This window comes from Synechococcus sp. A10-1-5-9, assembly GCF_047716785.1.
Lineage (GTDB): Bacteria > Cyanobacteriota > Cyanobacteriia > PCC-6307 > Cyanobiaceae > Synechococcus_C.
In genome coordinates, this window is sequence record NZ_CP180406.1 from 870,388 (window position 1) to 981,665 (window position 111,278).

Sequence of the window (111,278 nt, forward strand, 5' to 3'; positions counted from 1 at the left end):
CCACCCCGCCCTTCCAACGCAAATCCTCCGGCGCATTGCAACGGTTCACCACTGCTCACGTAGGCGTCGATCTCCGCATCACTCAGATCAGCAAACAACACCCGCGTGGTCACGCATTGGCATTGGCTGGAAATCTCGCTCGCTTGCGAGGTCGCGATCAAACAGTGCCCGGTGTGCAAGTCGCCCCAATGGCCCCGCATCCTTTGCCACCGAGCTTTGGCTTCCTCGGCATCGGCGGGTTTGCCGAACACCTCGCCTTCAAACGCCAGCACGGAGTCACACCCCAACACGGCATGGATCGTTGGATCCGTCAGCTGGGCATGCACCGCTGCGGCCTTGGCCTCAGCCAACAGGCATACGAGGTGTGCTGGCTGGGGATGCTGGATGCCGTCTTCATCCACCCCACTCACCTGCACACGATGGGGGATGCAGGCCTGCTCCAGCAGACGACGGCGGGCCGGGGACGCGGAAGCCAGCAGAAGCATGGGGCCTCAGAGAACGCTGCAGACCCCGAGAATGACAGCGTCAGCAGCATGCGCGTGATCGCCCAGGACCCCAGCGAACTCACCCAGCACGCCCTGCGGCGAGCCCGGCAGGCCGTGCGCTGCCTGCCATTTCGGCGCAGCTTCTACCGGCTCCTGGAAGAGAGCGCCCAAAGCAGCAAGGAGCTGGCCAATCGCCCCGACTGGCGTGTGAACACCTCGCAGCGGCTGGGAGCAGGAGAAACCGAAACGTTGCTCATCTGGCTGATCCAGCTGGGCGTGCTGCGGCGTGAAGTGGATGGTCAGGGGCTCACCGAGCGGGTGAGAATCACGCCGCTGGGCAGGGATGTTCTGGCTGACTGGCCTGAGGTGATTCCTGCTGCCGACCCGCTGAGTCGGGTGATGCACTGGTGCCGGCGTCGCCGCCCGCGCTGGTGAGAGTCGCTCGATCCCCAGACGCGCTGCGATGCTTCGCTGCAGCACCCTCCTCGAGGCAGCCGTGAGCCAAGCGCGAACCCACACCCCGCTGATGGTGCTCGGCACCAGCAGTGGAGCAGGGAAATCGCTGATGACTGCAGCCCTATGCCGGGTGCTGAAACGGCGCGGAGAAACCCCACTTCCCTTCAAAGGGCAGAACATGAGCAACAACGCCTGGGTGGACCCAGGTGGCGGAGAAATGGCCTACTCCCAGGCACTGCAGGCCTGGGCCGCAGGAAGAGAACCCGAATGCGCCATGAATCCGGTGTTGCTCAAACCCCAGGGCGACAGCACAAGCGAGGTGATCCACCTGGGCCGTTCGGTGGGCACCTGCCGCGCCGAGCACTACTACCGCGACTGGTTCCGTCCGGGCTGGGCTGCCATCCGACAGGGATTACACACCCTGCAAGAGCAGCACCCCGAGGGGCGGCTGGTGCTCGAGGGAGCCGGCAGTCCCGTGGAAGTGAACCTTCAGGCGCGCGACCTCACGAACCTGCGCCTGGCTCAATACCTGCGGGCCCGTTGCCTCCTGGTGGCCGACATCGAACGCGGCGGGGTGTTCGCCCAGATCGTGGGGACCCTGGCTTTGCTCAGGCCCGTGGAGCGTCCCCTGATTGGCGGCTTACTGATCAACCGCTTCCGCGGTCGCCGTGAACTGTTCGATGAAGGTCGGCGCTGGCTCGAGCAACACTCCGGCATCCCCGTGCTGGGGGTGATGCCTTGGCTGGATGAACTGTTTCCACCGGAAGATTCCCTCGACCTGCTCGAGCGCCGCGGCCGTAAACGCGGTGCCGAGCTGGAGATCGCTGTGCTGAAGCTGCCATCGCTCAGCAATTTCTCCGACCTCGATCCCCTGGAAGCAGAGCCAACGGTGCAGCTGCGCTGGGTGGAACCTGGCGAGCCCCTGGGAACACCCGATGCGGTGGTGATTCCCGGCAGCAAGCAGACCCTTCGTGATCTGGATCGCCTACACAGCAGCGGACTGGGCAGCGCCGTGCAGCGCTTTGCCCGTTCAGGCGGTGCCGTCTTCGGAGTCTGCGGCGGCATGCAGATGCTCGGCAGGGAACTGGAGGATCCCGATGGACTGGAAGGCCAGGGTCCGGCCAGCAGCAGCGCTGTGGCTGGCCTCGGACTCCTGCCCTTGCGAACACGCTTCGGTGGCGAGAAAGCCCTACGCCATCGGCAGAGCAACGTGCACTGGCCCGTTCACCAACCCAATCTCAGCGTGGAGGGATTCGAGCTCCATCGCGGCCACACGCAAGCACTCGAACCCTGCAGCCCCCTTTGCGAGGACCCAGCACTCGGTTGGGTGGCCGACTGCGGAGACCAGGGAGGCATCGCCGCTGGCACCTATCTCCATGGCATTTTCGACAACGGCCCCTGGCGGCGCCGCTGGCTGAATCAGCTGCGCATCCGACGGGGCCTCGAGCTGCTCAGTGAACAGCAGCCGCACCACAGCCGCCAACGGGATGCCCTTCTCGATCGCCTCGCCGATGCCTTTGAAACCCATGTGAACCTGGAGCCGCTGCTGTGAAATCCGGTATGCCCTCGGAATCGTTGATGGTGTCCATTCAGTGGCCGGACGGACGGCGTAGCCATTGCCCAAAGGGCGAGGACTGGCTTGCCGCCGCCAGGAGCGCAGGCGTTCACATCCCCACCGGCTGCCTTGGCGGAAGTTGCGGCGCCTGCGAAATCGAAGTGAACGGCACCGTGGTGAGGGCCTGCATCAGCACCGTGCCGGCCCCGGCCACTGGTCAACTCACGGTGGAACTGGCCACTGACCCCCACTGGTGACAGACCCTCCACACTCACCCCGCCACACCCTTCTGCGGGGCAGCTTGAGGGCCCTGCTGGCAGGAGCGGCCGGCGGAGCCCTGGCGGCTGTTGTGGTGAAAGTTGTCCTGATCCTGCAGGAATGGGTCTGGGGTTCAGCAGTGCTTGAGGGTCTGCCCTCGGAGCGTTCCCTGCGCTGGTGCCTGCTCTGGTGCAGTGGAATCGGCCTGGCCATCAGCCTGCTGCAACGGCACCGGCCCTCCAGCGCCCTGCCTGAACTGGCGCAGACCCTGACGGAGCTGCGCCGGCCCGATGGCCTTCAGACCAGCGAGGGGTCACGCCAGCTGCTCGGAGGAGGTCTGGCGTTAATCGGCGGCGGCACCCTCGGTCCGGAAGCGCTGATGACCCGCTTGATTGCTGTGGCCAGCCATCGCGTCTGGAGGGGCACCGACCGTGACCTGGTGGCTGCGGCGATGGCAGGAACGTTGGGCTTGTTCCACTCCCCCCTCGTGGGAGGGGCAGCGCTGGCTGGCAAGCGCTGGCAGCTGCTCTGGCGCTGGTTGCCAGGCACCCTCGGCGGAGTGGCTGGCTTCGTGGTGTTCAGAGGATTGAGCGACCTGGGCGGCGGCCTGCGCGGCGTGCCCTACGACTGGCCAGTGGATCAAGAGCAGTGGTTCGGGGCACTGGTCGCTGCAGTTCTGGCAGGTCTCGTGGGCTGCTGCATCGGTGTGCTGCTGGGCCATTGGCGCCATTGGCTGCGGTCGCTGTCCCTGCAGGAACGCTTCTGGTTCACCCCGGTGCTAACCGGTCTGATCCTTGGCTTCAGCCTCTGGGCCCTGCCGCTGTCTGTGTTCTCTGGAGAGAACCAGCTCAAGCCCCTGGTGCTCGGCGCCTGGTCGCTGAGCACTGGCGTGCTGCTGCTGTCAGCGCTCTTCAAGCTGCTGTTGGTGGGCCTCTGCCTGGAAACTGGCTGGAAAGGGGGGCAATTCTTCCCTGTGATCCTGGCCAGCAGTGCCCTGGGCATGGGGCTGCATGAATGCCTGCCTTGTCTCGGAGGCCTGCAGAGCTGGAGTTCCGGCGTTGTGGGCGGCAGCTTGTCCGTTCTGCTCAACTCACCAGTCCTGGGATTGATGCTTGGCCTCACACTCCTTCAAGGCCATGGAGCCGGAGCACTTGTGATCGGCCTTCTCGTAGGCCAGCTGATCCAACGCAAACGCTGAATGGGTGTTCTTGCTGGACTCTTCGCAGCATTGGCCTGGACCCTGGCCAGCAGCCTCTGGCGCGGACTGGTGACCTCCCTGAGCGCACTGCAGCTCAATGGCCTCAAAAACGCCATCGCCTGCATGGCGCTGCTGCCCGTGCTGATCAGCCTCCCCTGGACACACGAAGTCCCCGGATTGTTGCTGCTGCTGCTCAGTGGCGGCATCGGGATCTCGCTGGGGGACAGCTTTTACCTGGCTGCATTGCGGCGTTTGGGAACACGCCGCACCCTCACTCTCGAATCACTCTCTCCTCTGGCAGCGGCCAGCGGTGGTCTGCTGGTGATGGGGGAACGGCTCTCAAGCCAGGCTTGGCTCGGCACAGTCATGGTCACTGTGTCCGTGGTGTTGGTGGCCCGGCAACAACCGCCGGATGACACCAGCCGAAACGACCGGAGCACTCGCGAACAGATCATCGGGCTGACGTTGGCCCTGGCGGCGGTGATCTGCGGTGTGACAGGAGCGGCGGTCTCCCGCAACGTTCTGATGACCACGGATCTGAGCCCGATCCAAAGCGCCTCCGCCAGGCTGCTCGGCGGCTTGCTGCTGCTGCTTCCCTGGTTGCGTTTCCATACGGCGTTTCCGCAGCCCCGACCAAAGATCGCCCGTTGGCCTCGGGTGCTGCTGGCCACCGGGCTGGGCACCGTTCTGGGGATCCTTCTGCAGCAGGTGGTACTGCAACAGCTGCCTCTTGGTGTTGGCATCACAGTGCTCAGCACCGCACCGGTGATGGCGCTGTTGGTGGCCCGTGCAGAAGGCGATCATCCGCTCGCCGCTGGATGGCTGGCCTCGGCGCTGGCGGTGGTAGGGGTGGCTCTCGCCGTTAGGGGTTAAGCCCCTACGGTTTTTGCACCAGACGATTGAGTAGTGAAGCCGATTTAAGGATTGCTAATTCTGGTGATAGTTTCCGCCAGCACCTTGATCCTGGTCGATGGAAACTCACGTCCTTACTTTCACAATCACCAAGTCATTCAGCGATTGGGCCAAGGTCTACGACGAGTCACTGCCATTCCAGAAAACGCTTGGAATTACCTCCCTGTTCCGCGGTGTCAGCAAGGATGATCCCTCCAAGGTGTGTGCGGTGATGCAGGCAATGCCGGGTGTGCTGGAGCAGTTCATCGCCGACAACACAGACATGATTGCCTCCTCAGGGCATGTCCTAGAGAGCACGTTGACTCAAGTTTTCATCGATTCCTGATGGCCTGACGTCCAGCACGGGCCTGGACCACCCAGAACACGGGGGGCGCGGTCAGCAACGATGGGTCGAGTTGACAGCTGTGTTGGATCCTTCACATCGAGAGCAGCGGCTGGCAGTCCATCCCTGAGACCGCGGCGGAACGGAACCTGCATCTCAATGTTCAGCATCTGATGGCGGATGATCAGCTGATCGAGATTCCTCTGTCCGTCCTGATCCGGTCTCGCTGCGCGCATTACTTGCTGCAACAGCTCTGTTTGTTCGATGAATCTTGAATCAATGCAACCAATGAACTCTGACGGGTCTCTAAAACCCTTTGGCCGTGGGGCGCTGACTCGAGAGAGAAATGTTGCCGAGGGGTTGCTGCTTTGAGGGTTGCTGCATCGCGGCTGGCGCAACACCAGGTATTGCCACGGCATTGAAGGCAAGAGACCAGCGTTCCCCGTCTCCACGGAAGGGCATCACCGAATGGGGTTGCCAGGCCGGGAACACATAGAACTCTCCGGGGATGGGAAGCACGTAATGCGCCATTCCGGTACGGAACGATTGCAGATGCCAGTCTTCCGGGCCGTGGAAGCAGAGTTGGCCATCAAAACTGTTGGCATTGATCTGGGGTGGCACCTTCAGAAAGATCACCCCGGAAAAGCTGCCGCCGTGGGTATGGGTGGGGTTGTAGTCACCTGCGGTCTGGCAATTGAGCCAGAGATCAATCATCTGCAAGCGGTAGCGACCGGGAACCCAGGGGCCCCGACCTTGGGGAGGCTGACGGTCCATCACGTGGCGGATCCAACGCTCGCAAGCAGGCAGAAGGTGGTTGTTGCTGAGGTCCTGCACTCCGGGTTGCTCAGGCCGCAGTTCGCGTTGCTGACGCAGTTGACCCGCCAGCTTCGCGGATGCATCGGGGCTCGAATCTGGATTGGCCAGAATGCTCTCACTCAGTGCAATCAGTTGCTGGAGCAGAGGATCCGGCAGGGTGCCCCGCAGGATGGAGCGGGGAAACAGATCGAGAACGTCCACCAATGGCTGGTCTTCTCCTGGCATTTTGGCAGCCCAAAAGAGGGTGGGCTGCTCATCCCGATCGTGATGCTGCGTCACGCACTCCTTGTGCAGTTACTGCTTGTGATCACCGTTGCCGCAGCGGGAACAGTCGTAGCTCTCGTCGTCAGAGGTTGAACCCCTACGGTTTTTGCATTGAAAAAAGATGCACCCATGACCGCAACTGCCACTTACCTCGGCGCCAATGGTTGGTTTCTCGAGGTTGCGGATCTGCGCGTGCTGTTGGACCCCTGGCTGTTTGGCCCCCTGGTGTTTCCCCCTGGCCCCTGGCTGCTGAAAGGAGAGATGCCCTCGCTGCAGCCTGTGCCTGAGTCAATTGATCTGCTGCTGCTCACCCAGGGCCTTCAGGATCACGCCCACCCTGAAACCCTCATGATGTTGAGCAAAGATCTGCCCGTGGTGGGATCTGCCGCAGCGGCCAAGGTGGCGAAGCGGCTGGGCTTCACCTCCGTTCAGACGCTTAACCCTGGTGAAAGCACAGAGCGTGGCCCTTTGCAGATTCGCGCCACCGCTGGTGCTGCCGTTCCGGCCGTGGAGAACGGGTACCTGCTCGACTGGCCTGGTGGATCTCTCTACTTAGAACCCCATGGGGTGCTGGATCCCTCCCTAGAGGAGCGCCCCGTGCAGACGGTGATCACACCTGTGGTGGATTTAGGCCTGCCCCTGGTGGGCAACTTCATCACCGGCGCCAGCGTGATGCCGGATCTGATCAGCCGCTTTCAGCCCCAACAGGTGCTGGCAAGCACCACAGGCGGAGACGTGCGCTTCAGCGGCCTGATCAGCAAAGTGCTGGAAGCTGGCGGTCAGTCGGAAGCCAGCCCTGAGGCCACCGAGAGATGCATGCTGATCACCCCCACCGTGGGTGAAGCCATTCCCCTCGCAGCGAGCCCTAGCTAAAGCGATAAGAATCGGAACAGAACGTCAATGGCGCTGGATCAAGCGCTCAGCCGACTGGAGATACAGACCAAGGGTTCAGGCTTCAATCGCATCGATGGTTCCCTGAACAATTGGATCCGCAGCACCCAGATGCAGTGCGGCGTTGTACATCTCACCTGCCTGCACACCAGTTGCAGCCTCACCATCAATGAAAACGCCGACCCGCGGGTGCTGCTGGATCTCGCGGCCTGGATGGACGCGATCGTTCCGCAGGATGGCGCCGGTCCACTGGCAGCCAACGGACAGCGGCGGCGTTACCTGCATGACGACGAAGGCAACGACGACATGCCGGCCCACATCCGCACCGCGCTCACCCATCAAACCCTGAGCCTGAGTGTCGAGAACGGCCAACTGCTTCTCGGGACCTGGCAAGCCGTGTATCTCTGGGAACACCGCTCGGCGCCTCACCGGCGCACGATCGCTTGTCACCTGATCGGTGAAACACGAACAAACAAGAAAGCCGTTGCCGACACCAGCACCAACCTGCAACGCCGCAATGGCGAAAAACTGAATGAACTGGTGCAGGCAAAACACATCCCGGAAGCCTGGGCCGAGGATGGCGGCGTGGACACCGAGGTGGATCTACTCATCGACCGCCTGCATGACATCGCAGACGACCCACGATGACCCCGACGAAACCGACAGCCAGCACCATCAGGGTTCTGCTGGCCGGCCTGATCGGCAACGTGATGGAGTGGTACGACTTCGCGGTGTATGGCTACTTCGCCACGGTGATCGGCCGTGAGTTCTTCCCATCGAGCGACCCTGCCAGCTCCCTGATCGGAGCCTTCGGAGCCTTTGCCGCAGGCTTTCTGGTGCGGCCCTTGGGCGGTGTGGTGTTCGGCCGCATCGGCGACCTATTCGGTCGTCGCCGTGCCCTCAGCCTCTCGGTGATGGCGATGGCAATCCCAACCGTGCTGATGGGAGTGCTGCCAACCCATCAACAAATCGGTGTAGCGGCTCCGATCGCCGTGGTGGTGCTGCGGTTGATCCAGGGGCTGTCCGTAGGCGGCGAGTACACCAGCTCGATCATTTTTCTGAGCGAACATGCCCCCCAGCGCCAGCGAGGGTTCTACGCGATCTGGGGGCTATGGGGCTCCGTGCTGGGCATGCTGTTGGGATCCGGCTTCGGGGATTTACTCGCCCACACCCTGACGCCCGATCAGTTGGGGAGCTGGGGTTGGCGTTTGCCCTTCGTCTTGGGAGCTCTTGTTGCCTTCACTGGCATTGTCATTCGCCAGGGGATCGGCGCGGAGGTAATCGAACCGAAGGTGCGAGCACCGGTACGGGAGACGTTCGGACGTTACCGGCTGCAGGTGCTGCAGGTGATGGCCCTGAACATCGCCAGCAGCGTCGGCTACTACGCCACCTTTGTGTATGCCGTGAGCTATTTGGAAGACATCGACAACTTCCGCGACACCACAGCGCTGAGCCTGAACACCGGCATCCTCGCGGTGCTCTTGCTGTTGTATCCGATTGCGGCCTGGCTATCGGATCGCATCGGACGCAAACCGATGCTGATCAGCGGGTCTGCCTTGATGTGTTTCGGTGCGCTGTCGTTTTTTGATCTGATGCACAGCACTGACCCGCAGCTGGTGCTGCGCGGAGAACTCGGACTCACCATTGCGGTCGCCCTGCTCGCTGGCGGTAAGAATCCAGCCAATGTGGAGCTGATGCCCGCAGCTGTGCGATGCACCGGTCTGGCCGTGGCCTTCAACATCGCCGAGGGTTATTTCGGAGGGACCACCCCCTTGATTGCCACCTGGTTGATCAGCCGCACAGGCAATCCAATGCTTCCAGGAGCCTGGGTGGCTCTGGCAGGGCTGATCACTTTGATCACGGCGGTTTTCTTTACCCGCGAAACAGCATTCCGGCCCTTGGAGGAGTCACCCTGAAAGAGGGTTGCTACAAGGAAACTATCCGCATTTTTGGCCATGAACGCCGAGGGTGAGATCTGGCCAATGGTGCTGGTGGCCGCCAGCGTGGTGATGCTCTTGATCACCAGCAGCGGTACGTTTGAGGTGGTGGGAGCTGGCTGATGTGTCTTTTTGCTGCGCTCGGGCTGATCGCACCGCGAATCATCCTGATCCTGTTGTGGATTTTCAGTCCAGCCTTCGTTCTGGAACCATTCATGGGTCTGCCGATCCCCAACCCAATTCTTCCTCTGCTGGGAGTGGTGCTTCTCCCCACCACCACCTTGGGTCTGTGCTTCGCCCAATCCTCTTTCGGGGGGTTGAGCAGTTTCAGCGGTCTGCTGGTGGTAGCCATCGGCCTGGTGATTGATGCCGGTTTGATCGGTAACGGCCGAGGACTGGCGAAGCGCTAACTGAGCTCAGTTGGAGCTCTGTCCATCATCCATCGACCTTCGCACCAGAAACTGGGTCAGTGACAGCAGGGCAATCAAGGCACCAGCAGCAATCAGAAGGGTCATGGCTCAGGAACGCTCACGCATCAGCTGATCCAAGCGTGAACGCATGCGCATGAACTGGGAGCGCTCCCGCTCATTCAAGTCCACTCGACGGGAGGACACCCACAGCACCAAGACAGTTGACGCCAGCCCTACAGCAAACAGTGCCAGAGAGATGGCATCAGGATGATCGAGCACCAATCGTTCAGACATCAAGGCATCAGCCTTGCATGAACTGTTGGGAATGGCTGTGAATACTCATTGACGAAAAGCCTGCAGATTTCAACGGTGTAGACAGTGAAGATGATCAGCCATGACAACACCCACTGCAGGGCAGCGAACGACCACCTTGAAACCGGGTAGCAAGCCGGATCGAAGAGCTCAACAGGAGTACATCGAAGCCTGGATGCGCGACGACGACATCAACCGACGGGAACGCCTCAATCACATCGAGTACGACTGCTGAAAAACGGCTACAGGACGTCGCCGATCAGACCAGTCATCATCATCTCTGCAAGCAAAGAATCAACTGAGATGAGAACGACTCAATCAACAAAAGAAATCTCATGAACAACCTGCTCAGAATCGCTCCGCTATCAATTGCGCTTTTCTTAATCGGAACAAGCGGTCTCAGCTCCAAAGCGGGTTCAGCCTCGTTTCAGTCGGTCGATCAGGACGTGGCCACAAATCGCGCCTTGGGCAAAGTTCCTGCAGGGAAAAGGGTCACCGACACGTCCTGCGAAGAAAAACAAGCCGGAGGGATCGGGGGTGAAACTCTCTACCGCTGCACCGTGACTTGGGATTAAGTGAGATCAAATTGCAACTGTTGTGGAGACGTCATTTAGCGATGGCGTGAAGCAGATCCAGTGCAACCGATGTTGCTCATTGCTCCCCCTCCGAGCCAGAACAAGCATCGGGACAACAACATCACCGCGTTCAATCCGCTCTCTATATGCGATCACGAGTTGGCGATATCGACAGGCAGTCCAACCATGGTGTTCGACCAAACAGCTTTGCCAGTAATCACGAAGAGATCGTTGACAGTCATCCATGCCGAAGTGTTGCCAGCAAACTTGCTGAGCAACCAGCGGCTCCACTCCATCGGCGATCAGCATGCGGTAATGCACAAGTTCAGGAGATTCCTCACGCCCCTCAGGCGGAAGGTAACAACGGAGCTGACTGAGCTGAATACGGTCAAGGCGCATCCAGCAACGATCTCTCAATAAAACAGGTAGCGACCAAGACCAAACACCGGCATGATGAACATCAATGAGAATTTGGCGGAGACCTTCACGCTGCTTGATCGTGAGACCTGTCAACAGCGCATTTGAATTATCCCTCCATCCCATGCGCAATCATCATCTGACAATCAGTCTAATACCAAGCACGAAGAGGCCTAGGAGTCGAATTACCACCAAAGGGCAGGCGACAAAGCCTAACAGCACAAACAGATTGAACGACCGTTAAGGCCACCCTGAAGAGGCAAATCATTCCGCAATAATCAAAACAACCAGGCCATCATTCATTCAACAAGATCATTAATTAGTCAGATTCAACACATCCAAACGGACACAGGAACGGCAAATTATTTGGCAGCTGCGTTAGACGCCATACCCCCCTATCGCCGCCAGCATGCCCACAAAAGCGACCAATGAGTCGATGCAAACAAGCTCACAGAACTCCACTACAGTCCCAATCTGTACATCAAAGCAACAGCCGCAATGGATGGCCACGAAATAGGGCCAGAAACATCACTTCGCGATCGAAAAGCATCCGACCGTTGACTCAATAGAGCAAATCAAATAAACCAATAATCAAACAATAGCAAGAGAATACCCACCATTAAACCCAAACAAGCGCGCCACAAGAACCGAAGGAAGACCCTCAACCCCCTAATAAAAAGAGACAAACGAATCCATCAGTTACAGAAGGAAACAAGTCACTCATCTTCTAGAAACGATTGGAACATGATCAGCAGTAGGATGGCGTGAGATCAATTCACCATGATGAGATTCACGCTTGCTGCTCTTGCTCTTATTTATGGCGCAACCGCGTACAGCATCAACGCTGACGAACTCAACGTGACTTATCAGTGCTTTGATCGCAAAACCAAGAGACCCATCGCAGCCAGTAGTGTCGACTTGAGCACAGAAGAAATAGGTTGTGAGTTGATAACGCCCGAAAGGAATTCACAAATACCCGAAGAAACAGACAAAAACACATCAACGCCTGAAAACCCTTCTGCAAACGAAGAAGCTTCAACCTTCAAGACTACGATCAATTTTGAAAAACAAGCGTGGGAATCATTAGCGACTCAAACACAAGATCAAGTCAACATCTATCCGCGAAGCTTCCCACTCGCAGCTCGACGCGCCATTAATTTAGCAAGAGGATCAGTCGTAACATTCAACGGAGGCCTAAGGATTTACCGGCCAGGATCATGCATGTTTACGAGTGCCGTGAATAATCCATGCCTCATTCACGCGAGTCGGGACGGCTTCCAGTTTCTAGTCCCAGGCGGCAAGCCAGGGTGGGAACAGTCGAATGCTCAACCAGAAACAACAACCAGAGTATGGATCTCGGGTGATGGAAGAACACTCTTGAACGCTAGCAGTGCAGACTGAAAGCGCTTAAGCCTCTAATCCCCCTCTTAATACTGAGGGCCTCAGCACAAAACAAGGAAAGCGCTAAATAGATCACCTAAAAGATAAATTCATTCTCCTCACATGAGAGAAAGTGGTCTTCGTAATCATCACGTTCTTGCTTGAGCAAAGGCCAAACCCAGTCTCGCGCAATCTCGCGTTCTAACCAATCAATCATCTCCTTTTCAGAATGAGATTGTGGTGACCATAAAGGAGAATCTTGGCATTTCATCTGACTACTAGTAAGCAGGTCGTCATCGTTAAAGTAACGAGAGACAATCGCCTGATGCGACTCAAACCCATCAATTCGCTTTACGCATAAATCCATTCCATCCGCAGACAACGCCGAGTAATGCCGTTTACATTGATCTCACCTGAGAATTGCCAACCTGAACATCGCCACAAAACAATCCGAAACCTTGAGACAAGTTGAGGCAAGAACCAACGCCCCCTGAAGAGGCACAAACCCCAAACTCACTGCAGCATGGAGAAGTACTCCTAACCAGGGAGGCAGGCTTTCCTTAACCACCTCAAGAAAATCAAACTCCAAAATGCAATCAATCAAAAACTAGTATCAACCACCGAGACGCGAGAAAGATAAACGATGCAAATACATCCAACACAAACTAAATACTAAATTTGAATCTCTTAAGAGAGCGACAATCACTCACTTTTGGTCCTTACATTCAATGGAGCCAAGGAGACTCGAACTCCTGACCCCCTGCATGCCATGAAAATACTAGCAAGGCTGAGACTGGTTGCGACAACAGGCTCTAAGCCCAGTGCTACTGGTGCTTTTGACGGATAGCCACACAGCTTGCGACAGCTTGCCATGGCAAGAACAGACAGAAATCAGACTTGAAAATCAGACTCAATTCCGCCAAGCTTTGACCATCTCCACGAGATGACGAAAGGGGTTCATGGCTCAGGCACAGCTATGGCTAAAGACGCTGCGCCAGGCCGTGAAGGGTGACTACGGGCCGGGCTGGATCCTCAAAGAGCAATACGACCGCTTCAAGATCGGCAGAGCTGAAGCTGGCAATGCCAGACACGGCAAAACCCAATTCGTCTCAACCGACCTGCCGTTCGCTCGTGGCAGTCACCGGAAGGTCCTGAACCTCATCGGCGAGATGGTCGCCAAAATGCAGGACCCAGAATTAAACGTCGGCCTGGCCGAAGCTTACGAACTAGTTCGGGGCAGCACTGAAGTCACTGGCACCGCCATCAACTGGGAGGAAGTTCGTTCCCGCTACAAGGCCAGCAGAGTTGATTCAGGAACTGTCAAAGCCAGTAACTACGCAGAACACGAGGAATATCGGATCAACCGAGCCTTTGCCCTGATCACAGCTCGCACTGGCGCGGCGCACGATGGTGGTGGACTCATGCGGCTTTATGCCCGCAAACACCTGTTGGAGCTAGAGCCAGGGTCGTCAGGTCGCAAACGCAATCTGTTGGACGTCGCACGGTTTCTCAAATTTGCCGTCCATAAGTGCGGTGCAGACAAGAAGTGGCTGCCCTTAGAGGCAGACGATCTCCAAGAGCTGATTGGTCATCGTCAAACCGCACCCAAGCCAACGGTGCCAATCAAGCCGGAAGAATTGATCGCCCTGTTGAACGGGCTTGAGTCCGACCCATCACTGATGCTTGCCGTTGGGCTTGTCGCATTGTTCGGGTTGAGGCCAGCAGAGCTGATGGTGCTGTCTGTTGACGATGGCAACCTGAAAGTTGGCAACGTGAAGCGCAACGCTCACAGCTCAGCAACACCTAAGCCACCGAGGACTGTTCAAGAGTTGCCGCTGAAGGGGCTTCAAGGCGAAGGGGCGCGCTTGGTGCAGCTCTTCCAGAGCGGCTTGGTGAAGCTGCCTCAGAGCATCCGAAACCTTGATGCAGGTGCGTTTAAGGCTTGCGGCCACACCTTCCGGCAATATCTCGACCGCAATGCGACCTGGCGGTCATTGAAGGCGTCTAACCCTGAGCTAACGCCCTATTCACTGCGGCATGGATACGCATGGCGAGCCGCCAAGTATTACCCGCAACCGTTACCCCTTCGAGACACCGCAAAGCTCATGGGCCACGACCTGAAAACGCACATTCGCCACTACGGGCAATGGACTGACGACGCTTCCACGAAATCGGCGGTCGAAGCCTCCATTCAGTCCCTGGTAGGAGCGGGCTAAGTAAGCGTCAGCAGCAGATGAAGCAACAGCCGTAGTGATTTTTTCATTTATCGGAATCTTCTTCTGGAAACTTGATGACCCTTCCGTTGAATCTGGCCTCTCCTGGGATGCCATGAACATTCCTGAGGTGTGCCTGCAAGCCAACACCTCCCCAGGCATGTCCAAACTGCTCACCACAGTGGGGCAATAACTCGCGTGTAGGTTTCGATCAATCATGTGCCCAGCGTGGCTAGATGCTTTCAAAAAGGCATCTAAACCGTCAGAGGAAGTGGCCCTAATCGTGTTCGGCAAGCTCGATGACATTCCGCAGCGTTACCCACTGCAGCTCTGTCCATGGTGGTGGCCCCCACTGCGGCAGATCCAAATACCCGTTGGCGACGTCAGTCCAATGCCGCTTCGGCTGCGCCCAGCTCTCGGGAGCTACACCCCATAGCGGGGAGTTACCTCTGCATTCCGTATGAGCTTGAACGTGCTTCCGAAGCGTTGGCAGCCCTTTCGGAGCCATCTCCAAATATGTGGCCCTTAAATCTGGTCCCGAACGCAGATACGCACCTAGTGCGCCCAATTTCAGCAGCCTTCTGAGCGTTGTAGTCGTCTTAAATCCCAGCTTTGCACTGGCCTGACGCAGATTGACTATCTCCATCGAAAAAGGTGTGCCATCAAAAAATTCTGCTGCCTAGCTGAAGACCGCGCTACGAAAAACCCCACATGTGCGTAGCTAGCCAGGACCCAGTTGCAGTCGCCATCCGCTTCATAGGATCCCCTTGCGCTTAGCTGAACAATGACTGGGAGAACCACGTCCTCAACAGAGATCAAAACCGGCGCGGGGCGTTTTCCTCTTGTTCACAAGCTGATCCACTTCGCCGATATCCGCCGTCACTACAAGGACATGCGGGAGGCCCTGATCGCCTCAAACCGCCAGGCAGGCTCGTACAAGGGGTGGGTCACGCGCTGGAAGAAGAAGTACGAAGCCTCCGAGCTCGCAAAAAAGAAGCTGGAGCTCGACATTGCGCAGCACCTGGCCGACAAGCAGGAGTTGGGCGACCAGATCCGTGAAATCAGCGAGAAATTCCAGGGCATGGGGACCACCCTCGCGAAGCTTGAGGCGTTTGAGGCTGCAGTCGACCACCTCTCTGAGATGAAGTCAGTGGCTGACGAGCAGCAGCGTGCGACTGGCTACTGGAGCGCAAATGCGATGACCGATCTCAGCCGTGCGGTCGACACCTTTTTGGAAACTGTCGACGAAATCCTGCAGGAGGACTTGAATGAGGTTGATTCAGATGGCCGTGAGGTGTGAGCAGGCGTCGTCTTTCTGATCAGTTTCGAGATCAGCTGGGCTCTCTTGGTGAGTCCTTGGCAAAACACACGCGTTCCTTGGAAGGTCACCTGGAACGACAGGAGGTCTCCCTGCTCGATCGTCAAGACGAGCTTGAGCAAGAGCAACGCCATCTGTTGTCCGGTGTTCCCGATGCGGATAGGGAGCTTGAGAAGCTCTTGATCCCCTTCCTGAAGGGCGACTTCAAGCTGATGACAGTCTCAGAACTCAAGAAGTTCTGCACCTCCAAGGGCTTACGCAAAGTGTCGAAGCTCAAGAGACCAGAACTTCTCAAGCTTCTTGGAGACAACGACCTACAACCACCACCCTTGCCTCCCGACAAGGTGATCAAAAAGCTCAAGCGAGCTGAGCTTGAGGCAATCGTTTCTTACTTTGTGGCCAATGCCCTATGAGGCAGCACGGTCTCGAAGTGCTTCCCACAGGCCAAATTTTTCGATCAATAGCTCCATCATCTGGGCTCTGACATAGGGATTGTCCAGAGCCTGTTTGCTCATGCTCTGGTGGGCATCAAGCGCTTCGATATAGGCATCCATAGAGCTGGTCAGCAGATCAGGAGATGTTTTGAACTGCTCCTTGCTGTTGTTGGCAGCTTGCTGTTGGAGGGTTTTTGATCCGAGTAGTTTGTTCTGGATGACTTGGGCGTACATCACCTTGTCATCATCTGTGAGCTCACCAGTGAATAGCTCGTTGAGTTTTTCGATAATTTCCGATAGCAAGACTTTGTCTTTGTCTTGAACTGCTCCACCCCCCGGCTTCATGCCTGGGATAGGGATAACTTCCCCTTCAGTGAGGTCAAGTTTCTTAAGACCTTGATTTTTAAGATGGTGATGCGTCAGAACGACTTTTGATAGGTCAATCTCTGGGATGTCTCTCTCGAATTCAAGAAGAGGTAGGAGTCTCTTGAAGAACATTCCTCGCTTCTCATAATCCGTATTCTCGTAATTAAAGACCTGGGACAAGAACGTATAAAAACGGACATATGTACCCATGTCTGAGCGGAATAGCGTTAAGGAATCCATTTCTTCCTTGGCTTCCTGCTTCACATCTTCGTCATTGAAATCATCCGCTGTTTTGAACTTGGTACGTGCTTCCTTGAATGCCGTCATCAAGCGCTGCGCTACTGGTTCTAGAGCGCTGTGCAGCTGGCTCTGTTTGCTCTTGGGATCCATCAGAACCTCCACCACACGATCGATTTCGAAATCGTCGTAATGGTTTTGTGCATCTAGCTTGGCTTTGAGCTCCAAGATCAAATTGGGGTCTGTGGCTTCAGCCAGTTCAGCTGTTGCGTAATAGGTCTTGAACGCGGCCAGTATGTCGTTGGCCTCATTAGCAAAGTCGACGACGAAGGTCGTGTCCTTGTTTGGATGGCACCGGTTCAGTCTTGAAAGGGTTTGTACGGCCTGAATGCCCGCAAGGCGCCGATCCACGTACATCCCGCACAGCTTTGGTTGATCAAAGCCTGTTTGGAATTTGTTAGCGACCAAGAGGATCTGCCTGTCATCGCCTTGAAATGCTTCTCGGATATCGCGTCCGTTCAGCCCTTGGTTGAGATTGCTGCTTTTTTCGGTGAAGGGATCAGGTCCTGACTCTCTGTCGTTCACCTCACCGCTAAAAGCAGCAAGCGTCCCAATTGTGTAGCCCTTGTCCGCGATGTATTTATCGATTGCGAGCTTCCATCGCACAGCTTCCTTTCGGGAGCCAACCACCACCATGGCCTTAGCTTTGTTATCAAGCTCTGGCCAAACAAACTCTCGGAAATGCTCGACAATAATTTCGACTTTTTGAGCGATGTTGTAGGCATGTAATTTCACCCAGCCCATCAGTTTCTTTTGGGCTGCATTGCGCTCGACTTCGCTCTCGCTGAGCTCTTGTCCCTGCTGCGCCAGCTTGAAGGCGAGTTTGTAGGTGGTGTAGTTCTGCAGGACATCAAGGATGAAGCCCTCTTCAATGGCCTGACGCATTGAGTAAACGTCAAAGGGCTCAGGCAGGTTTTCTCCGAATGCTGGTTCGTTGGGGTTCGGCCTTCTGCCGAACAGTTCCAAGGTTTTTGCTTTGGGTGTGGCGGTGAAAGCCACGTAGGTGATCCCGCTTTCCTTGGCTCGGTTAGCCATCTCGGCGGCAAGGATGTCGTCTGTTGAGATCTCGCCTCCGTCCTCCATCTCAGCGATTTCTTCTGCTGAGAGCACCTGCTTGAGCTTGCTGGCTGCCTCGCCTGTTTGAGAGCTGTGGGCTTCATCGGCAATCACCGCGAAGCGTTTGCCCTCGGTTGCTGCCAGTTTGTGGACGGCCTCCAACGCGAAGGGGAAGGTCTGAATTGTGCAGACCACCACCTTCTTGTCGCCACTGAGAGCATCAGCCAACTGCTCGCTTTTGCTCCCGCCACTGCGGCTGATGGAGGCGACAACTCCTTTCCTGCGCTCGAAGGCTTCCAGGGCTTCTTGGAGCTGGGTGTCGATGACGTTGCGATCGCTCACTACAATCACCGAATCGAAGATCTTCTTGTTCTCTTCGTCGTGGAGCTCTGAGAAGAAGTGAGCTGTCCAGGCAATGGAGTTCGTTTTGCCTGAGCCAGCTGAGTGCTGGATCAAGTACTTCTGACCTGGGCCTTCTGCCTTGACCGCTGCAACAAGCTTTCTGGTGACACGCAGTTGGTGGAAGCGTGGGAAGAGCACCCGGTGGATTTCGTTCTTCTTGTTCCGCTCGGCTGTCAGGTAGCGGCCAAGTATTTCCAGCCAGCTTTCGCGTTCCCAGACCTCTTCCCAGAGGTAGGCCGTCTGATGGCCATCACTCAGTGGATTGCCTTTGCCGCAGTTCTTTCCGCCTGGATCGCTGCCCTTGTTGAACGGGAGGAAGAAAGTCTTGAAGCCCTCGAGCTTCGTGGCCATCTGCACTTCCCGGTTGCTGACAGCGAAATGAACCAGTGCTCCGCTCGGGAAGCTCAGCAGCGGTTCTGGCTTTTGTCCTGCTGGCTTGGGCTGCCTGTCCTTTTTGTATTGGTAGACCGCGTCATCAATGGACTGGGTGTTGTCGGTCTTGAGCTCAACGGTGGCAACAGGAATGCCGTTGAGGAAGAGGACGAGATCAATGCAGTTCTCGTTGTGGAGCGAGTACTTGATCTGCCGCGCAACCCGAAGCCGGTTTGCCTTGTATCGCTTGAGGATTTCTTCGTTGAGTCCCAGAGCTGGCTTGAACTCCGCCAGCTTCAGATCACTCCTTAATCCGAAGACGGCTACGCCACCACGGATGACTTCAAGTGTTCCCTTCTGATCGAGCTCTCTGCGTACGGCACTGAGGAGTTGGTCCTGAGCTCTGGATCCGAACTTGCTCTGCAGGCTTTCCCAGGCATCAGGCCAGGCTTCTTGAACCCAGGCGATGAGGTCTGGGGTGTAGATCGCTTTCTCGCGTTCGTAGTCCTGAGCAACAGGGTGCTTATAGATCCAGCCGTGGCCGCCTAGGTGCTCACAGATCTCCTTTTCGAACTCAATTTCGTTGTGCAGTGCCATCGCTGATTAGCTCCCCGGTTCTCGCTTGACCTGGTGCAGAGTGCGTCCTTGGCGGTCTTTCCATTCTGTCCAGCCATTGGCTCTGCGTCCTAATAGAGCCATCGCAGCACCACTTGGTGTTCGAAACAGATGATCTTTCTGAAAAGTCAGTTGACCTTCAGCATTTTTTGCCATTGCTCCTGAATCGATCAGCCGTTGTCTCCATCGGCGGTTGGCGTCTCCAATGGACTGGGAGTGCTCTGAATTCGCAATCGAGCCAGCTATGACAACAAAGCCTTCTGAGGTGTAAACCCCTTCTCCCGTCACGCCTTGCTTGGTTGCCTGTATGTAGAACAAGCCATCAGGTTCTTTCTCCTCTGGCTTGCTACTGACAACTGAATCAAAGAGCGGGAAGCCCAGGCTGGAGACAAGGATGCTCCCCGTCTCGAAGATCTCCAGGCATTCCGCCTCTAATGGTGCTGGTGTGTGTGGCCTCGATCCGCTGTTGCCGTTTTCATCGTTGAACCGGCCTGCTTTGCGGATTTGCTGGAGGGAATGCCACTCCAGGAAAAGTGCGTGAGTTTGGGTAAGGCTGTTTGTCTTGGAGATGAGGACCAAAGCGCGTTCCCAGAAGTCCTTCTTCTGGTTGTGAGTGGCAAGCCGTGATCTCAGGTCACCTGTTTGGCCGACATAGACCTGCTGCTCTCCCTCTTCTGAATCTTCTCCAATCAGTAGGTAGAGACCAACCTGAGAGCTTTGCTCCATTTTTAGGAAGTCCGACAGCAGGCTCCGTGGCACTTCAATGACCTGGACGATCCGCGTCGTGATCTCAGCAATCCGAATCCCATGGGCATCACCACTGGGAAGGAAGATCTGGATTGTCTTCGGGGAGGTGGTCATGCTGAGGCCTCTCCAGGGAAAAGGCCACGCACATCAATTTGGCCTGTGACCGCTGCTGAAATCAGGGCTGAGCGGCGTTCTTGGAGTAACGCAATCTGAGTTTCAGCAGCTGCTTGAACACTCTTGAGTTGACTATTTGAGGCGCGTATGTGGTCGTCTATTGCTTGTTGTTCTTCAACTGGGGGGACAGCGCAGACCACGGCCGATAATTTGCTGGCTTTGATTCCAAGCGCTGTAGAACCAGTGCTTAGAGAGTTCAGCTGCTGCTGGCATCCAGAACTAATTAGCCACCACATTAAAAAACTGTTGGTCATGCGACCCACGGTCCCTCTAAACTTCACGACTCTCTGAGCCAGCGCGATGTCTTCTCGATCGATTAATGCGACCTGGCCAAGTGGGGCCTCCATCGTGAATAGAACATCCCCTAGAGAAGGTCTCCCTCGTTGTAGAAGCTGCTCGGCTTCTACGGGATCCACATATTCTTCAGATAGACCGTAGTCAATCTCTCCATTACGAATGTTTTTGGCTGTGACAAGCAGTGTCCCTGAGTCGCATTTGGTTGGCGTACGCCCTCTGTAGTCCACTATTGGTCCAATTGTTTTTGTTAGCCCCATGACGCCCCAATGTTCTGGCACCTCTCCAAGCCACTCCACTCCCGAATCCTTCATCGGTGCATCCGGGTTAAGTCCCTTGGTCACGGCATGTGAGATCACCGCCTGCCGCTTTTCTTGAAGCAGTTCGATCAGTCGCTCTTGCTCGGCAATGAGGGCATCGATCTTCGTGGTTTCATGATTGAGGAAGTTTGCGATATCAGTTTGTTCGTCCAGGCTGGGTATTGCTATGGGGAGATTTTGAATTATTGGCACGCTTATGTTTAGCTGAGCTGTTCCCCATCCCTCAACCGAGAAGTATTCTTGAGAAGCCTTTGAATTGATGACGTACTCTAAAAATTTACCGCTAGCAAGTTGGCTTGGGGTTGTAATCAGCATCGTAAAGCAGTGGCACCTTCCAATTTCGTTTCCGATGAGAACAGTCTTGCCTGCGTTACCTGTTCTTACGCTAACCAAATCTCCTTCTCGAATTATTTTGCTTTCGCGTTCTTTTGCGAATGCAAACTTGGGGTCAATTTTAAGTATTTTGCCAATAATTTTTCCTTCTCTAATGTTTGTTGCTCGTAAGATAGGGATTCCGTCGTCGGAATAAGCATGTGTAGCGGCTTCGGCAATGCCAACAACATTCCTCTCTGAGACATTTTTGAGCCTTAGTTCTTTCCAGTGCTGTGGTATCTCTTTCAACCATTTCGAATTAGTGTCTTTGTAGCTCGAGTGTCTAGGAAAGGACATGTCTAAAGTCCTCTTATCATTTCAAGGATTTGGCTGGACACATTCTTTAGTTCAGTGTCTATCTCCTCAAGTTGCCTTGGTGGCGTAAAGACGTAAAAGTGTCGGTTGAATGGAATCTCGTAGCCAGTCTTGGCCTTTGTATGGTCAATCCAGGCGTCTGGGACGTGAGGAAGAACTTCTCTGGCGAAGTAGTCCTCAACCTCTTCTGAGAGTGGAACATTCTCTGTATCGCGCAAGTTGCTGTCTGCTTGTGGTTTGCCTTTGGCTTTTCCACGCTGGCCTACGACCACATTCCCCTCTTCATCCCGTACGGGCCGTTCCACCGTGATGGTTTGGTAGCCAAAGTCGGCATTACGGAAGATCTTGCTGATCGGCTTTCCATCGTGTTCTGCTTCTTCAAAAGAACCAAAGAGTTTGGTGATCTGATCAATGTGCTCTGCAGAAAGTTCCTTGCGCTTGCTTCCCAGGCTTTTGCGCATCTTCTGCCAGAAGTCACTGGCATCAATTAGTTGCACCTTACCCTTGCGTTCTTCCGGTTTCTTGTTGCTCAGTATCCAGATGTAGGTGTTGATTCCTGTGTTGTAAAACATGTCTGTTGGCAGGGCGATGATCCCTTCCAGCAGGTCGTTCTCGAGTACATAACGGCGGATTTCACTTTCTCCGGATCCAGCTCCGCCTGTGAAAAGTGGAGATCCATTGAGGACGATGCCAAATCTGCAGCCGCCATCTTGCGCCGGCCGCATCTTGCTGATCAGGTGCAACAGGAACAGCAACGATCCATCACTGACCCTTGGCAGCCCTGGTCCAAAACGCCCAGCGAAGCCCATCGCCTTGTGTTCGGCTTCGATTTCCTTTTTGATCTTTTTCCACTCCACGCCAAAGGGCGGGTTGGAGAGCATGTAGTCGTACTTCTCTTCCGCCAGCTGATCGTCAGAGAGGGTGTTGCCGAAGCAGATGCTGTTGATGTCTTGCCCCTTGATCAGCATGTCCGCCTTGCAGATGGCGTAGGACTCGGGGTTCAGCTCCTGGCCACTCAGCACCAGGCGAGCTGAGCTGTTGTGGCTCACCAAGTGTTCTTCCGCCACGCTCAGCATTCCTCCTGTTCCAGACGCTGGGTCGTAGAGGCTGCGGACGATGCCGGGTTGGGTGAGTGCTTCGTCATCTTCAATGAAGATCAGGTTCACCATCAGGCGGATCACCTCACGCGGGGTGAAGTGTTCTCCTGCTGTTTCGTTGGAGAGTTCAGCAAACTTGCGGATCAGCTCCTCAAAGACCAGTCCCATCTCGGCGTTGCTCACCGTTTCTGGGTGCAGGTCGATCTGAGAGAACTTCTCGGTGATCAGGTACAACAGGTTGGCTTTTTCGAGACGGTCCACCTGGAGGTGGAACTCGAAGCTTTCAAAGATGTCCCGTACCGCTGGGCTGAAGGCTTGGACGTAGGAGCGCAAGTTCTCGCCGATGTTGTCCGCGTCACCCATTAGCCGCTGCATGTCCAGCGCTGAGCTGTTGCAGAAAAGCTGGCCTGCTTTGCGCAGCATGAAGGGCTCTGGGTCGAGCCCTTGTCCCTCTCTGAGCGCCTTCTCCTCTAGGACGGCTGCCTTGGTGGTCTCTAGGACGCAGTCGAGCCTTCTCAGGACGGTGAACGGAAGGATGACCTTTCCGTAATCGCTCTGCTTGTAGTCACCTCGCAGCAGGTCAGCGACGGACCAGATGAATGCAGAGAGGTTGGTGTCGGCCACGCGTCAGAAGGTCTTCAACTCGATTTTCAGCCAGTCCTGGCAGACAAGGCATCCCTCGAGCGAGGGATGCGACGAATATTTGAAGGACAGCGAGAAGAGATTCTGGCAGGGGATCTCTTGCGGGCTTTATCCAGCTTTTCGCAGTCCATCAGCCAGCCCCCTGCTTAGGCAAGTGGGGATCATCACCGCTGTCGACATCAGCTCCACTCCCGACCTGAGATGAACTGAAGACATCGAGTGATCCTTGAACATCACCGTGGGAGACGGATGTGATGGACGTGATGGACTACGGTTCACACCCTTTCTTACGGGGCTGGAAAACAGGTCGCTGATGACGCGATGCCTTCAGGAGATATTTCTCATCTCCTATCGCGGGTTGAGGAGTTTCATCTCCTTCATCACGGCCATCACTCACTGAGGTTTCGACGTCACAGGCTTGTTCCGTTAATTGCCCAGCTCGTCTCAGAGATGCCCACTCGATGATGCCCTTGGCATCGCCATCTTCTTTGTGCCGCAACCTGACGTGCGGCAGCAGCGAGCCCCTAACGCGATCGGAATACGTAGGGTCACCATCTGGCGGCAACGGGAGATCCAGCGCATCCCGCAGCAGTGCAACCAGCTTCGACTTGAAGTTGTTTTGGCCGTACGCCCTGAAGTTCTCGCGGTCTTCAACCCACTTTCGATAATGAGGAAGCAGCCAACCTTGAGCAGGATCAGCGTCGATTTTGCCGATGCGAGAATAAGGGATGCGCGGATCCCAGATCAGGTTCTCGTCAGCCCACTGAGCCAGGTGATCGGATTTCAGCAATGAAGCCAGATCAGCCTTTGCGCGATTAAGGCTTCGAACATCACGCCTTAAAGCCTGGCGAACAAATGACGGGCTGAGGGACAAGACCTTCGCCGCTAAGCCAGGCAGCTGATCAGCAAGCTCACCTACCCATCTCCCTTGCTCCTGCTCCAGCATCCGGCGTTGCTTGGATGGTGGAATGACCTTGGTGATGTGAACGCCACGGCGACGATTGTGGACCGCACCAGAGACATCAGAGACGCGGATTGGGTTGTTGCCCGCAACGACAACAAGACCTTCGAACACAAAATTGATGGCCCCATTGACACCCTTCAGCTCAGCCGGAACGCTGTCGCGACCAGTCATCGCCTTCAACACTTCCAGCGAGCCGGAATAGCTGCCGGATTCTGGAAACACCGCCAATCGAGCCTCCCTATATCGGATGGTTTCGAAGCGCATCAAGGGGTTTTCGAGCTTCGCGAGGCTCCCCGTAACGCGGTTCTCTAAGCCGACAAGAGCTTCGAGACAGGCGACAACAACCGACTTCCCGACATCGCTGCCCCCAATGATTTCGATGAAGACCTTGGCCTGCATCCCTGTGAGAGCGACAAAGCAGGCTGCATAGATCAGAGCAACGGTGTCGTCATCACCCAGGCGGTCTTTTAGGAAGGCATCGAACTTGTCGCATGGTGCATCCACCCCTTGCCACGGATATGGAAGGCAATAGTCATTGCCGTACCTCGGGCTATGCGGAAGCAACGCCTTATCCGAGAGGCGCAGCATGCCGTTGCTGAATGGGATGAACCCACCACGACATGGCGGAACGACATTTCCAATCGCCCTTCGGAAGCCAGCAAGGTCGCTCGAAACAGTGGGTTTTTCACGGATGACCCAACCCTTGAGGTCGTAAACGCCTTCTATGGCGCGCAGTGCATAGTCGTTCCCGTGAAGTCGCTCCCAGTGGGTGCCGGTGTAACGGCGAAAGGAGGTCTCACTCGCATAATCAGCCCGCCATTCATGTCCGATGACCTCCTTAATCTCAAGGACACGAGAGTGGGTGTCTTCGGGCTCATCAGGCTCTGCATCATCACTTTTCAGTGAGTTGGCGTAGCGCTGCTGCAACGCTTGCACCTGCTCCTTGGTCGCCTTGACCTTTTTCCGCGCTTGTTCCAGCAACAGCTCGCTGTCGATTGGGTCATAGCCCAACTCAGCCATGCAACGGATGAGAACGCGCAGATTGCCGCGTATGAAATCAGCCCTGAGATCTGCAGACCATCCTTTGTAGATCTCACGCAAGACCGCACGGGGCTTGGCGAAGGAAACCTCCCACCAGTTGCCACCGTTGTTGAAGAACTCGCAAGCACCACCCTTGGCACCAGCAACCTCACGGGGGAAGAAGCCAATGCGGGCTGCCTTATTGGCTATGCCAGCACGAATCAACAAGCCCCATACATACGGATTGTGGGCAGCATCAGCGTCGTAAACGACCTCTTGAACTGACGGAGGGATGATCCCGTAGGCACTGACACTGGGCAGCGCCACTGTCGTTTTCCCTGTCTCTAGATGGATGCGGAATGCATCCTTCCAGCCTTCAGTCGCGATGATGGGCTCACCATCGCCGAAGACCTTCAGGCTGAACTTGCAGCCCAGAGGTGTGAGGTACTTGCAAGGATCGCCTTGCTTGTTGCGAGGCTTTTCGTCGCATCGGAGATGAGCGAACCCATCACTGAATGGGAACAGGATGCCGCCGGATGACTGCCTGACACCATCCGGACCAATGATGCGGAAGCGAGCGTCTAGAGCTTGCTCACAAGTGATTGAGCGTGCTCCGTTGGCGTAAGCAAGCCTTACGGGACGCTTGCTGCCAAGCTCCGCTTCAAGGTGTCTGCGGTGGCTTTCACGCAGAGCCGTGGTCGATAGGTTGGGGAGAGAAAGATCAACCCCTCGACCCTTCGCGCTGGCAGGCGCGGGGGTCTTTTTCTTGCCCACCTTCAACCTTCCTGGCGAGCTTGAAGGCCGCGTTGATTGAACGCAGCACGAACAGCAGCCACGTTCCAAACAATGGTGCTGCTCCGGGTCGGTCCCAGCGTGTAGTGCAGGTTGTTTTCCAGGAATCCACCCTTGGATTCCATCTTTCGTTTCAAAGTGTCTTTGCTGATGCCGAGCTCGCTAGCTGCGACTGGCGTTGGCTTCCATTCCATCGGAGTTCAGGGTCGATCCCTGAACCTCAAGAGGCAAATCCGAGCCAGTGCGCTCTAGAGCAGGCCAGCGAATATTGAGGCCAATGCAGTCCTGCTTCATAAGTTGAATGTCCTCTGACTGGACATCCAAGCCTTTGAAAAATCGCGACCGATTTCGGCGACCCATGAGGTTCAGGTGTTTTCTTTTCGACCTGTCCCTTGGGACACCAACGAAGTTCCTCACCCTCTCGGTCTAAAGGGGGGCCAACCGCTAACAGACCAACACTAGATGCAGTGTTGAGAGGCTGCAACCAGCCCACTTGCCACTACTAGCAGTTAATCAGCAATACCCCTGACCAGAAAAAGCTTGAGAGCAGAAATCAGACTCAAAGGTCAGACTCACCGTCGTGAGACGTTGGCTGAGAGTTAAATGGAGCCAAGGAGACTCGAACTCCTGACCCCCTGCATGCCATGCAGGTGCTCTACCAGCTGAGCTATGGCCCCAATGCGTCAAGAAGGCCTTGGCCGTCTCTCCGTCGTGCCGAAGCTTACAACGTCACGGCGCCCATGGCATTGCCACTCACACCTGCCGCCACACAGCAGCCAACTTTCCTTGCACCTGCACCTGATCGGCAGGCACCTCGATCGGGTCATACGCAGGGTTAGCGGCTTCGAGTCGTATGACAGCGCCATCCCGATGGAAATACTTGAGAGTGGTTCCGCTCCCCGGCACCAACGCACTCACAATCGTTCCCTCACGCAAACGCGATGGCTCGATCACTGGCTCCATCAGCACCACATCCCCGTCGGCAATGTGAGCATCCACCATCGAATCACCATTCACCGTAAGAGCAAACAAACCACGAGTTTCCAGCACAGGAGCCAGGTCCAACCGCTCTTGCACGTCATCAAAGGTCTCGACCAATCCACCGGCAGCGACAGCCCCCAGCACGGGAATCCCTGATGACACTCCGCCGAGCAGCTGAAGCGTACGCGCCTGTCCCTCCTGCCAGGTAATCCATCCCTTCAGCTGGAGGTGGCGCAGCCGACTCTGAACCGGCGCAGGCGATCGCAGGCCCATGGCCTGCATCATCTGGCGAATCGAGGGGCTGTGATGATGACTGCCTATGTAATCAGCAAGCCATTCGTACAATTCCTGCTGAGCAGAAGTCAGTGGCTCGGGGGATCCAGCGGGCACCAGCAATGCACATGTTCGTCAATACATGTGTACCGGTGACAAGCAAATCGCGCAAGGGCTCAACCAGCCCCCCCTAGTCCGCAGATCCACTTGGCCTTCGCTGGTGTGTCGTCACGACCGATGTAATCGAGCCACTCTCCCTTGGCAGACTGGCGTTGCAACCGCATCTGGTTGCAGAGGGCCCGCATTCGCAGCAAGCGCACCTGCCAATCCACTGCCTCCTTTTTCTGCAGGAGAAGCGCACCATCGAATTCGACTCCAGCAGGAGTGCGAATTCGATCACTGAGATATTCAGCGGCGCGCAGTGCTGGGGTGTGAAGTCCCTCCATAAACAGCCAAGGCCGAACAGGCAGATCGCCGGAAAGCGTGAGCGTCTCGCGAATTTTCACCCATGTCGACGGTTCCATTTGCGGCTGCCAGGTATCAGCCGTCGCTGGACCACCGAAAACGGCAGCAGCAACGAGGCACGCTCCGCCTGCGGACATCATGCGCATCATCACGACACCTCCTGGTCCGGAGCGGACTCGGTCCGTTGACGGATCAACTCTGCCAACATTTTGAGTTTGGCGTTTTCCGATTCCGAAGCCCGCGACGCCATCCAGGAACTGGCAGCCTTGAGCTGGGCGAGCTGCTGCAGCAGTGACAGCGAGGTTTCGCGCAGGGTCTCGAGGTCATCACACTCTCGAATGAAGCGGCCCCATTTCTCAGTTTCAAACGACTGCTCCAGACCGCGCTCGAGGGGATCGATGCTCATGACTCCGACTCCATCTCAAGCATTGGATCGGGCTCTCCATCGGAGATGGCTTTCGCCCGGCGGTAGAAGGCACTATCCGTGTCACCGGATGCCTCCATCGATTCCATGATGCGCATCCAGTTGTCCCGCTCCTGCTGATCCATCAAAACGCAGAGATTAGGCAAACCTTAAGCCGGTTCAGCATGGCCACCGATGCGTAGGCCATGGCTATCAAGACCTTAAAAGCACAGTCCTTATGCTGATCACCTCAACTCCCAGCATTGAAGGGCGGAAGATCCTTCACTATCGGGGTCTGGTTACTGGAGAAACGATCATTGGTGCCAATATTTTCCGCGACATCCTGGCTAGCATCACTGATGTGATCGGCGGAAGATCGAAGGCTTACGAAGACGCCTTAATGACGGCTCGTGAAAATGCGATCGAAGAAATGAAAAGTCGAGCATCACTGATGCAAGCCAATGCAATCGTTGGCGTTGACTTGGATTACGAGGTGTTTGGTGAAGGAGGCATGATGATGGTCTCTGTGAGCGGAACCGCAGTTCTTCTCGAAGGCGGCACAGGTGTACCCATAACTTGAGTTGGCTCTTTGAAACTGCCGATGCATCGCCTCTAGTCCTCCCTGGGGGATGAATCCATCACTACCCCTAAGTGCAATGCCCAACAAAGCATCCGGCTATTGTGCATGAAAAGCATTGTCTTCATGGACCTCCGAACCGCAGGAGTTGTGATTCAGATCCTGAAATTGATGGCCCTGTCAGATGGGAATGTGGCAGCGGAAGAAGAAGAGCTGTTGGAGTCGTTAGGCAAACTTTATTTAAAAGAAGCCTCCATCCCATCATGGACAGCGGCCTTCAATCACCCCAATGATTTAGAGGTGCTAGCGGAGGAAATCCCTGAAATGCACAGAGCTCTAACCGCCAAACTGGCCTACATGGTGATAGCAGCCTCGCGAGACGCCTATCAATTCACTGTCAATTCAGATGAACAGAAGGCTTTTGATCGGCTTTGCGATCAGCTTGCCCTCGATCAAAACACACGAGATGAGTTAGCAGCACAAGCCAAAAACGACCTGTCTGAGCGCCCAGGACTCTGGGAAATTTTATATTCAAATTTTTCATCTCAGTTCAGCATGGGAAACACTCCCGGTATTTTTTAAGAGCGTCACCTGGCAATGCAGATACAAACGATCAACCCTCTTAAATACAAGACTTTTAATCAAAAAAATCACGGAAGAATCTTTACGCAGACACTACATAGATATATTTCTGAGCTATATTTTTCAAACCTCCAAAAACCCGTCACCCCCACAACCGCAGAGATTGAACTAGAGGAAATGCTAACAATGCAAGAACGATAATGCTTAAGCAATTCAACCAGAATCCTGCTCGAATCATGTCGCTGATCTTGATTTGACCAGTGCCGTAAACAATCGCATTGGGTGCTGTGGCTGTGGGCAACATGAATGCAAAACTACCCGCCAATGCAGCCGGAAGCACCAAAACCGGAGCATCGAGACCAATGGCGCCCGCAACAAGCACGAGGATGGGCACAGCTGTGGTGACCGTTGCCGTATTGCTTGTAATTTCCGTGAGGAAGACAATCACACTGATCACCAAGGCAACTGCCAGCCAAATTGGAACCAACTGAAGACCTGAAAACATCGAGCCCAGATAGCGGCTTAATCCGCTGCTTTCAATCGACGATGCAAGACTAAGACCACCTCCAAAAAGGAGAAAGATTCCCCAGGGTGCTTGAGATGCGCAATCCCAATCCATAGCAAAACGTTCACAGCGTCGATCCATCGGAATCACAAACAGAATGAGCGCTGCTGTGATGGCAATCCCCGCATCTGTCAGCCCAGAGAATGGCTGCCATCCTTCGATCATCACACTCTTAAGAGGTAAACGAATCATCCACATCAAAGCAGTGCCAGCACAAACCAGCAGAACGGCCCACTCACCAAAACGCATTGGATCAGCCTGTTCCAATTCACCTTGAACATCGAGAGCACGTAGGGAATCAGAAGAATCCTGAAGAGGGAACAAAACCCAAGCGAGCAAGGCCCATGTCAGTGGCACCATCACCAGAACAATCGGAACCCCAAGACGCATCCATTCTAAAAATGACACCTCCAGGCCAAGACTGGCCTGGAGGTAAGCAGCTGCTACTGCATTCGGCGGTGATCCAACGATGGTTCCAATCCCACCAATTGACGCTGCATAAGCCACTCCCAGCAAAAATACTGTTGATCCATGACGCCGGTTGACGCCATCCTCGTTCAGCCGATTGGCAATACTTTCTGCAATCGGCACCATCATCAAGGTTGTGGAGGTGTTCGACATCCACAAACTCAAAAAGGCTGCAACTGCCATCAAGGCTCCAAGGATTCGGCGGGGGGTCCCTCCAATGTGGCGCAACGCGAAAGTGGCGATTCGCTTGTGCAAACCCCATCGCTGCAGGGCCAACGCCAGGATGAATCCTCCAAGAAACAACACCAAAAGAGTGCTCGTGTAGTGGCTGACGATCTCTGCTAAAGGAGCCACCCCAACGATCGGCAGCACGACCAATGGCAGAAGAGCTGTTGCATAAATCGGAATGGGCTCAAGCATCCACCAGAGGGCCATCCAAATCACAAGAGCAGCAACAACACGAGCAGAAAATAAAAGCGGCTGAGTCGCGCCGTCTGCATCCACGAATGAGACAGGAATAGCAATCGCAATGGCAGCCCCAATCAATGGGGCCAGCAAGAGAGCTAGACGGCGCATCTCAAAAATCCGAGGAATCATTCGCTCAGTCCTTTTAAGTGACCACGATCAGTGACGCTGCATCTATGTACTCCTATGACCAGTCGCAATCGGCGCGCAGCCTCTGATCACCACGCTGATCAAGGTGCCACAGAACGACTCGCTTGCTGCTCATCAAAATCAAGTGAATCTGGCTGAAGCGGCAAACGTCGGGTGGGAGCAAATGAATCCCTGATCACAAGCCAAGTCCTCAGAAACCAATCACCCACACAAGCGCCTGATGAACTCTGCTGTTACATCCGCCACGGTGCGCCATTCAGCATCCGTGGTGATCAGGTGGCCGCTGTTCTCTAACCATTGCAGTTCCACAGAAGGAGAGCTGACCCGCTGGCGCAGAAGGTTCACCCCGCGCGCAGTGATCACTCGATCAAGGCGACTGGCCATCACCAGCAGTGGCTGCGTCACCTCCGCCAGATGGTGGCGAGTGTCAGCGATCAGCTCCAACACCTTCACGCTGCAGCGAGATGGCCAGCGGTTGTAGGTCCAGATGCGCTCAGCGGTCGTGGGATCAACGAAGTCATCGGCTGGCCGTGGGACCGATGTCAACAACCTGGACAGAAGCGGGGCGATCAGAGCGCGTGGATCACCGCTGATGATCGGTGGTGAATAGGTAATCACCCCTTGGATGCAGGGCCGCCGCCGCGCCACCTGCAACGCCAGGATCGCCCCCAACGACAAACCACCCACCACCACGCTCTGGCCTTGATGTTGCAAGCGATCAACAACTGCATCGAGCTGATTGAGCCATTGATCGGGCTCCACCGGCATCAGATCCTCTAGGCAGGTGCCATGCCCATCGAGCAAAGGGCACTCCACCCCATAGCCCTCGCGCTGCAAAGAGTCGGCAAGAAGACCCAGCTCAGCAGGCGACCCGGTGTAACCGTGAATCAACACCACGGTGGTAGACCCACCGGGCAGAACAACCGGATCGGGTGAGACGCTCACAACAACATCAGAGTCCGCCCAGCAGGGCTGCCAGCAGCGCCTGCTGGGCATGCAAACGGTTCTCGGCCTGATCAAAGATCCGACTTGAGGGTCCCTCCATCACACCGGCACTGATCTCCTCGCCGCGGTGCGCCGGCAGGCAATGCAACACGATGGCGCGGGAATCAGCCTTCGCCAACAGATCCTCGTTCAGGCAGAAGCCCTGAAAGGCTCGCTCTCGCTCGGCCTGTTCCTGCTCCTGGCCCATGGAAGCCCACACATCGGTATAAAGAGCTTGGGCTCCACGCACAGCCTCAACAGGATCAGTGATCACGCTGATCTGCGCACCCCCTACTGACAAAGCGCGCGCTTGATCAACAACACCTGGGAGTGGCTCAAATCCCTCCGGGCAACCGATGCGCACATTCACGCCAAGCAGCGCACCACAGAGCATCAGCGAGTGCGCCACATTGTTGCCATCACCCACATAGGCCAGCGTCTGACCCTGAAGATCGCCGAAGGCCTCCTGCATCGTGAGGAAATCAGCGAGGGCTTGGCAGGGGTGCTCCAGATCGGTGAGGGCATTGATAACTGGAATGGAAGCCCAGTGGGCGTAATCCGCCAACTCCTGCTGGGCGAAGGTACGAATTGCCAGAACATCGCAGAAGCGGCTCAGCACGCGGGCGGTGTCTTCGAGGGGCTCGCCCCGACCGAGTTGGGTGAGCTGAGGATTGAGGTCAACGGTCTGCCCCCCGAGACGGGCCATCGCTACTTGAAAGCTGACCCGGGTTCGCGTGGACGCTTTAGAGAAGATCAGACCGAGGACTCTGTTACCCAGATCAATCCGACGTTCTCCACGTTTGAGCTGAGTAGCCAGCTGCAGCAATGCCGCAGTCTGTTGAGCAGTGGTATCGGCCGACGAGAGGAAGTCGCTGCCGCTCAACCCAGTGAGAACGGCGGCGACACTGGTGGTAGCGGACGCCATGGCAGGACTTCAAACAGCTGTTATCGGGGACAAGTGGTGGATCCGTCAAGCCTCAGGCCGCAACGGCCTCAGGCAACACGCTGGCAGCCAGCATCTCCTTGAGGTCGTCGCCTTCGATCACTTCTTTCTCAAGGATCTTCTGAGCGATGGTTTCAAGAAGAGCCATGTTCTGGCGAAGGATCGCCAGGGCCTGCTCATGAGCGTTATCCACCAGGGCACGCACTTCCCGATCGATCGCCTGGGCGGTGGCATCGCTCACCGTGCGGCGTGGATTGTTGCCACCGCCGAGGAAACGCCCACCACCCTGCTTGTCGTAAGCCAACGGTCCGAGGGTGTCACTCATTCCGTAGGTGCCCACCATCTGCTCGGCGATATCCGTGGCCCGCTGAAGGTCGTTGGCCGCTCCAGTGGTGATTTTGCCGAACACAATTTCCTCGGCTGATCGGCCACCGAGCAAGGTGGCGATCTGTCCTTCCAGGTCTTCGCGGGAATTAAGGAATCGCTCTTCGGTGGGGAGTTGAAGGGTGTAGCCCAAGGCACTCATGCCGCGGGGAACGATGGAGATTTTCGCCACCTTGCTGCCCCCTGGCATGAGGTGACCGACGATGGCGTGACCAACTTCGTGGTAAGCCACAACTTTCTTCTCATCGTCCTGCATCACCCGGCTCTTCTTCTCAAGACCGGCGACAACGCGCTCGATCGCCTCATTAAGGTCTCCTTGCTGCACGGACGTCTGCTTGTTGCGAGCTGCCAACAGGGCCGCCTCATTCACCAGGTTGGCCAGATCAGCACCTGCGAAGCCACTCGTGGCCTGGGCAATACGATCGAGATCCACACCCTCCGCCAACTTCACTTTTTTGGCGTAGATCTCGAGGATGGTTTTACGACCGGAGAGATCCGGGCGATCCACAAGCACTTGGCGGTCAAAACGTCCGGGACGCAGCAGCGCAGCATCAAGGACCTCCGGCTGGTTGGTGGCAGCCAGAACAATCACAGGCTTGTCTTTCGAAGCAAAGCCATCCATTTCAGTGAGCAGCTGGTTGAGGGTCTGCTCCCGCTCGTCGTTGCCGCCGACAACGCCCATCGAGCCTGAGCGACTCTTACCGATCGCATCCAGCTCATCGATGAAAATGATGCAGGGGGCATTCTTTTTGGCCTGTTCAAACAAGTCACGCACCCTGGCTGCGCCGGCGCCCACAAACAGCTCAACGAATTCCGAGCCACTGATGATGAAGAACGGCACACCGGCTTCGCCGGCAACAGCTTTGGAGAGCAAAGTCTTGCCTGTTCCAGGAGGGCCAACCAACAGAACACCCTTCGGGATCCGAGCCCCGATCTCCGTATAACGCTCGGGGGTCTTGAGGAAGTCGACGATTTCGGTGAGTTCATCCTTGGCCTCATCCACACCAGCGACGTCAGCGAAGGTCACCCGAGACTGCTCATCAGGCACATAGACCTTGGCCTTGCTCTTGGTGAAATTGAGTGCTCCCTGGGCACCACCCGCTCCCATGGAACGGCGGGCGAAGAACTGAAGCACCAGGATGAAAATCAGCGGGGGGACTACCCAGCTGAGGATTGTGGTGAAGATATTGGGTTTCTTGGGCGGTGCTGCTGCAAATTCCACGCCCTTAGACTCAAGGCGCTGAGGGAGATCCATGTCGAAGATCGGCGTGGTCGCCAACACAGAAGGTGCACCTTCTTCGGCTTCCGAAAGCTCATAGCGGATCTGATCTTGCGTGATGTATGCGCGCTTCACAGCGCCATCGTTCACCTGATCAATGAAAAGGGAATAAGGAACCCGAGGCACCTGCTGCATGCCTTGGTTAGGCAGGAAACTGCTGACCAGCAGAAGTACCCCGAAGCCGATCAACACGAGGTTGATGATTCCAAAGCGACGGTTGGGGCGATTGTCGTCCTCGCGGATCGGCATGTTTCGGGTCCCGATGATGCTCCCAAACTAAAGCTCGCAACTGATGGGCGTTCGTCCGGCGGGGGGGGAGAACCGTACGGGGATGGGCGAAAGAGGCTCGCCCTTGCGCGCGATTCGAGCCATCCTCGGCCTGAGCAATCCCAGAAATGATGCGATCGGAGTGGCGGCGCAAGCGATGGAGGGAACTGATTTATGAACTGCTGCTGGGCCTCTGTCTGATGGTGCTGGCCAGCTTCGCCTTTCCAAGGCTCACCTGGCTGGGAAGCCTCGGCTATGCACTGATCGCCCTGCTGCTCACCCAGTTGGTGATGATCCGCAAGCCAGTGCTCACCCTGCAGGATCGTTTGTACCAAGCACTGGGACTCGTGGCGCTGTCGGCTTTGCTGCTGTGGCTACTCACCCCGGTGCGCTGGGAGACCAGCGGCGTGCCGCTGGTGTTGAGCTGGGGTGTACTGGTGGGGTGGAGCGTGATCCGCCTGATGGAACGCTTGGCCACCGAACGGCATGTGACCTCCGCCATGCTGATGGGTGCTGCCGCGGGCTATCTGTTGCTGGGACTCACAGCCGGGCTGGTCATGAGCGCAGTGGAAACCATTCAGCCAGGCAGCTTCGAACCCCTCGACATCCCGATCACGGATGCAGCAGGCCAGAACTACACGGTGATCGGGTCAGCGGCGGTGTTCGCTCAGATCAATTACTTCGCCTTCATCTGCCTCACCACCGTTGGCTTTGGAGACATCAACCCCGAGCTTCCCCTCGCCAGGATCCTGGCCGTCAGCACAGGCATTGCCGGACCTCTCTACCTAGCCGTGGTGATGGGGGTGCTGATCGGGCGTTACGCCGGTGACCGTGAGATCGAAGACCGCCTGGAGCAACACGATCCCAATCGACGTTGAAGACAAACAGCCTCTCTTTGGTGAGACTTCCAGTAGACCGACGCCGAACTAGCCGAGCTTTCCGTCACTATCTACTGCAACAACGCAATGGTCCCGGCAAGCGGCATTACAGAGTATTGCTGGCTCGGCGCTCCCTGCTACTCGCTGATCGCTCTCTGGTGCACTCGGGTTCTGGGGCTGTTCGCGGTGGTGTCGCAGTGGATGTGGCTGATCACACCGGTGAAGCGGGTGGGCTGGAGTGTGATCCGGCTGGTGCGGGCCCTGGCCAGCGAAAGCAAAGTGAACGAACGCGTCCTGATGGGGGCCGTGGTGATGGGCGTGCTGATCGGCCGCTTCAGCACGGATCTGAAAGGGGACTGAGAGTCACCTGCAGCAACAGATCGTCGGTGAGGCGCTGCTGACACAGCCCCTGCAGAACCACCACCTCCTCCATGGCCTGGAAGCCCAGATGCCCAAGAGGTGTGCGCGCCGGCTCACCGCCAAGCAGCTTGGGGGCTATCACCGCAGCCAGCTCCTGCACGCACGCCTGCTGCAGGGCGGCGGCGGCCAGCTCCGGGCCACACTCCCAGAGGACCCGGTTGCAGCCCCGCTGGGCCAGGACCACCATCAAAGACTCAGGCTCACAGGCCGGCAGCACCTCCCGTTGCAACCCCAGCGCCTCCAACCGGTCCCGCGCTTCCGCCGGCGCGTCCTGGCCATGCACCACGAGGGTGGGCGCAACGGATTGGTCCCAGATCTGAGCCTGATCAGGCAGATCCAGCCTGCGGCTCAGCACCACCCGCAGCGGTTCAGGGCTGCGCAAGCCCCTGCTGGTAAGCAGCGGATCATCAGCGCGCACGGTGCCGCCTCCCACGATCACGGCATCACACTGGGCCCGCAGACGATGCACCCAGGTGCGTGCGGTGGATCCGCTGATCCACTGACTGGCGCCATTGGGCAAGGCCGTTCGGCCATCCAGGCTCATCGCCCACTTGAGAAGGCCCCAGGGCCGTCCGGTGCGCACGCGGTGCACGAATGCGCAATTCTGTTGGGCAGCTTCTGCCTCCAGCACACCGGAGATCACCTCCACGCCGGCATCGCGCAGCCGTTTCAAACCACCACCGGCAACACGGGGATCGGGATCGGTGAGTGCCACCACCACCCGAGCGATCCCTGCCTTGATCAAGGCGTCCGTGCAGGGCGGGGTGCGGCCGTGATGGCAGCAAGGCTCCAGGGTGACGATGATCGTGCCGCCGCGGGCGGCATCACCAGCCTGGGCTAAGGCCCCCACTTCGGCATGGGGTTCACCGGCCCTGGCATGAAATCCCTCCCCCACCAGCGTGCCGGAGGGATCGAGCACCACCGCGCCCACTAGGGGATTAGGACTCGTGTAGCCATCGGCCAAGGCCGCCAGTTCCAAGGCACGACGCATCCAGGGAATCCAGCGCTGATCAGCGTCAGCGAACGCCCTCATGAACTGAGAGGCTCCGTTTGCACCTCACGCCACTCCCCCACCACATAAGGGGGAACAGGCATTTCGTTGAACACACCGGGAAGGAACAAACGCAGAGGGCGGTTGTTGCTGAGATCGTTGAGCAGTGGATCGAGGGCGAACTCAGCGGCCGCCTCCCGGCCATCACTGACCAGAACGGGATTCTCAAGAGTGATGTCGTCGAGTTGCCACTGCTTCACGCCGGCCTGCACGAGCAGGGGGGAGGGGTGTTCGAGGCGCAACTTGCCGGGGTAACCCACGATGCGCAGCACCACGGGGTTACCAGGCTGACCGGTGCGATAGGCCACTGCCTGCCAACTCTGGTAATCCAGATCGCGCAGGCTTTCAAGGCTGCGCAGCATCGGTGCCCCATTTTCATCCTGGTGTTCATGCACCTGCGCGCTCACGGCCATGGGGGTGAGCAGCAAGAGCGTTACGGCAACCAGCAGTGTGCAAAGCAGACGACGCAACGCGAGCATGAATCAAGCGCGAACAGTGCTCCCATGATCGAGCATCAGCCACTGCAAGCGGGGTCCCTACTGGACCCACGTCTTGAAGCCTGCGGCACCGCATTGCGCGAGGTGGACGACATGACCTTGCCCGGGGAGCATGACGCGGAGCTGAGCTTCGGACCAGGGACACTGCGGTATTACGTGATGCGCATCCCCCGCAGACCCCTGCGGATCGCGGCGATGACCCGCCACCTGAACGCCACCCAATGCCTTAGTTCCGCCGAAGCACGTTCCTTCTGGCTGCTGCTGGCACCGCCAGACACAAAGGGGCCAGTGCTGGATGCTTCCGCAGCCTGGTTGCTGCGCATCGAAGCCGGCGAAGGCATCAAATTGCATCTGGGCACTTGGCATGCTGGACCATTGTTTGAGGCCGACTCCGCCTCCTTTTTCAATCTGGAGCTGAGCGACACCAACCAGAACGATCACGAAACCCTGAAACTCAATCGCAGCATCGCCGTGGAGCTGAATTGATCGTCAGAACTGCCAGGTAATACTGCCACTGGCGTGTGCGCACACACCCAGTCAAATCCGCTGTAACAACAAAAAACCGTGAGGCTATGCCAACAACCCAAACAGCAGGCCTAAAAAAAGACAGCAATCATTCACTTCAATCATCGAATAGAGACTGCAACTTTCATCGCTACACAAGGGCTTCTAGTCCCACGCCATAAAGGATCCCACTGCAGAGCAGGCCTAAGAACCAAGCCACGGATCGAGCGATTGGAACGTTCAAGAGATAAGCGCTGATATAGGCAACACGAAGCACTGGATGCGCCAATGCAACCGGGACAGCGATGCCTGGAAGGGCGTGTCCATTCAACACCGCAACAACAGCATGTAATGCCGCAGGGGCATGCATAGCGAAGGCTTCAAAACTGTTTTGCTGTGCCCAACTTGCACGCCTACCCCAGGCCGGAAAGCGATCAAACATCGAACGCAATGCAGCCAAGTCCTTGACTTCAAGCCTTGCACTAAATCGAGCGGCATAGAGCAGGATAATGCTGATCAGCAACGCAGCGAATAACAGGATCAGCGACCACACATAAGGCGTGGCACTCGAAGCCATCGATGGCGACAAATCCGACACTGAAAATCACAAAAAGGCACCTTTACAGGCTAACGACGTCAGAGGCGTATTCACAAAAAGTAAAGTGATTCACTTTTTAATCGAATTGATTCATGCAATTAAGGAAGCCAAGTTCATGCGATTTGAACAAGCAATAACCGCAACAACACAAGATCGCCATGGAGCTGAACTGAGCGTCAGAACCGCCAGGTCATGGCCAGTTTCGTCTGTAGGAAATTGGTGGTGCGGCTGAAATAGCGCAGGTTCAGCTGATGCGCTCCGCCCCAGGAATCCGTTGCCAATCGGTGTGCGTCGCCCACAGCCCCCAGATCGCCATCGCCCGCAGGTAATGACAAGCCCTGAAGGTGTTCACCGCCGTGATCGCCTCCGGTGTGCGGAACTGCAGACCGCCGCTGTACACCTGATGCACCACCGCTGAACAGATTGCTTCCGCAGTCTGCCCTTGACCCATCAACTGGTAGTAGCTGGCGATGCCGAAGTTGATGCCCGTCCACACCTCCAGCGGATGAGTGCCATGGGGATCCAAGGGTGTGCCATCACGGCGCAGTCCATTGGCCACTCCAAGGCTGCCGCCCTGGAACTTCTCAAAGCAACTCTCCTTCACGGCCTTGAGCGTGCTGCGGCTGTTGGCGTCACTCACCACCGGCTCCAGGCCCAGCAGGCGCGCATAAAAATCACCGCAGAGCTGATCGGCCATCACCACTGGCGTGCCGCTTTCAGCATCAATGTCGTAGTACTCGCCGTTCCAGAGCAGAGCATCGAAATTGGCCCGGGATTGCTCCAGCCAGTTGCTGAAGGTGTGCTGTTCACTGCCGGTATCCAGCCCCAGCTCCTGCTGCAGCCTTTGGGCCATAGCCAAAGCAGCTTCAAGCGCAGCGATCCACAACGCGCCGCAATAGGCACTCACCCCCTTCAGCGGCCAGTCGTCGAAGGTCTGATCAGGAGCACCCCCGTTATCCGGTAAACCGTCGTTGTTGACGTCAAAACGCTTCAGATAGTGCAAGGCCTGCACCGCCGCTGGCCAGCAATCCGCCAGAAACGTGAGGTCTTCGCCGGTGGGTGCGAGCTTGAAGGTGCGCCACACTTGCAGCACAAAATCGCTGGCGAGGTCTTTCCAGAGATTGCAATCCTGATACGCCGTGTAATTGGTGGCATCAAAAGGGACCTCATTGGGAGCCCCCAGGTCGTGCGGCGTGGCCCCCTCCACCTTGCGATCCGCTTCCACCCGGCCGCGTCCTTGGGTGAAATACCAACCGATCGGCCGCTGGGTGGCATCCGCCGCCGGGATCGCTCTGGCGAAGCTGCGCAGCACCGCCTTGTCGAGTTCCGGCCAGAGCTGCAGCAAACCCAGGGATCCGTAGAGCCGCACATCCAGGCTTTCGTACCAGGCATAGTCGAGACACTCGAGCACGCCAAAGCGACCGTGGGGATCCTTACCCGACGCCGCGGTCCAGAGACTTCCGCCACTGGCCAGGTCGTAGAGCTCATTGAATAAGGCCATGCGCAAAGTTTCCGGCAGCTCCTTGCGCGCCAGCACCGGTGCCTGCCAGGCATCGATCTGATCACGCCAATGGCGCCAGTCCCGCAGGGCTTCCGTTGCCATCGCCGCGGCATTGCGACCATCGGCTCCAAAGAAATCGGTGTAGCGGCGCAAATCACGAACACCGGACGCGAAGGCGGTGACCGGCAGATCCCAGCTGATCGCAATCGGGATTTCGCGGGATTCCCCGGGAGCCAGGGTGAACGTCAGGGCAATCGCTGCACTGGCGTGCTCGCCGGCACGACTGGCCCGATCGTTGTTGCTGTTGGGAATGCGGCCCTCCGCAGCAAACGGTTGCCAGAGCTCCTGGCCATCGCCCGTGGGATCCCAGCGGCTGCAGCGCAGCACCTCAACACCATCAAGCGTGTCAGGAACCGCCAGACACCACTGCCCTTGCCCCTCGCCGATGGGCTCGCTGCGCTGGCCTTCCAGCACGATGCCGCGCATGCCTTCCTGATCCAACCAACGGTTGCGTTGTCCCTCGCCGTGGCCGATCGCTGGGGCGTAGTTGTGTTCCGGGCTGCCGTCATCCCGGAAATGCACCTCTGCCGAGGGGTCGGTGTTGAAGAACCAACCCACCGTGTTGCGCCAACTGAGGAGCAACGACAGATCCAGCGGTTGATCGGTGGGATTGCGCAAGGTCCAGCAGAACACGGCCACTGGATAACTGGTGCGTTGATAGTCGCCAGGGAGGATCGGGCTGAAGGCCTCGCATTGCACCTCGGCGTCGAATACACCCTCGTAATGGGTCCAGCTCAGGGGATAGCGGGCGGCATAGGTTCCGGTGCTCTGCTCACCCGTGCTGGCGGGATACCAATTCCAGGCAGCCAGAGGGTCACCGCTGTTGGAACGTGAGGCGTCAGCCTCGGGCTTCAAGGCCAAAGCGTGGGCCCGTTTGCTGCTGCCGTTGTTTTCAAACAGGGAGAACTGACAGTCGGGGATCGTTCCATACCAATGCTCTCCACCATCGAGATGCCAGAGGTTGAAGTCACCGCGGGAGCTGCGGCCGATGCAACCAGCACCAAATCCCCCAAGGGGCATGCCATGCCATGGGCCGTCATCGAGATTGCTGGCATAGCGGACCGTATAGGGCTGATCCCAGCCCAGGCCGAAGGGCCGGCTCCAACTGGCCTCGGGTGGCGTCCAGGCCTGCGGCCGGGGACTGCGGCGCAGAAGCGAACGCAGGGCAGACAGACCGAGGGGAGCCATGGGACGGCGGAAAGTCGCCCCAGATTGCCAGACCTTGCCGGACAAACCAGTGGATGGCCTCAAGCAGATCAGCAGGCCAAGCCCTCCCTCCCTTACGAGTCAGAGGGTTCCTCACCATCGAGCAGAGCGTCGAGAGTCACCGCCGTGCGCACTAGAGCTTGATACTTCTGAAACACTCGCTGGTTGCGCTCCAACCAGCGGGCCGCCACAACGGCCCCTTCTCCACTAGCCGAGCCAGCCAATCCTGCAGGACCGTCGCCATCCATAAGCTCAAGGTCGTCTTCCCTTGCAATCAAAGCCAGCAGCAATTCATGCAGACGCTGACGACGCAAGGGCTGGCTTGAATCAATCCCAGTCATCTCCACATCGATTTCGCACGTAATCCTCCCGCAGCTCGCGAAAGTCTTTGGATTGGCGCGCGAGGAGTGCACTTGCCTCCTCGGCCTGCTGCACATTGTCACCAGAGGCCTGAGACGATGCGATCAGCATGCGGTTGCGCGCCATCGAAGCTCCGAGTGTGTTCATCAGCCGCTTAATCAATCCGCAATCATCCACCGCTCGCGCTGACATCGGCACCAGCAGAGACACCATCACGACAAGGGCAAAAGAGCGGACCACAACCACGTTGACGTCTTCGAGCCAACGTATCGTCAAAGAGGTCATTGATCCCTACTGGGCAATAAATCTGCCAACTGCGAAATTGCTGGTCATGGTGACCACATGGAGGCTTTCCACCTCCGCCACCCGCAACACCCATGCTCAATCAGCGTCGCGGTGGGGTGCTAGCAGGCCTAACAGTCCTGCTTGGCAGTCTCAGCGCACCCGTGGTGATAGCCCAGGAGCTTTACAACCTGAACACCACCTGTAGGACAGGTGATCGATCTTTTTCCTGTCGAGTTCAGGCTGTGGACGTCGACGACACCACCGAGTATCGCCATCAGTTCGGCTCCCGCACCGTGAGCTATCGCGTGATCGAAGATCCCTACGTTCGTATCGAAGGCCGGGGCAGTAACTCCAAGCCATGGATCTCGGTGAAGAACGCATTGATCAATTTCAAGACGGAAGAACTTTGTTTCAACGATGAGGCCTTCTGCGTCAAGAATCCCTCATTCCTGGCCGACGTTCTCATCAACAGCGGGGATGCCATGCAGGGCCGCACCCGAGTAGGCATGGCCTTCGGTCCAAACGGACGCGTGGATGTGGCCTGTTTTGACAACGGTTGTGACCGCCTCATGGAGGCCATCAAGCAATGACGCAAGCCATCAAGAACGGTTGCACAAGACGGATCGCAGGATGCCTCGGCCTGCTCCTGAGTCTGCAGCCCGCGGCCGGGCTGGCCGCTCTCTCCAGCCATGAAGCCATCCGCCAGGAGTCCTCGCAGGAACAGCTCCTAGCCCAGCGCCGCGGCGGTGGCTCCCGAGGCGGTGGTTCCAGAGGCGGTGGATCACGCAGCAGCGGCTCACGCAGTAGTGGCTCACGCAGTAGTGGCTCACGCAGTAGTGGTCGAACAGGCTTTAGCTCCTACAGCGGCAGTGGTTCTCGTAGCAGTTCCCGCCAATCCAATCAGGGATCGCGACAGACCAACCGCCAATCCAATCAGGGATCGCGACAGACCAACCGCCAATCCAATCAGGGATCGCGACAGACCAGCCGCCAAACCAACCAAAGCAGCCGTCAGGGCACCCGCGACACCCGGCAAACCAATCGCAACGATGCCGTCAACAGCCGGCAAGACGGACGTCAGGGCACCCGCGACACCCGGCAAACCAATCGCAACGACGCCATCAACAGTCGGCAGGACGGACGCACCGATCGCACCGACATTCGCCAGAGCAACCGGACGGATCGGACAAACATTCGCAACGACACCTACCGCAAGGCGATCAACAACTGGGATCGCTACGGAAAAGGCTGGTACAGCGGAGGTAATTGGTACAACAACCGTCCATGGTCTTACGGCTGGTATGGCGGGTCTTATTGGAACAACTGGGGCTGGTACCCCGGCCAAGCAGCCGCTTGGGGGTTGGCAGGTCTGGCCACGTTTAGTGTGATCAACAGCCTGGTTAATTCAGCGCAAAACCAACAGGTCAGCTACATCGTGGTACCCAGCTCTGATTACTCGCTCTATTACCCGAGTATCACAGCCACTGGCGATGTGGTCACCTTTGAAGCCGACGACGGTTATGAGACGGTGCGTTACTCAGCCAACTGCAGGCAGGGGACCCTCAACGGCAGCACACCAAGGAATGCCAACGAAGCGCAGCTGCTGAACGCCGCATGCCAGGTGGCCTTTGGCCAATAACGGTTTAGGGGTGCGGCGGTTGCTGGGCCATCAGCTCCTGCAACCGCTGCTCCGCGGCGGGATTCAACTTCACTGGAGAGGGGTGATAGTTCTCCGCCTGAGTCGCGCGCGCCTGCACTGAGGATCGGGCCCGTTGCCAGCCACCGATTCCGAGGTCTCGATAAATCCTTTCCACCGTTGTGATGGGTGATGCCATCAGATCGGTGTAGGCCACCTCCACCAACTGCTCTGGAGGAATCTGAGCTCGGGACGCCTCAAAGGCGCCCATCAGCTCAGCGTGGGCGGCCACGGTTTCCTCAACCTGTCGCACCTGATCAGGCACAGCCTGAAACCCCATCAGCCCCCCCAAAAGCTGCTTCACCTGCACCAGAGAGCGAATCGAAGCGATTGGATCACGCTTGAGCAAAACAAAACGAGCATTGGGATACAACTGCAAGAGCAAGAGAACACGTGCTGTATGGGCTGAATTTTTGATCACGAGATGGCTCTTACCAACCCCGTCATGCAGCCAGGTGAGCTTGGTGAACCTCACAAGCTCACGCCGGAAGGATGCCGTAGAGGCCAGCACATAACGGCGAAAACACCTGGGATAACAACGAGGGAATGCCACTCCGGCCATGTTGGTGTCCAACGTGAGTCGGACGAGACCGATTTCGTCCTCCTGAGGATCCAGGGCAGACCAAGGCACAGCATCGATTGGACGATGCACGCTCATGATCCGATTCAAGAAGCCGACGATCAGAGGCTTCAAGATAAGGGCCACCTGCGGAGCCACAGTGAACGCATTCCTTGCCGTGGCTGCAGCTGGATCCGACGCCAACAGCTGATGCAGATAGGTGGTGCCACTGCGCCAATGTCCGATCACAACAACAGGATCATCTGGTGGCTGAATCTGCGCTAGGCGCTTGGAATACAGAGCAGTCTGGAGCCAAGCCAAAGGCTCGAGCACCAATCCAGAAAGAAGGGGAATCACACCATTCAACCCGCAACGCCAGTGGGGCTTGTAGAGGCGGAGCGCCTGGATCAGGACCGAAGGCCTGATGCATCCCCCGGCGACAAACTGATCGGAGCAACGCCGGAAAGGGTGCATTCAAAAAATTGACACTCAGCAGGCCAGCGAAGGCCACTAGGAAATTAACTTATGGCTGAAGGGTATGAGCAATGAGGAGAAACGACTGTTACGGGAGGCATTCCGACAAAACCATAAGGTTTCCTAAAGATCAGCCTCTTCCCTGGTCTGCCTCCTTCGGATCAGCAAGCGAACTGGCTTACTACTTGAAGCGCCTCGGCAAACCCTATGAGGCAATTCAACTGAGCCAAGGACGATTAGCGGGCAGATTCACTTGCGCCAATTTCAATTCGATCACCATTCTTGAAATCAGCAGCAATCAATGCTTGCTCCTGAATGGAGATCGCGGGCCCGATTTCATGAGCTTTTGCCTGGAATCATCAGGAGTGGCCGACGATCACAAAACACACACTCTAGCCGTACCCAAATACTCAATCAACGGATTCAAATCAAACCTAAAGGAGTCACATTTTCAACTTACAGCAAATTCAACAACTTACTTCGCAATCACGTCAGCCAACAGAATTAATTCCATTCTGAAGCATTGCAATGCAGAGCAACTAAAAGAAAAATTCCTAATTTGCAATAGTGCACAGATCACTCCAAGCCAACACCATAAACTCAAAACCCTGCTTCAACAGTCAATCAATAATACAGCCTCAAGCCTATCCAATCGACAACAAATCGGGAACTCGATAATCAGCCACTTTATTGACTCATTGATGAGCACACAAGACATCAACTACCATCCGCTTGAACTAACGCAACGCCAATTACTTGTTAAAAACTTCATCCAACTTGGATTTGATCGAGGAAATGAAGATCTAACACTAGACGATATCAGCAAACAACTTTTTTGCTCAAGACGAACTCTTATTCAAGGCACAAAAGACACCTTCGAAATGGGCCCAATGGAGCTCCTCAAAACCATCCGCCTCGAACAAGTGAATTGGATGCTGCGAAACAAAGACGCGAGAGCGGAGGCGGCGCTTCAGAACGTTTCAGATATCGCTAAACATTTTAATTTTTATAGTCGAGGACATTTCGCCAGGGCCTATCAAAATCTCTTCCATGAAAACCCTAGTCAAACATTGCAAGAGAATGCAACTTGATTAACCTCCCGTTGGGAAAAGGAACTGAACCTGAGCGCGGAAAGTCCAATCTCCAATCAGTGTTTGCCCAGCAACCTCAGGCTTGACTGCGTTGTAATAAGCGCTAAGTGATGCATTCACGGGCTGAGTCCCTAAAACAAAAACGCGCCCAAAGCCAGCACCAACGGGAACGGTCCAGCCTTTGTTTTCGGCTTGGTTCCAGTTGGCAGCAATAATTGGGGAGCTGGTGAGATACCACCCTTTCGGAAGATTATAATTCAGAAAAGGTTGAATCAACATTTTATTCACATCACGACCATCGTCACCCGCAAATGACCAAATATTATTAATCAATCCACCGGCAACAATTGGACCTTTTGTGTAAACAAGAACACCCGTTGGACCCGCACTCCAGCGCTTCGAACTGAGACGGTTATCGGTTGCCGAAGGAATCACCACCGTTGGACCCACACCAACGGTGAAATTACCCTTCAATGTTGGCACAAAAAAGACAGAGGGGTTGATGTCACCTAGGGACTGAATGGATGTACCCCGAGGCCCTGGCTGCGAAATGAATGGGACAATCGTACGGGTCACGAGTGTCAACCCATCGCTCACCTTGAAGGGAATGACAGGCTGCACATTCACAACATTCTGCGTTTGATTGGCTTTAAAGTTCGTGCGTACAGGAGGAAGCGAAGGATCAGCGGATGGAATCGTGACGTTTGGCGCCCACTGAGTTGAGGGTGTTGAATTCCATTGAATCGGAAGGCTGATCAAACTCGCAATAGGATTCTGAGCCGCTTTGGCGAGAGATCCTTCTTCCTTCGCCTTCGATTCTCCAGGAGTAACAGAAACAGGCTCATTCCCAGTAACAGGTTGAGGCTGATCAGAACCACTCTGAGCGATGGTTGCTTCAGTCCAAAGCAGAGGAGTGAAATCAAAATCCGCTGGATCTGCGACAAGTGGTTGATCACTAACCTGCGCTCTTGCAGAGAAACCTTGCGAAGAACCCAGCAAAGCAATGAAGAGCGACGACAATATTTTGAACTTCAGTGTCGTCATCGGTTGGAAAATTAATCCGGTGCACTTTTATAGGCCAGATGCCTTGCCGCAGGGGCAGTAAAGTCCCATACTCCGCACGAACGGGATCAACAAGGCAAAAAGCATTGTCCAAACTCCATTGCTTTATTTAAAGATGAGTTCAGCGTCTACAGGATGATTCTTTAATGAATCGTTCAGATGCTTCCTCTTAATGGAGTTGTACTCCAGCTCAGTTCAGGAAATATCGGTGATGACGGATATGGGCCTATGCAACAGCATGCTCTGGCGCAGGCCCCTGTTTGACAGGCATCATCAAGGCCAGCCAAGAAAAAGGGGATGGCTCAACTTGGAGCCATCCCCACAGACTGAATCAGTAACACGCGTCCTTAGCCCTTGGCTGCATCCGTGTCCTTGGGGTAGATCTGAAGTGTCACCTTGTCAATCTGACCGCCATAGGCGCTGTAACGACGAGGACCAATGGTTTTAACCGTGACCGCAGAGCCACGGTCGAGACCAACATCAGCGCCTTCATCAATGGAAAAACGTGATGCAATCGTCTTCTCAAGGCGGCCTTCAGCAACCACCTCGCCGTTGAGTTTCAAGCGAAGATCTGCACCTTTTCCAGTGCCACCGCCGTCGTAGTCGAGTTCGAAACGGATTTCAGATTTACCAGCGGGCAATGGCTTGTTGCTCGTGAGGGTGAGCAGCTCTCCCATGTAGTTATAGGTATAGGAAGGCTTGTTGTTTTCAACATAAAGCGACCAACCACCGAATCGCCCTCCCTGTGAGAAGATCACGCCGTCTTCTTCGCCACCTTTCACATCAACAAAGGCCGTCACACTATTCGACACGTTCTTAACATTAAGAATCGAGTCTTCGACCATGTTCCATGCGTAGGGATATAAATCCATCGACGTGCGATCACCTAACAGGGTGGGTCGACCTGCAACAGATGGGACAAGACGCTCGAGCAGGCGGTCATCCAGGGGCAGCACCTGATTCTCAATGGCCTCTTCCATAAACTTCTTCTTCAAGGCCGCAAGGCGTTCCGGCTCCTGATCAGCAAGATTATTCGAGAGACTGAAATCCTTCGTGGTGTCGTACAGCTCCCAACCATCATCTGCCGCAACCGTGTTCATTCTTTTGGGCGCCATCCAGGGATACATGATGGTAGCCCGAGCCATCCAGCCGTTGTGATAGATACCTCGGTTACCAATAATCTCGAAGTACTGCGTGTTGTGCTTTTCTTTGGCATCTGGATTGTCAAAGGTATACATCAGGCTGGTTCCCTGCATGGGAATCTGAGGAATACCATTAATTGTTTTGGGCATCGGCAGATTGGCCGCCTCAAGAATCGTGGGGGCGACATCATTCACATGCGAGAACTGAGTGCGCACACCACCAACTTTTTTGATGCGCTTCGGCCAATGAATCACTGTGCCATTGCGTGTTCCGCCGAAATCACCTGCGACTTGCTTGGAAAGTGCAAAAGGTGAATTAAAGGCAATCGCCCAAGCCATGTGATACATGGGGTAGGTGGTTGGACCACCCCATTCATCAAGCTTCGCCTCCTGTTCGTCAGGCGTTTCTCCTACACCATTGAGGTAGTGGTTCCAATTCCAATGACCAGTCCTATCCCCCTCAACACTGGCGCCATTGTCACCAGTGATATAAATCACCAAGGTGTTGTCAAGCTCACCTAGATCTTCAATCGCCTGAATCAAACGGCCTGCCTCATAATCGGAGTGCTCCGTGAAAGCAGCAAACACCTCAGCCTGGCGCGCATAAATTTTCTGCTGCTGGGGGGTGAGGCTGTCCCACTTGGGAATACTGTCTGGCGCCTTAGCCATCTGCGTACCTTCGGGAACAATCCCAGCCTTGATCTGGTTTTTTAGATTGCGTTCCCTGAGAACATCCCAGCCCTCGTCAAACTTGCCTTTATATTTATCAATCCATTTTTTGCCCACATGGTGTGGGGAGTGGGCACCGGCTGAGGAGTAATAGATGAAAAATGGTTTATCAGGCTTGATCGCTTTCTGTTGACGAACCCAACCGATCGCCTGATCGGTCATGTCTTCGGTGAAGTGATACCGATCTTTCTTCGGTGCATCCACAACGGTGACACCATCGTGGATGGTGGGTTCCCACATGTTGTCTTCCGCCCCAACGAACCCGTAAAACTTCTCAAATCCTTGACGCGTTGGCCAACGGGTTTGAGGGCCAGCAGCCGTGGTTTCACGGCCTGGGGTTTCATGCCACTTACCGAAGGCCGCTGTGTTGTAACCATTGAGTCTCAGGATTTCTGCAACCGGCACGGCATAATCCGGCACAACGGTTGAATTACCTGCATAACCCGTCGCGATCTCTGGAATGGATCCCGTGTTCACCTTGTGGTGATTACGACCAGATTTCAATGCTGCCCGCGTTGGGGCGCAAAGGGCTGTGGTGTGGAACTTGTTGTAGCGCAGCCCATTGTCGGCCAGCTTCTCCGCCGTCGGCATGTTCACCACACCGCCGAATGCGGAAGGAGCCGCGTAGCCCACATCATCCAAAAGGATGATCACCACGTTGGGTGCATCGGCTGGTGCGGTCACCTCCCACTGTGCGGGCAATGGCACCTCTGAAGGCAGAACTTTGGTGACCTTTTCAGGCCTTGGCTCAGCGATGGGGAGATTCGTCCGATCGAAGACACCTGCTTGGGATTGCCCCTGCTTCATGCAGGCAATCGTCAAGCTTGTCGCAAGCAACACACCCCCTCCAACGGTCAGACGGCGGATCAAACGGGGGACTTTGATGGGATCTGGCATACCTTGAAGTTCTTCCAGCAACGAGGTCCTAGGACTTTCAACTTCTTAACTCTGGATTGACGGAGTTGGGTCGAGCATCGCTCAACTGCGCACAATCGGGATCACCAGTATTGAGCTCGATTGTGGTCTCCCAGACCCATTGATCCCGTCTGTGCAAGTTCTCTTCCCTGACGTATTCAGAGATTGAAACAGCCGGTAGTTATGAACTGTCCGCTCACGCTCGACTCACTTCTTAACCATGGGCAACAGCAACACATCACCAATCGATGGCTCGATTTTGCCGTTTCCTGCCAAACCGTCGGGCAGCAAGGCTGGGACGTCGATGCAGGAGTCGACATATAGCCCACTACCCGATCCCAAGAGACTTCCAGACGACGCACCCAACATTCTTGTGGTGCTCATTGACGATGCCGGTCCTGCAATGCCGGAATGCCTGGGTGGCGAAATTCATACACCTACACTTCAGGCGATCAAAGATGGTGGTGTGGGTTTCAATCGCTTCCACACCACAGCGATGTGTTCACCAACACGCTCGTCGCTGCTATGCGGTCGTAACCACACCTTCGTAGGCAACGGCCAGATCTGTGAATTCGCCAACGACTGGGACGGTTATTCAGGGCGTATTCCTGAAAGCTGTGCACTGCAGGCGGAGGTGCTGCGCAATTACGGATACGCCACCGGAGCATGGGGCAAATGGCACAACACGCCCTCCAATGAGACCACGGCTGCAGGTCCCTTTGAAAACTGGCCAACGGGTCTTGGTTTCGAATACTTCTACGGATTCCTCGCAGGTGAGTGCTCTCAATATGAGCCGCATCTGGTGCGCAACACCACAGTGGTGTTGCCACCAAAAACAGCAGCAGAGGGATATCACGTCAGTGAAGACCTGGCCGACGACGCGATCAACTGGCTGCAGACCCACAAGGCTCTCCGCCCCGATCAGCCCTTCTACATGTACTGGGCATCCGGAGCCCTGCATGGTCCTCACCATGTGAATAAGGAGTGGGCAGACAAGTACAAGGGCAAGTTCGACGGGGGCTGGGACGCGTATCGCGAAAAGGCATTTAAAAATGCCAAGGCCAAAGGCTGGATTCCCGAAAACGCCCAGCTCACGCCACGCCACCCCCGTTTGGCTGCCTGGGATTCCATCCCTGATGATCAGAAGCCCTTCCAGTCACGTTTGATGGAAGTGTTGGCAGGCTTTGCTGAACACACCGATCACCAAGTCGGTCGCATCGTCTCAGAAATTGAACGGCTGGGCTACGAGGAAAACACACTCGTTGTTTACATCTGGGGTGACAATGGCTCTTCTGGAGAAGGCCAGGACGGCACCATCTCCGAGCTGTTGGCTCAGAACTCCGTCGCCTCGGAAATTGAGCAGCACATCGAGGTTCTCAATGAACTTGGCGGACTGGATGTGCTCGGCTCCCCGCTGGTCGACAACATGTATCACGCAGGCTGGGCCTGGGCCGGCAGCACGCCTTACCAAGGTATGAAGCTGCAGGCTTCCTATCTCGGCGGCACCCGCAATCCCATGATGGTCAAGTGGCCCAAGGGCATCAAGCCGGATCCCAAGCCGCGGTCGCAGTTCCACCACTGCAACGATCTTGTACCAACGATCTATGAGCTGGTGGGGATCACTCCACCCAAGATCGTCAATGGCGTGGAGCAGGATCCCATCCACGGCACCAGCTTTGCCTATGCCTTCAATGCCCCCGATGCTCCAGATCAGCTCAAGACCCAGTTCTTCGACATCATGGGTTCTCGCTCGATCTATCACAACGGTTGGATAGCTGGGGCCGTAGGGCCTCGGCTGCCCTGGGTGAAGGGTGTCGACCCCGACATCCTCACCTGGTCACCCGACACCGATGACTGGGAGCTCTACAACCTCGATGAGGATTGGAGTCAGAGCAAGAACCTGGCAGATCAGCATCCAGAGAAGTTGCAGATGCTTAAAAATCTGTTCCTGGTGGAATCGGCCAAATACAAAAACCTGCCGATTGGCGGCGGCCTCTGGACCATCATCTTCCACCCGGAACTGAAGGTTGCCCCGCCGGCAACATCCTGGGAGTTGCCAGGCACCATCACGCGTATTCCGGAACCCTGTGCTCCACGACTTGGTTGCCTCAACAACAAAGTCACGATTGACATGGAGATTCCGGAGACGGCCAGTGGAGTGCTCTACAAGCTCGGTGCCAATTCAGGTGGCCTCACCTTGTACATGGATCAGGGGATTCTCATTTATGAGTACAACCTGTTCATCATTGAACGCACCAAGCTGCGCTCTGCTGAGCCACTGCCGGCCGGTCGCCACAAACTGGAGATCGTCACCCAGCACACCGACGACAACCCAAGAGGCCCGCTGTCGATCAAGGTATCCCTCAATGGCACCCAGGTGATCGACGGAACTGTGCCGAGGGTTGCAGCTGTGCTGTTTACAGCAAATGATTGTCTGGATGTCGGTCAGGCGCTCGGTTCTCCTGTTTCACTCGATTACCACGAGCGTGCGCCATTCAAGTTCAACGGATCCATTCACACCATGCACGTGGAGTATCTCGAATAACATAAAACAAACATTTAATGGGAGCAATTATCAATACCCTGGAGCAGGCTTCGTCAAGAAGTCTGCTCTTTTTCTTTAAGTTCAAGGCTCAAAAAGTAATTTAGAAATGTACGCACCAGTGCCACAGCACCCAGCTGAATCAATGCAGATGCTTCGCGACTTATTGTGGTTTGAACCACATCAGCGCCAAGTTGAAACTCAAGTGCCAGGGCAACCCACCCACCAAATGTCAAACGGGCCGCTGTTAACGGCCCTCGTTGCAAAAGGCGCGGCGGAATGGCTCGTAGGCGAAGTGGTCCACCAGGGCAAAAAACCGCAATAAGACCAACAGCAACAGAAAGAATCGAAAGGTATTCGAGAATCAGACGCAATCCCTCTGCTGAATGTGTCAGAACATGTTCAGCTAATCCCATGAATAATCAAATGCAGGTTTGAGGTCATTGTGAATCGAAAAACAAAAATTATCGCTTTCCTAAAAGTAGAACACAACAAACCTGCACAATCAGGATCATTCCGGGATGACGCGATCTGCAGGCGTTTCTACTTTAAAGAAAGTATTCCGGCCCACCGCAGCGGATGAACAATGCCAATACGGAACTGGCCAAAACGCGCAATAGAGCCGCAGCAGAACGCACAACCCTGGCGTGGATCCGAACCGCTCTTGCCTTGATCAGTTTCGGATTCGGTCTCGACAAAATCATCGATGCCATTCGAGATGCAGGAGGTGACACCAACTCCAGGCATGACATCGGTGTCCAGCTGATGTCAATGGGATTCATCTCAGTCGGAATTTTTACACTGCTGATCGCGATCCGTCAGCACAAACGCGAACTGATGAGGCTGCGTAGCGACCCTTACCTCTACCGCGATGATCCATCACTTTCGATTGCCACCGCAACAGCCGTGCTTGGAATCGGAGTGATGGCCTTTCTGCTGCTGCTATCCAGCTTGATCTGAAGACATCACCTTTCTCGAATTACTCCTGAAGCCCCCTTATTTCAATGTCCATCCTGATTTCTCTGGCCCTTTTCTTCATCATGGTGTCTCTGGGACTCAATCTGCCCAGCTTGCAATTTGACTTGCTTAAACACAGACCCGCTCTAATTGGTCGTGTACTACTCGCCACCTGCGCAGCCATGCCCCTGGCAGCATGGCTGCTGCTAAAAACCCCAATGGGACAAGGGCTGTCGCCAGCCATCGCAACAGCAGTGATGCTGATGGCCATCTGCCCCAGCGCCCCGATGATCGCCTTGAAGAGCAGGAAGTTGGCGAACAACCCTGAACTAGCGACAAGGCTGCAATTCTGGTCAGCTTGCGCTGCCATCATCAGCGTTCCGCTCTGGGTCTCTCAGTTGCCAGCTGAAGCGGGGGAAACCATCTGGAACGTCAACGCCAAGGATGTCGCTCATCAAGTCTTCACCGTGCAACTCTTTCCATTACTCCTCGGCGTGTCATTGCGGCGTTGGTGTGCAGACTGGGCTGAACGCTGGAATCCAATTGTTCAGAAATTGAGCAACATTCTTCTATTTGTGCTCCTAACCCTAATCCTGGTCGTGGCCTTGCCGAAAGTATCGCCAATGCTGATCGACAACCTCAGAGGTGCACTCGTGATGCTCATCCTCACCTGGATTGGCCTTGGGCTGGGATATGTCGTGGCAGGAAATAACCAAGTCGAGCGCAGCACCCTGCCCTTGGTGCTTTCCATGCGTAATCCAGGCCTTGCATTGCTCATCGTTCAAGGCATGGCCCCCAACGCCATCGATCTCAAGGCAGCGGTTGTGGGCTACGTCGTCATTACTGCGGTTGGAACTGCACCATTCATGAAATGGCGCAAAACAACTACATCACAAGCATGACCAAGCGAAGAACATACCAGCAGATTTATGCACACTGATTTAAACAAAGAAGCCGAGCTCACTTTGAAGCCTCGTCGAGGAGCCGACATTCAGGCTCTATTCGTCACTGCCTTGGCTAGTTATCTCATCACCCTGACAACCCCATTATTCCCATCCTTAATCATAAGCTGCACCTTGTTAATCACATTGAGCAGGCTACGCAATCGCTTACGCAAACCAAATCTCTGGTGGTCTGGCATCGGATTATGCACAGGAAGTTTCCTTGGAACAGCTTCGACGATGGTCAACAATGTTCTCGAAAGTGGTACTAGTCCGGCCAATACTCCGTGGGAACGCCTTGTATTTGTCATCATATTAGGGATTACAGGCTTTTTTTCAGGCAGTCGCATTGGCATCAACCCTGATGCAGTAGAAGGCCGCACGATCGGGGACATGCTTCGCGCACTCAGTGGAACTTTTACGGGCGTATTCGGTGTCTTAGTTGCCATCGGATTTGTACTAGGAGGACTGGACGAAGCACGAATGCTCTCAAGCAGACTCACTACCTCTCTAACAATCATCGTGCTTGGCCTACTTGGCCCTGGATGGATCAGCCACCGAATCAGGATCTATCAACACCATAGCCAACATCAACAAAATCCCATCAAATAGTCATCTTTAACGAAGTCATCAACAACCATTCCAACACCACACACATGCTTAATCAACTAAATCTTTATCGAATCGCCGCTGCTATAGAGCTGATCACAGGAGTAACGCTGCTCTTGCTTCCGGGCTTCATCGTCCAGATACTGTTCCAAGCCAAAGCAATTGGCGCGGAGCCATATCTGGCCCAGCTCTATGGCCTGGCCTTGATCGGACTCGGCGTGGCCTGCTGGAGCCAGCCCTGTCCAATGTCGGCACAACGAGGGATCACGATCTACAACGTTGTCGCGGCTCTGCTCTTATTCGTTCTAATTGCTAAGGCGATCTCGGGTGGACTCATGGTTTTGGCGGCCGCTTCCTTGCACCTCGTGCTCGGTGCGTTGATGATCATCGATCAGCTGAAACAGCGATCAAACTGAATCGGCTGCGCAACGAAAACCCATGTGACACGTGGCGGTGTCCGTTGTCTGGCCCATCAATGCAGCCGGCCGGAACCGATGGCAATAGTTTTCCGCACACAAAAACGACCCGCCTTTGATGATCCGCCGTTCCTGCTCTCCTTTCGGAACAGGGAACAACGTCGACGTCCACTCCCAAACGTTGCCGCACATATCGACCAATCCGTAGCCATTAGCAGGAAAACTGCCGACAGGAGAGGTCCAGAACCAGCCGTCGGTCTGCTCATTAATCCAAGGGAACGGACCTTGCCAGACATTCGCTAACCACTGGCCTTCGGGGGTCATCTCCGAACCCCAGGCATACTCCTGCCCAACGAGGCCGCCCCGAGCCGCCACTTCCCATTCATCAGCCGTTGGCAGGCGCTTTCCTGCCCATTCGGCATAAGCCACTGCATCCTCGTAAGCGAGATGCACCACCGGATGTTCCATGAGATTGTCGATGGTGGTATCTGGTCCTTGGGGATGGCGCCAATCCGCACCTTCCACCAAGGCCCACCAAGAAAGAGGTTGGCTGCGATCGACGCTCGCTGGAGGCGGTGTGAAGACTGCCGATTCAGGGCATTGCTGCTCTGGGGGCAGGTTGGGATACAGCTCAGGATCAGGCGGCTTTTCAGAGACCGTCTGATAGCCGGTATCGGCAACAAACCGAGCAAACTCGGCATTCGTGACAGGCGCCACATCGATCACAAACGACTGCAATTGAATGGATCGAATTGGAGCCTCTTCTGGATAGAACGACTCTGAACCGACGCGATACGTCCCGGCAGGGATAACAACCATCTGACCGCGCTGATCACTCATGCTCATAACAAGATTCAACAAACTCGATGAATTGAATCCAATGACTCAATCAATCAGAATAATTCTGGAGCGCTTTGAGGTTAGCCGTCAATAGAGTCATCACAGTGTTTGATGTTGCTCCATCGCCACAACCACAACAAACGAGGGGACCAGTTGGGCAGCAAGGTCAAATCCTGTCCGGAATAATTCTGCACAAATGGGACCATTTTGAGAAGCAATGATTCCAAGCCGTCCCTACCGTTTGCGAATTCAACCTCTGTTGTGATGCGAGCTTTATCCTTGGCCCTTCTTGCGACACTGAGCGTCCTAAGTGTGGAGGTTGCAGCGAAGCCACAAGACGAAAGCACTCCTGACGAGGCGAACGCAACTGATTTCAGCACACCACTGGTGCTTAGCCAGGCTGAATCAGTCAACAATGAGGAAGAATCTCAGGAAGATGAGGAAGACTCCTGGCGGGTCTATCTTGATCTCTATGCCTTTTTGGTGCCGACGACTTACACGACGTCAGAAGTCAATGGCAACAGAACAGACTCAGAACTACCACTTTCCGAGGTCATCGACAAGCTCGATAAAGCACTGACCTTCAGAGCTCAGGTGGAATATGGACGCTTGGGGTTTATGGCAGGGATCTACAGCGGCAGTTTGTCGGATAGCCAATCCGCAAACTTCTACAACGAAACCAACAATCCCTTACGAAACCGACTGGATCTTCCAAGTGCTCTTCGAAAACGCACTCTTCGTGTCGAAGGCGATCTTGATCTCGATGTAGAGGCCAATCAAACCATCGTTGATCTGGCTTTCCGTTACCGCGGGGGTGCGATCCAGAAACCTCGCATGGAAAAAGGGAGCAGCAGCTTTCTTGGACTTGTCGGAGCGAGGATCATTGACGCCAACGTTCGCACCAACTTCACGCTGAACAACGAGACAACACTCTCCGTTGAGGGAGTACGCGTCAACAGAGAACTCAGCCGCAAATTGGAGAAATCCTCAAGTGAAAATTTCGGCAACACCTGGGTGCAACCGCTGATTGGTGTCTATGGCACCTATGCCATCAGTGAGGACTGGCAGGCCTTTGCCTACCTTGACGCAGGTGGATTCGGGCTGAGCGGAGAAAAGGATCTGAGTGGAACCGCCCAGGCAGGCATTGCCTATGCGCTAGGAAACTCAGCTCAGATCTCACTCTCCTACAAGTATTTCGGCCTTGACTATGCCGGAGGCGGTGGTAACTCCTACAGCGTTGATCAAAGCGGCGTGAACCTAGGCCTGCGCTGGCTGTTTGACTGATGCAGCAGCCTGAGAAGTCAGGCTGTCAGCCACATTCACAGCCGTACGCGAGCCGCTGGCAATGGCGCCTTCGATGAAGCCGCGCCAGCCCTCGGTGGTATCACCGGAGGCAAAGTACAGATGACCTTCGTGATGCGGAAGCTCATCGGCGAAGCGTTCGAAGCAACCGGGTCGGTAGGTGCACCAGCTGCCGTTGGAAAGCGCGTCATCACCCCAGTCATGACCAAACGTAGAGAGCAGGCGAACACCAGGAATGAATTCTTCGAGAATGGTTTGCCATTCAGAGACTGGCTTCTCCAGGGCACCGGGTTCGAGACTGAACCCGGCCAACACCGAATGCTGCTCGCCGCGTTTGTAGGTGAAGCTGCCGATCAGGGGTGAATCGGTGGAGCGGGACAGGGTCATCACCGCTCCGGGGTCACCCTCCACTTCAAAAAACACCTTGTATCCGCCCCCGACGTGCTTTAGCTGCGAAGCCTCTTGCTTCACCGCAGAGAGCGGCGGATCAAACGAAACGCTGTTCAACACATTCAGCGGCACAGTCACCACAGCACGCTTGGCAGTGACAACCTCACCATTCACGGTTGTCACTGACACACCGGTCGCTGAGTGCTGAACAGAGGACACCGACGTGTTCAGTGCAACTTCAAAAGCACCATCCTCTGCAATCGCAGAAACGAGAGCGCCAGTCCCTTCCGTGAACTTGTAACGGGCGGCAGTGTCGTTGAACAGCTCGTAATTCCAACCGGTGAGCGACCAGCAACGCATCATCTCCACATAGGAAGCATTCGCGGGTTGGTTCATCGAAAGGATCTCGAGCATGCCCCCGACAGCAGTCCGCTGCAAGGGAGTGAGTTCCAGAGCATTCATCCGATCAGCCACCGTTAGAGCATCACATTCAACAATCGCCTCACGCGTGTGACGAGAGTCGTAAGGGAGCTCCCAAACCGCCTTGGATTCTGCAAAAAACTGATGAAAGCCATCAACAAATTCAGCCAACTGGTCTTCGCGCAGGTCATGCACCTGATCACCAATCTTGATCGCAATCCGCTCGGCAACACAGCCGGGTGTTTCCTGAATCTCAAGGCCGTAGCGTTCTTTTTCCGCCCAGACGAATGGCTGGGTCCAATGAATCCAGGTTCCACCAAGTTCCACCGCAAAACCGTTCACCTGCTTGTGCCAGGTACGACCGCCCAAGCGATCTCGGGCTTCCAAGAGAAGGACCTTGAAACCCCGCTTTTGAAGGTCACGGGCTGCTGTGATCCCGGCAAAACCACCACCAATCACAGCCACATCAACAGAACGAGCCATAAGAATTCAGTAAAAAGAGAATTAACCAAACAAATTTCAGATCGTCAAAACAATCAGATTTTTTCAATCGCTCCCAGCTTCCAGGAGCGGTCAAACCATTCCTGACCTGGGCCGTAAAGACGGAAGATGCCGAACCAACCCTTTCCTGGAACCGTCTTCACCCAGTTGGCCTCTTTCCCAGCAGGGGCTTCAGGGCCGAAATACAGATCAATGCTGCCGTCGGCATTCTTGGCCATCTCGGGATTGCGCTTGTTGTTTTTGCTGGGGTAGGGCATCTCCTTACTCTGCAGCATGGAGCGGGTTTGCGGGTCGTAAACAACAAACGACCAGAACCTCTTCGCAGGGGGATTGGCAGGGATGTTGAGTTTGTAGGTTTTGGAGCCATCGAGATAGGCACCACTGCTGTCACGAGAAGAAAAGGTGTACTGCGAACCAACACCGGGCCTCTCCAAAACCATCGCCGGAGTATTCACTGTGGCGAGATAGAAAAACAGGGTGCGACCATCCATGTCACGCCCACCCTTGCCGCCATTGACGACATAGTCATGGTTTCCGCCTGGGAAGCCGGTTTGCCAGTAGCCGGCTTTCCCAGGGTAGATGTAGGCCTTGGGGTCTTGGGGAGCAAAGAGAATCGAACGCGCTGTGGCATTTCCGATGGCAACGGCTTCAGTCAGCAGGGCTTTTTGTTCCTTCGATGGCTTGAACGGCTTCCCTTTTTGAATGCCAATTGCTGAGGCCATCCCCAGAAGTTCAGGAGAGAAAACCTCAGATGGCTCACGCTGGATCACGTCATTGAGTTCTTCGTAGAACTTGAAGTCATTGGCATGGATCGTGTTCACGTCTGAACCGGTAAGGTTCTTGAACGTGTTGGCAGGAGGGTTGTTCCTTTTAGCGAAGGGATACACCTTGAGGCCATTCATAAATGCCGCTTTTGCTGTATCGGGCTTGCCTTGCTGATCGAGGAAGCCACGAAGGATCAGCCAGTTGATCTTGCTCGGGGTTCTGGCCACGAAGTAGCCCTCTGTGCTCGCCGGAGCTTCCTGACCTGGGCCAAGAATCAAATACTTGCCGCCCTTACCTTTATCTGGACCAGGGCCGCCCATATCAACAACAAAACGGAAAAAGGCATCATTGACAGTTCCAGGACCTGTGCCAGGGGGAACTTCCACCACAACAGGACCTTCACTGAGATCCAGAAAGGCTGAGGCGTACACCGTGTCGGTGTTGCCAGTGAGCCAGAGGGATGTGGAGCTCATCAGCTCTTCGAACAACCCGATGTCGCGATTTGGCTTCAAGCCATAGCCATCACGGTGACCGACGTGGAGCATCTCGAGGGATGCTGCGGGAATGAAGTTCAGGAATGTCTGAACGCCACGGCCTAGGTCCACCTGACGGCGTGCCTTGCGCATGGTTTCATCGTCGGGAAAACCATCGAAATAGTTGAACGTACCGATTCGGGTTTGAACCGAATCCGGCGTCAACACATCACCAGGAATTGGCGTGTTGTAACCCTTGGGAATGAGGTTGTTGGCTTTGAGAACAACCCCACTTCCGGCTACGAGCAGAGCGGAAGCGAGAACAATCTGAAGGCGGGTGAAGCGTTTCATGGGAGAGCAAAAAATGGGAGGGATTTCAGGAATGACAGGGCTCACTTGACCTGCTCGATGTCGTTGAGCTGCCAGGTTTTGTCGAACCAAGGTTGAAGCGGGCCATAGAGACGGAAGACAGCGAACCAGCCCTTACCAGGAACCGTCTGAATCCAATTCGCTTCCATACCTTTCGGCGCTGAGGGGCCGAAATACAGATCAGTGGTTCCGTCAGCATTCACAACCATGTCCTGATTGCGCTTGCTGTTCTTGCTGGGAAGAAGCTGATCGGTCTGCAGCTCAGAACGGGTCTGAGGGTCATAAACAACCATCGACCAGAAATCCTTCGCCGGAACATCGGCCTCAACCGTGAATTTGTAGGTCTTGCTGCCATCGAGATAAGCGCCAGTGGAATCTGTAGCCACCACTCCGTACTGGGAGCCAACGCCCTCCATCTTCAGCACCATCGCTGGCGTGTTGACGGTGTATCCCCAGAAGAAATTGTTTCGAGCGTCGAGATTCCGACCTCCTTTACCGCCATCAATCAGCCATTCGTAGCTCCCACCACCAAACGGTGTGAACCATTGCTTACCTTCGTAGAAATAAACCTCAGGGTTGCGAGGTTTGCCCATATCAGCGCGCACATAAGCCACACCCACCTGCACCGCCTCCTCCAGGAGTTCTCGTTCCTGCGCGCTGGGTGCAAAAGGCTTGCCTTTTTCCAGACCAATCGATGACGCCAAACCTCTTAATTCAGGATCAAGCAGATTGATCGGCTCCCGCTGAATCACCGTGTCGAGCTCTTCAAAGAAGTGGAAATTATTCGCATGAACCGTGTTAAATACACCTTCACCTCCTTGAATAAAGGTCATTGCTGGAGGGTCATCTTTCTGCGAAAGTGGGTAGAGCCTTAGGCCTTTCTTATAATTCGCAACAGCCTGATCTGGCTTACCCTCATCATCGAGAAAGGCTCTTAAAATCAACCAGTTGGAGTAACTGGGCGAACGGAAAACGAAATAACCATCGGTATTCTCAGGCTCCTTGTCGTCAGGACCAAGGATCAGATACTTGCCGCCTTTGCCCTTGTCCGGCCCGGGAGCTCCGGTATCAGCCACGAAGCGGAAGAATGCATCATTGATGGTGCCAGGGCCAAGACCTGCCGGAATCTCGATCACCAACGGCCCTGTATTCTTCAAATTGAAGAAGGTGGACCCATACACCGTATCGGTGTTACCCGTGAGAAAGAGGGGGTTGGAATTCAGTGGGGCCATCAACATGACCTTGGTGTGATCCGTCACTCCCTGAGAGGCATGTCCAGCCCGCAACATCTCGATGCTGGCCGCAGGCATCAAGGTAAGGAACGTCTCATAAGCCCGAATGAACTTGAGGTTGTCGAAGCTGGCCTTGGCCGTGACCGCATCGGGCATGCCATCAAAGAAGTTGAACGTACCGGCACTGGTTTTCACCGAATCCGGCGTCATCAGCTCGTCCGGAATAGGCGACGTATACCCCTTAGGGATATCACCGCTGCCTTTATTCAAAGACTGATTGCCGCCATCAGACTTACTGGAACAGCCCACAGCGAGCAAAGCAGCAAGGGTGACAGTGGAGAGTCCTTTGAAAACCGGACTCAGCCGACGCGTCATGGTCATCCGAAGATAGAGCTCACTATTTGGAAGCTAGGGGTAACTTCGAGAGACGGCAGCCAAGGGACATTTAAAGATGATCCCATTCAGGCAATGATTTAAAAAGAAAAGCTCTGTTATTCCATCTGTTCAATCTGTGCAGCTCAACCAATACAGACAGAAATCGAAAGTTCTCCCAGACAAGACCAGCGCAAACTGTTCAGCGCGAGCAAACTGAGCCTAAGAAGCACTTTTCTTCAACATGAAAGGAACCCAAGCCATGGCCTATGCCATGGGAGCTATCTTCATCCTTGGCGAGACTGCACGTCGCGGCCTCGACTATTTCGCAATCAACGCCACAACGATGCTTGAGGACTATGGCTCGGGCATTTTGTTACTTCTGGCTGCAGCAGCCTGCACGGCCAAACTGTGCCAATCCACCATGTACCTCGCTGGGGCATGGGGATACAGCGCAGGCGGAATGTTTGTACCCTTTTTTGCTCATCTGGAGGCCTACTTGAGAGGCGCTACTTTTAGGCCTGATCACCCGATTGAAGATGTTAGTGGGATCATCGTGAAAGGAGTGATCTGGGGCATCTGTGTTGTCGCTTTCATTGCAAGCCTGCGCGACCGATCAGCAACATTCAAGTCCTGATGCTGAGGGCCCTATCGAGAAGGGCCCTCAACCAAAACGAAACCAGCCCGCTATTGAGCTAACTTCAATTCAGGCCGCTCCCAACTGCCGTCGAAATAGGCAGGCTTGGGTTTGTAGATGCGCAAGGTGGCATTCCATCCTGGATAGATTGCAAGATAGTTGTCTTGGTTTTTATCACCACCAAAGTGAACAACAACCTCACCTTGGTCATTCATTTTCGCAAAGGCACTGTTCAAATTGAACGGCTCACCCGTGGGGAAGCCCTCCTTGTCGTACACAGTCAACGACCAGAAGGCATTATCAGCATTGGGAACATCTTTAAGGCTGAGTGTCTGGGGATCGGTTGATGTGGGTGTGTAGAAGAGGTACACCGCTCCCTCTTTGGGAAGTCCACCAATGCCAACGGCGACTCCCATATTGTTCTGCTCAGGAGCAACGACTCCCTTACGCCCATACAAGGCCTCCGACTGGATCCCCTTCTCGTTGCGCTCCTTGTTGTAGTCGGCGCGCAGAGCAAGCATTTGCTCCTTATTCCATTGGTTGGGCTGAATGAAGGTCCCTTTCTGTGCCTGCTTCACCGCAAGCTTGGCCTGCAAGGCCTGCGCCTTCGCAACATCAGCTGGGTCCTGAATGTTCACACCGGTACGGAAGGCCACCGTTGCATAGCGACTGCCAACGGCCTCCTTGGTGAGCTTGTATTCACCGGGATCTTGATGCACATAGGTATACCCTTCATCATTCACAACCATGGCGCTCTGATAACGACCACCCGTTTCAGGCAATGTGATCGTCGCTGGGCTGTTGAGATCAAGAACCAACCAGGAATAGAGGGTATCGAAATTAATCCGGATCACCGTTCGATCCTTGGGATCAGCAGCCTTGCTGTCGTTCCACAACACCCCCACACCTCCACTGCAGGTGGCCTTGGCAATTTTGCCCACATAAGCGGCCATCACGATTTGGGTTTCTGCTGCGGCGTAGTTGGCCTTGGTAACGGGCACAACCTCTTCACTTTGGATCTCAACGGCAGGCTTCGGGCAATCCTCTGGCTTAGACGCTTGCGATGAAGATGATGCCTTTGCTGTTGCATCAGATTGTGCTTCGGAGGATGCATCAGGCGCTTTGGCCTGACCGCATCCGCCTGCAATCAAAGCGATGCCAAGCAGAGCCGCAGCAGCGGAACTGGAAAAAATTTTGGTCATGAAATTAATACAAATGAATAATTAGATTGATGCGCACTGAAGCGATTAATCAATTCGCAGGCTCAAATTGAGGCGGTGTCCAGTTTCCGTTGAAATAATTCTCAGTTGGCGAGTAAATCCGTAGAGCAACATTCCAGCCTGGATAGATATCAAGATAATTGTCTTTGCTCTTATCTCCACCCAAGTGAATCACATAGTCTCCATTCTCATTCTTTTTGGCAAACGCACTGTTAATATTATAGCTTTCACCGGTTGAAAACCCCTTCTGGTCATAGACAGTCACCGACCAGAAAGCACGGGGATCACTGGGTACATCTTTCAAGGTGAGCGTGTGGGGCTCAGTGGAATTGACCACTTTGGGGAAGGGATAAACGGCTCCCTCTTTGGGAAGGCCGCCCCAGCCAACCGCAACGCCAAAGTTACGCAATTCCTCTGTCAATTCACCCTTCTTTCCAAACGCCATCTCTGATGTAACTCCTTCAGGTTCTCGACGCTTGTTGTAATCCTCACGCAAAGCAAGGATCTCTTTCATGTCGTATTTCTTCTTCGAGACAAATTCACCTTTCTTGGCTTGCTCAAGCTTGATCCCATCCTGCGCAGCAGCTGCTTTCTTGAGATCCTCTGGATCCTGCACATTGACCTGCGTGCGTACGAAAGCAAAGGCATAGCGACTGCCAACTGACTCCTTGGTCAACTCATAACTGCCTGGTTTGTCACTGATCAGGGGAATCCAATGCTCTTCATCGATGACTTCGAGAATCTGGTAACGGTCCGTATCAGGAAGGACCACAGTGGCGGGGCTCTCGAGATCAAGCACCGCGAAGGAATACAGGGTGTCGAAATTGGGGCGCAGGATGGTGCGCTCCTTTGGATCCATGGCTGCGCGCTGGTGGAGGAAAACACCAACGCCATCGCTGCAGGTGCCCTTGGCGATCTTGCGTACGTAATCCGCCAAGATCACTTCAGTTTCTGCAACGGCGTAATTGGCTTTTGTCACCGGTGTCACGGCTGTGCCCTCCTGAACCACCGCTGCTTTCGGACAGTCGCTGCCAGCCGAAGCCGTCTTGCTCTCTTCCGACTTGCCGCAGGAGCTCACCAAAACACCTGCCGTGATGGCAGAGGCCAAAAGCGCTAGGGAGCCGCGGCGGGCGATAGAGCGCACTGGCATTGCCAAAGTTCAAGATGAACCTTCTTTAGCCAGCTCCTAAAAAAGAGTCCGGTCAACGCAAAACTTTGCACCAAAGATTTGCCCGATCGGGACCATCCCCACCACATCCAGGCTTCAGCACAATGACGTCATGATCGATGTGATCGGAACCGACGCTGGCGCACCTGCGTCCCTACCTCCGATGCACCAAAGCCTGGTGCAAGACGCTGACCTGGTGGCAGCTCCAAAGCGCATGCTGCCCCAACTTGTGGATTGGCTGGGCAGTCGCGCCACCGAACAGCAGCGCTTGGCCAGTGATGATCCGATTGCCCTCAGTGAAGCCCTTCGCCCGCTTGCGCAGACCCTGCGGATTGTGGTGCTGGCCAGTGGAGATCCCCTGTGGTTCGGCATTGGTCGCGTGTTGATCGAGCGGCTGGGGAGCAAGCGGCTGCGTTTCCACCCAGCACCCTCCTCCATGCAGCTGGCCTTCGCCCGCCTGGGCAGACCCTGGCAGGAAGCCGAATGGATCAGCCTGCACGGCCGTGATCCCAGCCCCCTGGCCCAGCGGTTGCAGAAACGGCCGGCCGCCCTGGCGGTGCTCACCGATCCAGGCCGAGGGGGCGTCGAAGAGGTCCGCGCGACTCTGCGCGGCAGCGGACTCGAATCGAGCTACTGCCTCTGGCTGTGTGAAGCCCTCGGTCACCACGACGAACGCGTGCAGTGCATCGAAGCGAACAAGCCTTGCCCGGATGACCTTCATCCTCTGCACCTGGTTGTGCTGCTGGCCCAACCTCCCGTCCCATCCGCGCCAGAGGCTCTTCCATTGTTTGGGATTGAGGATGGCGACTACCTGCAGCACGACGACCGCCCTGGGCTGATGACCAAACGGGAGGTGCGCATCCAGCTGCTCTCGGATCTCGACCTGCCGGAACAAGGCGTGCTTTGGGATCTGGGGGCTGGAACAGGGAGTGTGGGCCTGGAGGCCCTACGCCTGCGCCCGCGGCTGCAGCTGATGGCGATCGAACGACGAAGCGGTGGCGGGGCTTTGATCCAGGCCAATGCCCGACGCCTCGGCGTTGCACCGAGCTCCGTACTTGAAGGGGATGCTCTGACGCTGCTGCCTCAGCTTCCGGATCCAGATCGCGTGCTGGTGGGAGGAGGCGGGCGCCAACGAACAGCCCTGCTGAAGGGAGTGATTGATCGCCTCAGACCCGGCGGCATCGTGGTCATCCCCCTGGCCACCCTGGAAGCTCTTGCCGAACTGCGGCCTGTGCTCGAGCTGGCTGGGCTGCAGCTGCGGATCAGCCAGCAACAATCCTGGCGCGGTCAGCCTCTTGCCGAGGGCACTCGCCTGGCGCCGATGAATCCCGTTCTGATCCTCAAGGGCACGAAACCGGGGTCCTGAGCCCCAGAATCAGGCTGAGAACAGCGTCAGGCACCATGTCAATTCAGAAGAACAAACAGGTTTCCCCGCTGCGCATGAAGATCACCGTGCTGATCGCCGGCTTCGGGCCGCTGCTGGCCATCGGACTATTCCTGCAATCCAAGGGGTTCTTCGGTTAAGTGCAGAAGAATCCTGGAGACAGCGGCGCTTTCATTGATCTCGACGCAAAAAGGCGATGCCGCCAACGCCCTCGCTGCCATCGGGGAGCTGCACGGGAAACTTACGGTCTTCGAAGGCCAATCGTTCTCCGTTGACAAAGATCTCGGTGAGCAAAACCTCAGGCTTCCCAGTAGCGAGGACCCGTTGATCGGCTTCGCGAAAAGGAAAAGCCGATTGCTCATCGGCGAAATCAACATCGGCTTTACCGATCATCTGCTCAGGGGTCGTTTGCAATGTGCGGGCCACAGCCGCATTGCCATAAACGAAATGAAAGTTGGAGTCCTTGACGTACACGTGGGCATCCGTACCGGCAAGCACCGACTGCATCAGAGCTGAAACATCGGCCATACCATTCAACGCTGCTCTGCAACGCTCGAGAGTGTTCTTTCACAATGGCGCGCCCAGCAGGACCCAACCCACACTCCAACAGACCTTTCAGCTGATCCTCAGCGGTGACCCAGACAGCTGAGGATCCAGACAATGATCGAACGCAGCAAACGACACGTCGTTCTTACTCGTTCGTTTTGAAATTGACGAGCAAATGTTCAATCATCGGCGTTCGTTCACAGGCCTTCAATCACAACAGAGTCGCCGATCTTGATCTCCAGGCGCGCCGCTTCGCCAGCACCGATCTCGATCACACCATCAGCGAAATCCGCACGCCCGTTTCCATCAGCATCCGCCCAATAGGACGGGCAAGGAAGCGATGGACACACAGACACTTCAGCGGAAATCGCCAGCACCTTTCCATCCCGCACAAACACCAGATCGAGCGCGGCGAGGGTGTTCAGCATCCAGAAGCGCATGGGGCGGGGCGGACTGGCGGGGAACCACATGCCTCGCAGCGGCGGAAGCGCTGGACGTTGCATCAAGCCGAGCTGCTGTTCCCTGGGCGTATCAGCCACCTCCAGATCGATGCAGGCGGATTCACGCGACTCCAGGCACCAGCGCGCTTCAATCGGCAGGTTTTGCGGTGGCGGTGGCAGCTCCATCAGCTGGGGTCGAGTCTTGGCGCACCATCGTTGAGGCAGTAGCCGCGGCCGCGAATCGTATGGATCAGTCGCGACTCCCCCCCCTCCTCCAGCTTCTGACGCAAATAACGCACATAGACCTCGATCACGTTGCTAGAGGATCCCTGTTCGTCGTTCCAGACCTCACGCAAGATCCTGTCGCGGCCCACCACGGTGCCGCGCTCCTCCATCAGCAACATCAGCAGGGCGTATTCACGAGACGTGAGAGCAACGGGCCTCTGGCCACGCCGAACCTGCCGGCAGCTGATATCAACACTGAGATCGCCCACCGTTAACAAGGGACGACGCATCTGGCTGCGGTCCTGAATCACCAGATGCAGCCGCAGCCTCTGCAACAGATCGCTTGGCCCACTCGTGGTGAACCAGAAATCGTCTGCTCCGCAGCTGAAACAAGCCTCGCGGGCCTCAATCGTGTCTTCGCTGACGCCAATCAGGATCGGCATTGACCCAAACCGATCCCTGAGCGAGGCAACCTGATCGATCGCATCAGCTCCCACAAGGCCCGCCGCCGGCACGCCATTAATCCCGGCAGACGCCCCCGCGTGGGTTTGGTAGCCAGACGCCAGCAGCCGGTCCGCTAGGGCCAAAGCGTCCTGGCCCAGCAACAACACCAAAGGGCGTTCATCGCTTTCGCTCATCAGCGTTTCAGAAACAGTCATGAACGATTGGGCTTGGCCACGTGAGGAAGACCCCAGCCCAGTTTGTTGCGCAGCACCTGGAAGAACTCATGGTCTGTCAGGCGCACAAACCGAACGGGATGGTCGCTGCGCCGGATCAGCACCCGGTCTTCAGGCCACACATAACAGCCCGCACTGCCGTCCACCACCATCATCAGCCGTTCCGGCGTGGCGGGAAACACGGTCACAGGTTCCTGGTCGCTGAAGACCAGAGCTCTTGAGGCCAGCGAGTGAGGCGCGATTGGCGTCAGCTGCAGCACCGGACAATCGGGTGTGATCACCGGTCCTCCAGCGCTGAGGGCATAAGCCGTGGATCCGGTGGGTGTGGAGAGAATGACGCCATCCGCAGAAATATCCACCGGTGCGTGGCGGCCGATGGCGATCTCGAAGTGACACATGCTCGTGAGTGGTTCACGGTGCAGAGCCATTTCGTTGAGCGACAGAGCCTCCCAGCGGCGTTGATCGCCGCGCATCACGCTCACCACCAGATTGGCACGCTCCTCAATCGTCCACTGCTCCGTGAGCACCTGATCCAAGGCCCGATCCAGGTCATCGAGGTAAGCCTCGGCCAAAAAGCCGAGATGGCCCGTGTTGATCGTGAGAATCGGCACACCCACCGGCGCTGTCTGACGCGCGGCCGAGAGCACCGTGCCATCTCCCCCCAGCACGATCGCCAGGGCCATCGACGGATCAAAGCCTTCGGGAACACAGGCGTTGTATCCGAGCATGCGCAGGTGCTGGTCGGGATTGGCAAAGCCCACCATCCCTCCGGAGCTACTCACTCTCACCACCTCGTGGCCGCCGCGCTCCAGGCGAGCCTGAATGGTGATGGCGATCTCAACCGCCAGAGGCTTGCCATCATTGACGATCAGTCCGACCCGGGGCACCGATCGCATCGAGCAACAGCAAAACAAGTTTATGAGAAAGCTCAGCTGAATGGCCCTCGGTTGGATCTTTGTTGATCAGCGACGGCTGGAGCGAAGCAGGGACACGATCAACCAGAGACCGAAGAGCGTGGCGCCGATAAACAAGCCCTCGCTCACATTGCGCAGCAATTGCTGCTGAGCGAGCGTCGCCATCAGCGTGGCGCTGAGAAGCAGTGCGGCCACCAGAATCGCCAACGACACCCGCTGCGACAGTCGCTCCAGCGTGGCGCGCAACGACTCCAGCCCCTCAAGCTGCAGGGCAAACACGAGCTCATCACTGCTAAAACGCCGCAGCAGCTGACTGAATTGACGCGGCGCTTCAAGGGAGAAATTGCGCAGATCCAGGCCGAACTGCATCAAACGCTCCTGCGGCAACATCACCGAGCGCGCCAGCAATTGAGCCACCAGGGGCTGCATTTCTCCGGTGAAACTGAACGCAGGGTTGAGCGAGCAGCCCACACCTTCCAAATTGGTGACCGACTTCACAAACAGCCCAAGCGTTCCGGGCACGCGCAGACCAGTGCGGTTGGCCAACTGCAGAAGATCGGCCAAAAACAGAGCGAAATTCAGCTCTTCCAAGGGTTTAGAGAAACTGCTGGCAATCAACGCATCCAACTGGCGTTGGAGCTGTTGCCGGTCAACCTTTATCCCGCGGGCTGCTGGAGCGATCTGTTCCAGCAGATCGGTGGCCCTGGCACCATCCTGATTGATCAGCGCCAGCACCAGATCCAGCAGATTGCTGCGGGTGCGCGGGTCGAACACGCCGACCATGCCGGCATCGAGCAGCACCACGCTGCCATCGCTCAACACCTTCAGATTCCCCGGGTGGGGATCAGCATGGAAAAAACCCTCCACGAAATACTGCTCCACAAAGGCACCCAGAAGCTCCGTGGTGGTGGCACCAACCCCCGGACCCTGGCTGAGGGAGAGCCGCGCTTGGTCTGTGAGGATGGCGTCCCCTTCAATCCACTCCAACACCAGCACCCGCTGACCGGAGAGGTTCTGCACCACCTGGGGCAACCGCAGCTGCCCCTTAGGAACAAATGAAGAGGCCTCCAGACAGCGCTCCAAACGGATAGTGTTCTGAGCTTCGATGCGGAAATCCAATTCTCGGCCCAGGGCATCGAGCACCTGGTCAGCCAGCCCGATGAAGTCGTACTGGCTGCCCAACGCCGTGGCTGAGGCCAGGGCCGCAATCTTGCGCAGCAGACGGCCGTCCTCAGCCACCTGGACCTCGATGCCTGGCCGCAGCACCTTCACGGCCACCGGCACCCCGTCCTGCAAGGAGGCCCGGTACACCTGTCCCACACTGCCAGCTGCAATCGGATCGTGGTCGAACGTGCGGAAGGCCTGCGTGACCTCGCTGTTCAGCTGCTCTTCCAGTTGGGGACGCACCTTCTCCCAGGGCACTGGCGGCACGTTGGCCTGCAGATCACTGAGGGCCTCGATGTAGGCCTCACCGAGCAGGTCCGGGCGCGTGCTGAGCAACTGGCCCAGCTTCACGTAAACCGGTCCCAGCTCCGTGAGGATGTTGCACAGCACCGATGGCAGGGGAAGCCTGGTCTCCTCGGCATCACCACGACGCAGAAGCTGGGAGAGAAACGCCCATTCATGCTTCGAGAGAACCTGAACGATCTCAAGGGCTCGCGCGGAGCCATCGAACACCGAAAGCACAGACACCCCTCAAGCCGAATCACCTCTCACTGGATCATGAAGAGATCGCAGAGATCGGGCATCACTCTTCCCCGAAACGCGCCCGCAAAGGATCAGCCCTGCCCTCAAAACTGCTCGAGGAAGCGAAGATCGCTGGTGTAGAGACGGCGGATGTCGTCAATGCCATGGCGGACCATGCAAAAACGTTCCACGCCAAGACCAGCGGCAAAACCACTCCAGCGCTCAGGATCGAGCCCCAGGCCTTCGAGCACCGCAGGGTCCACCATCCCGCAACCCATCACTTCAAGCCAGCGACCCCGCCACTGCACATCGACCTCAGCGGAAGGCTCTGTGAACGGGAAATAACTGGCGCGGAAACGCACCGGCAGATCTCCGAAAAAGGCCTTGAGGAAGGCCATCACCGTGCCGCGCAGGTGACTGAAATCCAAGCCTTCATCGATGGCCAGCACCTCCACCTGGTGGAACACCGGGGAATGGGTGGCGTCCACGGCATCCCGGCGGTATACGCGGCCGGGGGCCACGATGCGCACCGGCGGTGGATTGCTTTCCAGATGCCGGATCTGCACCGGTGAGGTGTGCGTACGCAACAGCAGGTTGTCTTTCAGATAAAAGGTGTCCTGCATGTCCCGGGCCGGGTGCTCCGGGGGAATGTTGAGGGCGGTGAAATTGTGATGGTCGGTCTCCACCTCGGGCCCCTCCTCCACCTGATAACCAAGACCACAGAACAGATCAACGATTTCCTCGGTGGTGCTGATCAAGGGGTGGCGATGCCCCATGGGAACGCCTACCGGAGGAGCGGTGACATCCAGAGTCTCCGCTGCGATGCGAGCCTCCATCGCAGCCTGTTTCACGGCCAGGAGGCGCTCTCCCAGGAGCGTCTGCACCTGAGTTTTCAACACATTGGCGCGCTGCCCTACCAGCGGCCGCTCGTTGCCGGGCAACTTACCCATGGCTCCGAGAACGCCGGAGAGACGGCCTTTCTTTCCAAGCAATCCAACCCGCAACTGCTCGAGGGCATCGGCATCGGCAGCGGCGGCGATGGCTTCAGCCGCCTCGGCCTCAAGGGCCTCCAGCTGATCGGTGAGCTGCTGCAGGGTGACGGTGGCGCTCACGGCTTTGACAAGACGACAGCTGACTGTAAGCAGTGATCACGACTAGGTTCGCCCCATCGGCGTTTGATTCCATGGCCCCCTTGCGGATCTTGATCAGCAATGACGACGGGGTATTTGCCGACGGCATCCGCGCTCTGGCGGCTGCCGCTGCCGCGGCAGGGCATCAGGTGACCGTGGTTTGCCCCGACCGCGAGCGATCCGCCACCGGCCATGGCCTCACCCTCCAAACCCCGATTCGAGCCGAAAAAGCCGACAGCCTGTTTGATGCGGGGATCAGTGCTTGGGCCTGCAGCGGCACACCAGCCGACTGCATGAAATTAGCCCTGTTTGAGCTGATGGACGAAGCGCCGGACCTGGTGCTGTCCGGCATCAACCATGGCCCGAATCTGGGGACGGATGTGTTCTGCTCCGGTACCGTGGCCGCTGCGATGGAAGGAACCCTCGAGGGGCTGCCATCGATGGCCATCAGCAGTGCCTGTTTCCAGTGGCGCGACTTCCAGGGTGCCGCCGCCCTGGCGGTGGACGTGGCTACAGCTGCTCTGAAGGACCAATGGCCCGAGAATCTGCTCCTCAATTTGAACATCCCCCCCTGCCGGCCAGAAGTGATGGGTCCTCTGCGCTGGACGCGCCTCTCAATCCGTCGGTACGACGAGCAGTTCAGCCCACGAAAGGATCCTCGTGGCCGCACCTATTACTGGCTGGCGGGCGAAGTCGTGGAAGACCTGGAGTCGGGCGGGGATGGTCCGAGGGACTGGCCAACGGATGTAGCCCAGATCGAAGCGAACAGCCCCTCACTCACCCCCATCCAACCGGAGTTGTTCTGGCGTGGCCCCCTCGGAGGTCTTCCACGATTGGACCTCAATGGTCAACGCGTTCGATAGATCCTCTGCAGCAGCCAGAGCGAAAACAGCAATCCGATCAGGTGGGCGAACAGCACCTGCGTGTTGCTCAAAACGGAGAGCATCTCCAGCGAGGTGATTGCCAAGTTCTCAGCAGCACCCTGGCTACCGATCGCAATCCCTGGAGTCTGCGACGACGCTTGCACGAACAGGGCTCCTGCCAGCGACTGATAGCCAACCGCCGCCAACACCAGTCCGAGGAGATCGGCAAAGATGCCCCGCTTGATCAGACGACTGGCTTCTGAGCGACTCGGACGCACACCGCTGTCGAGCGCACGCCCCAAGCGCACGATCAGCCAGCCCTGCCAGAGGCTGAAGAGCAACACAAAGAACGACAGGGTGGTCAGGGACAGTCCCGGACTCAGTCCCACTGCACGATCTGCATTCCGGGAGAGGCTGCCGCCGATGTTGTTGAAGAGCAGCACCCCAACCACCACCACACCGAGGACGGTCTGGATCCAGAAGCGAATCCATGCCGTCCGCTTCAGGCCAAGGGCCAGCAGCTGGAAATCGAGCCGGTCGGCCATGCGGGCTTGGTCGTCTGTCGTCCAAACTTGCCACCAACCACCGCACTGTGCACGGCCCGTTGATCCCCCTCTGCTCACCTCAGCAGGCCCGCACGCCCACTGCGCTAGCCCTGGGCAGTTTTGATGGTCTCCATGCCGGGCACCGGCGTGTGATCAAGGCCATCACCACGGATCCTGAAGGCGGCCATCCCACCGTGGTGAGTTTCTGGCCCCACCCCAGGGAGGTTCTGCACGGAGAGCCTCGCCTACGCCTCGATCTCCCGGATGAAAAACTGCATTTGCTCGACCCCCTGGGGATTGATCAGCTGGTCCTGGTGCCGTTCACCAAGCAGCTGTCACAACTGAGCGCCGCCGACTTCGTGGATCAAGTGCTGCTGACCACTCTTCAGGCGCGTCACATTGCTGTTGGAGCCAACTTCCGTTTCGGCCGCGGCCGCGAGGGTGACACCACCACACTGGCGCGTCTGGCCTCAGCAGCTGGCGTCAAGGTCAGCGTCGTGCCGATCCTGGAGGACGGGGAAGGGAGGATGAGCAGCAGCCGCATCCGCGCGGCGCTCAGCGCGGGAGAGCTGAACAGAGCTGCCACCCTGCTGGGCCGTGCCTATCACTTTCAAGGAGAGGTGGTGCGCGGGCGAGGGCTGGGGCGTGGTCTGGGATGGCCGACAGCCAATCTGCAGGTTGATGGCCGCAAATTCCTGCCCGGGCTTGGGGTGTACGCGGCCTGGGCTTGGGTGGATGGCAACGGCACACGGCTGCCAGCGGTGATGAATCTCGGACCTCAACCCACTGTGGATCCCGGGTCCCCCTCAGCCGTTGAGGTGCATCTTCTCGATGTGGAGAAGGAGCTCGTGGGCCGCACGATCAGGGTGGAACCGGTGCGGCGTCTCCGCGGCCAAAAGCGTTTTGCTGGGCTCGAGGAGCTCAGCAATCAGATCAAACGTGATGCCGATGCAGCCAGAGAAACGCTCAGGGCTCAGGCCGGGTAGGCGTTGGCCAAACCCCAGACAATGAAGACGCCGATTCCTCCAAGCAAGATGATTCCCCATACCAGCACGTGCATTGTGCTGTCAGATCCGCCGTTCTCCATCGCCGCGTTAGGCATGAGATCCTGCCCAGAGTGCCATGGAATCGATGCCTGTCGCCCCCAGCACTGATCCCCGTGTGGCGAGGCTGATCGATGCCAACCTCGATCGAGCCCGTGAGGGACTGCGCGTAATCGAAGACTGGTGTCGGTTCGGTCTCGATCGTCATGACCTTGTTGTGCCGCTCAAGGACTGGCGGCAACAGCTCGGCCAGCTGCATGACGACGCTTATCGACAGGCCCGGTCCACCGCCACTGACACCGCGGCAGGGTTGGGCCATCCGGCCCAAAACAGCCGCACCAACAGCGTCGCCATCGTGAAGGCCAATGCCAGCCGCGTGCAAGAAGCACTTCGGGTGATTGAGGAATTCACCCGCACGGCTGATGCCGTTCTTGCCCAAACGGCAGCCGAAGTGCGCTATTCGCTTTACGACCATGAGGTGCGAATTCTTGAAGCCTGCGGACACAACCGCCGCAAGCAACAGCTGGAGGACGCCAAGATTTGCCTGATCACAGATCCAAGTACCGACGACGACGGCGGACGGCTTGTCCGCCACGTCAACGCGGCCCTGGATTCAGGCGTCACTCTGGTTCAGTACCGACGCAAGCATGGATCCGATGGGCTGAGGCTGCAAGAAGCAAAGCAGCTGGCGGAGCTCTGCCAATCGCATCGCGCTCTGTTCATCGTGAATGACCGAATCGATCTCGCCCTGCTCGTGAATGCCGACGGTGTTCATCTCGGTCAGGAGGATCTGCCCCACAACGAGGCCCGTCGTCTCCTCGGCAGCGAGAAGCTGATCGGACGCAGCACCCACGCGCTGGGGCAGCTTCAAGAGGCGCAACAGGAAGGGGCGGATTATGCAGGCGTAGGGCCGGTGTTCGCCACAGCCACCAAAGCCGATCGGCAACCCGCCGGACTGAACTGGGTGAAGGAAGCCTGCGCAGCAGCTCACATTCCCTGGTTCGCCATCGGTGGCATCACAGCCACAACCTTGCCCCAGGTGCGTGAGGCCGGCGCCAGCCGGGTGGCCGTGGTGAGCGCGATCATGGCGTCCGACGATCCAGCACTCGCCAGCCGGCAGCTGCTGGACTTGCTTCTTTAAACCGTCGATTCAACATGCAACTCACCGTCAATGGAGAAGCACGTCAGATCGACGGAGGCCTCACCCATCTGGATCAAGTAATCGATGCCCTTGGCCATCACCCCAGGCTGGTGGTCGTTGAATTCAACGGTTTGATCCTCACCCCCGAACGCTGGGGGAACCAGCCGGTTCAAGAAGGTGACAGCCTTGAGATCGTCACCATTGTTGGTGGTGGTTCCTAGGATCACTTCAGTTTTTTACGTCGTTTTGGCCCATTCGCCGAATCGCCTCACCAACCGAGCGATCCACCGCTGGCTATCAGGGTTGATGGTGCCAGTGCTGCTGGTGGGTCTTCTCTTAATCCATCCACTTCCCAGTGATGCGGCCCGTGGTGGCCGGATCGGAGGCGGCAGCTTCAGGGCACCAAGCATGCCCCGGAGCGGCGGCTATGGCGGTGGAGTCAGGAGGGGCTACAACGGCGGCTACAACAGAGGCTTTGGCGGCGGTTTCGGCTTCCCCTTCATCATTCCAATCTTCGGCTTCGGCGGCGGCGGACTGCTTGGAATCCTCGTTTTGATGGCCATTGTCGGGGTGCTCGTGAATGCATTCCGTGGAGCCGGAAACCGTCCCGCTATCGGAGGTGGAGTTGGTGGATATGACAGCCCTCGGGAAATTCCTATGGGTCCGGTGTCGATGCTTCAACTGCAGATCGGCCTTCTTGCAAGCGCCAAGGATCTTCAATCTGATTTACGTGCCCTCGCCTCATCCGCCGACACCAGCTCTCCAGCCGGACTTCAGCGGGTGCTTCAGGACACCACGCTGGCCCTTCTGCGCCAGCCTGATCTTTGGGTTTACGCCAATGCCGAATCGGGCAGCGTTCCCTTCAACGCAGCTGAATCAACCTTCAACCGTCTGTCCATGACAGAGCGCAGCAAGCTGCGTGAAGAGCTCACCACCAATGTGGGCGGAGTTCGATCCAGCAGTGAGCACACCGCCAGCCGTGGCGATGCTGATGCGACCAATGAATTCATTGTGGTCACGCTCCTTGTGGCCAGCCGTCGATCAGTGAATCTCAAACAGGCCGACAACGGTGAAGACCTGCGAGAGTCCTTGCGCATCCTCGGTTCCACGGCTTCCAGTGATCTCATCGCTCTCGAAGTGATCTGGCAGCCCGATGGCGCTGGTGATGTTCTCAGCGCTGATGAACTGGTGACGGCGTATCCCAACCTTCAACACCTCTGAAGCAGGTTTAAGAAAATCTTCCACAGAATCGATGTCATCAAACGCGTAAAAAGCGGATGACATCGATAGGTTGAAATGACTACTAACGCACCAGTTCATTGGCCCCTGCATCCCGACCAGATCCACGAGTAATGCAGTGGCAGACGAACGGAGAGCTTGATCGCAACGATCTTTTTGAACTGGTCCGCACTCTCAGGGACGTCGAATCGCCGACCCACAGCAATGAGCTCTGGCGACTGGGGACCAAGTACGAACAAGCGTCCTAAATCAATTCCAGATCTTCAACCGTCCCTCTTGCCCGCTTTCGAGGCTCCAAGCACCTTGCGGTTGCTGCACTTGCTGAATGTCGGCCAGATCCCCTTCTTGGGTCAATTCCAGCGTTTTGATGGAAGCCCTTCAGCGCTATGACCAGGATCGTCTGCCCCGTTCCCTACGTCTCTGGGTCGAAGCCACGCTGGAACTGGAACCTGAAGACTCCGTCGCAACCCTCCTGCCCCATGCGTCGACGGATTAATTCTTCTGCATTGTCTGCCCAGGATTAAACGCCTCTCCCCTGGAGAATGCGCAAGGCGGCCATTGCAGCTCCGTAGCCGTTGTCGATATTGACAACCGTCAGACCAGGTGCACAGCTCGCCAGCATGCCATCGAGGGCGGCACGCCCACCAGCACTGACGCCATACCCCACGGATACAGGCACACCGATCACTGGCTGGGGCACCAGCCCGGCCAGCACCGTGGGCAAGGCCCCTTCCATCCCAGCGCAGGCAATGATCACATCCAGCGGCTGAAGCGATGGCAGTACAGCCAGAAGACGATGCAGGCCAGCCACACCCACATCGAGTAGCACCTTGGTCGCCACCCCATGCACCTGTAGAGAGAGTTCCGCCTCGGCAGCAACGCGTCGATCGCTTGTGCCACCACTGAGCACGCCCACCCTTACATCCTGGGAAGGATTCGGGAGAGATCCATCCGTCAGACATCCTGCATCGCGATGCCACTCCACAGTTGGCAAAGCGTCCATAACCGCGACTGCCTTGTCAGGACTCACCCGGGTCACAAGCGCCAACTCACCCGCAGCACGCATGCTGCGCAGGATGGACGCGATCTGCTCGGAACTCTTATGCAGGCCCCAAACGGCCTCCACCATCCCCAGGCGCTGACGGCGCTGAAGATCGAGACGAGTCTCGTCCACGGTCATGGGGGTAGAAGTTCCCCTTCGTACACCAGTGGGAAGGGATTTCCCTCGACCTGCCCCAAAGCCTGACGGGCGATCAACTCAAACCGCTGCTGTACGGCCTCCACCTCCTCCTGAGGAATCGCTTTCCAAGCTTCTCGACTTCTCCAGCGGATCAACAGCGTGCCCTCTTGGCTGGTGGGATCCCAGAGCAAATCCCGACCAAGGAAACCTTTCTGCTGAGTGAGCCACGGCTCCCAGCTCCCCCGTTCAGCCTCCATCCAGGCGTCGCGCGCCTGATCAGGCACCTGAATACGCAGATGCTCCACCACGGCAACGTCATAACCACCTTCGGGGTCTGCGAAGGCGATCAGGCGAAGATCATCGTGTCCAGCCAAAGCGATCACCAGAGCCAAACAAAGCCCTGAAAGGTTAAGCAGAACTCGTCGCAGCCCGATCCAAGGGAACGTGATCATTGGCCCAGCAGGGCGACGGCATAACAGGCGATGCCCTCTTCGCGACCTTCAGGACCGAGGCGTTCATTGGTGGTGGCCTTCACACCGACCTGGTCAGGCGCAATCCCCATCGCCATGGCGATGGCTGTACGCATGGCCTCGATGTGCGGTTTGAGTTTGGGGCGCTCAGCGATCACCACCGAATCCACATTCACCACCTGCCAGCCGCGCTGCTGGATAAGCGCCACGACTTGGCGCAGCAGCTTCAGGCTGTCAGCCCCCTTCCACTGGGGATCCGTAGGCGGGAAATACAAGCCGATATCCCCCAGGGACAACGCCCCGAGGAGGGCATCCATGATTGCGTGCACCAAAACATCAGCATCGCTATGGCCATCGAGCCCAACACCGTCAGGGTGCTCAAGGCGCTGGCCGCCGAGAATCAGCGGCCGGCCGTCCACCAGCCGATGAATGTCGTAGCCGTTGCCGATGCGAAGCGTCATTCAGGCCCTGTTCTCTGACTCATTGTCAGCGCCGACGCGCTGCTGCCAGCGTTGCATCAGATCCGGTCGGCGATCTGCCGTTCGCAGCTCCCGCTGCTGCTGACGCCAGCGGGCAATGGCACCGTGGTCTCCGCTGCGCAACACCTCGGGCACCCCCATCCCTCGAAACTCGGCTGGACGGGTGTAGTGCGGGTGCTCAAGCAGGCCATCGCTGTGGCTCTCCTCCACGAGGGATTCTGCGCTGCCGACCGTACCCGGAAGCAAGCGCACCACACCATTGATGATCGTCATGGCCGGCAACTCACCGCCGGTGAGCACAAAGTCGCCGAGCGACACCTCCTCATCAGCGAGGGAACGAATGCGCTCGTCAAACCCCTCGTAATGGCCACAGAGCAGCACAAGCTGATCGTTGTCACTGGCCCAACGCTGCAGATCGGCTTGCTGCAACGGATGGCCTTGAGGCGTCATCAGCAGCACTCGGCGACGCCCACAAACAGGAATCGCGTCGAAAGCCGCAAACACCGGTTCAGGCTTGAGCACCATCCCCGCACCACCGCCGTAGGGCTCATCGTCGACCTTGCGATAGCGATCGGTGGCGTGATCGCGCGGATTATGGAGAACCAACTCGACGCGACCAGCGCAAAAAGCACGCCCGATCACCCCCAGCTCGCGCATGGGCGAGAAGGCCTGCGGAGCCAGAGTCACAACATCCAGCCGGTACGGAGCCATTGCGGATCAGGGCTGTGGCGCTGACACGCGCCGAATCTCGGAGCAGAAACGGGCTTGAACGGGGGTCCCCTCCGGCGCCGTGGCTGTGGTGCTGCGCAGCCGCAGGTTGGGCTTGATGAACCAGATGCGCTCAAGCACCCGGGTGTCGCCTTCCATCACCTCCAGCTCGATACTGGCGTCGGGGCGGAACTGCCAGTACCCCTGGCGTTGTGAGGCCTGCGAGCGCAGCATCAACTCACCATTCGCCGCAAACAGAAGCTCACTGGACACGCCATCCGCCGCCTCCACCGTGAGCGTCCAGGCTGAATCCTGGCGCGCCGCCTTCACCGTGACCTCACCACGGTCGCTGGTATGCCATTGGTCCTCGGCACCCTCAAGATCAAAACGACTGCGCAGACTCATCCAACGGCCTGCACACAACTGAAGAAAGGCTTCTAGATCGTCCGGGGGGAAAGCGGTTTCATCCATGGATCCATCCTCGCAGGACATGGTTCAGCGGCCCTCTTCGGCATATCCCAGTTCTGCCAGCCGCTGCGGCTTACTGCGCCAGTCGGGGACCACTTTCACGAACAACTCCAGATACACCGGACCATCAATCAGGGTCTGCATCTGCAAGCGCGCCCCCTGGCCGATGGTCTTGAGCATGGCGCCACCCTTTCCGATCAGAATGCCTTTCTGACTTTTGCGTTCCACAAGGATGGTGGCCAGCACCGCAGTTCGGCCCGATCCCTTCCCTTTGGATGGCATCTCCTCCACCCTGTCGATGCTGACCGCAACACTGTGAGGCACCTCCTCCCGGGTGAGGAGCAGCACCTGCTCACGAATCAGTTCGGCCATTAACAGCCGTTCAGGTTGATCACTAACCATGTCGGCCGGATAAAGCTGAGGCCCCTCCGGCATCAAGGCACTGACGGCCCGAACGAGCTCGGGGCAACCTTCACCCGTGAGCGCGCAGCAGTAGTGGATGGGCCACCCTGACTCCGCCAACAGATCGCGGTAAGCAGCATCCGCCTCCGGTCGTCGCGCCGTGGGGACCTTATCCCATTTATTGAGCACAACCTGCACCGGCAGCCGCTGCTGACGCAGGAGATTGACGATGAAGGCATCCCCTCGGCCTGGAGGTTCACAGCCCTCCAGCAACAGAAGCACCTGGTCCACTTCACCAATGGCCGACCTGGCACTTTGCACCAGGCGTTCTCCGAGCAGATGATGGGGCTTATGAATGCCCGGGGTATCCACCAGAATCAGCTGTGCTTCCGCTGTGGTGAGGATCGCGCGCAGGCGGTTGCGCGTTGTCTGCGCCACGGGAGACGTGATCGCCACCTTGTCACCTACCAACTGATTCACCAGCGTGGACTTACCGACATTGGGACGCCCGATCAGGGCCACAAAGCCGGAGCGGTGACCGTCAGCCAATGGAGTGACTTGCATAATCTCAGTCTGCGGGGTCACGGACCTGCCTGATTCAGAGAAATAGCCTGATGGGGCGGGCACCAATTGGCCATGACAAACAGAAACCCCAACTTCCAGGAGGCAATGGAGATCGCCGCCACCTGGTTAAAACAGTGGGACGAAGAGGAGATCAGCGATGAGGTAATGGCTGATCGCGCCGCAGAACTTCTTGCCAGCCGCGACGGAGCCAGGGGGTTCTTCGTGGTGAGTCTCGCCGGCGAGAGCACTTTGATGGACCGACTGCCTGACGCTCTTGTGATCAAGTTGCGTGAGGCTGGCGACGGGGTGGTGGATCTCACTGCACGCAACCTGGCCATGAGCGCGGCGATGGTGGTGCATCACCGCAACAACGGCGATGAGGCGCAAGCCATGGGGTCAGAGCGGGTCAATCAACGCTGCACCGAGCTGTTGCGCCAGCTCGACAGCCAGAGAGTCAAGGAGCGACTTGAGACCCTGCTGGAAGCTGCCAGCCACAGCCGTGGCGACGACCTCAGCTTTCTTGAGCGCTGGGGGTACAACAAGGATCAAAAAGAGGCCATCGGCGAGGCCGTTCATGCCGTAGCAGAGACAGGACGGCCCTAAAACCGTCCACGCTAGATCTGGTGTGACTGGCCAGTAAAAAAGCCCGGGGCGTAAAGCTCCGGGCCGGGTGATGGGGAAACTTGACCATAGCCAGAGATCCAGTCAAAGACCAGCACCACATCTGGTGGCAGCAAAGATGAAGGAACGTTTTGCAGCACTATTAGGCCAATCTGAAGTTGAGACGCATCCCGTAATGAGCGTCCTATCGTTGTGGTCCGAGGGCCGGGTGATGGGGATCAGTCGGTTCGGATCCCGGGAATTCTCCCGGGTTTTTTATTGCCTGGCTTCGGGTCGCTCCAGAGAACTCACGGCCAACAAAAACCCCGGCTCAAGGCCGGGGTTGCGACAAATCAAGGCCTCGAGCAAGGCGTTCACCTCAGTCGCGGCGACCACCACCCTGTAGCGCGATCACAAGGCGGAGAATAAAGATGAACAGGTTGATGTAAGTGAGATACATCCCCAGAGCGCCCGCCAAATATTGATCATCCCTGTAGGTGCGAGGCATGGTGTAAAAGTCGACAAAGGCCATGCCGACGAACAACACGGTGCCGAAACCCGCGATGGCGAGATTGGTTGCGGCGTAGATGCCAGGGATAAAGAAACCGGCCACGAAAATGCCGAGCATGGCGATGATCAACCCCATCAAACCGAGGCCCACCACAGCTGTGAGGGCCTGACCCACGCTGTCGCTCATTCGGCGTCCCACCACGGAGGCGACCACGAACGTGAGACCTGTGGCCAAAGCTGCGATGCCGATTGAGGCCACACCCGCCACGGCAATCGCTTGCACAACCAGACCGGTGAGCGTGAAGCCCGTGAGAAGGCTGAACGCCGCCATGAGGGGCAACGCTGTGCCGTTGTTCCCTTTACTGGCCGCATTCTGGGCCACGAAAAACAGAATGAACCAGGGGATGATCGCGACAAGCGACAACCCGTTGAAGGCCTGAAAGCCGATGGAGGCCATCGTGGCCATACCACCCACAACGCCCGCTGCTGTCAGGGCCATGCCTCCTCCCACATAAGGGAGGGCCTTGTTCACAACATTGGGGCCGACGAGGGCACTGGATTGTGCCTCGCGGATGGCGTCTTGAAAATTGCTGCTGGCTGGCATAACGCCCCAGATCACTGGAATCATCCTGCCAGCTGCAACAGGGTTGTGGGATCTACCTCGGTGCGGATCTCCCCATCGAGCGTCGCGCGGGAGGACCCTCCCGGCGGGGATGGGTTTTGTCACGACGGGCATAGGCCTCCACTACCCGCTGGACGAGGGGGTGACGCACCACATCGGCGGCTGTGAGGCGGCAGACCGCCACACCCTCCACGCCATCGAGCACCTCGGAGGCTTCCACCAAACCACTCAGCTGTCCTGGTTGGAGGTCCACCTGGGTGATGTCACCGGTGACCACCATGCGCGATCGCTCCCCCAAACGGGTCAACACCATGCGCATCTGAGCCGGCGTGGTGTTCTGAGCCTCATCGAGGATCACGAAGGATTCCGCCAGCGTGCGGCCGCGCATGTAAGCCAGCGGGGCCACTTCAATCACCCCTTTTTCAAGCATTGCGGCCGTTTTTTCGGGGCCCAGAAGCATATGCAACGCGTCGTAGAGAGGCCTCAGGTAGGGATCCACCTTCTGCTGAAGGTCTCCGGGAAGAAAGCCCAGTCGCTCTCCGGCCTCCACCGCAGGCCTGGTGAGCACCAATCGCTCCACTTTGCGCTCCGTGAGCATGCGCACGGCCAGGACCGTGGCCAAGAACGTCTTGCCTGTGCCCGCTGGCCCGAGAGCAAACGTGAGATCGTTGCGCTCCATCGCCTCCACGTAGGTCTTCTGACGCAACGTGCGCGGACGTAACAGTGCACCCCGTTGATTTTTGGCCAGGACCTGCTGACCCATGGCGTCATGCTCGCGATCACGCCCTGTGTCGAGGGCCTGCAAAGCGGATTGCAGATCCACCTGAGAGATCGGCTCACCCGCCTGCCAAAACTTGCGGAGCAACTCCACCGTTGCGGCCGTGCGCTCCAACTGGCTTGGACGGCCTTGGATCACCAGCTGCAATCCGCGAATCACAAGAGATGAACCCGTCAGAGCCTCCAATTGCCGGAGAGTCTGACCAGAGGGGCCACCTGCGAGAGCAAGAGCGGCTTCCGTGTGGGGTAAGTCAAAGACGAAGCAACCGTCTGAGGCAGCCTCGGACATGCTGCTGATCAGGATTCGGCAGGTGCTTCTTCCGCGTTCTCGTCGCCAGATTCGGCTTCGGCTGCAGCTTTAGCTTCGGCTTCCGCTGCAGCTTTGGCTTCAGCAGCCTCCTTGGCTGCTTGCTTGGCATCGGCTTCACGCTTCGCCGCCTGCTTGAGCTTGCCGACAATCTCAGCCGGACGCACCGTTTTCTCGATCAAGCCACCCTTCTCGAGCAGAGTGCGCACCGCATCGGTGGGCTGGGCACCCTGCCCCAAACGCTCACGCAGCGCTTCTGCATCCAGACGGGTCTCCTTGGTGCGGGGGTTGTAGTACCCGAGCTCCTGTAATGGACGTCCGTCGCGGCGGGAAGTGCTGTTGCACGCCACAAGGCGGAAGCTCGCTTCCCGCTTCTTACCGAACCGCTTCAGGCGGAGCTTGATCATCGTGGCGCTTGCTGAGGTGGAAACAATCGGCGCAGGTGAAACGAGCGCCAAACAACCAACTTACCTTGTCGGGGGATTAGAGCTGCCCGAAACCTTTTTTCTTCTTGACCGGACGCTGCCGGCGAGGGGTCCCGCCCCCGCGCCCAGCCTGTCCCGTCGGCATTCCACCCGGCATCCCGGGCATACCGCCACCCATGCCAGGGAATCCGCCCATTCCAGGCATGCCACCCATTCCAGGCATGCCTCCGCCTTGGGTCATCTGCTGCATGAAGCCACGCATCTTCTGGAAATCCGCCAGCACCTTGTCCACATCGGCGGGCTGGTGACCACTTCCCCGGGCAATCCGGCGGCGACGGGACGGCTGACCAGCCAGCAGATCGGGATTCTCCCGTTCCTGCTGTGTCATGGAACCGATCATCGCTTCGATCTTCTTCAACTGCTGCTCGCCCTGCTTGAGCATGCCGTCATCGATCTTGTTCATCCCCGGGATCATCTTCATCAGGCCACCCAGCGATCCCATGCGCTTGATCAGGCGCATTTGCTGCACGAAATCTGAGAAGTCAAACGTGGCTTCCTGCAGCTTTTTCTGCATCTTTTCGACATCAGCCAGCTCCACCTCCTTCTGAGCTTTCTCCACCAGGGTCAGCACATCGCCCATACCGAGGATGCGACTGGCCATCCGCTCCGGGTGGAAGGGCTGCAGAGCCTCCACCTTCTCGCCCGTTCCGATGAACTTGATCGGCTGGCCGCTCACCTTCCGGATCGACAGCGCTGCACCACCTCGGGAGTCGCCATCCAGCTTGGTGAGCACCGCTCCGGTAATACCGACCTGTTCATGGAAGGCACGGGTGAGCTCAGCCGCTTCCTGACCGATCATTGAATCCACCACCAGCAGCACTTCATCCGGCTGAACGGCGGTGCGGATTCGCACCATCTCCTCCATCATTTCGGTGTCGATCTGGAGTCGACCCGCTGTATCCACCAGCAGGGTGTCGAAACCCTCCTCCTTCGCTTTGGCCAAACCGGCAGCTGCAATGGCTTCGGGTTTGGCATCAGCGCCGAGACTGAAAACCTCCACACCGATCTGACCACCAAGGGTCTTGAGTTGCTCAATGGCAGCCGGACGGTACACATCGGCGCCGACCATCAGAGCCCGGCGCCCCTGATCCTTGAGATGCAGGCCGAGCTTGGCCGTGGCCGTGGTTTTACCAGCCCCCTGCAAACCGGCCATCAACACAACGGTGGGTGCCTCCTCGGCCTGGGCCAGCGGGGCGTTACCGCCACCCATCACCTCAACCAGCTGCTCGTGCACAACCTGGATGAACTTCTGATCCGGGCTGACGCCACGCACCACGTCGGAGCCAACGGCCTTCTCGCGCACATCGGCAACAAAGTCCTTCACAACAGGAAGGCTTACGTCCGCTTCCAGCAGTGCGCGACGTACATCTTTGAGGGCCCCCTCCACATTGGTGTCGGAGATTTTGTCCTGACCTCTCAGCCCCTTGACCGCATCTTCAAAGCGGGCTGACAGCTCATCGAACATCGGTGACGCGGCGGTTTCAGATCACTGATCGTAAAAGTGACCGGGTTCAGTAGTGATTTCTAGGCTGGCAGCAGAGCGTGATGCCATGCAACTCGCCTCTTTGGCACAAGGCCTTGTTGCATTGCGGAACCATCGCCCATCTCAGGATCGTTCCGCGATCTGTTTGCAGGCCTTTCGGTGGCAGCCCTCGGGGCGGTGCTGATGCTGGCGGCTTACTCCCTGCTCAATCTGGCCAGCCTGAAGCGTCTCTGGACGCTCGATTGCAATGAATTCGTTCTGTCCTTGATCACATCCCTGGGGGTGGTCACCCTGGGAGCGATCAACGGAATTTTGATCGCCGTGGCGCTCGCGATTATTCGTTTTATGAAACACACGGCCCGCCCCATGTGGATGGACAGGGACTTTCTGGACTGCTGCTGTTCCGCTTCAACGCACCACTGGTGTTCTTCAATGCCAACCACTTCCTGGCCTCCGAGGGGATCCGCCTGGTGATCGCCGGACGCCGCACCGAATTCCTACGAGGATTGAACGCAATGGGTATGAACAGCTCCATCTTTAACCCTGGCTGTTCTCCAAGCTGCATCAAGCCGTCAGGGCCTTCCGGATAAATCCTGATCCGGCTTATTCGAAAGCCTGAAGGCGCCATCCTCCATCAGAGTCCCGACCAAAGATGTAAGTCAGAAGAATCGCCGAAGGCTGCGTCTCATCAACGACGCGCCCCTCCTGAGTCGTTGTCTGGTCGCGGTAGTTCAACTCAGCTCTTAATTCGATCCGCTGTGGCGTCTCGCTGACCAGCTGTACCGATTTGATTGAAGCATCGATCGCCTGCTTCAAACCTTCTGCCTGATTGGCATCGCGTTGCTGCTGCACCTGGTTAATCAAGCCAGCACGGGCAATCGACTGCAGAGTTGACTGTGCTGTCCCTTCACCGCTCAGAACAGCGGCTTTTCCGTCCAACCAACTCTGAAGCAGGCGCTGCAGCTCATCCGCCGTGGGCTGTTCAGATTTAAGTGGCCAGGATGCTGCTTTGCCTGCCGTCAAGGATTCAGACACTTCAAGTTTGGTGGTCGTTGAAGAGGGGGCTTTGGCCTTCGGCAGGGGCTTCACCTTGGCTGGAGCCGACGACTGGCCGTCAGCCGGGTTCGAATCCACCTCCTCGCGCAGACCGATCAAGCTCCAGACAGCCACCACCACGACCAACGCGGCGAACACTCCTGATCCAACCAGCAGGAAACGGCTCCGATGCGGAATCTCCGAGACAGACAGACTGGGCAACGTTGGCCAGCTCACACGCGGAAAACCTGACCAGGGGACCGTTCTCGAAGCAGAAGGTTCCGATTCCGCCACTTCCTCTGAGGATTTGATGACCTCGTCAGTCCCCGCGGGCACAGCAATCGGCATCATGAAGGTCTTGCCAAGACCGCCTTCCAACGGAGTCTCATCCTCGAGCGGTGAAGCGTTGAAGGGTGCCTGCCTTGCCTGTTGTCTCTCCAGGCTTTCCACGTAAGCCTGAACATCGCGATCGGCAAACCAGGTGTCGAGATCAACGGCGTCAGCATCCACATCCCGATAGTTCGGGAGTACATCCCGACCCAGCCAGGTGCGGCAGTACTCACACATCGAGGCCAGTACATCACCAGGATGGTTGTCCATCCAGGATTTCAATGCTGGGTCAGAGCTGGAGCTGTTGAGGAAACGACGCTTGGCGCGATCCACATTCCCAAGGAGAAGATCAAGGCAGCCCAGAAGTGGCTTCTTATCGAAGCCCTCAAGCGCCAGCCCCTTCAGTTTGTTGCGTGCATCCTGAACACGTTCGGGCTTGCGTTGAGAAAAACCCGCCGCAACCAGCGCCATCACCCCAAGAAACGCAGCTTCAAGCGACCCGTTGTCCTGCAGATGACCGAAAAGATCAATCTGCTCTTGAACTGTTAAAAAGCGTCGAATCTGGTGAAAAAACAACTCAAAGGAGCCCTGATCCATGGTGTCTGGGGACTCGCCAGGACCTTCACCGTCGCCTGAGCCACCTTCAAGTCCTCCACGTTCAAGAATGAACGCTTCAAACATCGCGAGACCTTCCTGACGCGCGGATTGCTCAGCGAGATCGCGACTGAGCAGATCCAAGATTCGGTAAGGCCTGAGCTGGCTCAGTGCGGCTTCGATCGCCCGACGTTGATCAGGCAACTTGCCCATACGCTGCAGAAGCTGCAGCCCCTCCTTCAGCAGGGTTGCTGCAGCTTCGTAGCGACGCTGGTCCTTGTCCTGGTGAGCAGCATCCAGGCAGGCAAGAGCAGCCAACAGCGACATATCCGACTCACGGCCGCTCCCCAGGGCCGGAGCTTGCGGTGGCTGGAGCGCCTGACGGGACAACTGAAAGGCTTCGTGGGGGAAATGGGCTTCCCAGAGAAGAATTAACCCGGCAACCTCGCTGCTAGGCACGATCTCCAAACCGGACTTTTCCTCGGGATGATCACGCCCAAGCTCCAGCAACTTTGCCTCGTAATCCTGACGACGCAGAGGTTCACTAAGGAGATCGGCAGACAGCCTTAGAAGTTCGCCACGCTGGGTAAGAGCTTCATGGGTAAAACCCTGGTCAGGAGCGTGATCCAGACGTCGCTGAAGAGTCCTGAGAATCGTTTCGGCATCAGCGGTGGGACTGACACCCAGCAGACGGAAATGGTCAATGGGCAGATCCACCAAGAAGCAAGCGCCTGGGGAAATACAGTAGGGAGAATATGGATTTCTGCCCACTGATTCACCGCGGCCCCTTAAGCTTGACGATCGATTAAGTCGTGCCATGAGCAAAGACACCGCAGTTGGCACTGAAGTACGCACGAATTCCCAGAGCGCTCAGATAGGAGCCCACGCGGAACGTCTTTCCAGCCTGGTAACAGCCCAGAGGGCCACAGTGAATTCCGCCACAGGGCTGGAGCTCTATCGAGACATGACGCTCGGACGGCGTTTCGAGGACAAGTGCGCAGAAATGTATTACCGCGGCAAGATGTTTGGCTTTGTGCACTTGTACAACGGCCAAGAGGCCGTGAGCACGGGGGTAATCGGTGCCATGAAGCGCCAGCATGACTGGTTCTGCAGCACTTATCGGGACCACGTCCATGCCCTGAGTGCCGGAGTCCCAGCCCGAGAAGTGATGAGCGAGTTGTTCGGCAAGGAAACAGGTTGCAGCAAGGGGCGCGGCGGCTCGATGCACCTGTTTTCCAAAGAGCACCATCTCCTGGGAGGTTTCGCTTTTATTGGAGAAGGAATCCCTGTTGCTCTTGGATCCGCCTTCACGAGCCGCTACAAGCGTGATGCTCTTGGTGATTCCAGTAGCAATGCCGTAACAGCGGCCTTCTTCGGTGACGGAACATGCAACAACGGCCAGTTTTTCGAGTGCTTGAACATGGCGCAACTTTGGAAGCTGCCCATCCTTTTCGTGGTTGAAAACAATAAATGGGCCATTGGAATGGCCCATGATCGCGCCACGAGCGATCCTGAAATCTGGCGCAAGGCCAGCGCCTTCGGCATGGCAGGAGAGGAAGTGGATGGCATGGATGTGCTGGCCGTCCGCGCCGCAGCACAGAGGGCCGTGGAACGAGCAAGGGCCGGAGAAGGGCCGACCGTTCTGGAATGTCTGACCTATCGATTCAGAGGGCACTCCCTTGCTGATCCAGACGAATTGAGGGCCGAGGAAGAAAAGCAGTTCTGGGCCAAACGCGATCCTCTGAAAGCCCTGGAGAGGGAGCTGTTGGAGGCCAATCTGGTCACCGCCGAAGAGCTTCGGGCGATCGAAAAGGAGATCGATGCCGAAGTACAAGACTGTGTGGACTTTGCCTTGAGCGCTCCTGAGCCCGATGGGTCCGAACTCACCCGTTACATCTGGGCTGACAACTGATTCACAACCCGTGCAGCCGCGCCTGATCCGCAGCAGCGCGAAACACCAAGGCGTGGCGCTTCACAAGGGGAATCATGGCGTCATAGCCCCCACCAATCACGCTGGCCACTGGAATTCCCCGTCGCAGGCAGGCATCGAGAACCAGATGATCCCTTTGGAGAAGTCCGAGGTTGGTTAAGCAGAGACGTCCCAAGCGGTCATCGCGGTGGGGGTCTACACCTGCGTTGTAGAGCACGAGTTGGGGACGCTGACGATCCAGTAGTTCGGGGAGATGATCTCCGATCGTTTGCAGGTAGTCCCAGTCTTCGAGCCCGTCGCGCAGTGATAGATCGAGATCACTGACCTGCTTGCGGGAAGGAAAGTTTGAAGCAGCATGCGCTGAAAAGGTGAACACACGCTCATCACCACTGAAGATCAGGGCGGTGGCATCCCCTTGGTGCACATCCAGGTCAACGACAAGCACCCGCCGGAGACCATCCTGTTCGATCAGAACCCGCGCACAGACAGCGAGATCATTGAAAATGCAAAATCCACTGCCGAAATCGGGAAAGGCATGGTGAGTGCCGCCAGCAAGATGACAAGCCAAGCCGTGGCGCAAGGCAAGCCTGGCCGTGAGCAGAGTTCCACCAACAGCGATCCAGGTGCGTCGAACTAGAGGGGTTGTAGCGGGCAAACCAATCCGGCGCTGCGCCTGCCGATCCAGTCGGTCTCTGGCAAAGGCTTCGTGATAAGCCCTCTGATGAACAAGCTCAAGCCAGCGTCGCGGCACAGGCAGAGGGCGATGCATCTGGCTGGAGTCCGCCAGTCCACAGTCGAAGAGGCAGCGCTCGAGTTCCCGAAACTTTGCCATCGGAAAACGATGGCTACTGGGCAGGGGTGCGCTGTAGGCCTCGTGATAAACAAGCGGTGGCTTCAACGGATCGATTCGATCGTTGAAGTCTGCAAGACAAAACTCAGAACGTGGGAGCTACCCGGCGCGTCAAATTACGAAGTTTGCGCAAAGCCTTGAGCTCAACTTGACGCACTCGCTCGCGAGACACGTCGAGAAGCCGGCCGATTTCCGCCAACGTATGTCGTTCATTGCCATTCAGGCCGAAACGCAGCGTGAGAACGTGCTGTTCCTGATCACTGAGGTGGCTCATCCAACGGCCGAGCTGCTCGTGATGAATACGTTGCTCCACTCGGTCGAGAGGCTCCTCAAGGGATGAATCAGCGATCAGGTCTCCAAGGAAACTGCGACCCTCCTCCCCATTCACCGGTGCATCAAGGCTGCTGGTGGTGAGCGCCTGCCTAAGCAGGGAATCAAGCTCCTCAACCGGCATATCCATCGCCTCGGCGATTTCGAGGCGACTTGGCATGGCTCCAAGCTTATGAGCCAAATCCAAACTAACCTTGCGGATGCTGGTGAGACGTTCGCTGAGATGGACTGGTAGACGGATCGTCCGCGATTGACAAGCAATGGCTCGGGTCATGCTCTGGCGAATCCACCAGAAGGCATAAGTAGAAAATTTATAACCGCGGGTGGGATCAAATTTTTCAACCGCACGCTCAAGACCGAGAGATCCTTCTTGTATCAAATCGAGAAGCTCTAGACCTTTGCCCTGATACTTCTTGGCGACGCTAACCACCAATCGAAGATTGGCTTTCATCATCCGCTGCTTGGCACGCTGGCCTACCCGAATCAAGCGGCGCTGCTTGCTATCAAAAAGCTCGCTATCCGCTGCGATCGAACCATCTTCAGTGAGCTGCATCAACTTCTGAACTTGGTTTCCAAGCTCAATTTCCTCGGCGGGCGTCAGCAACGGAATTCTTCCGATCGTTGCGAGGTACCAACTGATTGGATCACTGCTTCGTCGTCTTTGGGTTTCAGAAACCCCGGCTGCGGCTGAGGGCATGGGGATGGACTTATGACGTGAAGCGACTGTCCTACGAAATTCACTTAATTGGATGTGTTTTCAGCAACCCTTCAGATTCGTACGTTGAAAACGACACAAACCGATCGCGATTGCGTCATCACGTGTTGAAACCTGAATAAATACTTCATTCATCACTCAATCGTGTCACCGATCGCACCAATTGTGTGAGTTGATCAGCGATTGTGAGTGCTCCGCTACTGCGGCTGCAGCCACAGGCGGCCTGAGCATGCAGCAACCCCGCTGCTGCCAGAGCGGCCCCATCCGCAGGGCTCGCGGCAGCCTGCAGTCGAGCTCCCCATCCCCCCGCCAGGCCGGCCAACAAATCCCCGAGCCCGGTTCGAGCGACCTGGCAATCCGTGCCAACCAACTGACGCACAGATCCAGAAGGGTCGGCGATCACGCTGTGAGCACCTTTCAGCAAGACCACGACACCGCTGCGTTCGGCAGCAGCTGCAGCACGTTCGAGCGGAGACCCCTGATCGCAACAGGGAAAAAGACGTTCAAATTCCTGGGGGTGGGGGGTGATCCAAGTCGGTCCCATCCGCTTCAGGAACCATCGCCACCCCTCAACGTCCCCGGACAGTTGATTGAGCGCATCGGCATCAAGCACCAACAGGCCCCGGAAGGTCTGCAAAGGTTCGGCCCAGCCTCGCCAGACCCCTTCCATCAGTCCCAGACCTGGCCCCAGTAATAAGGCATCCAACCGGCTGAGATCGCTCCGATGCAGAGCTGCCCCCCAAAGCAGTGATCCGCTGTCATCAGACTCGAGAGCAGGCTCCGAGACCACTTCCGGGGCCCATTGCCAGAGCTGTTGATCCACCACTTTCGGTAGAGCGGCCCGCACACTGCCGGCACCACTGGCCAAGGCCCCCCGCACCGCAAGGTGAGCCGCACCGCGGTAACGCTCGCTGCCAGCGATCAACAGCAAACGTCCGCGTTCGTACTTCATCGCCGTGCTTTTCTCAGCAGGAACCGGCAGGGTCTTGAGGTCTGGAGCCCCCACCTGAAGCACCAGGGGAGACGTCAGAGAGGCCATCAGCCGCGGCGGCACCCCTGGATCGATGCGATGCACGTTGCCGGCAAAGGGTAAAGCCGCGTCCTGGACCAGTCCTCGCTTGATCAGAGCCACGGTGAGGGTGTGAGAGGCCACGGCAACGGCGGTGCCCAGCGGAGTCCCTGAATCACTATCAAGACCTGCTGGGCAGTCCAGGCTGATCAGCTGTCCGGGTGCGGAGAGCTGACGCTGTTGCAACAGTTGCGTCACCTGATCTGGGAGTGGTCGGGTCTGGCCAAGACCAAAGAGAGCGTCGATCCAAAGGGATGGATCGGCTGGGTCAGGCTCGAACTCCTGCACAGGCACCCCGAGCCACAGCAGGTGTCGCCAGTGCTCATGGGTCAGGGCCTGCCGCAGGGGCAACGGTGCCCAAAGACGCACGGCGATGCCTTTTTCCAGCAACTTTCTCCCCAGGACAAGGCCATCGCCTCCGTTATGTCCGGGCCCCACAAGCACCAAAACCCCTTGAGCAAGACGATCAGGACGTTGCAGACACCACTCCGCCATCCTCTGGCCAACCGTTTCCATCAAGGCAGCGACGGGCAATCCACTGGACAGCCACTGCTGCTCCAGCTCCAGCATCTGGTCACTGCGAACCAACAGATGATCAGCATCAACAGCTGGCCAATGCATGGAGGGGGCCCATGGGACCTCACTATGGAGAAAGAAGCCCATTCCTGTCCGTCAGCCCATGCCGGCCGCGTTTCCAGTCACAGCCGCCACGATCGCCGGAGCGGAGGCCCTGGATCGACTGCGCCATTGGCCAGGGGAGCACCGTGTTGCCGTCGGCCTCTCCGGTGGTGTGGACAGCTCACTGACCGCAGCGCTGCTTGTCGAGGCCGGCTGGGACGTAGAAGGCCTCACCCTGTGGTTGATGAGCGGAAAGGGAGCCTGTTGTGCGGAAGGACTTGTTGACGCTGCTGGGATCTGCGAGCAACTCGAGATTCCGCACCACGTGGTGGATTCACGCGAAACCTTTCAGCGCGAAATCGTGAATGGCTTGATTGAGGGCTACCAGGCCGGCATCACGCCCTTGCCCTGCTCACGCTGCAACCGGGCTGTGAAGTTCTCTCCAATGCTGCGCTGGGCCCAGGAGGAACGCGGTCTCGCCAGGATTGCCACCGGGCATTACGCCCGACTCCGTTTTGACGACAGCTCCAGCCGATGGCGACTGCTGCGCGGTCTCGATGCACGCAAGGATCAGAGCTACTTCCTCTACGACCTCACCCAGGAGGTGCTCGACCGCGTGGTGTTCCCCCTTGGAGAACTCACCAAGCCCGACACCCGTTTGGAGGCTGCTCGCCATGGACTGCGCACGGCGGCGAAACCGGAAAGCCAAGACCTCTGCCTTGCCGATCACCATGGATCGATGCGGTCCTTTCTGGATGCTTACCTGCCGCCGCGTCAGGGGGAAATTGTTCTCCAGGATGGAACGGTCGTCGGAGAGCATGACGGCATCGAGCACTTCACCATCGGGCAGCGCAAAGGACTCGGCATCGCCTGGAGCGAGCCCCTGCATGTGGTCCGCCTGGATGCCGCGATGAACCGCGTCGTCGTCGCCACTCGCGATCAGGCGGGTCGCGACCACTGCGTTGTGGGCGCCATCAACTGGGTCTCAATCGCTCCACCAGCACCAGGGCAGCGTCAAAAGGTGCACGTACAGGTGCGCTACCGCAGTGCTCCTGTTCCCGCCCAACTCACCACCATGGATGCGGAGGCATCGGATGCTGAAGCCGACCGCCCCCATCGCTGCAGGCTTGACTTTGACGAGCCCCAGTTTTCGATCACTCCTGGACAGGCGGCGGTGTTCTACGACGGTGACGCGGTTCTGGGGGGAGGACTAATCCAGACCGCGACTTGAACAGCGTTGCTGCGGCAATCAAAAGAAGACCCACCAAGGGCCACTCACGCAGTCGTGCGTAGGTGGTCATAACGGTGCTGGGCTGTACCTGCACGGTCAGCACGCCAGGGCGCATCGCTGTCAAACGCGATGTGACCTGTCCATGAGCATTGATCGCAGCAGTAGGACCTGTATTGGCTGCCGACACCAGCGGTCGAGCCGTCTCCACACTGCGCAATTGCGCCAGAGCCAGAAACTGGTGCTGCAAGAGCAAGGGGTAAGGGTCCAGATTGGCCGCTGTGAGGATCCATTGCCCTCCGCCTGCCGCAGCCCGGGCGAGGGCCGTGCCGTTGGAGATCTCGTAACAGATCGCGACCTGGGCAGGCGGACCTCCCCAGCGCCAGAGCCTGGACGCCCCCCCAGGTTCAAGGCCTCCCACTGCGGAAAGCCCCGCAAGGCCTGGCAAGGCCGGAGTCCATTCCCCCAGGGGGACAAGACGATGCTTGTCGATCACAGCGGCAGGCGTTGCATCATCGCCTTGCAGCAACAGCAGAGCACTACGCTGACGGCCGGTCACCCAGCGAAAGCCACCGCTGATCAGGGGGACAGGTTCCGCCAGCAAGTTCCCCCGATCCAGCGGCAACGTTCCCTCCGGAGCGATCAGCAGATCAGCCCCATCAGCTTCAGCTCTGGTCAGTGCCGCGCGCAGCAGTCGAGGGAACTGACTCTGACGCTCCGCACTGAATTTCTCTCTGGTGGGAATCGCGGGCTGCCAGAGAGCCAGGTTCAGAGGGTCCCTGGAGACATCAGGACGGTCGATCCCGACCAGTGCCGCAGCACCGAGAGCATGCAGGACTACCAAGCCAAGCACTCCAGCACCCAGCAGCCGCAAACGCTTGCGTTCGCAATCAGCGCTGGCGAACTGTGTCCATAAGCTCCAGCCCAGAAACACCTGCAAGGCCGCCAGACCTCCGGCGCCACACCAGCGCGACAATCCACCAAGGGCAGGGTCCGCGGGAAATACGCTCCCTCCTACGCCGATCCAGAACAGTGGACCTCGAGAGAGCAGGGTTTCTCCAAGGCCCCAGATCAGAGACAGAACAAGCGCTTGCATCGCGCCACCCCGCCCTGGGAGCAGACGAACCAACAGACTCCAGCCGCTCAACAGCAACACCGCAGCCAGCACACAGCCCAGCCAAACCGCTGCAGCCAGGGGAAGACTGAGGAGTTCTGGCACACCTAACCAGGTGAGTGGGTGCAGGGCAAGCAACCAGCGATGGCTGATCGCCACGGCAAGCCCCCCCCAGAGTGCTGCGGCCAGCGGGTTGAACGCCACAGACCACAGCAAGGCCAGCGCAGGCAGCATCCACCACAACCCTGACAAGCTCAGACCGGTGCCCGCCAACACACCTCCCAGCAAAGCCCGAAGCAGAATCTGAGATCGGTCATTGCCCATGGTGCCCCCCAGAGGTTGACGTCATCCTGGAATCACAACGCTCAACATCCGCGATGGAGACCGCCAACCCTCTCCAACAGTTACTGCTGCGAGGCCTCGGCACCACCACCCTGGTAGCCGAACGCCTGCGTGGCGTGACCCAGGACTGGGTAAGCAGTGGCCGTCTCGATGCCAGCCAAGCCTCGGCTCTGGTGGACGAAGTTCTGAGAGCATTAAGGGGGGAAACCCCTGAACTCGAGCAGCAGATGGGGCGGAATCTGGAGCGCAATCGCGACAATTTTTTGCAAGATCTGGGCCTTCCCAGCCAGAAGGAAGTTGATGAGCTGCGCGGCCGGATCGACCGACTGGAGCAGCAACTCCGCCAGCGCGAACGCCAGGACTGAACCTGCCAGACTCTTTCTGAACAAATGGAGCTCCAGTGCGAGACATTCTGATCAGTTCTGCCGTGTGTGTGGCGTGCTTGGTGGTGGCGCTGGTAAGTCAGATCGTGTCACCATCCACCGTGGTTGCGGCACCACCCTCACCCACCGTTCAGGCGTCCGCCGCTCGGACCGCTGACGTGCAGGCCTCCGCAGCGATGGAACTGGACCCTGACGAGACCAACCCAACCCTCTTTGCCATGGCACCCGACTCCAACCAGGCTGATGCGTCCGCTCTCGGAGGCGCGATGAGTGCTGAAAAGCCTGAAATCACAGCCAGTGGACTGCGGATCACCAATCTCGTGGTGGGCACCGGAGCCGAAGCGACGTCAGGACAAACCGTCGTGGTGCATTACCGCGGGACTCTCGAAGACGGCAGTCAGTTCGACGCCAGCTACGACCGCGGCACCCCGTTCAGTTTCCCCCTCGGTGCCGGCCGTGTGATCAAGGGTTGGGACGAAGGTGTCCAGGGGATGAAGGTGGGCGGCAAACGCAAGCTGGTGATTCCTCCCGATCTGGGCTACGGCGCCCGCGGAGCTGGGGGTGTCATCCCTCCCAACGCCACGCTGATTTTTGAAGTGGAGTTGCTTGAAGTGAAAGGCTGAGCCCTCCAATAGGGCAACAGCTGAAGCTCACGCACTGTCGTTAGGATCCCGCTGCTCGGTTGCCCTCCCCATGGCCCATACCCTCCCTGCGCTGCCCTACGCCCTCGATGCACTGGAGCCCCACATCTCCCGCTCCACACTCGAGTTTCACCACGGCAAGCACCACAACGGCTACGTCACCAACCTGAACAAGGCGATCGAGGGAACGGATCTCGATGGAAAAAGCCTGGAAGAGGTGATTGCAGCTGTTTCCAGTGATTCCAGCAAAGCCGGCGTGTTCAACAACGCAGCTCAGGTCTGGAACCACAGCTTCTACTGGCAGTGCATGAAGCCCGGTGGTGGTGGTCAGCCCACTGGTGCCCTTCTTGACAAGATCAATGCTGACTTCGGCAGCTACGACGCCTTCGTGGAGCAGTTCAAGGCCGCTGGCGCCACCCAGTTCGGCAGCGGCTGGGCCTGGCTGATCATCGAAGACGGCACTCTGAAGATCACCAAAACCGCCAACGCTGATCTCCCCCTCGCCCACGGCCAGAAGGCTCTGCTCACCATGGACGTGTGGGAGCACGCTTACTACCTCGACTATCAGAACCGCCGCCCCGATTACATCAGCACCTACCTAGACAAGCTGGTGAACTGGGATTTTGTAGCCGCCAACCTGGCAGCTTCCTGATCAGACGTTGATCAACCATCAAGCCCCCGTTCTGCGGGGGCTTTTTGATGCCTCGATCCAAGGGGTGGCATCAGCCTTTGATCAAATCGCGCAGAGCCTGTTCAACATTGTCTTGGCGCATCAGCGCTTCTCCCACGAGCACCGCACCGGCACCGCTGCTTTGAACGCGATTCAAATCGGAACGAGCAAACAGACCTGACTCACTTACTAAAAAAGCACCTTGCTCGCGCAGGCGATCACCAAACCGTTCTGCAAGCGACTCCGTCGTAGCCAGATCCGTCTCAAAGCTGGTGAGGTCGCGATTATTGATGCCAATGAGAGGGAAGCCTCCGAGGGTGAGAATTCGCTCCATCTCCTCAGCATCGTGCACTTCCACCAGCACGGTGAGACCGAGAGTGGCTGCCACCTTCTGCAGATAGGCGAGATCCTGATCCGAAAGAATGGCTGCAATGAGCAGGGCTGCATCAGCACCAGCAGCACGCGCCTGATAAAGCTGATGCGGACTTAGAATGAAGTCTTTGCATAACAGCGGCAAGTCCACGGCTTCGCGCACGGCCACCAGCACATCGAATCCGCCCTGGAAAAAGGTTCGATCTGTGAGCACGGACAGACAACTGGCCCCTCCAGCTGCATAGGCCTTGGCAATGGCGACGGGATCGAAATCCTCACGGATCACACCTTTGCTAGGGCTCGCTTTCTTGATTTCAGCAATGACGGCAGGTGCCATAGGGGGCTGTCGCAAGGCTCCCAAGAAATCCAGCGGCGATGGCAGGTCTGCAACCTGTGCTTTCAGCTGCACCAGAGGCATACGCTGGCGGGCTGACTCAATCTCCCGATCCTTTTCCCAGACAATCTTCTCGAGAATATTGCGAGGTTCACCGTCTTGGTGGGGAATGGCGTACTCAAGATGGGCTACCTGAACCTTGGGGTTGGGCGGTCGACGACGGATCTCCACAGAGGTTATCGGGCTGCGTAACGGAATCTTGAGATTTTATGCCCTTGACGAGACGACGAAGGAGTTAGTCAATGAATCAAACTTGTAACGGTTGCTTTTTCCATACAGTTCTTCAAGCTTAGAAACAGGCAGAAGAACTATCCGAAATAAGAGGCGACTGTTCGGAAAGGGCAATCCCATAGCACTCAAGACAGAATCGATTCATCCACCACTAGGTTCGAAATGAGCAGAGAAAACCGAACGTTGCTCTGCGCGTACCGACGCCATAGCCCAATGACACATACGCACAAACACCAACCACGCAGCCTAAAAAGAACTGCATTGATCCCCCTGGACAGGCCAAGCTCACCGATGGCCGCGCTGATTCAACAACAGCATACATTTAAACAAATTGTGTCGTACTTCAAAGGGGATTACCTTGATTTAGACGATCAATAAAAGCTTGAAGAGAAAGATCAACTGCCCCCTTCGCACACCGAATCAATGCACTCAAATCACGCCGAAGCGGGCATTGATCATCCCGCAATTTCAATCAAAAACCTAAGCAAAAGCTACAAAAATACGCAGGCTCTTAACAATCTCTCCCTGAATATTCCTTTTGGATGTTTTTATGCTCTCCTCGGGCCAAACGGAGCTGGCAAAAGTAGTTTAATCAGAATTCTTGCCACTCTAATGGGATCTGATTCAGGAGAAGTATGGATTAACGGCATTGACGCGCTCAAAAAACCCAGGGAGGCAAGAACGCAGATAGGCTATGTCGCTCAGGAAAGTAGTCTTGACAAAATACTCACCGGCTATGAGCACTTAACATTCACCGCTGATCTTCACCACCTGCCAAGGAAAATAAAAAAAGAACGTATTGACGAGATCATTGAGCAACTGAATATTAGTGAATGGGTCTATCGGCGAACCAAAACTTATTCTGGAGGTATGCGCAGGAGACTTGAGCTTGGATGCGCACTATTACATAAGCCCAAAATATTCATATTAGATGAACCTAGTGTAGGCCTAGATCCCGAGAGCAGACAATTGATCTGGGAGGTTCTAAAAGCCTCAGTTGAGAATGGCCAAACCGTACTCTTAAGCACCCATCAACTCCAAGAAGTCGAGCAACTTGCCGACCAACTGGCAATTCTCGATCATGGGAAATTAATTGCGGCAGGAAAACCAAAAACATTAAAGGAAAAGATAGGAGGTCAAAAACTCACCTTACGAATCAGAGAGTTCAGCAACCAAACCGAAGCAAAAGCCACCAGTGATGCTTTGATCAGTCGCGCTGACATCGACAACATCATCATCAACCCTTCTCAGGGTTACTCATTGACATTGATCACTGCCAAAGAAGCCAATAGCGACGAGATTGTCAACGAGGTGCAAAAACAGGGATTCCCTATTTTTTCCTGCGCCAGAAGTAGTATTTCGATTGACGATATCTATCTCAAAGCTACGGGATCAACAATTGCAGATGCCGAACTTTCAGCATTAGGGGCAAGAGATCTACGCAAAGAGCGCAAAGAAGCAATGCGCTGAAAACCTTTAATTCTTTTATTAAAAGCCATGACAAGCATCGAAAACGCCTTTCAAAACCAAACGTGGCACGAAACGCGTCGCCCACAGAGAGGATCCTTTGTTGCGACGTTAATGCAGCAATTGAGAGAAAGAGGGCAAGAAACAATGGCCCTTAGCAAGCGACAATTTCTCCAGTTGAAGCGCCGACCATCATCATTTGTCGTCGGAGTCGTCCAACCACTGATGTGGCTGATTCTTTTTAGCGCACTATTCAGTAATGCGCCAAAAAACTTCTTACCAGCCGACCAAGGATACGGCAACTTTATAGCCGCAGGGCTAATCGTATTTACAGCATTCAGCGGTGCACTTAATGCCGGTTTAGCTGTCATGTTTGATCGCGAATTTGGCTTTTTAAACAGAATTCTAGTGGCCCCACTGAGATCGCGCAGCTCGGTTGTATTTGCGTCAGTAATACATATCTGGATGATCAGCCTCATTCAAAGCGTAGTCATCATGGCTGCCGCAGGATTACTGGGATACGGCTGGCCTGTCGGGAGCGGAATCATCATTGCCCTAACAACTTTATCGATGCTTATCCTTGGCGTCACTGCGATTAGCCTGGGACTCGCCTTTACACTTCCAGGACATGTAGAGCTTCTGGCAGTTACCTTCTTGATCAATTTACCCTTGTTATTTGCAAGCACAGCACTAGCTCCGCTTTCTTTCATGCCAGCACCGATGCAATGGCTCGCTTCTCTTAATCCCCTCACATACGCGATTGAACCAATACGAGCCAGCTATCTTGGCCACGCATCTCTTAACACAGTCGTTCTACAAGCACCTTTTGGCTCAGTCAACGTGGCTGGATGTCTGTGGATTCTCTTCACCCTCACCATATCCACATTGATCCTCGTCAGACCAATGCTTCACCGCAAGCTCTCCTAGGCTAGTGACTATTTTTATCTATAACTGCTTTAAATATGGGCATCTGATTGGAATGTCAATCCTGATTGGCACCTTCGCATTAAATGTATCCCCTCTTAAAAAAAATCTTAGTAAGGCACTTTTCCTTGCGTCCTTCCTGTCTTTATTGACCGGAATAGCAATGGTCGGCCTCAGTGAAACCTACCTTGCCGGAGTGAATCCAGACTTTCCTCACTCAAAAATTGCGTTAAAGCTTATTTTGACACTGGCCATGATTTGGCTTGTTGCACGAGAAAAGAAGCCAACTGAACCATCAATTAAGATCGTTGGCATTTTTTCTTTAGGCATCACTGCGCTTGCTTTATTCTGGACATAATCAAAACGTGCCTTGACCATCTGATTGATCAGGCAATAGTAGATAAAGCTAATTTATAAGCAACTTCTACGACTTCACTCAACGTTGGGTGTGTGTGCACTTCATTGGCCAACTGACGTACGCTCTGACGACGTGCCACGGCATTGGCCACCTCCTGGATCAGATCAGCGGCATGCAACCCATAGATGTGCGCTCCTAACACCTCTCCTGAAACCTTGTTAAAGAGAAGCTTCATCAGTCCATCGCTATCCAATTCAGCGAGGGCCTTGGAATTGGCCTTGAAGTAACTGCGCACCACACCCAGCTCAAATCCCTGATCAGCCGCCAATTGCTTGGCATCGGCTTCACTGAGTCCCACTGAACTGATCTCTGGATGGGTGAAGGTGGCAGCTGGAATGCTGCGGTAATCGATCTCGCGGTTGTGGCCAAGGATGTTGTCGATGGCCACAGTTCCCTGGGCGGCAGCGGTGTGAGCAAGCATCAATTTTCCAGTGACATCACCAACCGCCCAAAGATGCGGAATCGGTTGACCATTGGCGAGCACCTGCATGCGATCGTTGATGGGCACAAACCCACGCTGGGTCTCCACTCCGAGCTTTTCAAGGTTGAGGGTGCGGCTGCTGGGAACACGACCGGTGGCAACCAGAACGGCATCCACCTCGAGGGTCTCAACAGGCTCACGGGTCTGCATGTCGACCAGTTCAATCTGAACCGGCGCACCCGGTTTGATCGATTGGGCCAGAACCCCTGCTCGTGCATCGATATCCCGTCCATCAATCAGGTGGCGAGCGGCGATCCTGCTGATATCGGGGTCAAAGGTCGGCATCACCCGATCAAGAGCCTCGATCATCGTGACCTCACAGCCCAGAGCGGTATAGACGTCTGCAAATTCAAGGCCGATATAACCACTGCCGATGATGGCGAGCCAGCGGGGAAGCCACTCCAGACTCACGGCCTCGTCGCTGGTGAACACGCTGCGACCATCGGTCTCGATACCCGGAGGAACGAAGGGATCTGATCCTGTCGCCAGAATCACATCCTTGGCCGTCAACACCCTGTCCACACCACTGATTTCCCGCACGCCCACGGCTTGAGCCGACTCCAGACGACCGGAACCACGAATAATCGTCACCCCCGACCTCTCCAGCGTTTTAGTGAGGTTTCCGCGAATCGTGGCCACCAGTTGGTTGGCGTGATCAGCGATTTTCTGGCGTTCAAAGCGCACCGGGGCCGCATGAATTCCGAAACCCGCCAGATGCTCCGCATCCGCCAGCTCGCGGACACGACCTGAAGCGGCGAGCAGAGCCTTGGACGGAACGCAGCCACGATTCACACAGGTCCCGCCCATGTCGCGCGACTCGATAATCGCGACCTTCAGGCCATGCTCAGCGGCATGCTTCGCTGCATCGAAACCGCCGTAACCGGCACCGATCACGATCACATCGAAGTCGAAACTGGCTGCACTCACCCGGACTGCTGCATGGGAGCCGTCATTGTCGCTCGTCGTCGTTCCAAGAGAAGCGGAACAGCGGCAGCTGCCACATTCAAGGATTCCACTTTCCGGCCATGAGGCAGGGTGACCCCATGGCTGCAGCAGGCCAGCAAACGGGGATGCAAACCTGATCCCTCATTGCCGAGCACCAGCACAGTGGGACGACACCAGTCCAACTGCCAATACGGCTCCACCTGAAGACCTGTTGCAGCGTTTGGGACAAGGGTTGCCACCACCTGAAGTCCTCTGGTTCTGGCCTCCTTGAGGGCGGTTACCAGTTGTTCAACCCCCTGGGCATCCGTCAAACCGAAGCGGCGCAACGGCAGCGTCAGAATCGCTCCCGCAGCAGACCGCACGACCTTCGAGCCGAGTGGATCAGCCCCTGCCCCCATCCAGACTTGTTCAACATCGGCTGCCAAGGCTGTTCTCAGCAGGGTTCCCACATTGCCTGGATCCTGCAGACGATCGAGGGCGAGAACGAAGTTTGGTTGGGGACCGGGTGAAGGCAAACGGTTGAACGGCCAAAGGCAGGCAACCCCATCGGGATGCACGGTGGACAGAGCGGCGCCGAGCGCTTCTGAACTCATCAACTGCAACTGAACTGGCCCTGGCAAGCCTGCAAGCAGAGCCTGATGGTTCTGAAACCACAACGGTGTGGCCAGAACCTGCAATGGATCCGTCCATGGCAGGGCCTGCGCGAGAAGTTCCTGCACCTGGTGCGTTCCCTCAAGCAGAACGCATTGTTCTTTCTCTCGGCCTGTTCTGCTTTGCAGAGAGCGAATCCGCTTGATCAGGGGATTGCGCCGACTTGAAATCGGTTCACCCTCAGCCCCTGAAATCGCCGACACGTCAGAAGGTTGTGTGCTTTCGCACCTTCAGTTCCCCATGAATGAAAAGATCCGTTCCTTCAAGATCAAAACCTTTCACCGCGGCAATCTCACCCTTAAGTCCCTCTGCGGCTAGGTTCTCAACCATTTTTTTAATCACCTGATCCTCAACCGTTGATTGATCGATGGAATCCGGTGTCAAAAATTCAAGGAATTTGCCGACCTTCGACGCAACCACCTCGGAAGAGTTGGAAATCTTCAGCACGATCATGGTCAGCAGTTAAGAGCTCAAGCTCTAACAACATAGTGCGGATGGGGAGACTTGAACTCCCACGACATTGCTGCCACTAGTACCTGAAACTAGCGCGTCTACCAATTCCGCCACATCCGCTGGCGTTTGTCGCGTAGGCGACCAATTGACCATAAGCCATCGAAGGGCCGTCTCTCCAGGAGCTGTCAAGCCAGTTTGAGCGCCGGCCGTCTAGACGGTCTCACGCGATCTCGTCAAGATAGGCGCACATTTCGGTGAAAGCGAGGAATGACAACAGCGGCGCCTCCGTCTCAAGACATTCTCAAGCCGCATCTCGCCATCGCTGGGGGACACAAGCTTCAAGGAGAACTGAGGGTCAGCGGAGCTAAAAATTCGGCTCTAGTACTGATGACAGCATCACTACTCACCTCAGAGCGTCTCACCCTCCATAACGTTCCACCCCTGACCGACATCGATGGGATGGAAAGCATCCTTGTATCTCTCGGAGTGAAGGTTCGACGTCGTTCGGAAACCATTGAGCTTCAAGCGTCCAGTCTCACGAGCGCTGAACCTCCTTACAAACTGGTGAATGGATTGAGAGCCAGCTTTTTTGCCATCGGCTCCATCCTCGCCAGAATGGGTTACGCCAAAGTGCCCTTACCTGGCGGATGCCGCATCGGTGCACGACCAGTGGTCGAGCACATCCGGGGATTGAAAGCCTTGGGTGCTTTGGTGACTGTGGAACACGGGGTCGTGACAGCGGCAGTCCCCGGTGAGAGCAAGCGACTGAAAGGGGCCTCCATCGTGTTGGACTGCCCGAGCGTGGGCGCCACGGAAACGATCCTGATGGCAGCAACCCTGGCGGAAGGCATCAGCGTGATTGAAAACGCTGCTCAAGAACCCGAGGTTCAGGATCTTGCCAACCTGCTTAACGCCATGGGGGCCCGGATTACAGGCGCCGGTGGCCCCACGATCACGATCGAAGGAGTGGAAACCTTGCACGGGTGCGAGTACTCAGTGATTCCGGATCGAATTGAAGCTGGAACCTTTCTGCTTGCGGCGGCCATCACTCGCTCTCGCCTCCGTGTTGCACCGGTCGTTCCCGACCACCTGAGTGCCGTGCTTCAAAAACTGCGGGATTGCGGCTGTGTGCTCGAGATCGACGAGGAGGGCATCACGATCACCCCAGGAGAAATCAAGGGAGTCGACATCACCACCCAGCCATTTCCTGGCTTCCCCACCGATCTGCAAGCTCCGTTCATGGCTCTGCTGGCCACAGCCAATGGCACGAGCGTCATTACGGAGAAGATCTACGAAAACAGAATGCAACATGTGGCTGAGCTCCAGAGAATGGGCGCATCCATCCGCATCCAGGGAAACACCGCTGTCGTTGAAGGTGTTTCAAACCTCAGTGCCGCCCCTGTGAACGGAACTGATTTGAGAGCTGCAGCCGCCATGGTGCTTGCTGGCCTCGTCGCCCGAGGCAGCAGCCAGGTGCGTGGCCTCAACCATCTGGATCGGGGCTACGCCGGTATCGAAGCCAAACTGCGCGCCTGTGGTGCCGTGCTTGAAAGGCTCCTCTCCTGAGCGGGGGTTTGGGGTTGGTCGCTTAGGATCAATCACTAGGGGAGCGTGCCGGAATTGGTAGACGGACTCGACTCAAAATCGAGCGCCTTCGGGCATGTGGGTTCAAGTCCCACCGCTCCTACTTCACTTCCAGCGTGTGAGTACCCAGCCTGTGAATGCACGTCAGCTGGCGAAGACTCTCTATCAACCCCTAAAACACTGACCCGTTAACGCTCCCCTAGGGAGTATCAATGCCACAGCGTCATGGTGGAGCCCAAGGCTGATTCAATGTCCTCAGCGGTGATGGGCACCTACAACCGTTTTCCTTTGACACTTGTGAGGGGTAGCGGTTGCTGGGTGTGGGATGACCAGAACCGACGACACCTTGACGCCGTTGCAGGAATCGCCACCTGCACCCTCGGGCACAGCGATCGCATCCTGCGGCGAGCCCTTTCCCGCCAGTTGAAAACGCTTCAGCACGTTTCCAACCTTTACAAAATCCCCGAACAGGAACAACTTGCTCAATGGCTGGTGGTCAACAGCTGCGCTGACAGCGTGTTCTTCTGCAATTCAGGAGCTGAAGCCAACGAAGCCGCGATCAAACTGGCACGAAAGCACGGCCACAGGCGCCGTGGGATCGAACGCCCGGTCATCATCACGGCCGCAGCCAGTTTTCATGGCCGGACGCTGGCAGCGGTTAGTGCCACCGGTCAACCGCGATACCACCAAGGGTTCGAGCCCATGGTGGAAGGATTCGAATTCTTTCCATACAACGACGGCGACGCTTTCGAGCAGCTGCTGATACAGCTGGAACAGAACGGCCCCAGGGTGGCTGCTGTTCTGATTGAACCGCTTCAGGGCGAAGGCGGTGTGAATCCTGGCGATCCCGCTGTGATGCAGCGCATCCGCAAGCTCTGCAGCGAGCGCGACATCCTGCTGATCTTTGATGAAGTCCAGGTGGGCATGGGCCGCACGGGCACGCTCTGGGGATATCAACAACTCGGCGTCACACCGGATGCCATCACCCTGGCCAAAGGCCTTGGAGGAGGCCACGTGATCGGAGCCCTGCTGGTCAGTCAGCACGCCGACGTGTTTGAACCTGGTGATCACGCCAGCACCTTCGGCGGCAATCCCTTCGCCTGCCGTGCGGGGCTCACCGTGGCCAACGAATTGCTGCGACGCAATCTACTCAAGAACGTCCAGACGCGGGGAAAGCAATTGCATGAAGGACTGACCCACCTCGTGGAGCGCTATCCCGACCACCTAGCGGGGAGCCGCGGCTGGGGACTACTGCAGGGTCTGGTTCTCCAAGACAACTGCGGATTTTCAGCTGCTGATGTTGTGAAGGCCGCCCTTGAAGAGCAGCTGCTGCTGGTGCCTGCCGGCGCTGCGGTGGTGCGCATGGTGCCTCCCCTGGTGATTGGTCCCCGGGAAATCCAAACCCTGCTCACCCGACTGGATCGTGCTCTGCAGCACCTGATGTGAATCCCCTCCCCTCTGGATCCGGCAGAGATGATCTGAGTGATCTGCTACCGCGCTTCGATCTCAGGGGGATGGACCTCTCCCTCGATCGCGTGCAGGAGGCCCTGGGGGAACTGCAGCAGCCGGCTGCCACGATCCCCGCGGTGCAGGTGGTCGGGACCAATGGCAAGGGATCCATCGCCTGCTTCATTCACCATGCACTGATGGCCGCGGGACTGCGCTCCGGCCTCACCATCTCGCCCCACCTCGTGAGCTGGTGCGAGCGCATCCGCGTGAACGAGCGTCTGATCACGATCGAAGAGCTTCGCTGCCTGCTCCAGACCCTGCAGTCGGTGGTGACCACCTACCGGCTCACCCCATTCGAGCAGCTGATCTGTGCAGCCCTGGTGCATTTTGAGGCCCAGCGCCCCGACTGGTTAGTCCTGGAGGCTGGCTTGGGAGGCCGGTTGGACGCCACCACAGCCCATCCACGTCGACGGCTGATTGCGGTGGGTTCGATCGGCCTGGACCACCGGGAACATCTCGGGGCGACCCTGGAAGCGATTGCCACTGAGAAAGCCGCGGCCATTCCACCAGGGAGCCATGTGGTGAGTGGGGCGCAGCTTCCGGAGGTGCAGCGGGTGCTGGAGCGCGCTGTTTCAGCCATGGACGCCAGCCTTCGCTGGGTGGAACCGCTTGCCAATGATTGGACGCTCGGCTTAACCGGAGATCTGCAGCGAAGCAATGCAGGCGTGGCCAGAGCTGCCCTGGAATGGATGGCTCGCGACGGCAAAGAAATCACGGTCGATGCCATGCGCGATGGCTTTGCGGCAGCCCGCTGGCCAGGCCGGCTGCAGTGGATGCAGTGGGAAGGACGACGCGTGCGCGTTGATGGAGCCCACAACCCACCGGCTGCAGAGGCAATAGCCAACGAACGTTGCCGCTGGATGGCCGCCGATCAACCGCAGATTTGGGTGTTGGCGATCCAGGCGCATAAACAGGCTCCGGCCATGCTGAAGCACCTGCTGCAGCCCAACGATCTGGCCTGGATCATTCCCGTTCCAGAGCACCGCAGCTGGAGCGTCGAGCAGCTGCAGCATGACGCGCCGGAGTTCGCCCACCAGCTCAGGGGCGCCGGAGATGCAGCTGAGGCGCTCAACCAGCTCGAGAACAACGGATGGCCGCAGGCAGCCCCCGTCGTGGCCGGTTCGTTGTATCTGATCGGTCATCTGCTGGAGACGCATCAGTTGCAGGCAGAGTGATTCGATGCTGTGCCCGTCATTCATGCCTCCGCTGCTGAAAGTCATCACCGCCATCACCCTGGTGATCGGCTTCCTATGTGATCCCGCCGTTGCACTCGACACCTCGGCAGGGGTGGGCCTCCAGGACAGGGCCTTGTTTCAGGAACGGGTGGATTACACCTTGACCAATCAAAACGGCGCTGATTTTCATGATCAGGCCCTCAGCAACACCTCCTTTGCCGGCGCGGCGGCCAAAGGAGCTGATTTCAGCGGGGCCAATCTGCAAGGGGCGATCTTCACGCAGGGTGCGTTTGCCGATGCCAACTTCCGGGGCGCCGACCTCAGTGATGCCCTAATGGATCGTGCAGATTTCACAGGAACGGATCTGCGGGACGCCGTTTTGATCGGCGTGATCGCCTCCGGAAGCAGCTTCGCCAGGGCTCAGGTGGATGGCGCCGATTTCAGCGATGCCCTGCTGGACCGAGATGACCAGCGCAGACTCTGCCAGGAGGCCGAAGGCTTGAACCCCACCACTGGAGTGCTGACCCGCGACAGCCTCAGCTGCTGAAACCGCCAAGCTTCCCGGGGTTAAGCAGACCAGCCGGGTCCAAACGCCGCTTGGCGGCCACCTGATCACCATCCACGACGCCAAGTCCTCCGCCCTCAACGGTCAACACATGAGGGTTAAAGATCAGAGCCCCGAGGTCGCGACACTGCTGCATCAAACGCTCCAGCTCTTCAGCCCCGCGCCAGCGCACGAGCGGCAAGGCTGCAAGCCGCTGTGCACCCTGCTGGCGCACGGCTTCCAGGTGAATGAGCACATCCCCGCCCCAGGTCTGCTTTAGCGCTTGCAGGCAGTCCAGTTCAGGTTGCGGAAGCAGCATCTGCAAGTACGTCCAATCAGGGTCGTGCTGGCGCAGATGCAGGGTGGTGTGGTTCCAGGTCAGTTCACGCAAGCCATGGCCGGCATGGTGCATCTCCTCACCGCGATACACCACGTCAGCACCGCAGTCGGCCGCCAACCGCTCCAACGTGCTGACCGCATCAGGGGCCGACAGCAAAAGCACACGGTCAGCCTTTGTGTCCGGGAAGTCCCAGACCGGTAACTGAGCCACCACTTCGGCCTCCAGCACAGTGCAGAGATGTAGGTCCAACGCCGATCCGCAGCAGCGTCGCGCCAGCTCGACAGCGGATGGCCAGTCAACGCAGTCGATCACCACTTCCTGCCAATCCACTGTTGGCGCTGTGGCGAGCGTCAATGCGGTGATGATCCCGTTGGTCCCGTAGGCATGATTCAGCGCCTCCGCGTCAGAGGCCTCCAACTGGAGCCGCTTTGGCTCCGGCTCCATCGTGACCACCTCAAGACCGAGAAGATGGCCCGGATCGCGCAGAAAGCCCCAGCGCACCGAACCGATGCCACCGGAGCCGCCGGCAATGAAGCCGCCGATCGTGGCGCTGCGCCACGTACTGGGCAGCAGGCGCAGCTGACGACCGTGGCCACGCAGCACCTGATCGAGATCTTTCAGAAGGCAACCGCATTCAACCGTGACGACACCGGTGGTCGCCTCGATCGTGCGAACGGCACGCAGGCGACCCATCAGCATCACCACCCCTCCCTCGAGGGGGACGCTCTGTCCGTAATTGCCCGTCCCTGCGCCCCGCAGGGTGAGCGCAATGCCATGACGGCAGCAGGCCGCAGCCACACAGGCCACGGCATCCACCGTTTCCGGACGCACCACCAGCGCTGCTCGACAGAACCTCAAACGCTCCCGCAACACCGGTGAGTAGTCGTAGGCATCCTTCGAGTACCGATCAAGATCCTCCGGACGTTCCAGCACGGTGAGGTCAGGCACCGCCTCGAGTTCCTCACGCAACGTCTTAAGAACCACGGGAGCCACGATCAGGACAACCTTTCAATCCTGAACCCAGACGCCACCCACCAGCACCTTGCGGCGCGGAGGGGCCGACAACAGCTCGGGCCAGCCGCCATTGTGCAGATGGATCAGATCTGCGGGAGCACCAAGGCGCAGCACCCCATCCCAAGCAAGGCCCAGCAAACGGGCGGCATCCTTGCTGAACGGTGCGATCCCCGCCTCATCCCAGGGAGCGAGCTGAGCCAGTGGGATGCTCATCGCCATCAGAGCCAGGGGATCCAGGTTTCCGCCAGGGAACCAAGGATCCTGCACGTTGTCTCCCCCCACAGCAACACATACACCGCAGTCCTGCAGCTGTCGGATCGGTGCAAGAGGTCGTTGCACCGGCGTGGCCTGCCCTCGACGCCCCAGCAGCCATCCGTTGGTGAGAGGCAAAGCCACCACCTGCAGCTGGTGCTCCGCCATCCGCTCCCCCAGTCGCCGTAGCGAGGCTGAATTCAGCAGCGAAAGGCTGCTGGCATGACTGCAGGTGATCGGCACCGACACGGTCATCGTGCTGAGAACCCTGAGCAGTTGGCGAACCCCGGCAGCAGGATGCTCCGACGCCTCATCGATGTGCAGATCAACCGAGCATCCGAGGTCCTCCGCCAGCTCCAGCAGGCGTCGCAACGCTCGACGTGGAGCACGCCCAGGACAAGGAGGTTCGATCACGCCACCGATCACCCCTTCGGCCGCTGCCACCTGGGCCGCCAGATGCTTTCCCTCAGGAGTGGACCAATGCTCGACTGGCACGAGAGCTACCAACTGGAGTTCGAGGCGCTCCCGCCAGCGCTGACGGGTCTCCGTCAACACCTCCCAGCTGCAGGCAGCCCCTGGTCCAAGACTGTCAATGTGCGATCGAACGGCTCGTACTCCGTGGCGCCAGGCCAGTTCCAGAGCTCGCTCACTGCGTTCATGCACCCGATCGGCGGTGCGGGTGCGATGTTCTCGCATATTGGCCTCCATCGCTCCGGCGTAGGTCCCCGAAAGATTGGGGTGGTCTGGCCAAGAGAAGGCTTTATCAAGGTGAGCATGGGGCTCGGCCAATCGCGGCATCACCAGGCCCTGGGCGTCCTCAG

120 protein-coding genes and 3 tRNA genes (2 of these 123 only partly in view) are annotated in these 111,278 nt (G+C 57.1%); 56 read left to right on the forward strand and 67 right to left on the reverse strand.

What is annotated here, in order from left to right; all coding sequences use genetic code 11:
* A protein-coding gene (locus ACLM45_RS05020; RefSeq protein ID WP_415410919.1) for a Maf family protein crosses the window boundary here: on the reverse strand, positions 1-485 show its 5' portion. 91 nt of this gene lie to the left of the window's left edge; only the first 485 of its 576 coding nucleotides appear in the window; it begins with the start codon at positions 483-485; the stop codon falls past the left edge of the window.
* 48 nt (positions 486-533) lie between these two features.
* On the opposite strand from ACLM45_RS05020, the gene ACLM45_RS05025 reads away from it, so the two are divergent.
* From ACLM45_RS05025 to ACLM45_RS05050, 6 genes are all read left to right on the forward strand, one after another.
* Positions 534-920: an Npun_F0494 family protein gene (locus ACLM45_RS05025; protein WP_038004418.1), complete on the forward strand. Its 387-nt coding sequence runs from the start codon at positions 534-536 to the stop codon at positions 918-920.
* Between the two features lie 91 nt (positions 921-1,011).
* On the forward strand, positions 1,012-2,493 hold the full coding sequence (locus tag ACLM45_RS05030; RefSeq protein WP_415411361.1) for a cobyric acid synthase: 1,482 nt from the start codon (positions 1,012-1,014) through the stop codon (positions 2,491-2,493).
* A gap of 8 nt (positions 2,494-2,501) precedes the next feature.
* Positions 2,502-2,753: a 2Fe-2S iron-sulfur cluster-binding protein gene (locus ACLM45_RS05035; RefSeq protein WP_006041830.1), complete on the forward strand. Its 252-nt coding sequence runs from the start codon at positions 2,502-2,504 to the stop codon at positions 2,751-2,753.
* On the forward strand, positions 2,750-3,952 hold the full coding sequence (locus tag ACLM45_RS05040; RefSeq protein ID WP_415410921.1) for a chloride channel protein: 1,203 nt from the start codon (positions 2,750-2,752) through the stop codon (positions 3,950-3,952). The genes ACLM45_RS05035 and ACLM45_RS05040 overlap by 4 nt, the downstream gene beginning before the upstream one ends.
* Complete coding sequence (locus ACLM45_RS05045; RefSeq protein WP_006041832.1) at positions 3,953-4,825, forward strand: EamA family transporter; 873 nt, start codon at positions 3,953-3,955, stop codon at positions 4,823-4,825.
* Positions 4,826-4,922: 97 nt separating this feature from the next.
* Entirely contained in the window at positions 4,923-5,189 is a 267-nt protein-coding gene (locus tag ACLM45_RS05050) for a DUF3764 family protein (protein ID WP_006041833.1), read from the forward strand.
* On the opposite strand, the gene ACLM45_RS05055 is transcribed toward ACLM45_RS05050, so the two are convergent.
* Positions 5,168-5,422, reverse strand: a complete 255-nt coding sequence (locus ACLM45_RS05055; RefSeq protein WP_415410923.1) for a hypothetical protein — start codon at positions 5,420-5,422, stop codon at positions 5,168-5,170. The two genes, ACLM45_RS05050 and ACLM45_RS05055, sit on opposite strands and share 22 nt — an antisense overlap.
* 70 nt (positions 5,423-5,492) lie before the next feature.
* Positions 5,493-6,203 carry a putative 2OG-Fe(II) oxygenase gene (locus tag ACLM45_RS05060; protein WP_038005039.1) on the reverse strand — a complete coding sequence of 237 codons (711 nt, stop codon included), beginning with the start codon at positions 6,201-6,203 and terminating at the stop codon, positions 5,493-5,495.
* 192 nt (positions 6,204-6,395) lie between these two features.
* Here ACLM45_RS05060 and ACLM45_RS05065 point away from each other — a divergent pair, with 192 nt between their 5' ends.
* From ACLM45_RS05065 to ACLM45_RS05080, 4 genes are all read left to right on the forward strand, one after another.
* Positions 6,396-7,139: an MBL fold metallo-hydrolase gene (locus ACLM45_RS05065; RefSeq protein ID WP_006041837.1), complete on the forward strand. Its 744-nt coding sequence runs from the start codon at positions 6,396-6,398 to the stop codon at positions 7,137-7,139.
* Positions 7,140-7,166: 27 nt separating this feature from the next.
* Positions 7,167-7,805 (forward strand): secondary thiamine-phosphate synthase enzyme YjbQ, encoded by a 639-nt coding sequence (locus ACLM45_RS05070; protein WP_415410925.1) that lies wholly within the window; start codon positions 7,167-7,169, stop codon positions 7,803-7,805.
* Positions 7,802-9,073, forward strand: a complete 1,272-nt coding sequence (locus ACLM45_RS05075; protein WP_415410927.1) for an MFS transporter — start codon at positions 7,802-7,804, stop codon at positions 9,071-9,073. Before ACLM45_RS05070 ends, ACLM45_RS05075 begins: the two co-directional genes overlap by 4 nt.
* Positions 9,074-9,216: 143 nt before the next feature.
* Positions 9,217-9,504, forward strand: a complete 288-nt coding sequence (locus ACLM45_RS05080) for a hypothetical protein (protein WP_006041841.1) — start codon at positions 9,217-9,219, stop codon at positions 9,502-9,504.
* A gap of 108 nt (positions 9,505-9,612) precedes the next feature.
* Here ACLM45_RS05080 and ACLM45_RS05085 read toward each other — a convergent pair whose 3' ends face one another.
* Complete coding sequence (locus ACLM45_RS05085; protein WP_006041843.1) at positions 9,613-9,798, reverse strand: hypothetical protein; 186 nt, start codon at positions 9,796-9,798, stop codon at positions 9,613-9,615.
* A 100-nt stretch (positions 9,799-9,898) separates the two neighbouring features.
* Between ACLM45_RS05085 and ACLM45_RS05090 the strand changes: the two genes are divergently transcribed.
* Both ACLM45_RS05090 and ACLM45_RS05095 read left to right on the forward strand, forming a co-directional pair.
* Positions 9,899-10,051, forward strand: a complete 153-nt coding sequence (locus ACLM45_RS05090) for a hypothetical protein (RefSeq protein ID WP_006041844.1) — start codon at positions 9,899-9,901, stop codon at positions 10,049-10,051.
* Positions 10,052-10,151: 100 nt separating this feature from the next.
* On the forward strand, positions 10,152-10,391 hold the full coding sequence (locus ACLM45_RS05095; protein WP_415410928.1) for a hypothetical protein: 240 nt from the start codon (positions 10,152-10,154) through the stop codon (positions 10,389-10,391).
* A 6-nt stretch (positions 10,392-10,397) separates the two neighbouring features.
* Here the strand turns inward: ACLM45_RS05095 and ACLM45_RS05100 are convergent, their stop codons facing one another.
* On the reverse strand, positions 10,398-10,790 hold the full coding sequence (locus ACLM45_RS05100) for a hypothetical protein (RefSeq protein ID WP_415410930.1): 393 nt from the start codon (positions 10,788-10,790) through the stop codon (positions 10,398-10,400).
* Positions 10,791-11,588: 798 nt separating this feature from the next.
* Between ACLM45_RS05100 and ACLM45_RS05105 the strand changes: the two genes are divergently transcribed.
* The 5 genes from ACLM45_RS05105 (at position 11,589) to ACLM45_RS05125 (ending at position 16,132) form a co-directional block, all read left to right on the forward strand.
* Positions 11,589-12,209 carry a hypothetical protein gene (locus tag ACLM45_RS05105; protein ID WP_415410931.1) on the forward strand — a complete coding sequence of 207 codons (621 nt, stop codon included), beginning with the start codon at positions 11,589-11,591 and terminating at the stop codon, positions 12,207-12,209.
* 938 nt (positions 12,210-13,147) lie between these two features.
* On the forward strand, positions 13,148-14,404 hold the full coding sequence (locus ACLM45_RS05110; protein WP_415410932.1) for a site-specific integrase: 1,257 nt from the start codon (positions 13,148-13,150) through the stop codon (positions 14,402-14,404).
* A gap of 268 nt (positions 14,405-14,672) precedes the next feature.
* The gene (locus ACLM45_RS05115; RefSeq protein ID WP_415410934.1) at positions 14,673-14,837 is read left to right on the forward strand and encodes a hypothetical protein; all 165 of its coding nucleotides are present in this window, start codon (positions 14,673-14,675) and stop codon (positions 14,835-14,837) included.
* A 456-nt stretch (positions 14,838-15,293) separates the two neighbouring features.
* Positions 15,294-15,701 (forward strand): hypothetical protein, encoded by a 408-nt coding sequence (locus ACLM45_RS05120; RefSeq protein ID WP_415410936.1) that lies wholly within the window; start codon positions 15,294-15,296, stop codon positions 15,699-15,701.
* 77 nt (positions 15,702-15,778) lie between these two features.
* Positions 15,779-16,132, forward strand: coding sequence for a hypothetical protein (locus ACLM45_RS05125; protein ID WP_415410938.1), 354 nt, complete (start codon positions 15,779-15,781; stop codon positions 16,130-16,132).
* Here ACLM45_RS05125 and ACLM45_RS05130 read toward each other — a convergent pair.
* From ACLM45_RS05130 to ACLM45_RS05185, 12 genes are all read right to left on the reverse strand, one after another.
* On the reverse strand, positions 16,127-19,243 hold the full coding sequence (locus ACLM45_RS05130) for a type I restriction endonuclease subunit R (protein WP_415410939.1): 3,117 nt from the start codon (positions 19,241-19,243) through the stop codon (positions 16,127-16,129). The two genes, ACLM45_RS05125 and ACLM45_RS05130, sit on opposite strands and share 6 nt — an antisense overlap.
* A gap of 6 nt (positions 19,244-19,249) precedes the next feature.
* Entirely contained in the window at positions 19,250-20,122 is an 873-nt protein-coding gene (locus tag ACLM45_RS05135; RefSeq protein ID WP_415410941.1) for a GIY-YIG nuclease family protein, read from the reverse strand.
* Positions 20,119-21,417 (reverse strand): restriction endonuclease subunit S, encoded by a 1,299-nt coding sequence (locus ACLM45_RS05140; protein WP_415410942.1) that lies wholly within the window; start codon positions 21,415-21,417, stop codon positions 20,119-20,121. Before ACLM45_RS05140 ends, ACLM45_RS05135 begins: the two co-directional genes overlap by 4 nt.
* Positions 21,418-21,467: 50 nt before the next feature.
* Positions 21,468-23,204: a type I restriction-modification system subunit M gene (locus tag ACLM45_RS05145; RefSeq protein WP_415410943.1), complete on the reverse strand. Its 1,737-nt coding sequence runs from the start codon at positions 23,202-23,204 to the stop codon at positions 21,468-21,470.
* A 286-nt stretch (positions 23,205-23,490) separates the two neighbouring features.
* A complete protein-coding gene (locus ACLM45_RS05150; protein WP_415410944.1) occupies positions 23,491-25,980 on the reverse strand; it encodes a DUF5906 domain-containing protein in 2,490 nt (829 codons plus the stop codon).
* A 2-nt stretch (positions 25,981-25,982) separates the two neighbouring features.
* Entirely contained in the window at positions 25,983-26,192 is a 210-nt protein-coding gene (locus ACLM45_RS05155) for a hypothetical protein (RefSeq protein ID WP_415410945.1), read from the reverse strand.
* Positions 26,161-26,292 carry a hypothetical protein gene (locus ACLM45_RS05160; RefSeq protein WP_415410946.1) on the reverse strand — a complete coding sequence of 44 codons (132 nt, stop codon included), beginning with the start codon at positions 26,290-26,292 and terminating at the stop codon, positions 26,161-26,163. The genes ACLM45_RS05155 and ACLM45_RS05160 overlap by 32 nt, the downstream gene beginning before the upstream one ends.
* Positions 26,293-26,602: 310 nt before the next feature.
* A tRNA-Ala gene (locus ACLM45_RS05165) sits at positions 26,603-26,675 on the reverse strand.
* Positions 26,676-26,751: 76 nt separating this feature from the next.
* The gene (lexA, locus tag ACLM45_RS05170; RefSeq protein WP_415410948.1) at positions 26,752-27,375 is read right to left on the reverse strand and encodes a transcriptional repressor LexA; all 624 of its coding nucleotides are present in this window, start codon (positions 27,373-27,375) and stop codon (positions 26,752-26,754) included.
* 53 nt (positions 27,376-27,428) lie between these two features.
* A complete protein-coding gene (locus ACLM45_RS05175) occupies positions 27,429-27,866 on the reverse strand; it encodes a hypothetical protein (protein WP_415410949.1) in 438 nt (145 codons plus the stop codon).
* On the reverse strand, positions 27,866-28,123 hold the full coding sequence (locus tag ACLM45_RS05180) for a hypothetical protein (protein WP_006041856.1): 258 nt from the start codon (positions 28,121-28,123) through the stop codon (positions 27,866-27,868). Before ACLM45_RS05180 ends, ACLM45_RS05175 begins: the two co-directional genes overlap by 1 nt.
* On the reverse strand, positions 28,120-28,287 hold the full coding sequence (locus tag ACLM45_RS05185) for a hypothetical protein (RefSeq protein WP_156783614.1): 168 nt from the start codon (positions 28,285-28,287) through the stop codon (positions 28,120-28,122). Before ACLM45_RS05185 ends, ACLM45_RS05180 begins: the two co-directional genes overlap by 4 nt.
* A 71-nt stretch (positions 28,288-28,358) precedes the next feature.
* Between ACLM45_RS05185 and ACLM45_RS05190 the strand changes: the two genes are divergently transcribed.
* Positions 28,359-28,700 (forward strand): YbjQ family protein, encoded by a 342-nt coding sequence (locus ACLM45_RS05190; protein WP_415410950.1) that lies wholly within the window; start codon positions 28,359-28,361, stop codon positions 28,698-28,700.
* A 105-nt stretch (positions 28,701-28,805) separates the two neighbouring features.
* Positions 28,806-29,279 (forward strand): hypothetical protein, encoded by a 474-nt coding sequence (locus ACLM45_RS05195; protein WP_415410951.1) that lies wholly within the window; start codon positions 28,806-28,808, stop codon positions 29,277-29,279.
* 142 nt (positions 29,280-29,421) lie between these two features.
* Here ACLM45_RS05195 and ACLM45_RS05200 read toward each other — a convergent pair whose 3' ends face one another.
* The 4 genes from ACLM45_RS05200 to ftsH form a co-directional block, all read right to left on the reverse strand.
* Positions 29,422-30,888, reverse strand: a complete 1,467-nt coding sequence (locus tag ACLM45_RS05200) for an SLC13 family permease (protein WP_415410952.1) — start codon at positions 30,886-30,888, stop codon at positions 29,422-29,424.
* A 240-nt stretch (positions 30,889-31,128) separates the two neighbouring features.
* Positions 31,129-31,923 (reverse strand): alpha/beta hydrolase, encoded by a 795-nt coding sequence (locus ACLM45_RS05205; RefSeq protein WP_415410953.1) that lies wholly within the window; start codon positions 31,921-31,923, stop codon positions 31,129-31,131.
* Positions 31,880-32,836, reverse strand: coding sequence for an ornithine carbamoyltransferase (gene argF / locus ACLM45_RS05210; protein ID WP_415410955.1), 957 nt, complete (start codon positions 32,834-32,836; stop codon positions 31,880-31,882). The genes ACLM45_RS05205 and argF overlap by 44 nt, the downstream gene beginning before the upstream one ends.
* A 52-nt stretch (positions 32,837-32,888) precedes the next feature.
* The gene (ftsH, locus tag ACLM45_RS05215) at positions 32,889-34,766 is read right to left on the reverse strand and encodes an ATP-dependent zinc metalloprotease FtsH (protein ID WP_006041864.1); all 1,878 of its coding nucleotides are present in this window, start codon (positions 34,764-34,766) and stop codon (positions 32,889-32,891) included.
* A gap of 146 nt (positions 34,767-34,912) precedes the next feature.
* Between ftsH and ACLM45_RS05220 the strand changes: the two genes are divergently transcribed.
* Positions 34,913-35,662, forward strand: a complete 750-nt coding sequence (locus tag ACLM45_RS05220) for a potassium channel family protein (RefSeq protein WP_415410956.1) — start codon at positions 34,913-34,915, stop codon at positions 35,660-35,662.
* A gap of 87 nt (positions 35,663-35,749) precedes the next feature.
* On the forward strand, positions 35,750-36,022 hold the full coding sequence (locus ACLM45_RS05225; protein ID WP_415410957.1) for a hypothetical protein: 273 nt from the start codon (positions 35,750-35,752) through the stop codon (positions 36,020-36,022).
* Here the strand turns inward: ACLM45_RS05225 and ribD are convergent.
* Both ribD and ACLM45_RS05235 read right to left on the reverse strand, forming a co-directional pair.
* Complete coding sequence (gene ribD, locus ACLM45_RS05230) at positions 35,997-37,115, reverse strand: bifunctional diaminohydroxyphosphoribosylaminopyrimidine deaminase/5-amino-6-(5-phosphoribosylamino)uracil reductase RibD (RefSeq protein WP_415410958.1); 1,119 nt, start codon at positions 37,113-37,115, stop codon at positions 35,997-35,999. The two genes, ACLM45_RS05225 and ribD, sit on opposite strands and share 26 nt — an antisense overlap.
* Positions 37,112-37,612, reverse strand: a complete 501-nt coding sequence (locus tag ACLM45_RS05235) for a DUF3122 domain-containing protein (protein WP_415410960.1) — start codon at positions 37,610-37,612, stop codon at positions 37,112-37,114. The genes ribD and ACLM45_RS05235 overlap by 4 nt, the downstream gene beginning before the upstream one ends.
* A gap of 24 nt (positions 37,613-37,636) precedes the next feature.
* Between ACLM45_RS05235 and ACLM45_RS05240 the strand changes: the two genes are divergently transcribed.
* Positions 37,637-38,116, forward strand: a complete 480-nt coding sequence (locus ACLM45_RS05240; protein ID WP_415410962.1) for an ureidoglycolate lyase — start codon at positions 37,637-37,639, stop codon at positions 38,114-38,116.
* 169 nt (positions 38,117-38,285) lie between these two features.
* Here the strand turns inward: ACLM45_RS05240 and ACLM45_RS05245 are convergent, their stop codons facing one another.
* Complete coding sequence (locus ACLM45_RS05245; RefSeq protein ID WP_415410964.1) at positions 38,286-38,711, reverse strand: MAPEG family protein; 426 nt, start codon at positions 38,709-38,711, stop codon at positions 38,286-38,288.
* Between ACLM45_RS05245 and ACLM45_RS05250 the strand changes: the two genes are divergently transcribed.
* A complete protein-coding gene (locus tag ACLM45_RS05250; RefSeq protein ID WP_415410966.1) occupies positions 38,695-38,964 on the forward strand; it encodes a hypothetical protein in 270 nt (89 codons plus the stop codon). The two genes, ACLM45_RS05245 and ACLM45_RS05250, sit on opposite strands and share 17 nt — an antisense overlap.
* Positions 38,965-38,976: 12 nt before the next feature.
* Here the strand turns inward: ACLM45_RS05250 and ACLM45_RS05255 are convergent, their stop codons facing one another.
* From ACLM45_RS05255 to ACLM45_RS05265, 3 genes are all read right to left on the reverse strand, one after another.
* Positions 38,977-41,481, reverse strand: a complete 2,505-nt coding sequence (locus ACLM45_RS05255; protein ID WP_415410968.1) for a GH116 family glycosyl hydrolase — start codon at positions 41,479-41,481, stop codon at positions 38,977-38,979.
* A 92-nt stretch (positions 41,482-41,573) separates the two neighbouring features.
* Positions 41,574-41,840 carry a hypothetical protein gene (locus ACLM45_RS05260; RefSeq protein ID WP_006041873.1) on the reverse strand — a complete coding sequence of 89 codons (267 nt, stop codon included), beginning with the start codon at positions 41,838-41,840 and terminating at the stop codon, positions 41,574-41,576.
* Positions 41,827-42,099: a hypothetical protein gene (locus tag ACLM45_RS05265; RefSeq protein WP_415410970.1), complete on the reverse strand. Its 273-nt coding sequence runs from the start codon at positions 42,097-42,099 to the stop codon at positions 41,827-41,829. Before ACLM45_RS05265 ends, ACLM45_RS05260 begins: the two co-directional genes overlap by 14 nt.
* 137 nt (positions 42,100-42,236) lie before the next feature.
* Here ACLM45_RS05265 and ACLM45_RS05270 point away from each other — a divergent pair, with 137 nt between their 5' ends.
* Together ACLM45_RS05270 and ACLM45_RS05275 are read left to right on the forward strand one after the other, a co-directional pair.
* Positions 42,237-42,734 carry a hypothetical protein gene (locus ACLM45_RS05270; RefSeq protein WP_006041875.1) on the forward strand — a complete coding sequence of 166 codons (498 nt, stop codon included), beginning with the start codon at positions 42,237-42,239 and terminating at the stop codon, positions 42,732-42,734.
* Positions 42,731-43,783 carry a hypothetical protein gene (locus tag ACLM45_RS05275; protein ID WP_415410972.1) on the forward strand — a complete coding sequence of 351 codons (1,053 nt, stop codon included), beginning with the start codon at positions 42,731-42,733 and terminating at the stop codon, positions 43,781-43,783. Before ACLM45_RS05270 ends, ACLM45_RS05275 begins: the two co-directional genes overlap by 4 nt.
* A 4-nt stretch (positions 43,784-43,787) precedes the next feature.
* Here ACLM45_RS05275 and ACLM45_RS05280 read toward each other — a convergent pair whose 3' ends face one another.
* A complete protein-coding gene (locus tag ACLM45_RS05280) occupies positions 43,788-44,873 on the reverse strand; it encodes a sulfotransferase family protein (RefSeq protein ID WP_415410973.1) in 1,086 nt (361 codons plus the stop codon).
* A 71-nt stretch (positions 44,874-44,944) separates the two neighbouring features.
* On the opposite strand from ACLM45_RS05280, the gene ACLM45_RS05285 reads away from it, so the two are divergent.
* Positions 44,945-45,964, forward strand: a complete 1,020-nt coding sequence (locus ACLM45_RS05285) for a helix-turn-helix transcriptional regulator (protein ID WP_415410975.1) — start codon at positions 44,945-44,947, stop codon at positions 45,962-45,964.
* Here ACLM45_RS05285 and ACLM45_RS05290 read toward each other — a convergent pair whose 3' ends face one another.
* On the reverse strand, positions 45,965-47,008 hold the full coding sequence (locus ACLM45_RS05290) for a neuromedin U (RefSeq protein ID WP_415410977.1): 1,044 nt from the start codon (positions 47,006-47,008) through the stop codon (positions 45,965-45,967). It lies immediately after the preceding gene.
* Positions 47,009-47,373: 365 nt separating this feature from the next.
* Entirely contained in the window at positions 47,374-49,815 is a 2,442-nt protein-coding gene (locus ACLM45_RS05295) for an arylsulfatase (RefSeq protein WP_415410979.1), read from the reverse strand.
* Positions 49,816-50,032: 217 nt separating this feature from the next.
* Here ACLM45_RS05295 and ACLM45_RS05300 point away from each other — a divergent pair, with 217 nt between their 5' ends.
* Positions 50,033-52,357 carry an arylsulfatase gene (locus tag ACLM45_RS05300; RefSeq protein WP_006041881.1) on the forward strand — a complete coding sequence of 775 codons (2,325 nt, stop codon included), beginning with the start codon at positions 50,033-50,035 and terminating at the stop codon, positions 52,355-52,357.
* 53 nt (positions 52,358-52,410) lie between these two features.
* On the opposite strand, the gene ACLM45_RS05305 is transcribed toward ACLM45_RS05300, so the two are convergent.
* On the reverse strand, positions 52,411-52,770 hold the full coding sequence (locus ACLM45_RS05305; protein ID WP_415410981.1) for a DUF1622 domain-containing protein: 360 nt from the start codon (positions 52,768-52,770) through the stop codon (positions 52,411-52,413).
* 163 nt (positions 52,771-52,933) lie between these two features.
* Between ACLM45_RS05305 and ACLM45_RS05310 the strand changes: the two genes are divergently transcribed.
* Genes ACLM45_RS05310 through ACLM45_RS05325 form a run of 4 tightly spaced genes read left to right on the forward strand, consistent with a single transcriptional unit; the run spans position 52,934 to position 55,277 of the window.
* Positions 52,934-53,314 carry a YidH family protein gene (locus tag ACLM45_RS05310; RefSeq protein WP_415410983.1) on the forward strand — a complete coding sequence of 127 codons (381 nt, stop codon included), beginning with the start codon at positions 52,934-52,936 and terminating at the stop codon, positions 53,312-53,314.
* A gap of 44 nt (positions 53,315-53,358) precedes the next feature.
* A complete protein-coding gene (locus ACLM45_RS05315; RefSeq protein ID WP_415410985.1) occupies positions 53,359-54,213 on the forward strand; it encodes a bile acid:sodium symporter family protein in 855 nt (284 codons plus the stop codon).
* 27 nt (positions 54,214-54,240) lie between these two features.
* Positions 54,241-54,864, forward strand: coding sequence for a hypothetical protein (locus tag ACLM45_RS05320; protein ID WP_415410987.1), 624 nt, complete (start codon positions 54,241-54,243; stop codon positions 54,862-54,864).
* Between the two features lie 44 nt (positions 54,865-54,908).
* The gene (locus ACLM45_RS05325; RefSeq protein ID WP_415410989.1) at positions 54,909-55,277 is read left to right on the forward strand and encodes a hypothetical protein; all 369 of its coding nucleotides are present in this window, start codon (positions 54,909-54,911) and stop codon (positions 55,275-55,277) included.
* On the opposite strand, the gene ACLM45_RS05330 is transcribed toward ACLM45_RS05325, so the two are convergent.
* Positions 55,269-56,117, reverse strand: a complete 849-nt coding sequence (locus ACLM45_RS05330; protein ID WP_415410991.1) for a formylglycine-generating enzyme family protein — start codon at positions 56,115-56,117, stop codon at positions 55,269-55,271. The two genes, ACLM45_RS05325 and ACLM45_RS05330, sit on opposite strands and share 9 nt — an antisense overlap.
* A gap of 279 nt (positions 56,118-56,396) precedes the next feature.
* On the opposite strand from ACLM45_RS05330, the gene ACLM45_RS05335 reads away from it, so the two are divergent.
* Positions 56,397-57,401: an outer membrane protein gene (locus ACLM45_RS05335; protein ID WP_415410993.1), complete on the forward strand. Its 1,005-nt coding sequence runs from the start codon at positions 56,397-56,399 to the stop codon at positions 57,399-57,401.
* Here the strand turns inward: ACLM45_RS05335 and ACLM45_RS05340 are convergent.
* Genes ACLM45_RS05340 through ACLM45_RS05350 form a run of 3 tightly spaced genes read right to left on the reverse strand, consistent with a single transcriptional unit; the run spans position 57,375 to position 61,950 of the window.
* The gene (locus ACLM45_RS05340; RefSeq protein WP_415410995.1) at positions 57,375-58,712 is read right to left on the reverse strand and encodes a flavin monoamine oxidase family protein; all 1,338 of its coding nucleotides are present in this window, start codon (positions 58,710-58,712) and stop codon (positions 57,375-57,377) included. The two genes, ACLM45_RS05335 and ACLM45_RS05340, sit on opposite strands and share 27 nt — an antisense overlap.
* Before the next feature lie 53 nt (positions 58,713-58,765).
* On the reverse strand, positions 58,766-60,319 hold the full coding sequence (locus tag ACLM45_RS05345) for a DUF1254 domain-containing protein (RefSeq protein WP_415410997.1): 1,554 nt from the start codon (positions 60,317-60,319) through the stop codon (positions 58,766-58,768).
* Between the two features lie 41 nt (positions 60,320-60,360).
* Entirely contained in the window at positions 60,361-61,950 is a 1,590-nt protein-coding gene (locus ACLM45_RS05350; protein WP_415410999.1) for a DUF1254 domain-containing protein, read from the reverse strand.
* Positions 61,951-62,185: 235 nt separating this feature from the next.
* Between ACLM45_RS05350 and ACLM45_RS05355 the strand changes: the two genes are divergently transcribed.
* Complete coding sequence (locus ACLM45_RS05355) at positions 62,186-62,578, forward strand: hypothetical protein (RefSeq protein WP_415411001.1); 393 nt, start codon at positions 62,186-62,188, stop codon at positions 62,576-62,578.
* A 50-nt stretch (positions 62,579-62,628) separates the two neighbouring features.
* Here ACLM45_RS05355 and ACLM45_RS05360 read toward each other — a convergent pair whose 3' ends face one another.
* On the reverse strand, positions 62,629-63,780 hold the full coding sequence (locus ACLM45_RS05360; RefSeq protein WP_415411003.1) for a DUF1254 domain-containing protein: 1,152 nt from the start codon (positions 63,778-63,780) through the stop codon (positions 62,629-62,631).
* A 49-nt stretch (positions 63,781-63,829) separates the two neighbouring features.
* Positions 63,830-64,948 carry a DUF1254 domain-containing protein gene (locus tag ACLM45_RS05365; RefSeq protein WP_006041893.1) on the reverse strand — a complete coding sequence of 373 codons (1,119 nt, stop codon included), beginning with the start codon at positions 64,946-64,948 and terminating at the stop codon, positions 63,830-63,832.
* A 130-nt stretch (positions 64,949-65,078) separates the two neighbouring features.
* Between ACLM45_RS05365 and ACLM45_RS05370 the strand changes: the two genes are divergently transcribed.
* Together ACLM45_RS05370 and ACLM45_RS05375 are read left to right on the forward strand one after the other, a co-directional pair.
* Positions 65,079-66,332 (forward strand): bifunctional cobalt-precorrin-7 (C(5))-methyltransferase/cobalt-precorrin-6B (C(15))-methyltransferase, encoded by a 1,254-nt coding sequence (locus tag ACLM45_RS05370; RefSeq protein WP_006041894.1) that lies wholly within the window; start codon positions 65,079-65,081, stop codon positions 66,330-66,332.
* Between the two features lie 35 nt (positions 66,333-66,367).
* Positions 66,368-66,490 (forward strand): hypothetical protein, encoded by a 123-nt coding sequence (locus ACLM45_RS05375; RefSeq protein WP_006041895.1) that lies wholly within the window; start codon positions 66,368-66,370, stop codon positions 66,488-66,490.
* A 31-nt stretch (positions 66,491-66,521) separates the two neighbouring features.
* Here the strand turns inward: ACLM45_RS05375 and ACLM45_RS05380 are convergent, their stop codons facing one another.
* The 6 genes from ACLM45_RS05380 to pheS all read right to left on the reverse strand — a co-directional run bounded on the left by ACLM45_RS05380 (position 66,522) and on the right by pheS (position 71,950).
* Positions 66,522-66,878 carry a PAS domain-containing protein gene (locus ACLM45_RS05380; RefSeq protein WP_415411005.1) on the reverse strand — a complete coding sequence of 119 codons (357 nt, stop codon included), beginning with the start codon at positions 66,876-66,878 and terminating at the stop codon, positions 66,522-66,524.
* Between the two features lie 215 nt (positions 66,879-67,093).
* Positions 67,094-67,522 carry a DUF192 domain-containing protein gene (locus ACLM45_RS05385; RefSeq protein ID WP_415411007.1) on the reverse strand — a complete coding sequence of 143 codons (429 nt, stop codon included), beginning with the start codon at positions 67,520-67,522 and terminating at the stop codon, positions 67,094-67,096.
* The gene (locus ACLM45_RS05390; protein ID WP_415411009.1) at positions 67,522-68,199 is read right to left on the reverse strand and encodes a winged helix-turn-helix domain-containing protein; all 678 of its coding nucleotides are present in this window, start codon (positions 68,197-68,199) and stop codon (positions 67,522-67,524) included. The genes ACLM45_RS05385 and ACLM45_RS05390 overlap by 1 nt, the downstream gene beginning before the upstream one ends.
* 17 nt (positions 68,200-68,216) lie before the next feature.
* The gene (locus ACLM45_RS05395) at positions 68,217-69,125 is read right to left on the reverse strand and encodes an NAD(+) kinase (protein WP_006041899.1); all 909 of its coding nucleotides are present in this window, start codon (positions 69,123-69,125) and stop codon (positions 68,217-68,219) included.
* A gap of 75 nt (positions 69,126-69,200) precedes the next feature.
* The gene (locus ACLM45_RS05400; RefSeq protein ID WP_415411011.1) at positions 69,201-70,844 is read right to left on the reverse strand and encodes an ABC1 kinase family protein; all 1,644 of its coding nucleotides are present in this window, start codon (positions 70,842-70,844) and stop codon (positions 69,201-69,203) included.
* 98 nt (positions 70,845-70,942) lie between these two features.
* Positions 70,943-71,950: a phenylalanine--tRNA ligase subunit alpha gene (gene pheS, locus ACLM45_RS05405; protein WP_415411013.1), complete on the reverse strand. Its 1,008-nt coding sequence runs from the start codon at positions 71,948-71,950 to the stop codon at positions 70,943-70,945.
* A 71-nt stretch (positions 71,951-72,021) separates the two neighbouring features.
* On the opposite strand from pheS, the gene surE reads away from it, so the two are divergent.
* On the forward strand, positions 72,022-72,831 hold the full coding sequence (gene surE, locus ACLM45_RS05410) for a 5'/3'-nucleotidase SurE (protein ID WP_415411015.1): 810 nt from the start codon (positions 72,022-72,024) through the stop codon (positions 72,829-72,831).
* Here surE and ACLM45_RS05415 read toward each other — a convergent pair.
* Positions 72,816-73,376: a DUF3611 family protein gene (locus tag ACLM45_RS05415; protein WP_006041903.1), complete on the reverse strand. Its 561-nt coding sequence runs from the start codon at positions 73,374-73,376 to the stop codon at positions 72,816-72,818. The two genes, surE and ACLM45_RS05415, sit on opposite strands and share 16 nt — an antisense overlap.
* Positions 73,377-73,435: 59 nt before the next feature.
* Here ACLM45_RS05415 and ACLM45_RS05420 point away from each other — a divergent pair, with 59 nt between their 5' ends.
* Entirely contained in the window at positions 73,436-74,362 is a 927-nt protein-coding gene (locus ACLM45_RS05420; RefSeq protein WP_038005065.1) for a bifunctional riboflavin kinase/FAD synthetase, read from the forward strand.
* On the opposite strand, the gene ACLM45_RS05425 is transcribed toward ACLM45_RS05420, so the two are convergent.
* The gene (locus ACLM45_RS05425) at positions 74,350-74,478 is read right to left on the reverse strand and encodes a hypothetical protein (RefSeq protein ID WP_255344575.1); all 129 of its coding nucleotides are present in this window, start codon (positions 74,476-74,478) and stop codon (positions 74,350-74,352) included. The genes ACLM45_RS05420 and ACLM45_RS05425 overlap by 13 nt on opposite strands.
* Positions 74,479-74,498: 20 nt before the next feature.
* On the opposite strand from ACLM45_RS05425, the gene ACLM45_RS05430 reads away from it, so the two are divergent.
* The 4 genes from ACLM45_RS05430 to ACLM45_RS05445 all read left to right on the forward strand — a co-directional run bounded on the left by ACLM45_RS05430 (position 74,499) and on the right by ACLM45_RS05445 (position 77,295).
* The gene (locus ACLM45_RS05430; RefSeq protein ID WP_415411017.1) at positions 74,499-75,560 is read left to right on the forward strand and encodes a thiamine phosphate synthase; all 1,062 of its coding nucleotides are present in this window, start codon (positions 74,499-74,501) and stop codon (positions 75,558-75,560) included.
* A gap of 14 nt (positions 75,561-75,574) precedes the next feature.
* Entirely contained in the window at positions 75,575-75,781 is a 207-nt protein-coding gene (gene thiS / locus ACLM45_RS05435) for a sulfur carrier protein ThiS (RefSeq protein ID WP_006041907.1), read from the forward strand.
* A gap of 25 nt (positions 75,782-75,806) precedes the next feature.
* Positions 75,807-76,781, forward strand: a complete 975-nt coding sequence (locus ACLM45_RS05440) for a DUF1517 domain-containing protein (protein WP_415411019.1) — start codon at positions 75,807-75,809, stop codon at positions 76,779-76,781.
* Positions 76,782-77,124: 343 nt separating this feature from the next.
* Complete coding sequence (locus ACLM45_RS05445) at positions 77,125-77,295, forward strand: hypothetical protein (RefSeq protein WP_415411021.1); 171 nt, start codon at positions 77,125-77,127, stop codon at positions 77,293-77,295.
* 24 nt (positions 77,296-77,319) lie between these two features.
* On the opposite strand, the gene larB is transcribed toward ACLM45_RS05445, so the two are convergent.
* From larB to era, 6 genes are read right to left on the reverse strand one after another with little or no spacing between them, the layout of a single operon-like run.
* Positions 77,320-77,979 carry a nickel pincer cofactor biosynthesis protein LarB gene (larB, locus tag ACLM45_RS05450; RefSeq protein WP_415411023.1) on the reverse strand — a complete coding sequence of 220 codons (660 nt, stop codon included), beginning with the start codon at positions 77,977-77,979 and terminating at the stop codon, positions 77,320-77,322.
* Complete coding sequence (locus tag ACLM45_RS05455; RefSeq protein ID WP_415411025.1) at positions 77,976-78,431, reverse strand: TIGR03792 family protein; 456 nt, start codon at positions 78,429-78,431, stop codon at positions 77,976-77,978. The genes larB and ACLM45_RS05455 overlap by 4 nt, the downstream gene beginning before the upstream one ends.
* A complete protein-coding gene (gene ispF, locus ACLM45_RS05460; RefSeq protein WP_415411027.1) occupies positions 78,428-78,910 on the reverse strand; it encodes a 2-C-methyl-D-erythritol 2,4-cyclodiphosphate synthase in 483 nt (160 codons plus the stop codon). The genes ACLM45_RS05455 and ispF overlap by 4 nt, the downstream gene beginning before the upstream one ends.
* Positions 78,911-79,639, reverse strand: coding sequence for a tRNA (guanosine(37)-N1)-methyltransferase TrmD (gene trmD, locus ACLM45_RS05465; RefSeq protein ID WP_415411029.1), 729 nt, complete (start codon positions 79,637-79,639; stop codon positions 78,911-78,913).
* A gap of 6 nt (positions 79,640-79,645) precedes the next feature.
* Complete coding sequence (locus ACLM45_RS05470) at positions 79,646-80,128, reverse strand: phycobiliprotein lyase (RefSeq protein WP_415411031.1); 483 nt, start codon at positions 80,126-80,128, stop codon at positions 79,646-79,648.
* Between the two features lie 3 nt (positions 80,129-80,131).
* Entirely contained in the window at positions 80,132-81,070 is a 939-nt protein-coding gene (gene era / locus ACLM45_RS05475) for a GTPase Era (RefSeq protein ID WP_415411033.1), read from the reverse strand.
* Between the two features lie 72 nt (positions 81,071-81,142).
* Here era and ACLM45_RS05480 point away from each other — a divergent pair, with 72 nt between their 5' ends.
* Positions 81,143-81,673: a hypothetical protein gene (locus ACLM45_RS05480; protein ID WP_006041918.1), complete on the forward strand. Its 531-nt coding sequence runs from the start codon at positions 81,143-81,145 to the stop codon at positions 81,671-81,673.
* Positions 81,674-82,049: 376 nt separating this feature from the next.
* Here the strand turns inward: ACLM45_RS05480 and ACLM45_RS05485 are convergent, their stop codons facing one another.
* The 4 genes from ACLM45_RS05485 to ffh all read right to left on the reverse strand — a co-directional run bounded on the left by ACLM45_RS05485 (position 82,050) and on the right by ffh (position 85,836).
* Positions 82,050-82,784, reverse strand: a complete 735-nt coding sequence (locus tag ACLM45_RS05485; RefSeq protein WP_006041919.1) for a Bax inhibitor-1 family protein — start codon at positions 82,782-82,784, stop codon at positions 82,050-82,052.
* 52 nt (positions 82,785-82,836) lie between these two features.
* Complete coding sequence (locus ACLM45_RS05490) at positions 82,837-83,868, reverse strand: PhoH family protein (protein WP_006041920.1); 1,032 nt, start codon at positions 83,866-83,868, stop codon at positions 82,837-82,839.
* Between the two features lie 8 nt (positions 83,869-83,876).
* Positions 83,877-84,293, reverse strand: a complete 417-nt coding sequence (gene rpsP / locus ACLM45_RS05495) for a 30S ribosomal protein S16 (RefSeq protein WP_038005070.1) — start codon at positions 84,291-84,293, stop codon at positions 83,877-83,879.
* 76 nt (positions 84,294-84,369) lie between these two features.
* Complete coding sequence (ffh, locus tag ACLM45_RS05500; RefSeq protein ID WP_415411035.1) at positions 84,370-85,836, reverse strand: signal recognition particle protein; 1,467 nt, start codon at positions 85,834-85,836, stop codon at positions 84,370-84,372.
* Between the two features lie 177 nt (positions 85,837-86,013).
* Between ffh and ACLM45_RS05505 the strand changes: the two genes are divergently transcribed.
* The gene (locus ACLM45_RS05505) at positions 86,014-86,328 is read left to right on the forward strand and encodes a hypothetical protein (protein WP_415411037.1); all 315 of its coding nucleotides are present in this window, start codon (positions 86,014-86,016) and stop codon (positions 86,326-86,328) included.
* 129 nt (positions 86,329-86,457) lie between these two features.
* On the opposite strand, the gene ACLM45_RS05510 is transcribed toward ACLM45_RS05505, so the two are convergent.
* Positions 86,458-88,530 (reverse strand): IMS domain-containing protein, encoded by a 2,073-nt coding sequence (locus ACLM45_RS05510; RefSeq protein ID WP_415411362.1) that lies wholly within the window; start codon positions 88,528-88,530, stop codon positions 86,458-86,460.
* Between the two features lie 100 nt (positions 88,531-88,630).
* Here ACLM45_RS05510 and pdhA point away from each other — a divergent pair, with 100 nt between their 5' ends.
* Positions 88,631-89,725, forward strand: a complete 1,095-nt coding sequence (pdhA, locus tag ACLM45_RS05515; protein WP_415411039.1) for a pyruvate dehydrogenase (acetyl-transferring) E1 component subunit alpha — start codon at positions 88,631-88,633, stop codon at positions 89,723-89,725.
* A 1-nt stretch (position 89,726) separates the two neighbouring features.
* Here the strand turns inward: pdhA and ACLM45_RS05520 are convergent, their stop codons facing one another.
* The 3 genes from ACLM45_RS05520 to ACLM45_RS05530 all read right to left on the reverse strand — a co-directional run bounded on the left by ACLM45_RS05520 (position 89,727) and on the right by ACLM45_RS05530 (position 93,328).
* Positions 89,727-90,641, reverse strand: a complete 915-nt coding sequence (locus tag ACLM45_RS05520) for a histone deacetylase (RefSeq protein WP_415411041.1) — start codon at positions 90,639-90,641, stop codon at positions 89,727-89,729.
* Between the two features lie 37 nt (positions 90,642-90,678).
* Entirely contained in the window at positions 90,679-91,620 is a 942-nt protein-coding gene (locus ACLM45_RS05525) for an RpoD/SigA family RNA polymerase sigma factor (protein ID WP_006041928.1), read from the reverse strand.
* A 145-nt stretch (positions 91,621-91,765) separates the two neighbouring features.
* Positions 91,766-93,328 (reverse strand): NAD(P)H-hydrate dehydratase, encoded by a 1,563-nt coding sequence (locus ACLM45_RS05530; protein ID WP_415411043.1) that lies wholly within the window; start codon positions 93,326-93,328, stop codon positions 91,766-91,768.
* A 58-nt stretch (positions 93,329-93,386) separates the two neighbouring features.
* Between ACLM45_RS05530 and mnmA the strand changes: the two genes are divergently transcribed.
* Complete coding sequence (gene mnmA / locus ACLM45_RS05535; protein WP_415411045.1) at positions 93,387-94,556, forward strand: tRNA 2-thiouridine(34) synthase MnmA; 1,170 nt, start codon at positions 93,387-93,389, stop codon at positions 94,554-94,556.
* Here mnmA and ACLM45_RS05540 read toward each other — a convergent pair.
* On the reverse strand, positions 94,480-95,991 hold the full coding sequence (locus ACLM45_RS05540; protein ID WP_415411047.1) for an apolipoprotein N-acyltransferase: 1,512 nt from the start codon (positions 95,989-95,991) through the stop codon (positions 94,480-94,482). The genes mnmA and ACLM45_RS05540 overlap by 77 nt on opposite strands.
* Positions 95,992-96,044: 53 nt before the next feature.
* On the opposite strand from ACLM45_RS05540, the gene ACLM45_RS05545 reads away from it, so the two are divergent.
* The 3 genes from ACLM45_RS05545 to ACLM45_RS05555 all read left to right on the forward strand — a co-directional run bounded on the left by ACLM45_RS05545 (position 96,045) and on the right by ACLM45_RS05555 (position 97,685).
* Entirely contained in the window at positions 96,045-96,374 is a 330-nt protein-coding gene (locus ACLM45_RS05545) for a phasin family protein (protein WP_415411049.1), read from the forward strand.
* A 35-nt stretch (positions 96,375-96,409) separates the two neighbouring features.
* Complete coding sequence (locus ACLM45_RS05550) at positions 96,410-97,015, forward strand: FKBP-type peptidyl-prolyl cis-trans isomerase (protein ID WP_415411051.1); 606 nt, start codon at positions 96,410-96,412, stop codon at positions 97,013-97,015.
* A 70-nt stretch (positions 97,016-97,085) separates the two neighbouring features.
* Positions 97,086-97,685 carry a superoxide dismutase gene (locus tag ACLM45_RS05555; RefSeq protein WP_006041934.1) on the forward strand — a complete coding sequence of 200 codons (600 nt, stop codon included), beginning with the start codon at positions 97,086-97,088 and terminating at the stop codon, positions 97,683-97,685.
* Between the two features lie 70 nt (positions 97,686-97,755).
* Here ACLM45_RS05555 and trpC read toward each other — a convergent pair whose 3' ends face one another.
* Positions 97,756-98,640: an indole-3-glycerol phosphate synthase TrpC gene (gene trpC / locus ACLM45_RS05560; RefSeq protein ID WP_415411053.1), complete on the reverse strand. Its 885-nt coding sequence runs from the start codon at positions 98,638-98,640 to the stop codon at positions 97,756-97,758.
* Between the two features lie 483 nt (positions 98,641-99,123).
* On the opposite strand from trpC, the gene ACLM45_RS05565 reads away from it, so the two are divergent.
* The 3 genes from ACLM45_RS05565 to ACLM45_RS05575 all read left to right on the forward strand — a co-directional run bounded on the left by ACLM45_RS05565 (position 99,124) and on the right by ACLM45_RS05575 (position 101,449).
* Positions 99,124-100,170 (forward strand): ABC transporter ATP-binding protein, encoded by a 1,047-nt coding sequence (locus tag ACLM45_RS05565; RefSeq protein ID WP_415411055.1) that lies wholly within the window; start codon positions 99,124-99,126, stop codon positions 100,168-100,170.
* A 111-nt stretch (positions 100,171-100,281) separates the two neighbouring features.
* Positions 100,282-101,094 (forward strand): ABC transporter permease, encoded by an 813-nt coding sequence (locus ACLM45_RS05570; protein ID WP_038005074.1) that lies wholly within the window; start codon positions 100,282-100,284, stop codon positions 101,092-101,094.
* Positions 101,095-101,146: 52 nt separating this feature from the next.
* Complete coding sequence (locus ACLM45_RS05575) at positions 101,147-101,449, forward strand: hypothetical protein (RefSeq protein ID WP_415411057.1); 303 nt, start codon at positions 101,147-101,149, stop codon at positions 101,447-101,449.
* 28 nt (positions 101,450-101,477) lie between these two features.
* Here the strand turns inward: ACLM45_RS05575 and lpdA are convergent, their stop codons facing one another.
* From lpdA to ACLM45_RS05595, 4 genes are all read right to left on the reverse strand, one after another.
* Complete coding sequence (gene lpdA / locus ACLM45_RS05580; protein WP_006041940.1) at positions 101,478-102,917, reverse strand: dihydrolipoyl dehydrogenase; 1,440 nt, start codon at positions 102,915-102,917, stop codon at positions 101,478-101,480.
* Entirely contained in the window at positions 102,914-103,789 is an 876-nt protein-coding gene (locus ACLM45_RS05585; RefSeq protein WP_415411058.1) for a TrmH family RNA methyltransferase, read from the reverse strand. The genes lpdA and ACLM45_RS05585 overlap by 4 nt, the downstream gene beginning before the upstream one ends.
* Position 103,790: 1 nt before the next feature.
* Entirely contained in the window at positions 103,791-104,039 is a 249-nt protein-coding gene (locus ACLM45_RS05590; protein WP_415411059.1) for a hypothetical protein, read from the reverse strand.
* A 36-nt stretch (positions 104,040-104,075) separates the two neighbouring features.
* A tRNA-Leu gene (locus ACLM45_RS05595) sits at positions 104,076-104,159 on the reverse strand.
* 147 nt (positions 104,160-104,306) lie between these two features.
* Between ACLM45_RS05595 and murA the strand changes: the two genes are divergently transcribed.
* The 5 genes from murA (at position 104,307) to ACLM45_RS05620 (ending at position 108,854) form a co-directional block, all read left to right on the forward strand.
* Positions 104,307-105,605 (forward strand): UDP-N-acetylglucosamine 1-carboxyvinyltransferase, encoded by a 1,299-nt coding sequence (gene murA, locus ACLM45_RS05600; protein WP_415411060.1) that lies wholly within the window; start codon positions 104,307-104,309, stop codon positions 105,603-105,605.
* Between the two features lie 39 nt (positions 105,606-105,644).
* A tRNA-Leu gene (locus tag ACLM45_RS05605) sits at positions 105,645-105,726 on the forward strand.
* Between the two features lie 122 nt (positions 105,727-105,848).
* The gene (locus tag ACLM45_RS05610; protein ID WP_415411061.1) at positions 105,849-107,069 is read left to right on the forward strand and encodes an aspartate aminotransferase family protein; all 1,221 of its coding nucleotides are present in this window, start codon (positions 105,849-105,851) and stop codon (positions 107,067-107,069) included.
* Positions 107,066-108,307, forward strand: coding sequence for a bifunctional folylpolyglutamate synthase/dihydrofolate synthase (locus tag ACLM45_RS05615; protein ID WP_415411062.1), 1,242 nt, complete (start codon positions 107,066-107,068; stop codon positions 108,305-108,307). Before ACLM45_RS05610 ends, ACLM45_RS05615 begins: the two co-directional genes overlap by 4 nt.
* A 22-nt stretch (positions 108,308-108,329) precedes the next feature.
* Complete coding sequence (locus ACLM45_RS05620; RefSeq protein ID WP_415411063.1) at positions 108,330-108,854, forward strand: pentapeptide repeat-containing protein; 525 nt, start codon at positions 108,330-108,332, stop codon at positions 108,852-108,854.
* On the opposite strand, the gene ACLM45_RS05625 is transcribed toward ACLM45_RS05620, so the two are convergent.
* On the reverse strand, positions 108,844-110,175 hold the full coding sequence (locus ACLM45_RS05625; protein ID WP_415411363.1) for an FAD-binding oxidoreductase: 1,332 nt from the start codon (positions 110,173-110,175) through the stop codon (positions 108,844-108,846). The two genes, ACLM45_RS05620 and ACLM45_RS05625, sit on opposite strands and share 11 nt — an antisense overlap.
* Before the next feature lie 24 nt (positions 110,176-110,199).
* Positions 110,200-111,278: the 3' portion of an amidohydrolase family protein gene (locus ACLM45_RS05630; protein WP_415411064.1), read on the reverse strand. Its footprint extends 151 nt past the window's final position; 1,079 of the gene's 1,230 nt are visible here — the last part of the coding sequence; its start codon lies beyond the right edge, outside the window; the stop codon is at positions 110,200-110,202.

Coding starts and splice junctions, on each gene's coding strand:
- ACLM45_RS05025 (WP_038004418.1), top strand. CDS start 534: ATGCGCGTGATCGCCCAGGACCCCAGCGAACTCACCCAGCACGCCCTG.
- ACLM45_RS05030 (WP_415411361.1), top strand. CDS start 1,012: ATGGTGCTCGGCACCAGCAGTGGAGCAGGGAAATCGCTGATGACTGCA.
- ACLM45_RS05035 (WP_006041830.1), top strand. CDS start 2,502: ATGCCCTCGGAATCGTTGATGGTGTCCATTCAGTGGCCGGACGGACGG.
- ACLM45_RS05045 (WP_006041832.1), top strand. CDS start 3,953: ATGGGTGTTCTTGCTGGACTCTTCGCAGCATTGGCCTGGACCCTGGCC.
- ACLM45_RS05050 (WP_006041833.1), top strand. CDS start 4,923: ATGGAAACTCACGTCCTTACTTTCACAATCACCAAGTCATTCAGCGAT.
- ACLM45_RS05055 (WP_415410923.1), bottom strand. CDS start 5,422: ATGCGCGCAGCGAGACCGGATCAGGACGGACAGAGGAATCTCGATCAG.
- ACLM45_RS05065 (WP_006041837.1), top strand. CDS start 6,396: ATGACCGCAACTGCCACTTACCTCGGCGCCAATGGTTGGTTTCTCGAG.
- ACLM45_RS05070 (WP_415410925.1), top strand. CDS start 7,167: ATGGCGCTGGATCAAGCGCTCAGCCGACTGGAGATACAGACCAAGGGT.
- ACLM45_RS05075 (WP_415410927.1), top strand. CDS start 7,802: ATGACCCCGACGAAACCGACAGCCAGCACCATCAGGGTTCTGCTGGCC.
- ACLM45_RS05080 (WP_006041841.1), top strand. CDS start 9,217: ATGTGTCTTTTTGCTGCGCTCGGGCTGATCGCACCGCGAATCATCCTG.
- ACLM45_RS05085 (WP_006041843.1), bottom strand. CDS start 9,798: ATGTCTGAACGATTGGTGCTCGATCATCCTGATGCCATCTCTCTGGCA.
- ACLM45_RS05090 (WP_006041844.1), top strand. CDS start 9,899: ATGACAACACCCACTGCAGGGCAGCGAACGACCACCTTGAAACCGGGT.
- ACLM45_RS05095 (WP_415410928.1), top strand. CDS start 10,152: ATGAACAACCTGCTCAGAATCGCTCCGCTATCAATTGCGCTTTTCTTA.
- ACLM45_RS05100 (WP_415410930.1), bottom strand. CDS start 10,790: ATGCGCCTTGACCGTATTCAGCTCAGTCAGCTCCGTTGTTACCTTCCG.
- ACLM45_RS05105 (WP_415410931.1), top strand. CDS start 11,589: ATGATGAGATTCACGCTTGCTGCTCTTGCTCTTATTTATGGCGCAACC.
- ACLM45_RS05110 (WP_415410932.1), top strand. CDS start 13,148: ATGGCTCAGGCACAGCTATGGCTAAAGACGCTGCGCCAGGCCGTGAAG.
- ACLM45_RS05120 (WP_415410936.1), top strand. CDS start 15,294: ATGCGGGAGGCCCTGATCGCCTCAAACCGCCAGGCAGGCTCGTACAAG.
- ACLM45_RS05130 (WP_415410939.1), bottom strand. CDS start 19,243: ATGGCACTGCACAACGAAATTGAGTTCGAAAAGGAGATCTGTGAGCAC.
- ACLM45_RS05135 (WP_415410941.1), bottom strand. CDS start 20,122: ATGACCACCTCCCCGAAGACAATCCAGATCTTCCTTCCCAGTGGTGAT.
- ACLM45_RS05155 (WP_415410945.1), bottom strand. CDS start 26,192: ATGGAATGGAAGCCAACGCCAGTCGCAGCTAGCGAGCTCGGCATCAGC.
- ACLM45_RS05160 (WP_415410946.1), bottom strand. CDS start 26,292: ATGAAGCAGGACTGCATTGGCCTCAATATTCGCTGGCCTGCTCTAGAG.
- ACLM45_RS05175 (WP_415410949.1), bottom strand. CDS start 27,866: ATGATGCGCATGATGTCCGCAGGCGGAGCGTGCCTCGTTGCTGCTGCC.
- ACLM45_RS05180 (WP_006041856.1), bottom strand. CDS start 28,123: ATGAGCATCGATCCCCTCGAGCGCGGTCTGGAGCAGTCGTTTGAAACT.
- ACLM45_RS05190 (WP_415410950.1), top strand. CDS start 28,359: ATGCTGATCACCTCAACTCCCAGCATTGAAGGGCGGAAGATCCTTCAC.
- ACLM45_RS05195 (WP_415410951.1), top strand. CDS start 28,806: ATGAAAAGCATTGTCTTCATGGACCTCCGAACCGCAGGAGTTGTGATT.
- ACLM45_RS05200 (WP_415410952.1), bottom strand. CDS start 30,888: ATGCGCCGTCTAGCTCTCTTGCTGGCCCCATTGATTGGGGCTGCCATT.
- ACLM45_RS05205 (WP_415410953.1), bottom strand. CDS start 31,923: ATGCCCAGCAGGCGCTGCTGGCAGCCCTGCTGGGCGGACTCTGATGTT.
- argF (WP_415410955.1), bottom strand. CDS start 32,836: ATGGCGTCCGCTACCACCAGTGTCGCCGCCGTTCTCACTGGGTTGAGC.
- ftsH (WP_006041864.1), bottom strand. CDS start 34,766: ATGCCGATCCGCGAGGACGACAATCGCCCCAACCGTCGCTTTGGAATC.
- ACLM45_RS05220 (WP_415410956.1), top strand. CDS start 34,913: ATGATGCGATCGGAGTGGCGGCGCAAGCGATGGAGGGAACTGATTTAT.
- ACLM45_RS05225 (WP_415410957.1), top strand. CDS start 35,750: ATGGTCCCGGCAAGCGGCATTACAGAGTATTGCTGGCTCGGCGCTCCC.
- ribD (WP_415410958.1), bottom strand. CDS start 37,115: ATGAGGGCGTTCGCTGACGCTGATCAGCGCTGGATTCCCTGGATGCGT.
- ACLM45_RS05235 (WP_415410960.1), bottom strand. CDS start 37,612: ATGCTCGCGTTGCGTCGTCTGCTTTGCACACTGCTGGTTGCCGTAACG.
- ACLM45_RS05240 (WP_415410962.1), top strand. CDS start 37,637: ATGATCGAGCATCAGCCACTGCAAGCGGGGTCCCTACTGGACCCACGT.
- ACLM45_RS05245 (WP_415410964.1), bottom strand. CDS start 38,711: ATGGCTTCGAGTGCCACGCCTTATGTGTGGTCGCTGATCCTGTTATTC.
- ACLM45_RS05255 (WP_415410968.1), bottom strand. CDS start 41,481: ATGGCTCCCCTCGGTCTGTCTGCCCTGCGTTCGCTTCTGCGCCGCAGT.
- ACLM45_RS05260 (WP_006041873.1), bottom strand. CDS start 41,840: ATGACTGGGATTGATTCAAGCCAGCCCTTGCGTCGTCAGCGTCTGCAT.
- ACLM45_RS05270 (WP_006041875.1), top strand. CDS start 42,237: ATGCTCAATCAGCGTCGCGGTGGGGTGCTAGCAGGCCTAACAGTCCTG.
- ACLM45_RS05275 (WP_415410972.1), top strand. CDS start 42,731: ATGACGCAAGCCATCAAGAACGGTTGCACAAGACGGATCGCAGGATGC.
- ACLM45_RS05280 (WP_415410973.1), bottom strand. CDS start 44,873: ATGCACCCTTTCCGGCGTTGCTCCGATCAGTTTGTCGCCGGGGGATGC.
- ACLM45_RS05285 (WP_415410975.1), top strand. CDS start 44,945: ATGAGGAGAAACGACTGTTACGGGAGGCATTCCGACAAAACCATAAGG.
- ACLM45_RS05290 (WP_415410977.1), bottom strand. CDS start 47,008: ATGACGACACTGAAGTTCAAAATATTGTCGTCGCTCTTCATTGCTTTG.
- ACLM45_RS05300 (WP_006041881.1), top strand. CDS start 50,033: ATGGGCAACAGCAACACATCACCAATCGATGGCTCGATTTTGCCGTTT.
- ACLM45_RS05305 (WP_415410981.1), bottom strand. CDS start 52,770: ATGGGATTAGCTGAACATGTTCTGACACATTCAGCAGAGGGATTGCGT.
- ACLM45_RS05310 (WP_415410983.1), top strand. CDS start 52,934: ATGAACAATGCCAATACGGAACTGGCCAAAACGCGCAATAGAGCCGCA.
- ACLM45_RS05315 (WP_415410985.1), top strand. CDS start 53,359: ATGTCCATCCTGATTTCTCTGGCCCTTTTCTTCATCATGGTGTCTCTG.
- ACLM45_RS05320 (WP_415410987.1), top strand. CDS start 54,241: ATGCACACTGATTTAAACAAAGAAGCCGAGCTCACTTTGAAGCCTCGT.
- ACLM45_RS05325 (WP_415410989.1), top strand. CDS start 54,909: ATGCTTAATCAACTAAATCTTTATCGAATCGCCGCTGCTATAGAGCTG.
- ACLM45_RS05330 (WP_415410991.1), bottom strand. CDS start 56,117: ATGAGTGATCAGCGCGGTCAGATGGTTGTTATCCCTGCCGGGACGTAT.
- ACLM45_RS05340 (WP_415410995.1), bottom strand. CDS start 58,712: ATGGCTCGTTCTGTTGATGTGGCTGTGATTGGTGGTGGTTTTGCCGGG.
- ACLM45_RS05345 (WP_415410997.1), bottom strand. CDS start 60,319: ATGAAACGCTTCACCCGCCTTCAGATTGTTCTCGCTTCCGCTCTGCTC.
- ACLM45_RS05350 (WP_415410999.1), bottom strand. CDS start 61,950: ATGACCATGACGCGTCGGCTGAGTCCGGTTTTCAAAGGACTCTCCACT.
- ACLM45_RS05355 (WP_415411001.1), top strand. CDS start 62,186: ATGAAAGGAACCCAAGCCATGGCCTATGCCATGGGAGCTATCTTCATC.
- ACLM45_RS05360 (WP_415411003.1), bottom strand. CDS start 63,780: ATGACCAAAATTTTTTCCAGTTCCGCTGCTGCGGCTCTGCTTGGCATC.
- ACLM45_RS05365 (WP_006041893.1), bottom strand. CDS start 64,948: ATGCCAGTGCGCTCTATCGCCCGCCGCGGCTCCCTAGCGCTTTTGGCC.
- ACLM45_RS05370 (WP_006041894.1), top strand. CDS start 65,079: ATGATCGATGTGATCGGAACCGACGCTGGCGCACCTGCGTCCCTACCT.
- ACLM45_RS05375 (WP_006041895.1), top strand. CDS start 66,368: ATGTCAATTCAGAAGAACAAACAGGTTTCCCCGCTGCGCATGAAGATC.
- ACLM45_RS05380 (WP_415411005.1), bottom strand. CDS start 66,878: ATGGCCGATGTTTCAGCTCTGATGCAGTCGGTGCTTGCCGGTACGGAT.
- ACLM45_RS05385 (WP_415411007.1), bottom strand. CDS start 67,522: ATGGAGCTGCCACCGCCACCGCAAAACCTGCCGATTGAAGCGCGCTGG.
- ACLM45_RS05390 (WP_415411009.1), bottom strand. CDS start 68,199: ATGAGCGAAAGCGATGAACGCCCTTTGGTGTTGTTGCTGGGCCAGGAC.
- surE (WP_415411015.1), top strand. CDS start 72,022: ATGGCCCCCTTGCGGATCTTGATCAGCAATGACGACGGGGTATTTGCC.
- ACLM45_RS05415 (WP_006041903.1), bottom strand. CDS start 73,376: ATGGCCGACCGGCTCGATTTCCAGCTGCTGGCCCTTGGCCTGAAGCGG.
- ACLM45_RS05425 (WP_255344575.1), bottom strand. CDS start 74,478: ATGCCTAACGCGGCGATGGAGAACGGCGGATCTGACAGCACAATGCAC.
- ACLM45_RS05430 (WP_415411017.1), top strand. CDS start 74,499: ATGGAATCGATGCCTGTCGCCCCCAGCACTGATCCCCGTGTGGCGAGG.
- thiS (WP_006041907.1), top strand. CDS start 75,575: ATGCAACTCACCGTCAATGGAGAAGCACGTCAGATCGACGGAGGCCTC.
- ACLM45_RS05445 (WP_415411021.1), top strand. CDS start 77,125: ATGTCGGCCAGATCCCCTTCTTGGGTCAATTCCAGCGTTTTGATGGAA.
- larB (WP_415411023.1), bottom strand. CDS start 77,979: ATGACCGTGGACGAGACTCGTCTCGATCTTCAGCGCCGTCAGCGCCTG.
- ACLM45_RS05455 (WP_415411025.1), bottom strand. CDS start 78,431: ATGATCACGTTCCCTTGGATCGGGCTGCGACGAGTTCTGCTTAACCTT.
- ispF (WP_415411027.1), bottom strand. CDS start 78,910: ATGACGCTTCGCATCGGCAACGGCTACGACATTCATCGGCTGGTGGAC.
- trmD (WP_415411029.1), bottom strand. CDS start 79,639: ATGGCTCCGTACCGGCTGGATGTTGTGACTCTGGCTCCGCAGGCCTTC.
- ACLM45_RS05470 (WP_415411031.1), bottom strand. CDS start 80,128: ATGTCCTGCGAGGATGGATCCATGGATGAAACCGCTTTCCCCCCGGAC.
- era (WP_415411033.1), bottom strand. CDS start 81,070: ATGCAAGTCACTCCATTGGCTGACGGTCACCGCTCCGGCTTTGTGGCC.
- ACLM45_RS05480 (WP_006041918.1), top strand. CDS start 81,143: ATGACAAACAGAAACCCCAACTTCCAGGAGGCAATGGAGATCGCCGCC.
- ACLM45_RS05485 (WP_006041919.1), bottom strand. CDS start 82,784: ATGCCAGCCAGCAGCAATTTTCAAGACGCCATCCGCGAGGCACAATCC.
- ACLM45_RS05490 (WP_006041920.1), bottom strand. CDS start 83,868: ATGTCCGAGGCTGCCTCAGACGGTTGCTTCGTCTTTGACTTACCCCAC.
- rpsP (WP_038005070.1), bottom strand. CDS start 84,293: ATGATCAAGCTCCGCCTGAAGCGGTTCGGTAAGAAGCGGGAAGCGAGC.
- ffh (WP_415411035.1), bottom strand. CDS start 85,836: ATGTTCGATGAGCTGTCAGCCCGCTTTGAAGATGCGGTCAAGGGGCTG.
- pdhA (WP_415411039.1), top strand. CDS start 88,631: ATGAGCAAAGACACCGCAGTTGGCACTGAAGTACGCACGAATTCCCAG.
- ACLM45_RS05525 (WP_006041928.1), bottom strand. CDS start 91,620: ATGCCCTCAGCCGCAGCCGGGGTTTCTGAAACCCAAAGACGACGAAGC.
- ACLM45_RS05530 (WP_415411043.1), bottom strand. CDS start 93,328: ATGCATTGGCCAGCTGTTGATGCTGATCATCTGTTGGTTCGCAGTGAC.
- mnmA (WP_415411045.1), top strand. CDS start 93,387: ATGCCGGCCGCGTTTCCAGTCACAGCCGCCACGATCGCCGGAGCGGAG.
- ACLM45_RS05540 (WP_415411047.1), bottom strand. CDS start 95,991: ATGGGCAATGACCGATCTCAGATTCTGCTTCGGGCTTTGCTGGGAGGT.
- ACLM45_RS05545 (WP_415411049.1), top strand. CDS start 96,045: ATGGAGACCGCCAACCCTCTCCAACAGTTACTGCTGCGAGGCCTCGGC.
- ACLM45_RS05555 (WP_006041934.1), top strand. CDS start 97,086: ATGGCCCATACCCTCCCTGCGCTGCCCTACGCCCTCGATGCACTGGAG.
- ACLM45_RS05565 (WP_415411055.1), top strand. CDS start 99,124: ATGCACTCAAATCACGCCGAAGCGGGCATTGATCATCCCGCAATTTCA.
- ACLM45_RS05570 (WP_038005074.1), top strand. CDS start 100,282: ATGCAGCAATTGAGAGAAAGAGGGCAAGAAACAATGGCCCTTAGCAAG.
- ACLM45_RS05575 (WP_415411057.1), top strand. CDS start 101,147: ATGTCAATCCTGATTGGCACCTTCGCATTAAATGTATCCCCTCTTAAA.
- ACLM45_RS05590 (WP_415411059.1), bottom strand. CDS start 104,039: ATGATCGTGCTGAAGATTTCCAACTCTTCCGAGGTGGTTGCGTCGAAG.
- murA (WP_415411060.1), top strand. CDS start 104,307: ATGACAACAGCGGCGCCTCCGTCTCAAGACATTCTCAAGCCGCATCTC.
- ACLM45_RS05610 (WP_415411061.1), top strand. CDS start 105,849: ATGGTGGAGCCCAAGGCTGATTCAATGTCCTCAGCGGTGATGGGCACC.
- ACLM45_RS05620 (WP_415411063.1), top strand. CDS start 108,330: ATGCCTCCGCTGCTGAAAGTCATCACCGCCATCACCCTGGTGATCGGC.